The sequence below is a fragment of the Sorangium sp. So ce448 genome, assembly GCF_051520915.1.
Taxonomy (GTDB): Bacteria; Myxococcota_A; Polyangia; order Polyangiales; family Polyangiaceae; genus Sorangium; species Sorangium cellulosum_B.
The window spans coordinates 12,921,633-13,036,319 of record NZ_CP150343.1; the positions used below are offsets into that span (position 1 = coordinate 12,921,633).

90 protein-coding genes and 1 pseudogene (2 of these 91 running past the window's edge) are annotated in these 114,687 nt (G+C 72.9%); 46 read left to right on the forward strand and 45 right to left on the reverse strand.

The genetic code is table 11. The features are described 5' to 3' along the window. The 3 genes from WMF45_RS48555 to WMF45_RS48565 form a co-directional block, all read left to right on the forward strand. On the forward strand, positions 1–651 hold the end of the coding sequence (locus tag WMF45_RS48555; RefSeq protein WP_437713931.1) for a glutamine--tRNA ligase/YqeY domain fusion protein. It extends 1,710 nt beyond the left edge of the window; the window shows 651 of its 2,361 coding nt (coding positions 1,711–2,361); its start codon lies off the left edge, out of view; the stop codon is at positions 649–651. 227 nt (positions 652–878) lie between these two features. Next, positions 879–1,679 (forward strand): hypothetical protein, encoded by an 801-nt coding sequence (locus tag WMF45_RS48560; RefSeq protein WP_437713933.1) that lies wholly within the window; start codon positions 879–881, stop codon positions 1,677–1,679. A gap of 11 nt (positions 1,680–1,690) precedes the next feature. Then, positions 1,691–5,638, forward strand: coding sequence for a serine/threonine-protein kinase (locus WMF45_RS48565; RefSeq protein ID WP_437713935.1), 3,948 nt, complete (start codon positions 1,691–1,693; stop codon positions 5,636–5,638). Positions 5,639–5,672: 34 nt separating this feature from the next. On the opposite strand, the gene WMF45_RS48570 is transcribed toward WMF45_RS48565, so the two are convergent. Together WMF45_RS48570 and WMF45_RS48575 are read right to left on the reverse strand one after the other, a co-directional pair. Beyond that, positions 5,673–9,944, reverse strand: coding sequence for a serine/threonine-protein kinase (locus WMF45_RS48570; protein ID WP_437713937.1), 4,272 nt, complete (start codon positions 9,942–9,944; stop codon positions 5,673–5,675). A 7-nt stretch (positions 9,945–9,951) separates the two neighbouring features. Next, on the reverse strand, positions 9,952–10,695 hold the full coding sequence (locus WMF45_RS48575) for a hypothetical protein (RefSeq protein WP_437713939.1): 744 nt from the start codon (positions 10,693–10,695) through the stop codon (positions 9,952–9,954). A 293-nt stretch (positions 10,696–10,988) separates the two neighbouring features. Between WMF45_RS48575 and WMF45_RS48580 the strand changes: the two genes are divergently transcribed. Continuing rightward, positions 10,989–12,473: a serine/threonine-protein kinase gene (locus tag WMF45_RS48580; RefSeq protein ID WP_437713941.1), complete on the forward strand. Its 1,485-nt coding sequence runs from the start codon at positions 10,989–10,991 to the stop codon at positions 12,471–12,473. 347 nt (positions 12,474–12,820) lie between these two features. Beyond that, positions 12,821–13,888 carry a ferritin-like domain-containing protein gene (locus tag WMF45_RS48585; protein WP_437713943.1) on the forward strand — a complete coding sequence of 356 codons (1,068 nt, stop codon included), beginning with the start codon at positions 12,821–12,823 and terminating at the stop codon, positions 13,886–13,888. Between the two features lie 66 nt (positions 13,889–13,954). Here WMF45_RS48585 and WMF45_RS48590 read toward each other — a convergent pair whose 3' ends face one another. Together WMF45_RS48590 and WMF45_RS48595 are read right to left on the reverse strand one after the other, a co-directional pair. Then, positions 13,955–15,052, reverse strand: a complete 1,098-nt coding sequence (locus tag WMF45_RS48590) for a hypothetical protein (protein WP_437713945.1) — start codon at positions 15,050–15,052, stop codon at positions 13,955–13,957. Between the two features lie 295 nt (positions 15,053–15,347). After that, on the reverse strand, positions 15,348–15,560 hold the full coding sequence (locus WMF45_RS48595; RefSeq protein ID WP_437713947.1) for a hypothetical protein: 213 nt from the start codon (positions 15,558–15,560) through the stop codon (positions 15,348–15,350). Positions 15,561–15,890: 330 nt separating this feature from the next. Here WMF45_RS48595 and WMF45_RS48600 point away from each other — a divergent pair, with 330 nt between their 5' ends. From WMF45_RS48600 to WMF45_RS48610, 3 genes are all read left to right on the forward strand, one after another. After that, on the forward strand, positions 15,891–16,631 hold the full coding sequence (locus WMF45_RS48600; protein ID WP_437713949.1) for an RNA polymerase sigma factor: 741 nt from the start codon (positions 15,891–15,893) through the stop codon (positions 16,629–16,631). After that, positions 16,628–17,938 (forward strand): FecR domain-containing protein, encoded by a 1,311-nt coding sequence (locus WMF45_RS48605; RefSeq protein ID WP_437713951.1) that lies wholly within the window; start codon positions 16,628–16,630, stop codon positions 17,936–17,938. Before WMF45_RS48600 ends, WMF45_RS48605 begins: the two co-directional genes overlap by 4 nt. 114 nt (positions 17,939–18,052) lie before the next feature. Beyond that, positions 18,053–20,281 (forward strand): biotin carboxylase N-terminal domain-containing protein, encoded by a 2,229-nt coding sequence (locus WMF45_RS48610; protein ID WP_437713953.1) that lies wholly within the window; start codon positions 18,053–18,055, stop codon positions 20,279–20,281. Between the two features lie 73 nt (positions 20,282–20,354). Here WMF45_RS48610 and WMF45_RS48615 read toward each other — a convergent pair whose 3' ends face one another. The 3 genes from WMF45_RS48615 to WMF45_RS48625 all read right to left on the reverse strand — a co-directional run bounded on the left by WMF45_RS48615 (position 20,355) and on the right by WMF45_RS48625 (position 27,750). Then, on the reverse strand, positions 20,355–21,578 hold the full coding sequence (locus WMF45_RS48615) for an ADYC domain-containing protein (protein WP_437713955.1): 1,224 nt from the start codon (positions 21,576–21,578) through the stop codon (positions 20,355–20,357). Positions 21,579–21,781: 203 nt separating this feature from the next. Further along, positions 21,782–25,870, reverse strand: coding sequence for an nSTAND1 domain-containing NTPase (locus WMF45_RS48620; protein WP_437713957.1), 4,089 nt, complete (start codon positions 25,868–25,870; stop codon positions 21,782–21,784). 71 nt (positions 25,871–25,941) lie between these two features. Further along, positions 25,942–27,750, reverse strand: a complete 1,809-nt coding sequence (locus tag WMF45_RS48625; RefSeq protein ID WP_437713959.1) for a sigma 54-interacting transcriptional regulator — start codon at positions 27,748–27,750, stop codon at positions 25,942–25,944. A gap of 306 nt (positions 27,751–28,056) precedes the next feature. Between WMF45_RS48625 and WMF45_RS48630 the strand changes: the two genes are divergently transcribed. The 3 genes from WMF45_RS48630 (at position 28,057) to WMF45_RS48640 (ending at position 31,456) form a co-directional block, all read left to right on the forward strand. Then, positions 28,057–29,196, forward strand: coding sequence for a hypothetical protein (locus tag WMF45_RS48630; RefSeq protein WP_437713961.1), 1,140 nt, complete (start codon positions 28,057–28,059; stop codon positions 29,194–29,196). Between the two features lie 84 nt (positions 29,197–29,280). Beyond that, positions 29,281–30,705 (forward strand): SIR2 family protein, encoded by a 1,425-nt coding sequence (locus WMF45_RS48635; protein ID WP_437713963.1) that lies wholly within the window; start codon positions 29,281–29,283, stop codon positions 30,703–30,705. A gap of 319 nt (positions 30,706–31,024) precedes the next feature. Beyond that, positions 31,025–31,456: a hypothetical protein gene (locus WMF45_RS48640; RefSeq protein WP_437713965.1), complete on the forward strand. Its 432-nt coding sequence runs from the start codon at positions 31,025–31,027 to the stop codon at positions 31,454–31,456. A gap of 3 nt (positions 31,457–31,459) precedes the next feature. Here the strand turns inward: WMF45_RS48640 and WMF45_RS48645 are convergent, their stop codons facing one another. From WMF45_RS48645 to WMF45_RS48660, 4 genes are read right to left on the reverse strand one after another with little or no spacing between them, the layout of a single operon-like run. After that, positions 31,460–32,965: a complex I subunit 4 family protein gene (locus WMF45_RS48645; protein WP_437713967.1), complete on the reverse strand. Its 1,506-nt coding sequence runs from the start codon at positions 32,963–32,965 to the stop codon at positions 31,460–31,462. Beyond that, on the reverse strand, positions 32,962–34,404 hold the full coding sequence (locus tag WMF45_RS48650; protein WP_437713969.1) for a proton-conducting transporter transmembrane domain-containing protein: 1,443 nt from the start codon (positions 34,402–34,404) through the stop codon (positions 32,962–32,964). The genes WMF45_RS48645 and WMF45_RS48650 overlap by 4 nt, the downstream gene beginning before the upstream one ends. Then, complete coding sequence (locus tag WMF45_RS48655; RefSeq protein ID WP_437713971.1) at positions 34,394–37,450, reverse strand: YbcC family protein; 3,057 nt, start codon at positions 37,448–37,450, stop codon at positions 34,394–34,396. The genes WMF45_RS48650 and WMF45_RS48655 overlap by 11 nt, the downstream gene beginning before the upstream one ends. 55 nt (positions 37,451–37,505) lie before the next feature. Continuing rightward, positions 37,506–39,149, reverse strand: a complete 1,644-nt coding sequence (locus WMF45_RS48660; protein WP_437713973.1) for a SulP family inorganic anion transporter — start codon at positions 39,147–39,149, stop codon at positions 37,506–37,508. A gap of 710 nt (positions 39,150–39,859) precedes the next feature. Here WMF45_RS48660 and WMF45_RS48665 point away from each other — a divergent pair. From WMF45_RS48665 to WMF45_RS48675, 3 genes and pseudogenes are all read left to right on the forward strand, one after another. Beyond that, positions 39,860–42,862: a hypothetical protein gene (locus WMF45_RS48665; RefSeq protein ID WP_437713975.1), complete on the forward strand. Its 3,003-nt coding sequence runs from the start codon at positions 39,860–39,862 to the stop codon at positions 42,860–42,862. Further along, positions 42,859–44,439: a hypothetical protein gene (locus WMF45_RS48670; RefSeq protein WP_437713977.1), complete on the forward strand. Its 1,581-nt coding sequence runs from the start codon at positions 42,859–42,861 to the stop codon at positions 44,437–44,439. The genes WMF45_RS48665 and WMF45_RS48670 overlap by 4 nt, the downstream gene beginning before the upstream one ends. A gap of 523 nt (positions 44,440–44,962) precedes the next feature. Further along, positions 44,963–45,217, forward strand: a pseudogene (locus tag WMF45_RS48675) (IS66 family insertion sequence element accessory protein TnpA); the annotation flags it as partial. A gap of 367 nt (positions 45,218–45,584) precedes the next feature. On the opposite strand, the gene WMF45_RS48680 reads toward WMF45_RS48675, so the two are convergent. Continuing rightward, positions 45,585–46,973 (reverse strand): IS1380 family transposase, encoded by a 1,389-nt coding sequence (locus WMF45_RS48680; protein WP_437711387.1) that lies wholly within the window; start codon positions 46,971–46,973, stop codon positions 45,585–45,587. Between the two features lie 1,096 nt (positions 46,974–48,069). Further along, positions 48,070–49,095 (reverse strand): hypothetical protein, encoded by a 1,026-nt coding sequence (locus WMF45_RS48685; RefSeq protein ID WP_437713979.1) that lies wholly within the window; start codon positions 49,093–49,095, stop codon positions 48,070–48,072. A gap of 988 nt (positions 49,096–50,083) precedes the next feature. Here WMF45_RS48685 and WMF45_RS48690 point away from each other — a divergent pair. Further along, complete coding sequence (locus WMF45_RS48690; RefSeq protein ID WP_437713981.1) at positions 50,084–50,407, forward strand: four helix bundle protein; 324 nt, start codon at positions 50,084–50,086, stop codon at positions 50,405–50,407. Positions 50,408–50,821: 414 nt separating this feature from the next. Here WMF45_RS48690 and WMF45_RS48695 read toward each other — a convergent pair whose 3' ends face one another. Genes WMF45_RS48695 through WMF45_RS48705 form a run of 3 tightly spaced genes read right to left on the reverse strand, consistent with a single transcriptional unit; the run spans position 50,822 to position 53,393 of the window. Then, positions 50,822–52,159: an SLC13 family permease gene (locus WMF45_RS48695; protein ID WP_437713982.1), complete on the reverse strand. Its 1,338-nt coding sequence runs from the start codon at positions 52,157–52,159 to the stop codon at positions 50,822–50,824. Continuing rightward, on the reverse strand, positions 52,156–52,878 hold the full coding sequence (locus WMF45_RS48700; RefSeq protein ID WP_437713984.1) for a hypothetical protein: 723 nt from the start codon (positions 52,876–52,878) through the stop codon (positions 52,156–52,158). Before WMF45_RS48700 ends, WMF45_RS48695 begins: the two co-directional genes overlap by 4 nt. Further along, complete coding sequence (locus tag WMF45_RS48705; protein ID WP_437713986.1) at positions 52,878–53,393, reverse strand: hypothetical protein; 516 nt, start codon at positions 53,391–53,393, stop codon at positions 52,878–52,880. The genes WMF45_RS48700 and WMF45_RS48705 overlap by 1 nt, the downstream gene beginning before the upstream one ends. A 459-nt stretch (positions 53,394–53,852) precedes the next feature. Between WMF45_RS48705 and WMF45_RS48710 the strand changes: the two genes are divergently transcribed. Then, positions 53,853–54,941, forward strand: a complete 1,089-nt coding sequence (locus WMF45_RS48710) for a formylglycine-generating enzyme family protein (protein ID WP_437713988.1) — start codon at positions 53,853–53,855, stop codon at positions 54,939–54,941. Positions 54,942–55,048: 107 nt separating this feature from the next. Here WMF45_RS48710 and WMF45_RS48715 read toward each other — a convergent pair whose 3' ends face one another. Next, positions 55,049–55,921 (reverse strand): NAD(P)-dependent oxidoreductase, encoded by an 873-nt coding sequence (locus WMF45_RS48715; protein WP_437713990.1) that lies wholly within the window; start codon positions 55,919–55,921, stop codon positions 55,049–55,051. A 180-nt stretch (positions 55,922–56,101) separates the two neighbouring features. Between WMF45_RS48715 and WMF45_RS48720 the strand changes: the two genes are divergently transcribed. The 3 genes from WMF45_RS48720 (at position 56,102) to WMF45_RS48730 (ending at position 60,996) form a co-directional block, all read left to right on the forward strand. Then, positions 56,102–56,947, forward strand: a complete 846-nt coding sequence (locus WMF45_RS48720) for a helix-turn-helix domain-containing protein (RefSeq protein ID WP_437713992.1) — start codon at positions 56,102–56,104, stop codon at positions 56,945–56,947. A gap of 297 nt (positions 56,948–57,244) precedes the next feature. Further along, positions 57,245–59,104 carry a hypothetical protein gene (locus WMF45_RS48725; protein ID WP_437713994.1) on the forward strand — a complete coding sequence of 620 codons (1,860 nt, stop codon included), beginning with the start codon at positions 57,245–57,247 and terminating at the stop codon, positions 59,102–59,104. Positions 59,105–59,265: 161 nt separating this feature from the next. Next, entirely contained in the window at positions 59,266–60,996 is a 1,731-nt protein-coding gene (locus WMF45_RS48730) for a helix-hairpin-helix domain-containing protein (protein ID WP_437713996.1), read from the forward strand. 180 nt (positions 60,997–61,176) lie between these two features. Here the strand turns inward: WMF45_RS48730 and WMF45_RS48735 are convergent, their stop codons facing one another. Together WMF45_RS48735 and WMF45_RS48740 are read right to left on the reverse strand one after the other, a co-directional pair. After that, entirely contained in the window at positions 61,177–61,299 is a 123-nt protein-coding gene (locus tag WMF45_RS48735; protein ID WP_437713998.1) for a hypothetical protein, read from the reverse strand. Beyond that, positions 61,299–61,787, reverse strand: coding sequence for an SDR family NAD(P)-dependent oxidoreductase (locus WMF45_RS48740; RefSeq protein WP_437714000.1), 489 nt, complete (start codon positions 61,785–61,787; stop codon positions 61,299–61,301). The genes WMF45_RS48735 and WMF45_RS48740 overlap by 1 nt, the downstream gene beginning before the upstream one ends. 170 nt (positions 61,788–61,957) lie before the next feature. Here WMF45_RS48740 and WMF45_RS48745 point away from each other — a divergent pair, with 170 nt between their 5' ends. From WMF45_RS48745 to WMF45_RS48765, 5 genes are all read left to right on the forward strand, one after another. Further along, entirely contained in the window at positions 61,958–63,352 is a 1,395-nt protein-coding gene (locus WMF45_RS48745) for a pyridoxal-phosphate dependent enzyme (RefSeq protein ID WP_437719662.1), read from the forward strand. Positions 63,353–63,478: 126 nt separating this feature from the next. Beyond that, the gene (locus tag WMF45_RS48750) at positions 63,479–64,225 is read left to right on the forward strand and encodes a cyclase family protein (protein WP_437714002.1); all 747 of its coding nucleotides are present in this window, start codon (positions 63,479–63,481) and stop codon (positions 64,223–64,225) included. Positions 64,226–64,471: 246 nt separating this feature from the next. After that, entirely contained in the window at positions 64,472–66,025 is a 1,554-nt protein-coding gene (locus tag WMF45_RS48755) for a serine/threonine-protein kinase (protein WP_437714004.1), read from the forward strand. Positions 66,026–66,056: 31 nt separating this feature from the next. Then, on the forward strand, positions 66,057–67,190 hold the full coding sequence (locus WMF45_RS48760; protein ID WP_437714006.1) for a tetratricopeptide repeat protein: 1,134 nt from the start codon (positions 66,057–66,059) through the stop codon (positions 67,188–67,190). Positions 67,191–67,216: 26 nt separating this feature from the next. Beyond that, a complete protein-coding gene (locus tag WMF45_RS48765) occupies positions 67,217–68,221 on the forward strand; it encodes a hypothetical protein (protein ID WP_437714008.1) in 1,005 nt (334 codons plus the stop codon). Between the two features lies 1 nt (position 68,222). Here the strand turns inward: WMF45_RS48765 and WMF45_RS48770 are convergent, their stop codons facing one another. From WMF45_RS48770 to WMF45_RS48805, 8 genes are all read right to left on the reverse strand, one after another. Continuing rightward, positions 68,223–69,566 carry a PAS domain-containing protein gene (locus WMF45_RS48770; RefSeq protein WP_437714009.1) on the reverse strand — a complete coding sequence of 448 codons (1,344 nt, stop codon included), beginning with the start codon at positions 69,564–69,566 and terminating at the stop codon, positions 68,223–68,225. Between the two features lie 446 nt (positions 69,567–70,012). Then, positions 70,013–70,864: a hypothetical protein gene (locus tag WMF45_RS48775; protein ID WP_437714011.1), complete on the reverse strand. Its 852-nt coding sequence runs from the start codon at positions 70,862–70,864 to the stop codon at positions 70,013–70,015. A 450-nt stretch (positions 70,865–71,314) separates the two neighbouring features. Further along, positions 71,315–72,343 (reverse strand): DUF4349 domain-containing protein, encoded by a 1,029-nt coding sequence (locus WMF45_RS48780; RefSeq protein WP_437714013.1) that lies wholly within the window; start codon positions 72,341–72,343, stop codon positions 71,315–71,317. A 183-nt stretch (positions 72,344–72,526) separates the two neighbouring features. Next, positions 72,527–72,988, reverse strand: coding sequence for a hypothetical protein (locus WMF45_RS48785; protein WP_437714015.1), 462 nt, complete (start codon positions 72,986–72,988; stop codon positions 72,527–72,529). Next, positions 72,985–73,380, reverse strand: a complete 396-nt coding sequence (locus WMF45_RS48790) for a hypothetical protein (protein ID WP_437714017.1) — start codon at positions 73,378–73,380, stop codon at positions 72,985–72,987. Before WMF45_RS48790 ends, WMF45_RS48785 begins: the two co-directional genes overlap by 4 nt. Further along, on the reverse strand, positions 73,373–73,939 hold the full coding sequence (locus WMF45_RS48795) for an RNA polymerase sigma factor (RefSeq protein ID WP_437714019.1): 567 nt from the start codon (positions 73,937–73,939) through the stop codon (positions 73,373–73,375). The genes WMF45_RS48790 and WMF45_RS48795 overlap by 8 nt, the downstream gene beginning before the upstream one ends. Before the next feature lie 29 nt (positions 73,940–73,968). Further along, on the reverse strand, positions 73,969–75,081 hold the full coding sequence (locus tag WMF45_RS48800) for a Spy/CpxP family protein refolding chaperone (protein WP_437714021.1): 1,113 nt from the start codon (positions 75,079–75,081) through the stop codon (positions 73,969–73,971). A 170-nt stretch (positions 75,082–75,251) separates the two neighbouring features. Next, positions 75,252–75,743, reverse strand: coding sequence for a GreA/GreB family elongation factor (locus WMF45_RS48805; RefSeq protein WP_437714022.1), 492 nt, complete (start codon positions 75,741–75,743; stop codon positions 75,252–75,254). Between the two features lie 726 nt (positions 75,744–76,469). Here WMF45_RS48805 and WMF45_RS48810 point away from each other — a divergent pair. From WMF45_RS48810 to WMF45_RS48830, 5 genes are all read left to right on the forward strand, one after another. After that, on the forward strand, positions 76,470–77,069 hold the full coding sequence (locus WMF45_RS48810) for a response regulator transcription factor (RefSeq protein ID WP_437714024.1): 600 nt from the start codon (positions 76,470–76,472) through the stop codon (positions 77,067–77,069). Positions 77,070–77,115: 46 nt separating this feature from the next. Next, a complete protein-coding gene (locus WMF45_RS48815; RefSeq protein WP_437714026.1) occupies positions 77,116–77,856 on the forward strand; it encodes a sensor histidine kinase in 741 nt (246 codons plus the stop codon). Between the two features lie 25 nt (positions 77,857–77,881). Further along, the gene (locus WMF45_RS48820) at positions 77,882–79,459 is read left to right on the forward strand and encodes a sensor histidine kinase (RefSeq protein WP_437714028.1); all 1,578 of its coding nucleotides are present in this window, start codon (positions 77,882–77,884) and stop codon (positions 79,457–79,459) included. Positions 79,460–79,481: 22 nt separating this feature from the next. Next, positions 79,482–80,216 (forward strand): response regulator, encoded by a 735-nt coding sequence (locus WMF45_RS48825; RefSeq protein ID WP_437714029.1) that lies wholly within the window; start codon positions 79,482–79,484, stop codon positions 80,214–80,216. Positions 80,217–80,304: 88 nt separating this feature from the next. Further along, a complete protein-coding gene (locus WMF45_RS48830; RefSeq protein ID WP_437714031.1) occupies positions 80,305–80,661 on the forward strand; it encodes a response regulator in 357 nt (118 codons plus the stop codon). A gap of 37 nt (positions 80,662–80,698) precedes the next feature. Here WMF45_RS48830 and WMF45_RS48835 read toward each other — a convergent pair whose 3' ends face one another. Further along, entirely contained in the window at positions 80,699–81,850 is a 1,152-nt protein-coding gene (locus WMF45_RS48835) for a methionine aminotransferase (RefSeq protein ID WP_437714033.1), read from the reverse strand. 230 nt (positions 81,851–82,080) lie between these two features. Here WMF45_RS48835 and WMF45_RS48840 point away from each other — a divergent pair, with 230 nt between their 5' ends. Beyond that, a complete protein-coding gene (locus tag WMF45_RS48840; RefSeq protein WP_437714035.1) occupies positions 82,081–82,806 on the forward strand; it encodes an SDR family oxidoreductase in 726 nt (241 codons plus the stop codon). Between the two features lie 34 nt (positions 82,807–82,840). Here the strand turns inward: WMF45_RS48840 and WMF45_RS48845 are convergent, their stop codons facing one another. Then, positions 82,841–83,458, reverse strand: a complete 618-nt coding sequence (locus WMF45_RS48845; RefSeq protein WP_437714037.1) for a TetR/AcrR family transcriptional regulator — start codon at positions 83,456–83,458, stop codon at positions 82,841–82,843. Between the two features lie 109 nt (positions 83,459–83,567). Here WMF45_RS48845 and WMF45_RS48850 point away from each other — a divergent pair, with 109 nt between their 5' ends. Then, entirely contained in the window at positions 83,568–84,308 is a 741-nt protein-coding gene (locus WMF45_RS48850; RefSeq protein WP_437719663.1) for an SDR family NAD(P)-dependent oxidoreductase, read from the forward strand. Positions 84,309–84,473: 165 nt separating this feature from the next. Next, complete coding sequence (locus WMF45_RS48855) at positions 84,474–85,436, forward strand: hypothetical protein (protein WP_437714039.1); 963 nt, start codon at positions 84,474–84,476, stop codon at positions 85,434–85,436. Positions 85,437–85,524: 88 nt separating this feature from the next. Here WMF45_RS48855 and WMF45_RS48860 read toward each other — a convergent pair whose 3' ends face one another. Next, positions 85,525–87,669 (reverse strand): cytochrome C peroxidase, encoded by a 2,145-nt coding sequence (locus tag WMF45_RS48860; RefSeq protein WP_437714041.1) that lies wholly within the window; start codon positions 87,667–87,669, stop codon positions 85,525–85,527. 138 nt (positions 87,670–87,807) lie between these two features. Between WMF45_RS48860 and WMF45_RS48865 the strand changes: the two genes are divergently transcribed. From WMF45_RS48865 to WMF45_RS48880, 4 genes are all read left to right on the forward strand, one after another. Beyond that, on the forward strand, positions 87,808–88,251 hold the full coding sequence (locus tag WMF45_RS48865) for a hypothetical protein (RefSeq protein ID WP_437714043.1): 444 nt from the start codon (positions 87,808–87,810) through the stop codon (positions 88,249–88,251). 402 nt (positions 88,252–88,653) lie between these two features. Further along, positions 88,654–89,259: a DUF1826 domain-containing protein gene (locus tag WMF45_RS48870; RefSeq protein ID WP_437714044.1), complete on the forward strand. Its 606-nt coding sequence runs from the start codon at positions 88,654–88,656 to the stop codon at positions 89,257–89,259. Between the two features lie 281 nt (positions 89,260–89,540). Further along, entirely contained in the window at positions 89,541–90,185 is a 645-nt protein-coding gene (locus WMF45_RS48875) for a glutathione S-transferase N-terminal domain-containing protein (RefSeq protein ID WP_437714046.1), read from the forward strand. A gap of 32 nt (positions 90,186–90,217) precedes the next feature. Next, complete coding sequence (locus WMF45_RS48880) at positions 90,218–90,820, forward strand: hypothetical protein (protein ID WP_437714048.1); 603 nt, start codon at positions 90,218–90,220, stop codon at positions 90,818–90,820. 150 nt (positions 90,821–90,970) lie between these two features. On the opposite strand, the gene WMF45_RS48885 is transcribed toward WMF45_RS48880, so the two are convergent. Next, entirely contained in the window at positions 90,971–91,777 is an 807-nt protein-coding gene (locus tag WMF45_RS48885) for a hypothetical protein (RefSeq protein ID WP_437714050.1), read from the reverse strand. Beyond that, complete coding sequence (locus tag WMF45_RS48890) at positions 91,764–92,552, reverse strand: hypothetical protein (protein ID WP_437714051.1); 789 nt, start codon at positions 92,550–92,552, stop codon at positions 91,764–91,766. Before WMF45_RS48890 ends, WMF45_RS48885 begins: the two co-directional genes overlap by 14 nt. 83 nt (positions 92,553–92,635) lie before the next feature. Here WMF45_RS48890 and WMF45_RS48895 point away from each other — a divergent pair, with 83 nt between their 5' ends. Continuing rightward, entirely contained in the window at positions 92,636–93,499 is an 864-nt protein-coding gene (locus WMF45_RS48895) for a LysR family transcriptional regulator (protein ID WP_437714053.1), read from the forward strand. Positions 93,500–93,526: 27 nt separating this feature from the next. Here the strand turns inward: WMF45_RS48895 and WMF45_RS48900 are convergent, their stop codons facing one another. Beyond that, positions 93,527–94,471 carry an MBL fold metallo-hydrolase gene (locus WMF45_RS48900; protein WP_437714055.1) on the reverse strand — a complete coding sequence of 315 codons (945 nt, stop codon included), beginning with the start codon at positions 94,469–94,471 and terminating at the stop codon, positions 93,527–93,529. Between the two features lie 65 nt (positions 94,472–94,536). Between WMF45_RS48900 and WMF45_RS48905 the strand changes: the two genes are divergently transcribed. Together WMF45_RS48905 and WMF45_RS48910 are read left to right on the forward strand one after the other, a co-directional pair. Further along, a complete protein-coding gene (locus WMF45_RS48905; RefSeq protein ID WP_437714056.1) occupies positions 94,537–95,430 on the forward strand; it encodes a LysR family transcriptional regulator in 894 nt (297 codons plus the stop codon). A 40-nt stretch (positions 95,431–95,470) separates the two neighbouring features. Beyond that, on the forward strand, positions 95,471–97,114 hold the full coding sequence (locus WMF45_RS48910) for a 5'-nucleotidase C-terminal domain-containing protein (protein ID WP_437714057.1): 1,644 nt from the start codon (positions 95,471–95,473) through the stop codon (positions 97,112–97,114). A gap of 27 nt (positions 97,115–97,141) precedes the next feature. On the opposite strand, the gene WMF45_RS48915 is transcribed toward WMF45_RS48910, so the two are convergent. Both WMF45_RS48915 and WMF45_RS48920 read right to left on the reverse strand, forming a co-directional pair. Beyond that, positions 97,142–97,636 carry a hypothetical protein gene (locus WMF45_RS48915; RefSeq protein ID WP_437714059.1) on the reverse strand — a complete coding sequence of 165 codons (495 nt, stop codon included), beginning with the start codon at positions 97,634–97,636 and terminating at the stop codon, positions 97,142–97,144. A 91-nt stretch (positions 97,637–97,727) separates the two neighbouring features. Beyond that, positions 97,728–98,387 carry a siderophore-interacting protein gene (locus WMF45_RS48920; RefSeq protein WP_437714061.1) on the reverse strand — a complete coding sequence of 220 codons (660 nt, stop codon included), beginning with the start codon at positions 98,385–98,387 and terminating at the stop codon, positions 97,728–97,730. Positions 98,388–98,606: 219 nt separating this feature from the next. Here WMF45_RS48920 and WMF45_RS48925 point away from each other — a divergent pair, with 219 nt between their 5' ends. Next, on the forward strand, positions 98,607–99,170 hold the full coding sequence (locus WMF45_RS48925) for a hypothetical protein (protein WP_437714062.1): 564 nt from the start codon (positions 98,607–98,609) through the stop codon (positions 99,168–99,170). A gap of 61 nt (positions 99,171–99,231) precedes the next feature. Here WMF45_RS48925 and WMF45_RS48930 read toward each other — a convergent pair whose 3' ends face one another. Together WMF45_RS48930 and WMF45_RS48935 are read right to left on the reverse strand one after the other, a co-directional pair. Then, positions 99,232–99,855, reverse strand: a complete 624-nt coding sequence (locus tag WMF45_RS48930; RefSeq protein WP_437714064.1) for a DUF4389 domain-containing protein — start codon at positions 99,853–99,855, stop codon at positions 99,232–99,234. Between the two features lie 27 nt (positions 99,856–99,882). After that, positions 99,883–100,344, reverse strand: a complete 462-nt coding sequence (locus WMF45_RS48935) for a CoA-binding protein (protein ID WP_437714066.1) — start codon at positions 100,342–100,344, stop codon at positions 99,883–99,885. Positions 100,345–100,607: 263 nt separating this feature from the next. Here WMF45_RS48935 and WMF45_RS48940 point away from each other — a divergent pair, with 263 nt between their 5' ends. Further along, on the forward strand, positions 100,608–101,510 hold the full coding sequence (locus tag WMF45_RS48940) for a PfkB family carbohydrate kinase (RefSeq protein WP_437714067.1): 903 nt from the start codon (positions 100,608–100,610) through the stop codon (positions 101,508–101,510). Between the two features lie 28 nt (positions 101,511–101,538). On the opposite strand, the gene WMF45_RS48945 is transcribed toward WMF45_RS48940, so the two are convergent. Next, on the reverse strand, positions 101,539–102,849 hold the full coding sequence (locus tag WMF45_RS48945) for a hypothetical protein (protein WP_437714069.1): 1,311 nt from the start codon (positions 102,847–102,849) through the stop codon (positions 101,539–101,541). Between the two features lie 10 nt (positions 102,850–102,859). Then, positions 102,860–104,236, reverse strand: coding sequence for a hypothetical protein (locus WMF45_RS48950; protein ID WP_437714070.1), 1,377 nt, complete (start codon positions 104,234–104,236; stop codon positions 102,860–102,862). Positions 104,237–104,486: 250 nt separating this feature from the next. Here WMF45_RS48950 and WMF45_RS48955 point away from each other — a divergent pair, with 250 nt between their 5' ends. Then, complete coding sequence (locus WMF45_RS48955) at positions 104,487–105,200, forward strand: glutathione S-transferase family protein (protein WP_437714072.1); 714 nt, start codon at positions 104,487–104,489, stop codon at positions 105,198–105,200. A gap of 135 nt (positions 105,201–105,335) precedes the next feature. Here WMF45_RS48955 and WMF45_RS48960 read toward each other — a convergent pair whose 3' ends face one another. Together WMF45_RS48960 and WMF45_RS48965 are read right to left on the reverse strand one after the other, a co-directional pair. Continuing rightward, entirely contained in the window at positions 105,336–107,249 is a 1,914-nt protein-coding gene (locus WMF45_RS48960) for a hybrid sensor histidine kinase/response regulator (RefSeq protein ID WP_437714074.1), read from the reverse strand. A 193-nt stretch (positions 107,250–107,442) separates the two neighbouring features. Further along, a complete protein-coding gene (locus WMF45_RS48965; protein ID WP_437714076.1) occupies positions 107,443–108,255 on the reverse strand; it encodes a glycerophosphodiester phosphodiesterase family protein in 813 nt (270 codons plus the stop codon). Between the two features lie 100 nt (positions 108,256–108,355). Here WMF45_RS48965 and WMF45_RS48970 point away from each other — a divergent pair, with 100 nt between their 5' ends. Next, positions 108,356–108,952 carry a Crp/Fnr family transcriptional regulator gene (locus tag WMF45_RS48970; protein ID WP_437714078.1) on the forward strand — a complete coding sequence of 199 codons (597 nt, stop codon included), beginning with the start codon at positions 108,356–108,358 and terminating at the stop codon, positions 108,950–108,952. 24 nt (positions 108,953–108,976) lie between these two features. Here WMF45_RS48970 and WMF45_RS48975 read toward each other — a convergent pair whose 3' ends face one another. From WMF45_RS48975 to WMF45_RS48990, 4 genes are all read right to left on the reverse strand, one after another. Next, entirely contained in the window at positions 108,977–109,291 is a 315-nt protein-coding gene (locus WMF45_RS48975) for a DUF3817 domain-containing protein (protein WP_437714080.1), read from the reverse strand. Further along, positions 109,288–109,467 carry a hypothetical protein gene (locus WMF45_RS48980; RefSeq protein ID WP_437714082.1) on the reverse strand — a complete coding sequence of 60 codons (180 nt, stop codon included), beginning with the start codon at positions 109,465–109,467 and terminating at the stop codon, positions 109,288–109,290. The genes WMF45_RS48975 and WMF45_RS48980 overlap by 4 nt, the downstream gene beginning before the upstream one ends. Before the next feature lie 143 nt (positions 109,468–109,610). Further along, positions 109,611–110,327, reverse strand: a complete 717-nt coding sequence (locus WMF45_RS48985; protein WP_437714083.1) for a DJ-1/PfpI family protein — start codon at positions 110,325–110,327, stop codon at positions 109,611–109,613. A 274-nt stretch (positions 110,328–110,601) separates the two neighbouring features. After that, positions 110,602–111,561 carry a GlxA family transcriptional regulator gene (locus WMF45_RS48990; protein WP_437714085.1) on the reverse strand — a complete coding sequence of 320 codons (960 nt, stop codon included), beginning with the start codon at positions 111,559–111,561 and terminating at the stop codon, positions 110,602–110,604. A gap of 149 nt (positions 111,562–111,710) precedes the next feature. Between WMF45_RS48990 and WMF45_RS48995 the strand changes: the two genes are divergently transcribed. The 3 genes in view from WMF45_RS48995 to WMF45_RS49005 are tightly spaced (each overlapping or abutting the next) and all read left to right on the forward strand, a layout consistent with a single transcriptional unit that may run on beyond the window. Then, on the forward strand, positions 111,711–112,430 hold the full coding sequence (locus tag WMF45_RS48995) for an ABC transporter ATP-binding protein (RefSeq protein WP_437714087.1): 720 nt from the start codon (positions 111,711–111,713) through the stop codon (positions 112,428–112,430). Then, positions 112,427–113,686: an ABC transporter permease gene (locus WMF45_RS49000; RefSeq protein WP_437714089.1), complete on the forward strand. Its 1,260-nt coding sequence runs from the start codon at positions 112,427–112,429 to the stop codon at positions 113,684–113,686. The genes WMF45_RS48995 and WMF45_RS49000 overlap by 4 nt, the downstream gene beginning before the upstream one ends. Continuing rightward, positions 113,680–114,687 carry the 5' portion of an FtsX-like permease family protein gene (locus WMF45_RS49005; RefSeq protein ID WP_437714090.1) on the forward strand. The gene runs 192 nt beyond the window's last position, so 1,008 of the gene's 1,200 nt are visible here — the first part of the coding sequence; it begins with the start codon at positions 113,680–113,682; its stop codon lies off the right edge, out of view. Before WMF45_RS49000 ends, WMF45_RS49005 begins: the two co-directional genes overlap by 7 nt.

The window sequence follows — 114,687 nt, forward strand, 5'->3', positions numbered from 1 at the left end:
GAGAAGCCCGCCCGGGCCCCTGGGCCCGCGCCCGAGGGCCCGGCCGCGAAGGCGCCGCCGCCGGAGCCCCGGCGCGAGCGCGCGCCCTTCGAGGAGCGCCTCGCGCGGCTCGACCCGGCGCGGGCCGAGAGGGCCAGACACCTCATCGATACACGTGGGATACCGGGCGATGACGCGGTGGTCCTGGCCGACGACGACGGCCTCCTCCGGCTCTTCGAGGAGACGGTCGCCGTGCACGACAACCCCCGGGGCGCCGCCAACTGGGTCATCCACTCGGTCGCCCGGGAGCTGAAGGACAGGAAGACAGGCGACCTCCCCGTCTCGGGTGCGCAGCTCGGCGAGCTCCTGGCGCTGATCGATGACGGGACGATTTCCGGAAAGATCGCGAAAGATGTCCTCGCTGAGATAATGCAGCAGGGCGGTAGTCCGAAGGCGATCGTCGCGCAGAGAGGGCTCCGGCAGGTCGCCGACGAGGGCGCCCTGGAGCGCATCGTCGACCAGATCATCGCCGGCCATCCAGGCGAGGTTTCCCGCTTCCGCGCGGGGAATTCGAAGCTGATCGGGTTCTTCGTCGGCCAGGTCATGAAGGCCTCCGGCGGCAAGGCGAACCCCGACCTGGTCAATACGCTGCTGGCCAGGAAGCTGGCGTAAATCTCCCACCCACGCGCTGTTTCGCTTCCCCCCCGACGCGGGGTGCGCCCGAGTGCTGCGCTCTGCGTTATCCCACTCCCGGCACCTGACTAGGTGTTGCGTGTCGTGGAGGTGTGCAGAAACATGTCCAGCAAAATCTCCATAAATCAATTGAACTTGATAGCTGGAGTGGTGTAAATCTGATTGGTACTATGGAATCTGCACGCCAGTTCGCTCTCCTCGCTTGCGTGGCGGTGTCGTTCTCGCAGGCTGCTTGCGTCGCGTCTGCCGAGCTCGAAGGGGACGATGAGGCGGTGGAGGAGGTCCAGCAGGCGGCCATAACGGTCAACGCGCTGACCGTCAACGCGCTGACCGTCAATGCGCTGACCGTCAACGCGCTGACCGTCAATGCGCTCACCGTCAACGCGCTGACCGTCAATTCGTTGATGGGTAATTCGCTGATGAGAGACGCGCTCCGTACTCCCGAGTCGAGGGAGCTCCTCAGCTTCATCGTGGGCTGCGCGCTCCCCGAGGACGCCCGCCTCGACGTCAAGGTCGATGGGGTGCCCTACAGCTTCGCGGGGGATCTCGGCCTCGCGCCCGAGTGGGGCACGAAGCGCGGCTCGTGTGATGAAGACTGCCAGGAGTGGGTCTCCGCGTGCCTGCTCGCGCGCGTGAACTACCGGGGCGAACACGTCATGATCTCGCTCCGCGGACAGCACGAAGCGCTCTCGTCCACGAAGCGGGAGCGGTCGAGGTACGACGCGGCGGAGGCGACCTACTTCGGCAACGTCTTCCAGAAGCCGCAGCGCCTCTTCGCCTGCCTCGCGCCGGGCAAGAGGCAGATCCCGCGCGTCTGCGGGCCCTCGATTGCCAGTTGCCCGATCGACGTCGTGGGCGAATGTGAGGACGTGTGCGATGGGCCGAGGTCGGACGGCAGCTTCTTGAACTGCCGCGATAGTGAGCCGCTCGACCTTCCGTGCGGTCCCCGCGTCTTTCCGCGCGGCACCGACCGCTACAAGGCTTCGGTGTCCGTCTTCCTCGAGTAGCATCGGGCGGCGTGGATTCAGGCGCCGTCCTCGCGAACCGCTTCGTCGTCGGGCAGCAGGTTGCGGCCGGGGGGATGGGGACGGTCTATCGCGCGCACGACCGCCTCGACGACCGCCCGGTCGCCCTCAAGGTCCTGCACAGCCGCGAGGCCTTCGACGTCGAGCGGTTCGAGCGCGAGTCGCAGATCCTCGCCGAGCTGAGCCACCCGGGGATCGTGCGGTACGTGGCGCACGGGGGGACCGGCGCCGGGGACCACTACCTCGCGATGGAGTGGCTGGAGGGCGAGGACCTGGCGGCGTGCCTCGCGCGCCGGCAGCTCGCGCTCGCCGAGAGCCTGGCGGTGCTGCGCAGGACCGCGGACGCGCTCGCCTTCGCGCACTCGCGCGGGATCATCCACCGCGACGTCAAGCCGAGCAACATCTTCCTCGTCGCCGGCGACGTCGGCCAGCTCAGGCTCGTCGACTTCGGGATCGCGCGCCCGGACGGGGAGTCGCGGCGGCTCACCTACACGGGCGGGATCCTCGGGACCCCGGGGTACATCGCGCCCGAGCAGATCGAGGGCGGGGGCGCCCTCGACGCGCGGGCGGACGTGTTCTCGCTCGCGTGCGTCTTTTACGAGTGCATCGCCGGCCGCCCGGCCTTCGAGGGGGCGCACGTCATGGCGGCGCTCGCCAAGCTCCTGTTCCAGACGACGCCCCGGCTGCGCGAGGTCCGCGCGGACGTCCCGGAGCCGCTGGAGCAGCTCATGGACCGGATGATGGCGAAGAACCCCGAGGACCGGCCGCGCGACTGCGGCGACGTCGGGGTCGAGCTCGCGCAGATCGCGGAGGTGCTCGACACCTGGGCGACGCCGCGGCCCGCCACGCTGGCCTCCCCGAAAGACGCGACCATGCGCTCGGCGCGGCCCGATGGCTTCCTCACGCGCAGCGAGCAGCGGCTCGTGTCCCTCGTGCTCGCCGGTGAGCCGGACGACGTGCAGATGAGCGTCGCGGCGGCCGGCGGCGTGCCGAGCGCCTCGGACGTCTCGAGCGTGCTGCAGGAGCTCTCGAGCGAGGGCCCGGGCTCCGCGGTGCCGCGCTCGGAGGTGCGGGCCGCGGTGGAGCCCTACGGCGCCCACATCACGGAGATCTCGCGCGGCTCGCTCATCGCGATCCTCGCCGGCGCCGGGAGCGCGGTGGACCGGGCCGAGCGGGCGGCGCGGTGCGCGCTCGCGCTGCGCGCGCGGTTCCCCGGCATCCCGCTCGCCGTCGCCACGGGGCGCGGGGTGTCGTCGGCGAAGCTCATCGAGGGCGACGTCATCGACCGGGGGGTGCGCGCGCTGCGGGCCGCGCACGCGGGGGCGGTCCGGCTCGACGACGTGACGGCCAGCGTTGTCGGCGGCCGGCTCAAGGTGGAGACCGACGAGAACGGGCCGTTCCTCGCGACCGAGACGGCGGCCGACGAGAGCGTCCCCGTGCTCCTCGGCAAGCCGAGCGTCTGGGTCGGCCGCATCCGCGAGCTGTCCATGCTGGAGGGCGTGTTCTCCGGGTGCGTGAGCGAGTCGCTGGCGAGCGCGGTGCTCATGATCGGCGCGGCGGGGTCCGGGAAGTCGCGGCTCCGCCTGGAGTTCCTGACCCGGGTGCGGCGCCAGTTCGGGTCGGTGGAGATCCTCTCCGGGCGGGCCGAGTCGATGGCCGCGGGGTCCCCGTTCGGCCTCATCGCCGACGCGATCCACAAGGCGGCGGGGATGCGCGAGGGCGAGCCGGTGGAGGCCCGGCGGCGCAAGCTGACGCGCCGGCTCGGGCGCCACCTGAGCGGCGAGGCGCTGAGCCGGATCGCGGCCTTCCTGGGCGAGCTCTCGCGGACGCCGTTCCCCGACGGCGAGACGAGCGGGCTGCGCGCGGCGCGCGACAACGCGATGCTCATGGCCGACGCGACGCGCGCGGCGTGGGAGGACTGGCTCGCCGCCGAGTGCGCGGCGCAGCCGGTGCTGCTCGTGCTCGAGGACCTGCACTTCGGCGATCCGGCGACCGTGCGCCTCATCGATCAGACGCTCCGGAACCTCCGGGACCTGCCCCTCATGCTGCTCGCGCTGGCCCGGCCCGAGGTGAGCAAGCAGTTCCCCGGGCTGTGGACCGACCGGGAGGTGCAGACGATCAAGCTCGGGCCGCTGCCCGCCAAGGCGAGCGAGCGCATGGTGCGGAGCGCGCTCGGCGAGGACACGCCCGCGGAGACGGTGGCCCGGGTCGTGGACCGGGCCGACGGCAACCCGTTCTACCTGGAGGAGCTCATCCGCGCGGTCGCGACGGGCAAGGGGGACGTGCTGCCCGACTCGGTGCTCGGCACGGTCGAGGCGCGGCTCGACGCCGAGGGGCACGAGGCGAAGCGCGTGCTGCGGGCCGCGAGCATCTTCGGCGACCGCTTCTCGAAGCTCGCGGTGGCGGCGCTGCTCGGCGGCGCGACGCGCGTGAAGGAGACCGAGACGTGGCTCGACGCGCTCGCGGCGCGGGAGCTCATCGCGCCGGTCTCGACGCCGGGGTGGCTCATCCCGACGGACTACGTGTTCCGCCACGCGATCGTGCGCGAGGCCGCGTACGCGATGCTGACGGAGCCGGACCGCGCCCTCGGCCACAAGCTGGCCGGCGAGTGGCTCGAGCGCAGCGGGCACACCGACGCGATGGCGCTCGCGGAGCACTTCCGCCGCGGCGGCGAGCCGGGGCGCGCGGTGCGGTGGTACCGGAGGGCCGCGGAGCAGGCGCTCGAGGCGAACGATCTGGCGAGCGCGCTCGCGCGCGCCGAGATGGGCGTCCAGTGCGGGGCGGCCGACGAGGAGCTCGGGCGGCTGCGGCTCGTGGAGGCGGAGATCGCCCTGTGGCAGCAGGAGACGGCGCTCGCCGTGCAGCGCGGCACCGAGGCGGCGGGCCTCGTGCGGACCGGGAGCTCGCCGTGGTTCCGCGCCATCGGGCAGGTGATCATCGCGGAGGGGAAGCTCGGCCACTTCGACCGCGTCGAGGCCTGGGCGACGCGGGCGGCCGAGGCGGCCGGCGCGATCAGCGCGCGGATCATGTGCCTGTGCGAGGCCGCGATGTACCTGATCTTCGGCGGTCGCTACACGGCGGCCGACGCGCTGATCCGGATGCTCGAGGCGGCCGCGAGCGAGCCCGCCGGGCTGGAGCCGCAGGCGGCGGGGCAATACCAGCAGGCGCGCGCGGTCCGGGCGCACACGAGGGGCGACATCGGGGCCGCGCTGAGCGGGTTCACGGCGGCGAGCGCGGCGTTCGAGCAGGCCGGCGACCGCCGGAACGCCTGCGCGGCGCGCTCGAACCTGGGCTTCTTGTACGGCGAGCTCGGCGACTTCGAGGGGGCCGAGTCGGAGCTCCGGACGGCGCTGGCCGGGGCGCAGCGCATGGGCCTCGACGACCTGGAGACGGCCGCGCTCCAGAACCTCGGCTACGTCATCGCCCACCTGGGGCAGCTCGAGGAGGCGAAGAGCCTCGAGCTGCGCGCCGCCGCGGCGTTCCAGCAGCAGGGCGACCGGCGCATGGAGGGCGTGACGCTGACGTACATGGCGAAGATCATGCTCCTGTCGGGCGATCCCGTGGCCGCCGAGCGCGAGGCGCGCGCCGCGGTCGAGGCGCTGGTCGTGGCGCCTCCGCTGCGCGCCGCCGCCGTGGCCGTGCTCTCGCGCGCGCTGCTCGCGCAGGGCCGCCCGGAGGAGGCGCTGCCGGCCGCGCGCGAGGCGTTCGTGCAGCTCGAGGAGGCGGGCTCGCTCGAGGAGGGCGAGGCGCTCGTGCGGCTCGCCTACGCCGAGGCGCTCGCGGCGGCGGGCGCCGCGCGCGAGGCGGCGGAGGCGCTCGCCGTCGCGCGCCAGCACCTGCTCGACCGCGCGGCGAAGATCAGCGACGCGTCCTTTCGCGAGCGGTTCTTGACGTGTGTGCCCGACAACGCGAGGACCCTCGCGCTCGCCGCCGCCGGGTGACACGCCGCGGGGCGGCGGCGCCCCGGCGGCCTGCCTACGCCGGCTGCGTCGGCTGATCCAGGGCGGCCTCCGCCGCCTCGCGCTCGGCGATGGCGGCGGCGTGGCGGCGCAGCCGGTCGCCCATCACGTTCGGGATGCGCGCTGAGGCCTCGAGCGCGGCCGAGAGCGCGCCGCGCGCGGCGGCGAGCCGGCCGCGGCGCAGCGCGGTCACCGCGCGGATCTCGAGGACCTCGATGTGCTCCTGGCCCACGGAGCTCTGGGCCGAGCGGTCCACGAGCGCGTCCCACGCCGCGTCGTCCGCGGCGCCCCTGTCCTGCGTGGCCAGATCGATCATGGCGCAGAGCACCTCCTCCGAGGGGACCATCAGCGCGTCGGCCTGGCCCTCGTCGCGGGCGCGCTCCTGCATCTCGCGCATCTGCTCGAACCGCGCCCGCGCCTCGGCCTGCTCGCCGCAAAAGAAGAGGAACCGGGTCTTGAGGAGCAAGGCGACAGGCCGGCACGCCCCGCAGAGCCGGTGCCGCTCGATCTCGAGCGCGCGATCGATGTGCGGCCTCGCCGCCGCGAGGTCGTCCATGAGGTAGAGGTACTCGCCGAGGTTGTACTCGCCGACCCGCTCCAGCCCGCTCTGGCCGAGGTCGCGCGCGAGCGCGAGCACCCGCTCGAGGTCGGCGATCATCCGGGCCTTGTCGCCGCGGCACGCCCAGAGGAGCGCGCGGTTGTTCGTCACGGAGCCGAGGTGGAGCGTGTCGTGGTGCGCCTCGCAGAGCGCGATCGCCCGGCCGAGCGCGTCCTCGGCGTCGTCGAGCCGGCCGAGCCCCTGGAGGACGAAGCCGAGCATGAGCAGCGAGATGACGAGCGTCTCGTACCCCTCGTCGCCGAGCGAGGCGGCCGACGCCGCGGCGCGCTCGAGCGCGGCGGCCGCCTCTTCCTCCCGGCTGAAGCGGTGGAGCGTGCGCCCGGCGCCGAGCGCGAGGCGCGCGGTGAGCGCCGGCGACAGCGTGATCTCCTCGGCGAGCACGCCCGCCTCCTCGACGCGCTCCTCGGAGCTCTTGAACTCGTCCATCCAGTCGAGCGCCGTGGCCTCGTCGAGCAGGATGTCGATCTGCGCCCGGATGTCGTCGCGCGCCCGCGCGATGGCCCGCGCGCTCGCGAAATCGGCGAGGGCGTCGTGGTAGCGGCCCAGGCGGTAGCGCATGAGGCCGCGGCCCCGGTGCGCGGCCGCGCGGTCGGGGCGCACCCCGCCCGGCGCGCGGCGGCTGGGCGGGCCTCCGCCCGGGGCCGTCGGCTCGATCGGCTGCTCCAGGGCGCGGCTGTAGAGCGTCTCCGCGTCGAGGTAGGCGTGCCGGGCGCGCGCGCGCTCCGCCAGGGTGAGGTAGGCGATCTCCGCGATCTCGCCGAGGCCCGCCTGGGCGGCGTGGTACGCGAACGGGATGAGGCGATCGTTCTTGAGGTGCGGCGCGTCGCGCTCGCCGGCCTCGTCGCTCGCGGCGTCGCGGTGCAGCTTGAAGGCCGCGAGGTGGACGCGCCGGCGGAGCGGCTCGGGCGCGCCGCGGGCCACCGCCTCGCGGACCAGCGCGTGGCGGAAGCCGATGCGGCCCCGCCGGTCCTGGACGAGGAGGCCCGCGGCGATCAGGCGCTTCACGGCGACCGCGGCGTCGAGCGGGAGGTCGTCGGCCTCGCCGTGCTCGTCGAGCCGGTGGAGCACGCCGGCCACCTCGGCGACCGCGACGTCGGGGCCGAGCAGCGCGATGAGCCGCGCGTGCGCCTGCAGCGCGGGCGGGAGCGCGTCGATCTCGCCGAGCGCGAGCCAGTCGAGGAGCGGCATGTCGGGGAGACGATCGAGCTCGTCGGTGGCGAGATACCACGCGTCGCCCCGCGGGTGCCGGCGCACGACGCCCCCCCGCTTGAGGCCGCGCACGAGCTCGATGAGCAGGAGCGGGACGCCCTGCGCGCGCTCGACGAGGTGCGCGACCGCGGGCTCGGGCACGTCCTCCGCGGGCAGGAGCAGCCGCCGGCAGAGGGCGATCGCGCTCTCGCGATCGAGCGCCTCGAGGCGGTAGGTCTCGCGGCGCGCGGCGCGCTCGCCGAAGGAGGGGCGCGCGCTCTCGAAGCTCGGCCGCCCGAACGCGCAGATGAAGAGCGGCGCCTGCGCCTCGGCGAGCGCCGCGTACTCGAGCGCGGCGAGCGCCGCGTCGTCGGCCACGTGCGCGTCGTCGAGCACCACGAAGAGCGGCGTCCGGCGCGATCGCCGGCGGAGGGCCTCGCCGGCGGCCACGGAGAGCGCGGCGCGGAGCGCGCCGGGCGCCGCGGAGAGCGCGCGGAGCTCCGGGTAACGCTCCTCGGCGAGTGGGTCGTCGCTGATCCAGCCGAGCGCGAGCGCCACGGCGGCCCCGAGCCGCGCCTGCTGCGCGCCCGCGAGGCGGCGCCGGAGGAGCGCGCTGCCGCCGTCCGCCGGAGGGGACGACGGCAGCGCGAGCGCCCGCTGCAGGATCTCCCGGACGACGCGATCGGCCCCGCCCGCGACCGGCTCGCCGGTCCGGAGCTCGATCACCTCGGCGCGCCCCTCGATCGCGCGCAGCCGCTGCGCGAGCGCGCCGGCGAGGCGGCTCTTGCCGTGGCCGGCCACGCCGATGACGCTGGCGATGGTGGGCGTCGCGGTCGCCACGGCGTCGCGCGCGCCCGCGACCAGCGCGTCGAGCACGTCGCTCCGGCCGAACAGCGGCTGGGAGCTCGAGTCGAACGCGGTGTCGGCGTCGGGCAGGGCGGCGGCCAGCCCGGGCTGGCCGGAGGCCGGCCCTGGCGGGGGGAGGCCGTCGCCCGGGGCCTGGGAGGCGTCGTCGCCGAGCGCCGCCGCGGCCGCCGGCGACAGGGTGAGGCCCGGAGGGCCGCCCGCCGCGAGCCGATCCTCGCGGTGGAAGAGCGGGCTCAGGAACCGCCGCGTGCCGTCGGGCCGCGGCTGGACGGACACGGTCGCGAGGTCGAGCAGCCCGCGGGAGAGGACGCGCTGCTGCTCGAGCTCGCGGCCGGCGTGCGCCGCGCGGCGCAGCGGGCTCGCGCCGTCCGCGTGATCGAAGACGGCGACGAAGCGGCCGCCCGCGGCGTGGGCGAGCTCGCCGCCCAGGGCGCTGAGCCTCCGCTGGAGGGCCACGACGTCGAGCTCGGCCTCGAAGAAGAGGAGCGCGACGGCGCGCCGCTCGACGCTGCGGGCGCTCGGCGGCGGCGGATCGGTGGTGGGGCCCCTGACGCGCGAGGGGCGGCGCTCCTGGCCGCGCTCGAAGCTCTCCAGGGCGGCGCCGAGCGCCGCGGCGCTCGCGAAGCGCTGGCCCCTGTCCTTCGCGAGGCACCGGAGCACCACCTCCTCGAGCGAGCGCGAGATCGGCGCGATCAGGGAGGGCCGCGGGGGGCGGCGGCCGAGGTGGTCCTGCCGCACGAGGGCGGGAGGTCCCCAGAAGGGCGGCTTGCCGGTGAGCAGCTCGAACAGCACGGCGCCGAGGGCGTACACGTCCGCGCGCGCGTCGACGTCGCCGCGGCCGTCGCACTGCTCGGGGGCCATGTACTCGGCGGTGCCGGGCGCGTCGCTCTCGGCGGTGATGCGGGGCGACGGCTCGCGGTGCCCCGCGGCGAGGCCGAGATCGATGATGGTGGCGCGGTGCCCGCCGTCTCCGGCGCGCGCGGCGAGCGGCGCGCCGGCGACGAAGATGTTCTCCGGCTTGACGTCGCGGTGCACGTAGCCGCGCGCGTGGATCGCCTCGAGGGCCCGGAGCGCGGCGCGCGCGAGGGCGCACGCCTCGCGCGCCGGCATCGGCACGGCGACCCCGCGCGCCACGAGGCGGTCGGCGAGCGTGGGGCCGTCGAGGTACTCCATGACGAAGTACGGCGTGCCCGAGGCGAGCTGGCCGCACCCGTAGACGGCGGGCACGTGGGGCGGCCCGACGTCGTAGAGGGCCCGCATCTCCTTGACGAGGCGCGCGCTCGCGTCCGGCTGGTCGGCGCGCGCGACCTTGATCGCCACGGTCGGGCCGCCCTCCTCGGGCTCGGCCGCGAACACGGCCCCGAACCCGCCTGCGCCGGCGAGCCGGACGCCTCGGTAGCCTTCGATGCTGGGCAGCGCGGTCGCGCTCAGCCAGCTGCCGCTGGGCTCGTCCGCGCCGGGCTCGGGGCTCGCCTGCCGCACCACGGGGCCGTGCTCCGGACACCCCGGATCCGCGTGCGCGACGCGCCTGCCACACTCCTTGCACCGCGCGGTGGGCGCGGTGGGCGCCCCGGAGCGAGCCGCGCTTCCGCCTCGACGAGCATCGGGCAACATGGGGGCCTCATGGCAGGAACGTCGTAATCACCGCGGGCCACGACTCGCCTCGATCGTCGGTGCAGCTCGGGCGATGGCCGCCGGCCGCGCTGAGCGCGTCACACGCGAGATCGCATGAGCCCACGATGTGAATGTTCGGGCATTCTCGGACGCCCCCTCCGGGCTCCGCGAGCCCCGCGGCGCAGTCCCTGCTGAGGGCCCGAGAGCTCTCCACGTTGGATTCTTTGTAGCAGGCATAGAGGCGGGGCGGGGTCGCGAACAGATCGCCCCAGAAGGCGCCTTCCTCCACCGGATACGACTCGACCTCGCTCGCGTCCGGGTGCCTGAGGGCGAGGTGCGCCGCGCGCGACGAGATCATCACGGAGATGCCGGCCCGGTTGGCGCGCGACGCCACGCAGGCCGAGACCCACTGCTCCCGGGACTCGCTCAGCGGCGCGATGGCCCAGCTCGCCGCGAGCCCGAGGTAACCCGGGTAGACCTCCTCGCGCAGCTCGCCGCGCTCGTCCCGCCACGAGAACCTGAACGATTGCGACGGGGTCAGCGCGCAGCCGACGATGTATTGAAGGAGCTGCCTGGACATCGCGCCGAGCTCCCCTGGGCGGGTGATGGCGGCGCGGACCGCCGCCGAGATGGCGTTCGAGGCGAGTCTGTTCGGGGCGAGCGCAACCGGGTTGAGGGCGTTCGGGTTGAGGGCGTTCGGGTTGAGGGCGTTCGGGTTGAGGGCGTTCGGGTTCAGCGCGTTGTGATTCACGAGCGCACTTGAGACCTCGTCGACCGACCCCCACTCCGCGGGAAATCCGTCGCTGCCACCGCAGCACGGCACTGAAGCCAACAGAAATGTGTGTGCGCACAGCGCTCGGATTCGCCTCTTCATCTGTCCCCCTCCGCGCCCGTTCTGCTAGCAGATGGAATAGGCTACCGTAAGGATAACGATGGATTTACTGTACCACTTGGCGAAGCGACGTGTAGCGCCAACCCGGCCGTCTGGCGCGGAGAAAATCCTCGCTCGGGTGAGTCCTTAGTCGCATCGGGGGGGTTATGACGATGGATGCTTTGGCGACACGAGATAACGAGACACGGGCATTTTCACTGGAGGAGAGGTCCTTTTCCCGAGGTGAGCTGCCGTGCGGCACGCGGGCGGGTGCGTACGGCATTGTGTCGCCCATCGCCCGGGGCGGATGTGGCGCCGTGTACGAGGCAATTCACCTCCAGACCGGCGCGCGTGTGGCGATGAAGGTGCTCCACGGGACGCTCGCCGCGTCGCCGAAGATGGTGAAGCGCTTCCTGCGCGAGATCGAGGTGGTGCGGCTGCTCAATCACCCCGGGATCGTCGAGATTCATGACGCCGGCGAGCTCGCGGACGGCCGGCCGTTTTATGTGATGGAGCACCTCGACGGGGTGACGCTCGACGTGCTCCTCCGGCAGGAGGGGCGGCTCTCGCCGGAGCAGGCGCTCGAGCTTCTCGAGCCGGTCTGCTCGGCGCTCGACGCGGCGCACGCGGCCGGGATCATCCACCGCGACGTGAAGGGCAGCAACATCTTCGTCTCGCGGGGCGCCCCGCGGGCGGTCAAGCTCCTCGATTTCGGGATCGCCAAGCTGATGGAGCCGGACGAGGGGGCGAGCGGCTTCACCACGGCGGGGAGGGCGCCTGGCACCCTCACGATCATGGCGCCCGAGCAGATCCTCGGCGGCGTCCTCGACGCGCGCGTGGACGTGTATGCGCTCGGCGTCCTCTTGCACAGGCTCCTCACGGGCAAGCTCCCGTTCTACTCGCCGGACGCGACCGAGCTGCTCCGGCAGCACCTGGAGGAGCCCGCGCCGCGCCCGAGCCGGCGGACCCCGCTGCCGCCCGCGCTCGACGCGGTGGTGCTGCGCTGCATGGAGAAGCAGCCGGAGCACCGCTATCCTTCGGTGAAGAGCTTCCTCTACACGCTGCGCGAGGCGGTCGGCGAGCCGACGTCGGGGCGGAGCAGCATGCCGGAGCTCCAGACCGACGCGATCGCGATCTACCTCGATCTCCGGGTGCGCACCGACGCCGACGATCTCGACGACGCGCTCGCCGAGGAGCTCGGCCTCGTGCTCGACCTCGCGGAGGAGCGCCTCCGGGACGCCGGGCTCACGCTCGTCTCCGTGACCGGCAGCGAGATCCTCGCCGTGCGCCTCCTCTCCAGCGAGCTGCGCGAGTCGCTGCTGGAGCGCGCGGCGGTGATCGAGATCGCCGCCTCGCTCCACGAGGAGATCGCCCTGAGGAGCGGCCCGGACACGCGCGTGCACACGAACCTGTGCCTGCACGCCGGGCAGGTCGTTGTGCGCTCGGCGAACCACCCGGAGATCATCGGCGGCGACCTGGCCCGGGTCGGGGCGTGGGCGCCCGTCGACGCGGTGCACGCGCTCTGCGCGACGGAGGCGGCGGTCCGCGGGATCGGCGGACTCGAGCTCTCCGCGGGGCCGCCCGGGCTCCTGCTGATCGGCGAGCTCTCCGGGCACTGCTCCTCGCCGGCGCCGACGCTGCGGTGCCGCGCGCTCTGACGCAGAGGACGCGGAGGGCGCGCGGCCAGCGCGCGCCCCGCAGCGCCGCGCGCGCCGCGCCCCCGCGACGCGCGATGTCAGGCCGGCGACGGGCGCGCGCTCGGCGTGGACCCCCTGGCGGACTCGGGAGCTCCCGGAGTCGATATGACGACGCAAAAACGAGCGAGGGGCGATTGCCGCTCCACGATAGGTGCCATTATAAGGGCCGCCCGCGGGTCGCTCGACCTCTCGCCCGCGCCCCGCCGCTCCGGAAAGCTCTCATGTCCATACGCCTCCAGCAAGCACTCCAGACCCTCCTTCATTCCGCCCCTCTCCTTCGCGACGCATCGAGCAGCGGTAACGTCCGTGTGCTCGCCTCGCTCCTCGGGCCCGCCTTCCGCGGCTTCGTCCAGCGGCGGGGCAAGGGCGTGGTCTCGACCGATATCTCGGTTGGATACGAGGCCAGCTTTAACTGGAGTTACGGGCGGGACGACCCCGACATGGGGAGGCTCTACCACCTCGCCAAGACGTCCCAGTGGAACGCTGCGACAGACCTCGACTGGTCGCGGAGCGTCGACTGGCTCGACCCGGCAATGCCGCTCTTGCCCGACAGCTGGATGCCGCCGTCCAAGCTGCCCGCCTGGGGCAGGCTCTCCGAGCGGGAGCGCGCGACGCAGCGCCACGGGCTGCTCTCCTGGATGCTGAGCCAGTTCCTGCACGGCGAGCAGGGCGCCTTGTTCGCGGCGTCGCAGATCACGGAGTGCGTGCCGTCGCTCGACGCGAAGCTCTACGGGAGCACGCAGGTCGCCGACGAGGGGCGCCACGTCGAGGTGTTCCACGCCTACCTGACGCAGAAGCTGGAGAAGCTCTACGAGATCAACGACAACCTCTATGTCGTCATCGACGCGATCATGAGCGACAGCCGGTGGGACATGAAGTTCCTCGGCATGCAGATCATGATCGAGGGCCTGGCGCTCGGCGCGTTCGGCTCGATTCGACAGGTGACGGGCGAGCCGCTCCTCAAGGACGTCCTCCGGTCGGTGATCACCGACGAGGCGCGCCACGTCCACTACGGGGTGCTCGCGCTGAGCAGGTTCTACCGGGAGGGCATCGACGAGCGGGCGCGGAGGGAGCGTGAGGACTGGGCGTTCGACCTGTCGGTGCTCCTGCGCAACCGCTTCCTGGCGCACGAGTTCTATGACGAGTTCTACGCTCACCGCATGACGCGCTGCGCGTGGGACGAGCTCATGCTCAAGAGCGACCTGATGGGGTTCTTCCGCCGGACGATGTTCCGGCGGATCGTGCCGAACCTGAAGCGGATCGGCCTTCTGTCCGCGCGGATGCGGCCGCGCTACGCCTCGCTCGGCCTGCTCGAGTACGAGCACGGGCGGGCGGCGAGCGAGCTGACGGCCAAGGAGCTGCTCGACGACGCGTGAGGCGAGGGCGGCCGAGGGCGGCCGAGGGCGAACGACGCGGACGCCCGCGCCGGCCCCGGGGCGAGATCAGCAGGTGGACCGGGCGCAGGTCGAGAGCTCGACGCCGCACCGCTTCTGGATGCAGGCGAAGTCGCCGTTGCAGGCGGCGAGCGACCTGAAGGCGCACGAGAGGACCTGATCGGCGAAAAACTGGGCGTTGGGGCAGCCCCGCGACATGCAGCTGGAGACGCACGCGACGCTGAATTCCGGCGGCGTCCGGTCCCTGTCGATGCACCGGGCGGCGCAGGTGACCACCTCCTGGCAGTCCACGGGGTCGCACGCGCCGCAGTCCTGGGGACAGAGGCCGCAGGTCTCGAAGCTCTCGCAGACGCCGTTCGAGCACACCGAGCACACGCCGCAGTCGCGCCGGCAGGACGCGCACGTCTCCGTCCCCGAGCAGATGCCGTCGCCGCACGTGGCGCAGGCGCCGCAGTCGTCCGGGCAAGAGAAGCAGCTCTCGATCCCGCCGTTGCACACGCCGTTGCCGCAGGCCTCGCAGACGCCGCAGTCGGGGGCGCACGAGCGGCAGTCCTCCCGCGGCGAGCAGACGCCGTCGCCGCAGCCCTGGCAGACGCCGCAGTCGCCCGCGCACGTCGCGCACGTCTCGGCGCCGCTGCACACGCCGTCGCCGCAGTTCGGGCACACGCCGCAGTCGCCCGGGCACGTCGAGCACGACTCGCTCGCCCGATCGCAGGCGGCGTCGCCGCAGCGCGGACAGAGGCCGCAGTCCTCGGCGCAGCTGCCGCAGTCCTCCGCGCCGTTGCAGGCGCCGTCGCCGCACGCCGGGCCCTGGCACGGGCCGCAGTCGCTCGCGCAGCTCGAGCACGTCTCTGTCCCCGAGCAGGCGCCGTCGCCGCACCCCTGGCCCTGGCACGGGCCGCAGTCGGGGGCGCAGGAGCGGCAGTCCTCCGCGCCGTTGCAGGCGCCGTCGCCGCACGCCGGGGCCGGGGGCTCGGCGCCGGACGAGCTGTCGTACTCCCACGTCTCGGTGCGGCCGCAGCCCGCCCCGAGCGAGGCCCCCGCGAGGGCGAGGAGCGCGGACCAGGCGAAGGCGCGCGAGGAGAGGAAGCCAGGGCGATGCCGCCCGGACCGCAGCAGGAAGCTCAGCCGGCTTGTGGTACCCATACGATCAGCCCCGGGGACACGAGAGGTCGGGTTGTCAGAAGGAGCGGGACCGGCTCGCGGGCTGCAGCGGCGCCGCGATGAGCCGTCCACGGGAACGCGCGCGGACGGAACATACATGGAGACGGCCCGCGGATGGCGCCAAAGCACAGGCGCGCCGGCGCTGGAGCCGCGGGGCGGGGGCGCATGCGCGACCGAGCGGCACAAAATAAAAGAGGGCGGCGCCTCCGGAGAGGCGTCGCCCAAAGCGCTCCGCAGTGCGCGCTTCACCCAGGAAGCGACGCGCCGCGCAGAGAGCTCACTTGGGGGCGTCGGCCGCGGGGGCCGCCGCCGGGTCGGCCGCGGGGGCCGCCGCCGGGTCGGCCGCGGGGGCCGCCGCCGGGTCAGCCGCCGGCGCCGCCGCCGGGTCAGCCGCCGGAGCCGCGCCCGGGTCGGTCGGGGCCGGGGCGCTGCCGCCGCAGGCGACGACGAGGGACGACACGGCGACGAGCGCAAGAACGAGCTTCTTCATGGAATCCTCCGAAAATGGGGCGGGTAGACCACCCTCAATCAACAGGCGTGTGAACCGCACGCAAATCCGGCGGCCACCACCCAGACGCCGCGGGGGGCCAGAACGGCTCACAGTTTTTTCGATGAGCCGCCCGGGCCCGACCAGGCGTCTAGAAAAGTGTGGGAACCTCGGGGCGCTCCTGATGCCGCTCTGGACAGGAGCTCAGGGCCCGGCGCTCCGCCCGGGCCGCTGCTCCGCCTCCCGCGAGGGCACCGCGATCACCGTTTGCTGTACATTTCCAGTCATGTCCCCTGGTACGAACGCATGGCTCTGAGACCTCAGCGAGGGCGCTTGCGCCTTGTCGAACCGGCCACCCCGGCTGCCCCGGCCGCGGAGGCCCAGGAGGACATGGGCGACGCCGGGCCCGCGTTCACTCCGGAGGAGCGCGGCCGCGGCGATGGCCGGCGCGCCCAGGACCGGCGGTCGTCCGCCGCGACCGGGCCGGCCGAGCGCGGGACGGGCCTCGCGGAGCTGCCGGACGCGCAGCTCGTGGTGCTCGGCGCCCGCCGGGACACGGGCGCGCTCGAGCAGCTCTACCGGCGGCACGTCGCCTTCGCCATCCACCTCGCGACGCGCATCGAGGGCTCTGCGCGCGACGTGGAGGACATCGTCCACGACGCGTTCCTCCGCGCCTTCGAGCGCCTCGACGATCTCGTGGATCCCGCCGCGTTCCGCGCGTGGCTCGGGTCGATCATCGTCCACAAGGTCCGCTCGCGGATGCGGCGCGCGCGGCTGCTCGGCGTGCTCGGGATGGGCAAGTCGAGCGAGCCGGTCGATCTCGACGCCCTGGCGAGCCCGGCCGCGTCGCCCCACGCGCGGGCGCAGATCGCGCAGATCTACGCCCTGCTCCAGACGTTGCCGGCCGACGACCGGATCGCGTGGATCCTCCGCTCGGTGGAGGGGCACGATCTCGAGACGGTCGCGCAGATGACGGACTGCTCGCTCGCGACCGTCAAGCGGCGGATTTCGCGGGCGCAACACTTCCTCGACGGTCATTTTGTAGATTCAACCAGCAGCGAGGTCTCATCATGAGCCGGCGAGGGCTACCCCGGATCGCCCCGGCAGATCTGCGCGACCACGCGACCGAGGAGCGGATCGCGCGCGTCTGGGACCGCATCGAGCACGACCTCGGGGCGCGCGAGCGCTCGTCGCCGCGGCGCGCGGGCATGGCCGCGATGCTCGCGGCGGCGACGTTCGCGGCGTTCGGCGGCGGCCTGTGGCTCGGGAAGTCGATCTGGAGCGACGAGCGCGCGGCGCCCGCGCCCACCGCCGTGGCGCCGGCCGACGACGCGCCGTCGCTCGTCGACGTGTTCGCCGCGGGCTCGCAGGGGCGCACCTTCCAGCTGCCGGGCGGCGGGAGGATCTCGCTGACGGCGGGCACGACCGTCGAGGTCGAGCAGGCGGACGGCGGCGCGCTGACGCTGCGGCTCGTGCAGGGCGAGGCGTGGCTCGACACCGTGAGCGGGACGCGCACGGCGGCGCTCGCGATCGTCGCCGGCGAGGCCCGCCTCGCGGCGGCGGCGGGCAGCGTGCTGCGCGTGAAGCACAACGTGGACGCGATCGACGTCAACGTCGCGGATGGCTCGGTCAAGCTCACGTCGCCGGCCGGCTCGCGGGAGCTCGGGCGCGGCGACGCCGAGGAGGGCGTGCCGATCCGGCAGCGGATCGCGGTCGTGGCGCCGCCGGAGCCCCGGCGCGCCCGCGCCTCGTCGCTCCCGCGCTCGAGCGCGGAGGTGGCGCCGGTCGAGCCGCCGCTGGCCGCCGCGCCGGCCGCCTCCGCCGCGCCGGACTGGCGCGCGCGGTACAACGCGGGCAACGTCGCCGAGGCGCTGCAGAGCCTGCAGCAGCAGGGCGGCGGCATCGACGGCGCCATCGCCTCCGCGAAGACGGCGAGGGAGCTGATGGACCTCAGCGACCTCCTGCGCGGGAAGGGCGGCGATCGCGCCGCGGCGATGCGCGCGTTCGCGCGCGTGGTCGAGGGCTTCCCGAGCGACGCGAACGCGCCGATCGCGGCCTACAAGCTCGGCGACATGCACGCGAGCATGGGCGAGCAGGCGCTGGCGGCGAAGTACTACGAGCAGGCGCGCTCGCTGTCGCCCGAGGGCAACCTCGCGGAGGACTCGTTCTGCAAGCGCATCCGCGCGGAGGTGGTCGCCGGCCACAAGGAAGAGGCCTCTCAGATGGCCAAGGAGTATGTGGCCAAGTACCCGGACGGCCGGTGCGAGGACGTCCAGCGGATCGTCTCCGGCGAGTCCGGTGAGGAGGCGGCCGAGCAAGAGGAGCACGCGGCCCCGCCGCCCCAGCCTCCGCCGGCCCCGGACGCGAGCCCGACGCCGTAGAGCGGGGGCGCCCGTCCACGTCGATCGCGCTCGGCCGAGCGCGGCGGACATGCTTGACACCCCTGGCGGTTCTGCGCTTGCTTGGTCGCTCGCCGCGCCGGAGAACCGCTCAGGATGACCACCGCCGTCCGCACCAGCTCTCTACCCGCCCGCAACGACGTTCAATCGCTCCCGTCGTGGAAGCTGGTGTTGCCCCGAGGCGGCTATGTGTCCTCGATGGAGGCGTTCACCACGGCGATGGGCGTCCCTGGCTTCGTGCTGCTCGATCTGGGCACGCTGGCCGGCGGCCAGGACGCGCACCGCCTCCTCGGGCTGCGGTACCTCATCGCGAACGGCGAGGTGTGGAGGACGCACTTCGGCTGGCAGCGCCCCCTGGAAGCGGCGCTGCGCAGGGCGCTGCTCGACGAGGAGCGGGTGCAGGAACTCCTCGCGGCGGCGGAGGGCCTGCTCGCGCGGATCCGGGACACGCGCGCGGCGATCACGGCCGCGGACCGCGACGGGTTCGCTCGCTACCTGGAGGGCGGGCTGCTCCGGGCGCTGAAGCGGCGTGAATTCGACGACGAGCGGCTCCTCAAGTTCCTGATCCTGGAGCAGGACGAGCCCTCGCTCCGCGACCAGGCGGCGGAGCTCCTGCGCTCCCGGGCCGGCGACCTCCTGCGGGAGGACGCGCAGGTGCTGGATCTCCTGTACGCCGCCGTGCATCGCCTGGACAGCTACCCCGCCACGACGGTGAGCGCGGGCCAGCTCAAGTACATCCTCGTCGCGGACAAGGGCGAGATGGGCGTGCGGGCGACGCGGGAGGCGATCGCGCTCGGCAAGATCCCCGTTGTCCTCTACAGCCTGCAGGACGACGCGAACGCGCTGCAGCTGCGGATCGCGCGGGAGGGCGGCGGGTTCGGGGTGGGGCTCGAGGGGAGCTTCCGCGAGAGCTACGCGAACTTCACCCAGATCGCGGACAAGGTGAGGGCCGAGTTCGAGCGGCGCTTCGGCGACGGCTGGCAGGACGAGCTGTCGCGCGCGGGGCTCTACCCCGGGTACGGCCCGCTGGCGGAGAACGCCGCGGCCATCCGGCACTTCCGCCAGAAGAACATCGTCTTCGTCGGCCCGATGCAGGACGTGGTGGAGAGCGCCGGCGACAAGCGCAAATTCCGCCTGATGGCCCAGGATTTCGACCCGACCGCGGTGACGCCGGGCATCGTCATCGACAGCGACGATCCGGGTGAGATCCAGCGGATCGTCCTCGAGGCCCACGCGGCTGGGCGCTTCACGTTCCCGGGGCGGCTGAAGGCCGCCAACGGCGGCGGCGGCCGCGGGCAGGCCGTCATCCCGACCGTGGAGCAGGTGCCTCAGGCCATCCAGAAGGTCCTCGGCGAGATCAAGGCGTACAACTGGCAGCCGGGCGTGATGTTCGAGCAGAACATCCCGGAGACGATCCACCTGGAGGTGCAGGTGCTGCGGGATCGCTACGGCAACGCGCGGCACTTCGGCATGCGCGACTGCAGCGAGCAGCGCGCGAGCCAGAAGATCCAGGAAGAGGCGCCGCCGGCCCTGCTCCGGCGGTACCCGGGCCTGGAAGAGCGCATCTGCGGGCTCGCCGTGCAGATCGCGGACCGCGTGGGCTACGTGGGCGCGGGCACCGTCGAGCTGATGTTCAAGGAAGGGAAGTTCTACTTCCTCGAGATGAACACGCGGATCCAGGTGGAGCACCCCGTCAGCGAGGAGACGTACGCCATCAAGCGGAAGCGCAGCCGCGTCCCCGTGAACCTCGTCGCGTGGCAGATGCGCATCGCGGACGGGCAACCCATCGATTTCGAGCAGGACCACGTGGTGCAGACCCACTGTAGCCGCGAGTTCCGCATCAACGCGGAGAGCTGGAATCCCGATCTCAGGGACTCGCGGGACGGCGGCAAAGGGCTGTTCCTGCCCAACGCGGGTATCTTCGATCGCATCGCGCTCCCCGACACCGACCCGATCCGCGAGGCGCTCGAGGAGAAGGGCCTCACCGACCTGAAGGTCCGCTTCGACTGCGGCTTCGAGGCGGGGGACGTCCTCGTGAACAAGGACCCGACGTTCGGCAAGCTCATCGTCTCCGTGAGCTGCAAGGACCCGGACAGGGCCTATGAGCTCCTGCGGCTCGCGTCCCTCGAGGTGCTGAAGAAGATGAAGATCGAGGGGCGGCAGGTGCGGCCCGACGGGACGCCCATCCAGGGCTCGCCCTTCAAGACGAACCTCCAGGATCACGTGCGCATCCTGCGGATGCCGCTGTTCAAGCGCCATTCGAGCGACGACGACACCGGACGTCACGTCAACTGGCTCGTGGCCGCGTTCCGCCAGGAGGCGTGAGCCGGGGAGACCGCCGCGGTCCGGTGAGAGGAGGCGCGGTCGGGGGCGGCCGCCCGGGCGGCGAGCGCGCTGTCTACCGGACGACGGGCACGGGGAGGGGCAAGCCGATCGAGGGCTCCGCGGCTTCGGAGACGTTGAACAGCAGGGCAGCGTGGCCGACCTGGGCGATGGCCTGCTCCGCCGAGTCGCAGAAAGGGAGCGCCTTTTGACACGTCGGCTCCCTCCAGCGTGGGTGATGCATGCACAGCGCCCCTGCCGAGGACCATGCCGCTTCGAACGAGAAGCCAGGAGCCTCCGGCAGATCCATGTTGGAGGTCGAGCGCGTCACGTTTTCCCAGAACCCGACGGTCATGCCATCTTGCGTCCACGAGACCCCGGTGCCGCAGTAATCGGCGCGCGCCATCCGGGTGCACGCCTCGTAGAGCTTCATCCCACCGAGGCCCGCTCGCGCGTAGCCCCAGTCGTAGCACTTGGCCACGGTGGACGTCACGCAGGCGAACGTGAATGCGTCGCTGTCTTCCGCGAGGTTTCCGCGCTCGTTCCAGACGCCAGGGAGCGGGATCGCCAGATGGCCATGGGTCCGGTCCGCCGGGTTGCGACACGCTGGAAACCGGGCGCCGCTCTGCGGATCTTCGAGCATCACGCGGTAATAATGAGGCCGATTGGCGTCCCTGCTGTCGTCCGCGTCCGGGATCACCTCCTCCTCGATGACGGCGGCCACGCGGAGAGTCCCCCCGCGGGCGCAGCGGAGGCTCGCCTGGAAGGTGGCTTCGGTCCACGCCACATCGAGGTCGCTGCTGACGAGTTTGCCCTCACGGACCTTGACGTCGGGGATGTGCGCTCCGTCGGCGTCGGCCGCGCTGCTCAGGGAAAAGCTCCTGGGCACCTCCACCGCCTCGCAATCGCGGCCGCCGGGGATGCCATCGCCGCAGTCCATGATGCCGTGGAGCGTCCTCCCCTGCTGTCCCCAGCGCTGCCCGAGCACGTTGGGGTCGATAATCTCGTCGAACTCCGTAGCCCCCACGCACTCTTTCAACGGCAGCAGCGCGCTCGTCTCGTCCAGCTCCACGTCGATCTCGACGACCTGCGCCTCGCCCGCCAGCGGTCCGGCCTCCTCGACGAGGGGGAGCGCATCGGCCGGCTCCTCGCCAACGCACGCAGCGCCGAGCAGGATGGCCGCGGCCCGAAGCGCGACGACCGCGGCGCGCTCCGCCCGCCGAAGGCTCGACGCGCCGCCCGCTGCGCCGCACACGCCGGCCCGCCGCGTCTCCACCCTGGATCCCGTGAAAAGCGCCATCTTGAAGCCTGCCTCTCGTCTCGTCTGCTCATGCGGCGCTCGCGCCTCGCCCCACGCGCGGGCCCGCGCCGCACACCGTATCTGGCAATCGGCGTGCCGCCCCAGCCGCCTGGTCGGCGGCGCCGCTCGCGGCAGGTCGAGCAAAGCTTGCTCTCCGGGCACACGCTCCAGCACGCAAGAACTGCCGAGCAAGCAAGGGTGGCTCAGCGCCCGGGACCGGAGTCCGCCGGAGCCCGAGGCGTCGCGCAGAGCCGCAGGCCGATGAGCGGGTTGCGGAGCGTCGGCTCGGCCACCTCGCGGTTGCTGCTCGCGCTCGACGCCGCGTCCTGATACCAGCTGCCGCCGCGGAGCACAGGCGCGCCGTCGCGCCCGGCCGATACCGTCCACTCCCACACGTTGCCCGCGAGATCCTGGACGCCAAAGGGGCTGTCGGAGGCCGGGTGCGCGCCTACCTCGTCGGGCCCGAAGCCGAGCGGCTCGCGGCCGTAGGTCACGTCGTGGTTGGCGTCGTCGGGCTCCAGCAGGTCTCCGCCGGGATAGACCCGGTCGTCGGCGCCGCGGGCGGCGCGCTCCCATTCGAGCTCCGTGCACAGCCGCGCGCCGGGCACGCGGCCGGTGCCGGCCAGCCAGGCCACATAGGCCAGCGCGTCCTCGAACGAGACCGCGGCGACGGGGAAGAGGCGCCAGTCCTGGACGGCGTGCCGCGCTCGCCCGGGGTAGCGGAGCAGCTCGCCCTCCCGCGCGCGGTACTCCTGCGCCGTGGGCCGCATCGAGAGCTCGAAGCCGCCGCCCTCCGCCTGGCGCAGCTCCAGCGCGTGCCAGTCCTTCTGCGCCGCGGGCGTGCGCCGCGCGCGCTCCTCCGGCGGCAGCGCGCGCAGGTACGCCATCCAGTCGGCCAGCGTGACCTCGCGCCGCGCGATGAGGTAGGCGCCCGTCTCGGCCGCGTGGAGCGGCTGGCAGTTGAGCATGCGCCGAAGCTCTCCCTCCTCCATCCCGAAGAGGAAGCGCCCGGGAGGCACGTAGACGAATCCCTCGGGGACGGCGCCCTCGTCCGGAAGCGCGGCGTCGATGCGCTCGACCTGGGCCCGCTCGAGCACGAGGGGCAGCGTGACCGGCGCGCGCCCCTGCGCCGTGAAGGAGAGCACGAACGATCCGCGCTCGATCTCGAGATCCTCGACGGGCGTCGTGCCGAGCGCGCGCGGCTCCGACAGGACGCGGCGGCCGCCCGCCACCTCGAACCGCCGGAGCGTCACCTCGGCGCCGGCCGGCGCGGTGACCACGGCGAGCCGCGCCGGCGCGCCCCAGCGGCGCCGGCGCTCGCCCCCGTCGTCGTAGGCGGCGAGCCGGCTGATGAGCTCGTCGCGCTGCTCGAAGCGCCGCTCGCGCTCCGAGAGCGCGGCGCGCTCGTACAGGGCGTCGCCGAGGAGCGCGCGCGCGTCGGCCCGGTCCGCGTCGCCGAGGCGGAGCGCGACCTCGAGCTCCTGCGACGCGCGCGCGTAGGCGCGATCGGCCTCCGCGGCGGCGGCGCGCGCGTCCTGCCATGCCGACTCGCCCCCGGCGGTGTCCTCTCCGGCGAACCGGGCGAGCGCGTCCTGTCCGAGGGCGCTCGATCGCTCCGACCCGGCCCGCGCCTCGGCCAGCGCGCGCGACGCCTGGCCCACGTGCGCGTCGACCCGCCGGTCGAGCGCCCGCGCGGCGCTCAGGCGCGCGGTGATCACGGCGGCGCCGACGAGCAGAGGAACGCCGAGCGCCGCGGCCCAGCGCGCCGCCGTGCGCCGGCGCGCAGCGCGGCGAGAGGCCGACAGGAAGGCCCGCTCCCGCGGCGCGAGCGCCTCGTCCGCGACGCCGCGCAGCTCGCGGAGCTGCCGGTCTACCCAGAGCGCGTCGGCGGGGCGGCCGAGCCGCTCCCACTCGGCGGCCGCGCGCTCGATCCGGTGGACCACGGCGCGGCGCTCGGCATCGCCGCTGAGCCAGCCGTGCAGGGTGTCCCAGCCCCGGATCAGCGCCTCGTGCGCGATCTCGTAGGCGCTCTGCGCCCCCGCCTCCGCCTCGCGGGCGACGAGCAGCCGCCCTCGCACGAGCGCGTCGAGCGCCGCCCGCGCGGCCGTCCTCGATCCGGGCCCGCGCGCCGCCGTGGCGAGCTCGGGCCCGAGCAATTCGGCGTCGGTCCGGTGCGCGCGCGTGCCCTCCGGGCTCACGAGCGCGAGCAGGATCCTCCGCGCGGCCGTGCGCTGCTCGGGGGAGAGCCCGCGGAGGACGCCGTCGGCGTGGCGCGCGAGCGCGCCCGCGACGCCGCCGAGCGCCGCGAGCGCCGCCGCGGGGATCTCGCGGCGCGCCTCGTCGCGGGCGTCCCAGAGCTCGGCGAGGGTGAACTGGAGGAGCGCGAGGCCGCCGTCCGCGCGCGCGGCCTCTGCGACCAGCGCCTCCACCGCGCCTGCGGCGAAGCGGAACCCCTTCGCCGCAGCAGGGCCGACGATCGCGTCCCGCAGCCGCTCGGGGGAGAGCGGGCGCAGGAGGTAGAGCGCCGGCGACAGCTCGTCGCCGAGGCCCGGCAGCGCGCCGAGGCGACCGAGGAAATCGCTGCGCGCCGTCGCGAGCACGCGCACGCCGCCGCCCCAGCGGAGCAGCCCGGCGAGGATCTCGGCCGCGAGGGCCGCCTCGGCGGCGCTCGCGAGCGTGCAGAGCTCCTCGAGCTGGTCGAGGAAGAGCAGCACCGGGGTCCCGCGCCGGCGGAGCTCCCGGCCCAGGGCCGCCGGCTCCGCGCGGAGCCGCTCGGTGAGCTCGCGCTCGCCTTCGCCCGCGAGCGGGCCGAGCGCCGACGCGAGCGCCTCGACAGGGCGCGGGCCGAGCCGCGCCGAGGCGATCGCCCACGCGCCGCCCTCGCCGAGCGCGCCCTCCGCGACGGCGGGGAGCACGCCGGCGCGGCAGAGCGATGACTTGCCCGCGCCGGAGTCGCCCGTGACCAGGACGAACGGCTGCGCCCGCAGCCGGTCGACGATCGACCGGACCTCCGCGTCGCGGCCGAAGAAGAGCCCGCGGTGCTCCGCCTCGAAGGCGAGCAGCCCGCGGTAGGGGTTGCCCTCCGGCGCGGCTGCCTCGGCGCGGCGGGCGACGAGCTGCTCGAGCGCCTCCCGGAGATCGTCGCCGGCGCCGAAGCGCCGCGCGGGATCGCGCTCGAGGCAGCGATCGATGACGGCGGCGAAGCGCGGATCGAGATCCGGCGCGAGCTCCGCGATCGGCCGCGGCGCGACCTCCTGCACCCGGCGAGGCAGGTCGGCCAGCGCGGCGCCGTGGTGGGGCGCCCTGCCGGCGCAGAGCTCGTAGAGCAGCACGCCGAGGGCGTAGACGTCCGCGCGCGGGCTCGGGGGCTCGTCGCGCCACACCTCGGGCGCCATGTACAGCGGCGTGCCGACGACATCCTCGCCGTCGCAGCGAGCGACCCCGGCGCGCGCCCCGCCCGGCCCGTCGCTGCGCGGGGGCGTCGTGATCGGCGCCGGCCCGCCGCCCGGCGCGCTGGGGACCGCCGCCTCCGCATCCCGAGAGCGCGCTGTCTCGGGCACATCGGTCCTGGTCGCGTCGCCGTCGTCCACGCGGGGGGCGTCGCCCGGCACGGACACGGTGGCGTCCGCTGTGTCCGCGTGCGCGCGTCCCGCCTCGTGCGACCTCGTCGTACCGAAGAGATCGCTGGGCGCCGGGCGCGTCTCCCCGCCGCGCTTCGCGCTGGCGCCGTCCGCGAGCCCGCCGTTGCAGCCTGCGGCGCGCGCCTCGAGCAGCGCCGCCGCTCCGCTCGCCTCGGGCAGGAGCTTCGCGAGGCCGAAATCGAGCAGCTTCACCTCGCCGTCGTCGGAGATGATCGCGTTCGCCGGCTTGATGTCGCGGTGGAGCACCCCGCTCCGGTGCGCGGCCGCGAGGCCCCGCGAGAGCGCGACGCCGATGGCGAGCGCCTCCTGCCAGCGGACGGGCTTGTCGAGCCGGTCGAGGCTCTGGCCGCGCACGTACTCGGAGACGAGGAACGGCCGTCGCATCACCTCGCCCACGCGGTGCACAGCCACGACGTTCGGGTGCGAGAGCCGGGCGATCGCCCGCGCCTCGGCGAAGAAGCGCTCCCGGGCCGCCTCCGAGGGGGACTCGGCCGCGATGAACTTGATGGCGACGCGCCGCGCCAGCAGCCGGTCCTCGGCGAGGTAGACCCGCCCCATCGCGCCACGCCCGAGGGGGCGCACGATCCGGTACTCCTCGAACTCCTCGGGGGGATCCCACGCTTCGCGCTCGGCTGGCCCTCTCGCGCTCACGGCTGCGCCGTCGCGCCGCGAGGCGGGGGGACTCCGGACCTGAGCACCGCCGCGACGCTGGGGCGGTGTGCTCACGATCTCGGCTTCGCCCCTCGCTGAGAGAGGCCGTATTGCTTCACCTTGAACACGAAGGTGCGGACCGGCATGCCGATGAGCTCCGCCGCGCGGGTCTGCACGCCCCCCGTGGCCTCGAGCGCCTCCTCCATGCGCCGGCGCTCGAGCTGCCGCAGCTCCTCGGCGATGGGCGCGAAGCGCCGGAGCTCGGCCGCAGGCGGCGGCGCGCTGCCCGGCGGCGCCGTCGCCGTCCCGGGCGAGGGCTGCTCCTCGGCGGCCCGCCCGGCTGTGCGCGAGGGGAGATCCCAGACCTCGACCCGGTCGCCCTGCATCGTCGCGGCCGCGAACTCCATGGCGTTCTTCAGCTCCCGGACGTTGCCCGGCCACGCGTGGGCGGCGAGCAGGCGGAGCACCGCGTCGGAGAGCTCGGCCGGCGGCGCGCCGAGCCGCTCGCGCGCCTCCGCCAGGAACGCGCGCGCAAGGATGGGGATCTCGCGGGGCCGCTGCCGGAGCGGCGGCAGGTCGACCGTGGCGGCGCCGAGGCGGAAGAGCAGGTCCTGCCGGAAGCGCCCCGCCTTGCACTCGGCCTCGAGATCGCGGTTGGTCGCGGCGACGACGCGGATGTCGACCTCGCGCTCGCGCACGTCGCCGAGGCGCGTGATGCGCTTCGCCTCGAGCGCCCGCAGGAGCTTCGCCTGGGCGCCGAGGGGCAGCTCGCCGACCTCGTCGAGGAAGACGGTGCCGCCGCTGGCGCGCTCGAGGAGCCCCGGCTTCGCGGCGGCCGCGCCGGAGAAGGCCCCCTTCTCGTGGCCGAACAGCTCGCTCTCGACGAGGGCCTCGGGCAAGGTGGCGCAGTTGAGCGGGACGAACGGCCCGCTGCTCCGCCGCGACCAGTGGTGGACGGCGGCGGCGGCGTTCTCCTTGCCGGCCCCCGTCTCGCCGAGCACGAGGACAGGCAGGTCGCTCTGGGCGAGCCGCCGGATGAGATCGTAGAGCCGGATTATCGCGGGATCCGCGAGGAGCAGCGCCTGCTCCCCGAGCCGGTGCCGCACCGTGGCAGCCGCCGCGGAGGCGAGGCCGCCCGGGGTCGCGGCCTCGGCGGCCGCACGGGCGACGGAGAGCAGCGTGTCGGCGTCGCAGCCGTCCGCAGGGAGGCAGGCGACGCCCGCGCGCAGCGCCGGCGCGACCGGGGCGAGCGCCGCCACGAGGTCGGTCGCGGCGGCGAGCGCGGCGTCGCCGGTGAGCTCCGGGACGACCGCGGCGAGCTGCGCGGCCCCGCCCAGGCCGACGGTGTCCATGAGGCGCACGGCGGAGATGGCCCGCTGGCCCGCCTCGGGCCGCGCGCCATCGCCGAGCAGGACGGCGATCACGGCGAGCGGAGAGCCGTAATCGGCGGCGCGCTCGATCTCCTCCTCGAGCCGCTGGCGCAGCTGCGCGGCGTCCGCCACCCGCCGGCTCACCCGCGCCTCGCAGCGCAGGATCAGCGCGATCTCGCCGAGCGTGATCACGTCCCCGGAGCGGAGCGCCCGCGCCCCCTCGATCCGCTCGCCGTTCACGCGCACGCCGTTGTGGCTCTCGAGATCGGAGATCCGCACCTCGCCGTCGGCCACCATCAGCCGCGCGTGCCGCCGGGAGATCGCGCTGCTCTCGATGCGGAGATCGGCCTCTGCGGCGCGCCCGACGAGCACGGCGCCGCTCGCCGGTAGGAAGAAGCGCGACGACGATCCGCCCTGGATCACGAGCAGGTGCGGGCGCGCTCCGGCGGGCGTCGCGGACGCGGCCGCGAAGGATTTCGTCTCCTCGGTCGGGTCGGGGGGCGGACGCATCGACGCGTCAGTATTGTTCGAGGCGGCACGCCGCACAACGCGCGCGCGCGGCGCGCTTCTATCTCGCGAGCGGCGTGTGGATCGCGATGTGGAAGCACGCTGGCGGGGGTGGGAGTCCCGGAGGCTCGGCGCGGGACACGGCGTGACGAGAGCGCCAGCAACGAAATATTACGAGCGCGCGGCCGCTCTCGCTCGACGGGCGTGTCGCGGTGGAATCGCTCGGCCGGCGCAGCCTCGGCGACGTGGTCGCGGACCACAAGAAAGAGGCAATTCAGATGACAACAGGGTATGTGGCCAGGAACCCCGATGGCCCGTGCGAGGATGCCCAGCGGATCATCTCCGGCGCGGAAGCCGCCGCAGAGGACGGGCCTCCGCCGCCTGCGCTCGGGGCGCGCCCCACGCCGGGAGCCGCCCGCGCTCGCCCTCGCCGCGTTCGTCCTCCTGCTGGGCTCTGCCCTCCCCGCCGCGGCGGCCGAGCCGCGCGCCGTCGTGGCGATCACGGGCCGCGCATCCGCGCCGGCCGCGCCGCGGCTGCCCGACGCGGCGGCGCCCATCGAGGTGCGCGTCGCCCTGTCGCGCGGCGCGGCGGAGGAGGTCTCCAGCGTCCGCGTGCGGCGCCTGCTCGAGATCGAGCTCCCGGACGGCGCGGCGCTGGCCGCCGAGCCCGTCGGCCCGCTCGGCGACCGCGTCGCGACCGTGTGGGTCGATCGGCCCACCGCGGCGCGCCTCGAGATCCAGGTGCGCCTCGACGGCCGCGCGGTCGTGCGGCGGCAGATCGCCGTCTCCGGCCTCACCTCGGACGTGGCGGCGCGGCTCGTGGCGATCGCCGCCTCCGAGATGATCCTCGCCGAGATGCGCCGCGCGCGCGCCCCGCGGCGGCCGCCGTCGCCGCGGCGCCCCACGCAGGACGAAGTCGAGCTCGCCTCGCGCGATCTCGACACCCTGTCCGTCTCGGCCGGTCCCTACGCGGCGGTCGTCTCGGGCGGGCCGCGGGTGCTCGGCGGGGCCGGCCTCGCGCTCGGCCTGCGGCGCCTGCGGCTCACGGAGTCGCTGTTCGCCCGCCTGCTGGCCGAGCCGTCCGGCGGCGAGCCGCTGCGCTGGATCGAGGCGGGCTTCTCGGGCGACTACCGCTTCTGGCTGGCCGCCTCGTGGCGCCTCTCGATAGGCGCCACCGCCTCCGTCGCATCGCTCAGGCTGCCCGCCGCCGTCTCCGTCGATGGCATCGCGGGCGAGCGCGATACGTGGTCCGCCCGCGCTGGCCTCGGGCTCGGCGTGGAGACGCGGCTGGGCGGCCCGGTGTGGCTCGGCCTCACGCTGGACCCGGGGATCGTGCTCCGGCCGGCGCGCTACGAGGGCGCCCGTGGCGAGGCGGGCGCCGTCGAGGGGGCCTGGCTGGGGATCGGCCTCTCGCTCGCCACGGAGCGGCGCTCCGCGCCGCTGCGGTGAGGGTGAGGCGCGGTGAGGGTGCGGCGCGGTGAGGATGCGGCGGGCGCCGCCCGCTGGCGCAGATCCGCGGTATCGTGATCGCTGATGGATGAAGAGATCCTCGAGCAGCTGCGTGAGCGCTACACGTCAGGGAACCTGATCGTCTTCGCAGGCGCCGGCGTCTCGGCGGCCGCGGGCATGCCCACCTGGAAGCAGCTCGCCGAGAAGCTGCGCGACCGGGCGCGGCGGCGGAGCGCGGATCCGGCGGTCATCGACGAGATCCAGCAGTACATCTCCTCGAACCAGCTCATCAACGCGCTCTCCGCCGCGAGGCTCGCGCTCGGGCCGCAGGACTTCAACTGGACGGTCGACAAGGAGCTCGACGACACCGGCCGCGACGTGCCGGAGCTGGCGCGGGCGATCGCCGCGCTCAAGCCGAAGCTCAAGGCCGTGCTCACCACGAACATCGATCGCTTCCTGGAGCGCGCGTTCCAGGGCGAGTGGCGCATGGTCGATCGGCCGGCGGGCGACATCGCCATGGACAGGTGCTTCATCCTGAAGCTGCACGGCACGCTGCGGGCGTGGGACACCTGGGTGTTCTCGCGCGACCAGTACGACCGGGCGATCTTCGGGTCGCCCCTGCTCCAGGACGCGTTCGGCGCCCTCTACCGCACGCACTCCATCCTGTTCGTGGGCTTCGGACTCGCCGACGACAACATCGACCAGACGCTCGCCCGGGTGCGCGCGCTCTCCGGCGGGCAGCCGCCGATGCACTTCGCGCTGCTCCCGAAGGGGGTGCCGCCGTTCCGCCGCCGGCTGCTCGAGGAGTCGGGCGTCCGGCTCATCGTCTACGAGAACCAGGCGGGCGATCACGCGGAGGTCGCCCAGGTCCTCCTCGGCCTGGAGCCGGGCGCGGCGCCTCCGCCGCCGCCGCAGGCCGCTGCGCCGCCGCACGCGGCCGCGCCGCCGCGCGCCGGTGCGCGGGCCCAGCAGCAGTCGTCGCCCACGTTGCCGTCGTCGCTCGTGAAGGCGATCGCCGCGTCGCAGACGTCGGCCCCGAGCGCAGCGGCGGCGCCGCGGCCGGTGCGCGTCTTCTTCTCCTACGCCTCGCGCGACGCGGAGCTCCTCGCGCGCCTCGAGGCGCACATGACCCCGCTCAGGCGGGAGGGGCTGATCGCGCCGTGGCACAGCGGGAAGATCGACCCGGGCGAGGACACCGAGCGCGCGATCGGCGAGCAGCTCGAGGCGGCCGACCTCGTCCTCCTCCTTGTGAGCGCGAGCTACCTCGCGTCCGAGCAGGGCGACGCGCAGGTGACGCGCGCGATGGAGCGGCGCGCCGCGGGGCAGGCCGTCGTCGTGCCGATCCTGCTCCGCCCCTGCGACTGGGAGACGACGCGCTTCGCCGAGCTCCAGGCGGTGCCGCGGGACAAGAAGCCCGTGACCAAGTGGCCCGACGAGGACGAGGCGCTCCTCCAGGTGGTGCGGGAGATCCGCGCGGTCGTGACGAAGCTGCGCCCGTCGCTGAGGTGAATCTGCGCGCCCTCGCCCGGGCGGCGACCCTGCCGCGCTCGGGCGGCGGCTCCGGGATGCGCGAGCGGCGGCTCGGCCGGCGCCGGGCGTATTCCGTACTCTTCCGCCTCATCGGCTCGTGAAGGATCGCCGCTCCGCGTGATCGGCGCCGAGCAGCCCGGCGTGCCCGGAGGGCTCTCTGGATTTTCTCGGGCTCTTCCGGCCCTCTGGCCTTGTCGCGCTGCGCGCGCCGCAGCGGGCGCGGATGCACATCGGGACGCGCATGCGGCTTGCTATGCCCGCTGGGCGCACAGCGCGAACGAGCGGAGAGGTGGCCATCGTGAGCCCATTGCACAGAGAACGGATGGTGACGGCGCGCGAGAGCAGCCAGCCCGAGGCGCGGTTCGCCGACGAAGAGATCCCACCCGAGTCGGGCCGCCAGCCGGCCGTCTACACGGCGCGCGGCGGGCCCACCGGAGAGCCCTGGCCGGAGCGCGCGCCCGTGCTCACGCCGGAGGAGGCGCGCGAGCTGTCCGAGCGCTGGAGCGCGATCCAGGCGGGCTTCATCGAAGCGCCGCGCCTCTCGGTCGAGCAGGCCGACGCGCTCGTGAACGAGGTGATCCAGCGGGTCACGCAGAGCTTCCGGGAGGAGCGCGCCACGCTGCAGCGCCTCATCGACGGCGAGCCCGGGCGAGCGGAGGCGTCGACGGAGGAGCTCCGGCTCGCCCTGCGCAGGTACAGATCGCTGCTGGGGCGCCTGCTAGCGCTTTAGCGCTCACTCCGCCCGCGCGTGAGGCGACATTTTCGCCGGGCTGCCGTCGCCGACCGACGCGAGGACGCGCTCCACCACCGGCGCGTGTTGCGCGAGCAGCCGGGACGGCGCGACGCCCAGGGTCACGATGAGCGCCAGGATCGACAGCAGGACGGCCCGCTCGCGGAACAGGAGCGGCGTGATCGCGGCGGCGCTCGCCCGGCCGCGCGGGATCGGGCCCAGGAAGGTGCGCTGGAACGCGCGGAACATCGTGATCCCGTTGAGCGCCGTCGCGCCCAGCATCATCACCGCGGGCACGGCGTGCACGTGCAGGATCCCGTGCAGCAGCAGATCCTCGCCGATGAACGTCAGCGCCCCTGGGAAGCCGATCGCCGCGAACGCGAGCAGAAAGAAGAAGGCGGCCATGCGCGGCGTCCTCGCCACGAGGCCGCCGAGCTCCCTCATGTCCGCCGTGCCCGTCCGCGCCTCGATCGCCCAGACGACCATCGCCACCCCGGTGACCGCGATCGAGAGGCCGAAGCTCTGGATCAGCGCGCCGCTCACGCTCTGCGGGTTCATCGACGCGATCCCGAGGAGCACGAGCCCCTTCTGGCTCGCCACGAGGTACCCGATCATCCGACGGAGATCCGTCTGCGTGAGCGCGAGGATCGCGCCGTGCACGGCGCTGATGAGCCCCAGCACGGCGAGGAACGGCATGTGCTCGGCGCAGGCATCGGGCAGGAGCGGCACCGCCACGCGGACCAGCACGCAGACGCCGACCTGCATCTCGGCGAGCAGGACGGTCACGCCGATCGGCCCTCGCTCGAGCAGCACCGGCAGCCAGCCGTGGAACGGCACGGCGGCCATGCGCATCAGCACGGAGATGCCGATGAGCGCGAGCAGCGGCGACTGCCACGCCTCCGGGATGCCGGCGCGGGCGACCTCCTGGATGTCGAACGGCAGCGCCGCGCCGCGGCGCGCCGCGAGCGCGGCCATGATGCCGATCCCTAGGACGAGCGGCGCCGCGCCGCCGATCAAGAAGATGCGGTAGGTCCGCCGGAGGAGCTGATCGGACGCGCCCCTCCCGGAGGTGAGGCGCGCGCCCGGCAGGAGCGCGGCGACCCACGCCACGGCGAGCACCGCGAGGTCGGTCGCGCAGTAGACGCCGAGGATGGCGCTGCCCGTGGCGAGCAGCGCCGCGAGGTTCGGCCGGTCGAGCGCGGCGCGCGGGCCCGAGGCGATCAGGGCGAGCAGCATGAAGCCGAGCAGCGGCAGCAGCGAGGCGCTGAAGCCGTCGAGGCCGAGCCGGAGGCGCACGCCGAGCAGCGGCATCGCCGGGCCCATCGCGTCGAGGGCGACGCCGCCGCCTGCGTGGAACACCGCGAGCGCCGCGAGCGCGAGCAGCAGGGTGAGCGCCGCGCCGGCGAGGGCCACGCGGCGGGCGGCATCGTCGCCGCGCGCGCGGGAGGCGGCCAGCGCGGCGAGCGCAGGCGCGAGGACGAGCGCCGAGAGGAGCAGGAACATCGTCATGATCGCGCCTCCTTCGCGCCGGCCGCGGCGGCCGCGGCGACCGCGGGAGCCGCCGCCCCCGCGCGCTCGCCGCGCGCGCTCCCGGCGACCGCGCCGCCGGGCTCACGCTCGGCGACGCCGCTCAGCGCGGCGACCCAGCGGCGCTCGAGCCGGTCGAACGCCTGCCCGAGGCGCATGCACGGCGCCGCGATGAACCGCTGCTGCAGCGCCTCCACGTGGAAGCGCTCGAGGGCGAGCCAGTACACGCGCCGCACGAGCGGCGCCGGCAGCAGGCGGGAGGCGATCCCGAGGTGCGGCAGCGGGTCGCCGGCGTGCGCGGCCCGGATCTCCTGCGCGTCGCGGAGCGCCGAGGGCGCGCGCAGCATCTGCAGGCACCGCAGGCACGCGTGCGCGAACGGGTGCACGAGCGCGAGCCTGTAATAGCCGAGCCCGATCTCCACGAAGATGATCCCGACCTGGGACATCGTCGCGTACGCGAGCGCGCTCTTCACGTCCGCCTGCACGCGACCCACCAGCGTCCCGTGGACGGCCGTGAGCGCGCCGACGACGGCCACCGCCGCGCTCGCCGCGGGCGAGCGCTCGAGCACGGGCGCCGCGCGCAGCATCAGGTACACGCCCGCGTGGATCGAGATCGCGCCGTAGAAGAGCGCGCTCGAGGGCGTCGGGCCCTCCATCGCCCTCGGCAGCCAGCTGCCGAGGGGGAACTGCGCGCTCTTGCCCATCGCGGCGAGGAAGAGGCACAGCGCGAGCGCCGTCGCCCCGGAGGCGCTGATCGCGGCGGCGGGCCCGGGCCAGGCGGCCCCGCCGAACACCTCGCCGAAGCGGGAGGAGCCCGCGATCTCGTGCATCAGCACCACGCCCACGAGCAGCCCCACGTCGCAGAGCCGGTAGGTGATGTAGACCCTGAGCGCCGCCCGCGCCGGCGCCGCGCGCTCGTGGAAGAAGGCCACGAGGAGCACGCTCGTCACGCCCACGAGCTCCCAGCCGATGAAGAGCAGGTCGAGGCTCCCCGCGGACACGAGCGCGAGCATGCCCACCGAGAACAGGGCGAGGAGCAGGAAGAACCGCGCGAACCCCGCCTCGCGGTGCAGGTACGCGACCGAGAACCTGCCGGCGACGAGCGCGATCAGCGAGACGAGCACCATCATCGTCGCCGACAGCCGGTCGACGAGCAGGACGACGTCGAACGCGTAGCCCGACGCCTCGAACCAGTGCCCGAGCTCCACCGGGAGGAAGGCGTGGGGCGAGAGGACGGACGAGCCCCAGACGACGAGCGAGGCGGCGAGCGAGATCGAGAGCGAGGACAGGACGACGCCCGACACGACCCGCTCGCTCGGCGTGCGCAGGAGGAGCAGGAAGGCGCCGAGCGCGGCGAAGGCCGCCGCCGGAGAGAGCACAGCGAGCGCGGTGAGCTTGCCGAGGACGAGGTCAGGCAGCATGGTCGGCGATCTCCAGGGAGGGCCGCGAGGGCGTGGCGCGGATGATGGCGGGCGGGACGAAGCCGCTCTTGCCCGCGTACCAGTCGAGCGACCGCGCCACCTCGGGCAGCGGGCGCTCCGGGGGCGTGAACGGCGCGAAGGCGCCGCGGGTGAAGCGCGCGATCTGGCCCGTCGCCGGATCGAGGCAGGCGAGCTGGATCCAGCCGTTGTGGATGAGCTCGCGGAGCGCCGGCTGCCGCGCGCAGATCGCCGCGGCCGTCTCCGTGCTCGTCTCCACGACGGTGAGCATGCGCACCGGCTCGTGGATCTCGATCATCTGCTTCGGCAGGCCGGTGCGCAGATCGCTCAGCGCGCCGTCCATGACCCCGAGCAGCGAGGCGAGGTTGTGCGGGAGCTTGGTGCCGGCGCCGTAGCGGAGGTTGTCGACGCGGGAGAAGTAGTACTCCAGGTTGATCCCGGCCCCGACCGGCCCGGCCGAGAGCAGGACGCGCTCGAGGATCGCGCCGGAGGGGTCCTGCGTCGGGTCGTACGAGACGAGGAACACCCGGCGGTCGAGGAACAACCCGCGGGTGAGCTCGCGGCGGCCGATCACGCAGACGGCGTTGGTGGCGTGGCCGAGCTCGGGCCGCGCCTCGCTGAGGTCCACGGCGCGCGCCTCGACGTGCGCGAGCGCCTGCTCGGGGCTCAGGCGCGCCGGGGCCGACGCGAAGCGACGGCAGCGCTCGTGCGCGTGCCGCTTGCGCGCCTCGCCGAGGGCGTCCTTGAGCGCGGCGATCTCGCCGCGGTGCGACGCCGGCGCGAGGTGATCGTCGTAGAGGACGATCTCCTCCGTCGTCGTGTTGTTCATCCCGCCGAGGAAGAAGGTCCCGTCCGGGATGTCGATGCCGCGCTCGCGGAGCTGGGCGCGCACCTCCCGGTCGTTGGCCATGGCGGCGAACAGCCGCGCGTTCGGGCCGCCGTGGCGGCCGCCGCACGCGCCGCAGTCGTACGCGGATTGGTGCGGGTTGTTCACGCTGATCGAGCCGTGGCCGAGCATCACCACGAGCGGCGCGAAGCGCCGGGTGAGCCCCATGATCTCGAGCGTCGCCGCCACCCGCGCGGCCTTCTCGGAGGCCGTGAAGGCCCCGCCTCCGCGGCCCTGCGCCGTCCCCTCCTCGTGCGGGCTGTGGAGCTGGGTCGGCACCGCCGGAAGGAGGCGGCGCTCGAACGCGCGGCGCAGCCGCGCGTACGCCCGCGGGAAGAGGGTGCGGCCGACGAGCGGGATCGTGGAGAACAGCCCGAGGGTCGGCGTGAGCAAGACGCCGCGCGAGAGGGTCCGGGTCCCGTGCCCGAGCGCATGGACGAAGCGCGCCCAGCGCCTGCGCCGCGCCTTCCGGACGAGCGCGGCGCCCTCCTCGCGGGGTCGCTCGACGATCTCGTGCGCCGGCGCGACGTTGACAGGGCAGAGGCTCGCGTGGCCTGCGTCGTCGAGCCCGCGGTAGCGGATGGGCACGCCGAAGAACCCGGCGATGCCGAGGGTCTCGTGCCGCGGGGAGAGCTCCTCGAAGTGCCGCCGGAGCCCCTCGCAGCGGTCGTCGATGCAGAGCGCGACCTGGAACCGGGGCGAGCGGACCGCGCGCTCTTCCTCCGGACGGCGCAGGTTCGCCGCGATGCCGTGCAGCACCTCGACCCGGTGGTGGTGCTCGTAGGCCTCGTGCAGGAGGCGCCGCCGCGCCGTCTCGTCGAGGCCCTCGAGCACCTCGAGCGCCCAGACGCGATCCGCCGCCGAGAGCGGCTGGATCTGGGCGACCGACAGCCCAGCGAGCTGGGCGAGCTGGAACAGGCGGAAGGGCCTGTCGCCGTCGGGCGAGCGCGGCGGCGGCTCGACGGGTCTCGCGGCGCGCCGGGCGTGCTCGACGAGCCCCGCGAGGGGCCCCCGGTACCCGAGCCTCCGGCGCGCCACGTCGCGCAGCGCGTACCGGGCGAGCGTCAGGCGCACGGCGAGGTACTCGAGCAGCGACGCCGGCGGCGCGCCCGCGGGCCGGTCGCTCGGCGTGTGCTCGAAGCGGTGGACCATGCCCGCCCAGCCCGGCAGCTCGAGCAGCACGCGCGTCACGTAGCCCTCCCAGCGCTGCTCTGCGACGCCGAGGTCGCGCAGGGCGGCGACGGCCACGGCGGCTGGCGGCATGTTCGCCCCGATCGCGCGGAGCTCCGCGTCGAGCCCGGCGAAGTGCGCGCCGGCCGGCCTCGACCCCTCCAGCACGAGGCCGCGGAACGCGCGGAAGAGCCCCTGCGCGCGGTCCGGCATCGCCCAGTGCGCGACGCCCTCGTCGAGGTAGGCGCCGAGGAGCCGGATGAAGGGCGGATCGATGAGCTCGGCCGGATCCTCCCCCGTGATCGCGAGCAGGAGATCGCGGTGCGATCGATCGACGCCCACGCGATCGACGAGCGGCGGCTCGGCGGGCTCCGTCGGCGGCAGCGGCACGCCGCGGCAGGCGTCCCAGAGGGCGAGCGCGGCGCGGGACTCCGGGTCACGGCCGCCCTGGTCCAGGAGGCGCGCGGCGGCGTGGGGACGCTCGGCGAGCCAGCGCTCCGTATAGACGAGGAGGCGGTGGTACGGCCCGGACGGCAGATCGGGCCGGAGCTCGCGCGTCGCTCCCGTCTCGGCGATGCGCCACCCCAGCCCCGCCTGGGTAGCGGTCTCGATGGGGAAGCGCAGCGCGAGGCGCTCGATCTCGATGCGTGACAGCGGGCCTCGGCGCTCGTCAGGCCTCTCGGCGAAGCGCTCGGCGAGCGCCGCCTCGATGTCCTGGTCGTCGATGCGGCCCGACGCGATGTGCGCGCGGAACTCCGCCTCGGAGAGGTACGGCTCTGCCTCGAACAGCGCGCTCGCCGCGGCGAGCGCGTCGTGGAACGGCAGGTGTTGAAACGCGTGCAGCGTGTTGTGGTGGACGAACACGCCGATCGGCCCCTGTGCTGGCAGGAAATGACCGACGTGCTGGAGGAGGGCGCGCAGTCGCTCTTCTGGAGCTTCGCCTGCGCCGAACGTCGAACCTGGTTCGTTCATGTCAATCGTGGAGTGGTATTGTCGTTCAAAGTTGCCTCATGCCCGCCGCGCAAGCTCAGCGGCTCATCGCGGGTGCGAGCACGACCTTCTTCCGCGCGGAGAGCGGGTGCGACGACATCGGACCATGGTCGCCGAGGCCCGAGAGCGTCAGCCTCCGTCCCTCGCGCTCGAGGGTGGCCTTGAGATCGTGCAGGTTGGCCATGACCGTGTGATCGACCAGGCGGGTGTCGGCGAAGTCGATCTCGACGGCCGTGGCGTCGGGGTGCCGCGCGAGCCTCCGCTTGATCGAGAGGTAGTTGCTGAAGACGGCGGCCTGCTTGACGCGCAGCAAAAGCCGCTCGCCGTCGACGCGCTCCTCGATGTCGGGCCGAAAGAGGCTCCGGATCGGCGCGCCGTTGAGCACGTGGATGAACATCTCCACGGCGATGCCGGCCGCGACGCCCACGAGCAGATCGGTCGCGATGGTGATCACGGCGGTGGCGACGAAGACCACGAGTTGCTCCTTGCCGATGCGGAGCGTGTGCACGAACTCCCTGGGAGACGCGAGGCGGACGCCCGTGAAGGTGAGCATCGCGGCCAGCGCGGCGAGCGGGATCCTGTGGATGAGACCCGGCGCGAAGGCGACGAAGACCAGGAGGAACGCGCCATGAAAGAAGTTCGAGAGCCGGCTCCTCGCTCCGTAGCCGATGTTGGCGGAGCTGCGGACGATTTCCGAGATCATCGGCAGCCCTCCCAGCATGCCCGCGACGAGGTTGCCGACGCCGGTGGCGAGCAGGTCCTTGTCGAGATCAGCGCTGCGCCGCTCGGGATCGAGGGAGCTGACCGCCTTCGCGGACAGCAGCGACTCGATGCTTCCCACCAGGGCGAACATGAGGACATACTTGAGGGACGCGGACGAGGCGACCTGGCTGAAGTCCGGGAAGGCGATCGCCTGCACCAGGCTCCCCGGCAGGTTGACGAGGAACTTTGGCCCGATCGTGTAGATCGAGTCCGTCACCGAGAAGGTGTACGTGTGCCTGTGCTCGAGGTCGAAGACCAGCGCGAGCGGCATCGAGGCCGCGAGCACCAGGAGCGGCGCGGGGATCTTCTGCATCCATGGTGTTCTCCTGGCCAGCGCCGGATAACCGAACAGGAGGACGAGCGACAGGACGCCTATCAGGGCGATCGCGGGGTTCAGCCGGACGACGCTCGCCGGGATCTCCAGCAGCAGGGGGAGCGGCTCCTTGGCCGTCGGGGTGACGCCGAGGAGCGTGTGGATCTGCTTCGAGCAGATGATGATCCCGATGGCCGCGAGCATGCCGTGCACCACCGAGGTGGGGAAGAAGTCGCCGAGGGTGCCGGCGCGCGCGAGCGCGAAGGCGATCTGCACCACCGCGGCGACGACGATGCACGCGAGCGCGCGGCGGTAGCCCGTCGCGTTGTCCCCGCCGCCGAGCTCCTGGACCGCGCCGAGCGCGATGACGATGAGCCCCGCTGCCGGGCCTTTGATGGTGAGTTGCGCGCTGCCGAGCCAGGTGGCGATCACGCCGCCGACGACGGCGGTGAGCACGCCTGCGATGGGGGGGAACCCGCTCGCCATGGCGATGCCGAGGGAGAGCGGGAGCGCTATCAAGAAGACGAGGAACCCCGAGACGAGATCGCTCTTCCACGTGGATAGCGAAGGTTCTGGTGGTGGGTCCGGGATCTTGGGCACGGGCATGGTGGTTTTCGACCTTCGGATGCGCGGGCAGGACGAAAGTCCTGCAGTCGTCGTTCCGACCGCTGGTGGGTTGTCGCCCAGGTTCGTTCCAGGCTCGTCGCACACGTGGCCAGCGCGCCGGCGAGCCGCTGTTGCGGCTCGTCTCCACGCCGGTCCTTCGCGGCGGACCTCGGACGATCTCGGGCGACGCGTTCCTAGGAAACGGTGCGGCTCGTGTCCAGCACCGGATCAAACGAAATTCGGGGGTGCCGCCCTGACGCACCCGCGCCAGATCATTTCACCACAAACGAATCGGCGCGCCGCGCCTGGGCGCGAATGCCTGACCCCTACCCAGATACCCAGATCGCCGGTACACCGAGTCCGCTCTGGCCCGGGCACCAACGGCACTCCGGCGCTTCGCATGGGGCGCAAATACTCCCTGATACCGGCCAAGGACGGCGCCGGTGTCGTGCTCCCCCTTCTGGTCGTGCTCCCCCTTCTGAACGAGCCGCACGACCCGCCCTCCACGCTGCGCTGCCTCGGCACGAGCATCGAGCGCGCTCAGCTCTCCTACCGAGGGTTGCCGCTCCTCGAAGGGACGCTCCTTGAGTCTACCGCCCGGGCCCGTCGGTCCGCGGATCGGCCCGTTCGACCAGCGCAGCCGAGCCTCGGAGTGGCCTGCGCGCGGCGCCCTGTAGCGGGGGCTCTTCGCTTCTGGCATGGTCGCCGCCATGCTCGTCCGCAGCGCTCTCCCCTGGGTTCCACGCGGTCCTCGGCGCGACGCACGCCGCCTGACCGGCCCCGCGCTCGGGCGCCGCGCGCCGGCGCTGCTCGGCGCCGCGCTCGCCCTCTCCCTCGGGTGCTCCGGCGCAGCGCCGGCCCCCGTCGCGCGCCAGGCGCCGGTCGTGAAGACGCCGCCCGCGCAGCCGAAGGCGCCGGAAGGGCCGCCGCTCCTGCCGGCCCGCGTGATCGCGGAGCTCGACGACGAGGACGCGACGCCCTACTTCGCCCGGCGCGGCGACGAGGCGCTGCTGCTCCACGCCGCGGGAGGGCGCTGGAGGACACGCCTCCTCGGCGCGGACGGCGCGCCGCGGGGGGACACCGTGGACGCGGGGCCGGTCGCCGCCGACGTGCCGGTCGCCGCGCTGCGGGCCACGCCGCAGGGCTACATCGCCGCCTGGATCGAGCAGATCGAGGGGAGCCGCGCGGTGCGCGTGCTCGCGCTCGACCCCGCCGGCAAGCCGAGCGCCCCGGCGAGCCTCGTCGCGCAGACGGCCGAGGAGATCTCGTGGCTCGACGTGCTCCCGAACGCGCAGGGCGCGCTCGTGCTGTGGGAGATGCCGCGCGAGGCCCAGGGCGACGCGGGCCGCGCCGGTGTCGACCGCGTCGACGTGGTCATGACGGTCGTGGCGCAGGGCAAGGGCGCCGCGATCAAGCCGACGGCGCCCGCGTCGGTCGCGCGCGAGGTGCTCGGGTGGCAAGCGGTCGCCACCGAGCGGGGCGCGGCGGTCGCCCTCGTGCTCCCGCCGGCCGCGCCGCGCGGCCGAGGCGAGGGCAAGCCCGCGCGCAAGGCGGAGGACGCCGCAGAGGACGGGAAGCTCGGAACCGTCGCGCTGCTGGAGATCGACGCGGCCGGGAAGGTGTCGGCGCCGGTGGTCGTCAGCCCCGAGCCGACGGCGCAGATCGATCTCGAGATCGCCTCCCTCGGTGGGCGTTACCTGCTCACCTGGACCGACGAGCGGGACATCGACGGCGCCGTCTACCTCGCGGCGGTCGAGCCGGGCGGCAAGGTGGTGGTGGCGCCGCGGCAGGCGACGCCGCCGTCCGGCGAGCAGGCGCTCGTGTCGCTCGTCGCGCCCTCCCAGGGCGGAGGCGGACGGGCGCTGCTCGCGTGGGAGGACCTGCTGCGCGCCCGCGGCGGCGAGGTCGGCGGCGTGGGGGCGCGCGGGCCGGGGCGCCTCATCCACCTCGCGTCGGTCGGCCCGGACGGGACGCTCGGCGTGGAGCGGGCGGGGCTCGTCTTCAGCGCGAGCGGGCCGCCCGACATCGCGGCCGACGGCGACGGCTTCGCCGCGGTGACGCTCGCGCCCGCCACGCTCAAGATGGCGCGCGACGGGGCGGCGGCGCCGCCGGTCTGGCCGACGTTCGTGCGGTTCGGCCCGGATCTCTCGGTTCGGGCGGCAGAGCCGGTGCGCGCCGCGCCGTTCGCGGCGACGGACGGCGTGCCGTACCTCGTGCGCGGGCTGACGTGCCACGCGGGCGCGTGCGCGACGCTGGCGAGCGCCGCGCCCGGCCCGCAGCCTGGCGGCGCTGGCGGCGCGGCGGGCGCGCGGGCGCCGCTCGCGCTGGTGTCGCTCCCGGTGCGCGAGAGCGCGTGGCGCGCGCCCGCGTTCCGGGAGGACAAGGACCCGCCGCCGCGCGCGACCGCGGTGCGCGCGCTCGCCGAGGGCGACCCCATCGCCAGGGTCGCGGCGGTCGAGCTCGACGGCGGCGCGGCGCTCTCGGCGTGGGTCACGTACTTCGTCGAGGGCGCGTCGGACGCCGCGCCCCGCGGGCAGGAGGTCTCCGCGACGCTCGCGGTGCGCGCCGTGTCCCCGGGCGGCCTCGGCAAGCTGAGCGTCCTCTCGCAGAAGGCGACGTCGCTCGGCGGCGTCGCGATCGCGGCGGCGCCGCCGCTCCCGGCTGACGCGAAGGGGAAGGGCGCGGCGCAGGGCGAGAGCGTGATCGCGTGGGTCGCGCGCGAGCGCGGCGAGACGCAGGTCTACCTGACCAAGGTCGACGCGACGGGCGCGAAGGTCGCGCAGAAGAAGCTCACCACCGCGCCGCGCAAGAAGCAGGGCGGCGCCGCGAGCGAGGCGTCCGACGTGGCGATCGCCTACGACGGCGCGGGGGGCTTCATCGTCGCGTGGATCGACACGCGCGACGGCAATGCCGAGGTGTACGCGGCGCGGGTGGACCGCGCGCTGAACCGGACGGCGCCGGACCGGCGCATCACGAACGCGCCGCTCGACGCGGCCGAGGTGCAGATCGCGGTGCGCGGCCAGGAGGTGTGGCTCGTGTGGTCCGACGCGCGCACGGCCGGCGGCGCGGCCGCTGGCGGCGGCGTGGCCGCGGGAGGCGGCGCGGTCGCGGGAGGCGGAGCGGCCGCGGGAGGCGGCGCGGCTGCGGGAGGCGGCGCGGCTGGCCAGGGCGACGAGCCCGGCGGCGACATCTTCCTCGCGCGGCTCGACGCGAAGACGCTGCAGCGGATCGGCGACGAATCGCGCCTCCATGCATCCTCGGAGCACTCGCGCAGCCCGGTGCTCGCGCCGCTCGAAGGCGGGCTCTTCGTCGGCTGGATCGACGAGCCGGCCGGCGAGGCCGGCGGGAGCGCGGGGGCCGGCGGGCGCGCGCGGCTGGTGCGGGTCGACGGCAACGGAGCGGTGCAGGGCCCGCCCGTCGTGGTGAGCGGCCCGGACGGCGCGGCTGTGTCGTCGTTTGCGCTCGCATGCGACAAAATTTGCCGCGGCGTGCTCGCGTCGGCCCCGGGGGACTCGGTGGAGCTGAGCGCCTTCACGCTGGCGCCCGGCGACGTGTCGGCGCCCTCCCTGAAGCCGCTGGCGTGGCTGACCGGCGGCGCGTCGCAGGACGTGTCGCCGGCGTTCGCGGGGCGGTCCGGCGCCTCGCTGTTCTTTGCGGACGACGCGGTGAGCGGCTCGGGGCGCGTCCGGTGGATGACGATCGCATGGCCGTGAGCGGCGCAGATCGCGCTCGTCGGCGGCGCGCCGCGCCGCTGCGCGCGGGCGGGCTCCTCCTCGGGGCGCTGGCCTCCGCGCTCGGCTGCCCCGGGCCGCCGGAGGTGCCGGTCCCGCCGCCGCGCAAGCCGGCCGGCGCGGCGGCGCTGCCGGCGTGCAAGGACAGCGGCTGCTCGCAGGCCGGCGCACTGCTCGCCGCCGCGCGGGCGTTCAGCGACGTGCGGCACGACTACCTCCTCGACACGTCGAGCGCGATGGTGCCGGGCCGCGGGCTGTCGAGGAGCGCGGCGGGCGCGTTCTCGCCGGTCGGCCTTGCTTGCGCCCGTCCGAAGACGGAGCCGGCAGCGCCCGCGGCGACGGCAGCGCCCGCGGCGACGGCAGCGCCCGCGGCGACGGCAGCGCCCGCGGCGACGTCAGTGCCGGGTGCACCCGCGCCGGCGCCTGGCGAGCGGGCGATCGACTTCCGCTACGTGGGCATCGCCGTCGACTCGGTCCTCGTCGGCGCCGACGTCGATCTGCCGGCGTACTTCAGCGCCGGAGGGACGCTCGACCGGCGACGGCTGCGGCTGGTCGCGATGGCGCTGGTCGCGGACGAGGATCCGCAGTTCTTCGAGCCGACCGAGAGCGTGGTGCCGGCGGCGACCGGCGGCTGCGCCTGCGGTCGCGCGACGCATTTCATCGGGGCCGTGAAGCGCGGCGCGATGGTCGCCTACGAGACGGACGTGACGGCCGGCGAGGCGCACGGCACGGCGCTCGGCCTGTTCAAGGCCCGGCTCGAGGCGGGGGACCGCCGGGTGACGATGACCTCGGTCGGGGAGCTGGCCATCGAGGGTGTCGAGGGCGCGCCGGTCGCGGGCGCGAAGGGAGGCGAGCAGGCGTTCGGCGCGCTGCGGATGGAGGTCAAGAAGGCGGTGCCGCTGGCGTACGCGATCTACCCGGTGGCGGACGTGTGCCGCTTCTCGCTCGCCGAGCCGGAGATCGCGCCGCTGCCCGTCGACCTCGGCGTGGTGCCGTACGGCGCCACGGGGACGGCGCAGGCGCTCATCACGAACCGGGCGCAGGTCGACGTCCGGGTGACCCACGGCGAGCGCACCGTCGAGGTGCCCGCGCACGGGAGCGCGGAGCTCGCGTTCTCGTGGACGCCGGAGGGCGCGACGGCCGGGTGCGAGCGGCAGACGCGCCGGGACACGTTCGTCGTGCAGCCGAAGGACGCGTCCGCCCCGGTGGTGCCGCGCGAGCGGGCCGTCGTGGTGCCGCTCCAGGTCACGACGGGGATGCCGACCTTCTCGAAGCACGAGCCGATCGCGACCGAGACGGGCCGGTCGCCGGACTACGGCCGGGCGAGCGCGGACTGGACGTGCCCGGCCGGCTACGTGGTCGAGCAGTGCGAGCCGCAGCTGGCGAGCTGCCTGTCATCGACGGGGAGCTGCAACGCCGAGGGATACCGGCTGACGGCCGAGGCGACCGCCGACGGGCGGGGGTGCGCGTTCCGGTGCACGGGGCCGAGCTCCACGATATGGGGCGACCACGGGTGCTCCTACACGGCGGCCATGGTGTGCCGGCTGGGGTGCAACTAGCTGGTTCCGCGTCGGCCAAGGCCCTCTCTACGTTGCGCGTAAGGTCGTGCCGAACTGCACGGCCCGCGGGGAGGGAGCGACCCGTGTTTTGTTGGAGGAACGAATTTGCGGTGCCGAACCGTCGCGATCCGTCACTTCGCCCGGGATTTGGGGGGCATCAGACCACCGAACGCACCCATTCGGAAGGCATCGACCCAACGCAGGCCCAACCCACGACGTTTGAGCCTGGCGAACTCGCGCCAGCCGACCCGTCGCCTCGGGCGGCCGTGATCGCCTCACTCGCCGGCACCTTGAGCCGGGCCGTCGCCCTCCGGGATGCGGAGGCGGCCCGGGTCGTTCACGAGGCGATCGGCCGGCTGCTCGTAAGCACCCGCCCAAGGGCATCGTGACCAACCGTGCGACGCCGGCTACCTGTGTCGCCATCGCGACGAAGGAGGAAGCGATGACGACGAGGGCGGAGTGGGCCGAGCGGGTGGAGCGATGGGAGCGGAGCGGGCTGAGTGCCGACTAGTTCGCGCGACGCGAGGGGTACAAGCCGAAGCAGCTGTACTGGTGGCGCTGGAAGCTGCGGGCTGACGGGCCCTCGCAGTCGACGTCGTCGTCGATCGGGGCGCCGCGGTTTCTGCCGGTGCACGTGGTGGCCGACGTGTCGCCGGCCGCGGCCGAGCCGATCGAGGTCGCGCTGCCCAACGGGTGGGTGGTTCGGGTTCGGCCGGGCTTCGACCCGGCCACGCTCGAGCGCGTGCTGGCGCTCGCTGCCGAGGAAACGCCGTGCTGACGCTGCCGCCGTCGGTGCGTGGTCCCGCGCGCAGCAGCCCCAGCAGTACGCCGCCGGACGGGGGGCAGCTGCTATACATATCGAGAGCAGTGTACACATCCAGCACGGCATCTCGCAGCTCGCCATCTATCAACCGCTGCAAACCGCGTTCAAACACGAGCGCGTATGCTGGCTCGGTGACAACGACGCCAAAGCGGTGACCATTCAGCGTGGATTTCGCGCCCACGGGGCACCAGTGGTGCCGACGGCGACGCGCGAGCGGCGTTCCGCCGACGAATGCGACGCCAATTACAACTGCGCGTTCCCAACGCGTCGCGAAGGCACACGCCCCCCTTACCCCCCGCAATGACTTTGGCTGGTTCCAAGCTCAATTGAGCTGGCGAGCGAGCTGCGAGCGCTCTGGCACGTGCAGGGTCGTGCCCCGACCCGACCGGGCCAACCTTCCCGGGACGAGGATCAGCGCGCGGCGCAGCCACGGCGTTCGCCAGCTCGCGAGGTGCGGAACATGGTCGAGCACATACCGGCGCATCAGGTTGGCGGTCAGGAGCTTCAGCAGCAGCGCGGCATGATTGGCGTTGAAGCTGTGGCTCGGCACGCGGCCGCAGCCCCACCCATGCTTGAGATCGCCGATGAGCGGCTCGATGCCCGCGCGCAGGTCATACCGCGCCGCGACGTCTTCCGGCGCTTCGACCGGCTCGTTGGTCAGGAAGACCTGCACCGTGTAGTCGAGGTCCTCCCAGAGGTAGATCTGCTTGCCATTGTACCGATCGCGTGTTCGTACGGCGATCACGCGGACGCCATCCGGCCAACCGCTGCGCCGGAAGGGGACCTCGGCGACCTGTCGTCGAGGACGACCATCGGCATCCCAGTCGATGGTACGCCATCCGGTGGCGTAGGCGACCATGCCCACCAGATCGGGGCTCATCCGCGCCTTGGTCAGGAAAAAGCATCCCTTCGCGGCGACGGCGTGCATCAAGGCGCTGCAATCCCCCGCTCCGTCGATCCGCACGTAGATGGCCGCGCTCGGCGCTGCGGCGCGCGCCCGGTCGATGCACTGCTCGACGAAAGGCACATCGGCTTCGCCGAAGCTCGTGTCACCCGGTCGCAGCTTGGCTCCGACGACGGCGTCGGCCTCGGCGATGCGCGCCAGGATCGGATGATAGCTCGGCCGGCCGTGGTATCGCGGGTTCGGGCCTGGAAGCGCCCCCTCCTGCATCCCGAAGAGCGGCTCCACGGTCGTGTCGACGTCGAGGTGCACGAATCGGTGCTTTCGCCGCGCAATGAGGGCGAGCCCGTGGTCGACGACCATGCCGTGCAGCGCTTCAACCGCCTCCTCATCGAAGCGGCACAGGTCCCGGTAGACGGTGTCGATGCTCGGGACGACCCCGCCGGCGAGGCGTACGAAGAGCGGATCGACGGCGAGCGCCTCGATGCCGAAGACGCGCTCCTCGCCGGCGAGCGCGCTGTCCATGAGCAGGCGCATCTGCGCGGCCATCGGGTAGATCACCGAGCGGCCCGTCTTCAGCCGGGAGAACCTGCGCCTCAAGGCCGCGTCGACGCCGAGCTGCCGGATGAAAGCGCCGAACGGGGCAAGCCCTGCGACGCCGGTCAGGTTCTTCTCCGTCGGTTCGACGTGGATTCTGCATGGGTCTGGCCGCCGGATTCGCTCCTGGTGCCGCCCGTCGCCTTTCCTCTTGAACCCGAGTTCGCGCCGGCGCACCTTGCAGGTGCTCGGCGTGTGCCTTCGTTTGGTCATAGCAACCCGGACGGGTCGCCACGCCGAGCCTTTCTTTCAAGGCGTTCCGTTTACGGCGTCGAATTTCTCACGCCTCGGACCGGCATCGTAGGCGCGAAATCCACGTTCAGGCAGGTGACGGCGGCAGATCGCTCGTGCGTAATGAAGCCTTCCACCCGCTCCTGGGAGAGACGTTGGAGCTCGGCAGGAGGTGCGTTGCGCGTCAGCGCCGCGCCCAGGCATAGAGGGCATTCAGCAGAAACTCGCATGCAAAGCATCTACCACGGCGATCTGCCTGCTACAACGACGGTCCGTGTGCGCGCTCCGAGCGCGCCGCGTCGGCCAGCGGTAACCACTCAGATATCCCCATGGGCGCGACCCCTTGCGGCTCTCGCCGGGGTCGAGATGCTGGGCGCGGGCCGGCGTTGGCCCAAGGTCCGGGCGGACACCGGCGGACACGCGAGGGTCGGCGAGGAGGTCTCGCCCGGGACGTGGCTCGGGAGCGACGTCGATTCGGACACGTCGGCGTCGCGAGCAGTCGGAGCCGCAAGAGACGCTCACTCCCACGCGTCGGGCAGCAGCTCGTCCGGTCGTTCGCGTGACACCGCGGCGCACCCGTCGATGGCGACGGTGACGGCTGCGATGCCCGTCAGCCCGCAGCTTCCAGCGCCACCAGTACAGCGTCGGGGGGCCGCGCCACGCCTAGCCGACGTCGAGATCCCCGGGCACGAACTCGGAGGGCCGCGGTCGTCCACTTGGGCACGCTCAGGGCCGTCGCAGATGTCGAGGTGAACGTCGGCCAGCTCGGTGCAGCGGCTCTCCACCTGGCCGAGTGCAGGAGCGACGCTGGCAAAGGGCGAGCGTGGCGACGTGGTCCATCTGGCCGAGTACAGGAGAGGCGCCAGCGACGAGGCGCGCGGGCGCGAGCTCGGCTCCTCTCCGCCGCTGCGGTCGTAGAGGTCGGAGCGCATGCCGGGCACCACGGTGCGGCCGCCATGGTCAAGCGGCATAGTCGCGGCGCTGCGAATCTATGGCGAGGGCCGTTCGCCAACCAGTTGATTGACGAACACTCAACCCGAGGGGCGTTCCGTTGTCAGTGGACGGTGCAGACCGGCCATCACAACCGAGCTAGCCGTCCATCATCGAGCACCACCCATGGAGATGACGTCGAATACGCCTCGGTCCCGGCAATCGGCAGGCTTGGTGCATCTGCGAGCCGATCGAGTCCTTCTCGGAGCTTCATGCCACGATCGGTGAGCCGATAGACCAGCGATAACATCGGGTAGCCATCAGCCGGCTTCGGTCCCGTCGCCCGCTCCACAACCGCACTCGAATCGTGATCTGCCCATTGCCCCAGTCGGCGTGGTAGGAACAGGTCGCCCGTGCAGTCGAGGAACTCCCATAACTCGGTGCCCAGTTGCGACTTGTGGCCGCACACGGTCAACGGAGTCTGCCACTCCGTCGACAGAAGAGCCAAGATGAGCTCGTCGAATCGACTGAGGCGTATGGCTCCTCTCGTGCTCCTTCTTGGAAAGAAGGAGGAGAGAAGCGCCCACAAGGGAGCGAGCTCTGGAAACCCTTTGACGCCACGTATGCACCTCTCGACGAAGGGCAATGGATTCGTATCGACGTAACTCTCCCAGAGGCGGATGGCGCGATCGTAGCGTTCCCGTGGCCAGGGGCGCGCCTCGTCGAGGCGCTCCAGAAGAACCTCGTCAGGATGATCAGACACCGATGCGGAGCAGTCGAACGGAGGCAGCGGTTCCTCGGGGATCCCTGAGCGGTGTACTGGATCAAAATCGACGATAAAGACATTGTGACGCGCGATCCCTAGGTGACGCAACCAGCTACAGGCCCTCCAGAGGTTGACTCGCTCGTGGAGACTCGATGACACCCACAGGACAACGGGCAGATGCCAGCGGATATCCGATGAATAGAGCCGGTCCCGCTCTTCGGCCGAAGACCACCATGCCTCACGCGCCCGAGTATGCTCCATGGCATCCATTCGACTCGGTCCGATAATGAGGCAGTCGGACGCACGCACCGTATTGCCCGCGCCGAGCCGTGCCAGGCGCTCTGTCGTCGGTGTATCGAAGGCGACATGCGTCGCGTCCCGAATGGACTTCTGGATCGGCGTGTTCATTCAAACCCACATCGATAACACTCGTCGTGCGTGTATCGCTTTTTGAGCTGGCAGTCGCGCCGACAGATGGCGCAAAGAGATTTGCCGTCATCGATGATGCGGTTACATGGATAGCCTTTGTCCTGGCAGTCGACGTACATGTCTGTGCATGACCTGTCTGGAGTGCAACCAGCCATCTCTTCAGTGGCGCCGCTCCCCACGTCGTCACTGTTCCCGAACCGGTCCCCCGTAGCTGCTGACCCCGGTGGGTATGGTTCTCCGGCCCCTGTGCCTTCCGTCCCCCTGAGATAGCACTCGCCCACGTCGTAGTTGCACGCCCACACCGTGAGACCGAGAGGAATAAGAACAGGGATCGCCTTCAATTTCAGCCTGTGGCGCATGCTCATCCTCCAGGTTTTTCCAGATGCGTGTGCGGAGGGGCGGCGTCAACTGTGATTCAGGGCATGGATTGCGTCCCTGCGGCTACGGATTGTCAATCTCGCCCCGGTCCGAAGCCGAGCTCGAGCTTGAGCGCAGCGGGTTGCACATCGTCGCGGCCGAGCTGGGCGCGGACCATCGGAGGTCGAGGCGCACGTCGGCGCGGCCTTGAGCCTTGAGCCTGCTCGGCGCGTTGTGACGCCTGGGGCGGAAGGTCTTGAGCGTGAGCGCGGCGCAGCCCCCACGGCGGCGTCGCGCAGCCCCCACGGCGGGGTGCGGAGGTCGAGGTGGACCGATATCGGCGCGCGCGGCGCGACCTCCGTCCCATCTGGTGTATCCGTACTGTAGACCCCATCCTCGCGAGGTCCGCGCCGCCGCCGTAGATTCGCGATGCGATGCGAGACCAAGAGAATAGACGCTCTTCCCGCAAAAAGAATGAGCGAAAGCAGGCTCAGGATCGACGCTGCATAAACGATCTGGGGTGTAAGCCGCACAGACTCCCAGTCCCGCATGGTCGTGGTCGTGCGCGAAGGCGCGCAACTCGCGAGACCTTCCCATCGATGTAACGGGCATGTCCAGCACCGACCGTCCACTCTTGGACCACGAAAACCTTGACGCCTACCGCGTTACCATCGAATTCCTTGCGTTCTCCGTGCAGCTGCTTGAGGAGATCCCGAAGGAACGGCGCGAGCTCCGGCTCCAGCTCGAGCGCGCCGCGATGTCGATCCTGCTCAACATCACCGGAGGGTGCCGGCAAGCCGAGCCCTGCCGACAGGGCGCGTTACCACGGGATCGCCAGGGGCTCGGCGATGGAGTGCGCGGCCCTGCTCGACGTCAGCCGCATCATGGCGTCGTCCAGAGCAAGGACGTCGAGCAAGGCAAGCGCCTTCTGTGACGCCTCGCCGCCATGCTGACAAGGATGTGCCGATAGCCACGTGTCTCGCGCACGTGCACGCGCACGACCACGACCACGCGTTCGTGCCGTGGGAGTGGCTGCCCCTTTCCCTTGTGGGAAGGTGTATTTATGCAACGCTGGGGTTTTGTTGGAGGCACGTCCACCAGGAGACGGGTGCGACCCGTGTTTTGTTGGAGGCACGTCCTTGGAGGCACGTCCACCGGGAGACGGCCGCGACCCGTGTTTTGTTGGAGGCATGTCCAGCGGGAGACGGGGGCGACGCGTCTTCATGCTGGAGGGGGACCAGCGGGAGACGGGTGCGACCCGTCTTCATGCTCGAGGCGCATTCACCCGGACGCGGGTGCCACCCATCTCCCGCATGGGCGAGCCAGCTCCTGCCCCCGGCGGGCGCCCTCATCGCGCCGCCCAGATGGCGAGGAGCGCGTACGCGATCGCCACGGCCTGGATGATCGCGAAGCTCAGGAGCCCGGTCGGCAGGAAATCGAAGAAGCCGAACCGGATGGGCCTGCCGTCGACGTCCCGCAGGTCGGCCCGCTCGGTGAGCGCCTGCGCGAGCGGGCCCGACGTCGCCGCGGTCAGGAAGAGCGAGCTGCCCGCGCAGACGGACAGGGCGAGGCCGACATACACGGCGGGCGCGGGCAGCCGCTCGGCGAGCGACTCGGCCACGTCGAGCAGCGCCGCCATGCTGGGGCCCGCCGAGAACAGCCCGGTGAGCACGCCGGCGAGGACGAGGAACGCGACGAGCTGCAGCGACGGGGCGACCGGGAGTTGCGCCAGCGAGCGCGAGACCTCCTCGAACAGGCCGGTGCGCCGCACCGCCGCGACCATCACGAAGAGCGAGAGCAGGAAGAGCACCGCCTCGATGTCGAGCCCCGTCCGCGCGAGCCGCTCGCCGAGCCTGCGCGACATGAGCAGCGCCGCGCCGGCGCCGAGCCAGCACACGAGCTCGGGGCCGACGCCGAGCTCCGCGGGCAGGAACAGCCACGCGACCACCATCGCGCCGAGCGACGCCGCCGCCGGCACGAGGAGGCGCCGGTCGGTCCGCACCCGCCGGTGCAGCGCCTCCATGGCCGCGCGCGTGAGCCGCGCCGAGACCGGATCGCGCGGCACACCCGCGGCCGGGCGCACCACGGCGCGCACGACGAGGAGCAGCGCGGCGAGCGCGCAGAGCGTCGCCGGGGCGGCGCGCGAGAGGTAGCCCCCGAACGTCATGCTGCCCCGGCCGAGCAGCAGGATGGCCGGGAAATCGCCGATCGGCGTGGCGGCCCCGCCGAGGTTGCACGCGACGAGCAGCAGGCCGAGCAGCCAGGAGACGTACCGCTGGCGCGTGCCCATCAGCTTGAGCAGCACGTGCAGCACCGGCAGGACGAGCACGAGCGCCGTGAGGTTGTTGACGACGCCGCTCACGACGTACATCGCGATCGAGAACACCACGAGGACACGGAAGGGCTCGGCGCCGCTCAGCCGCGTCGCCGCGACGGCGAGGCGGTCGAAGAGCCGCGAGGCGGCGAAGAGCTGGGACAGGAGCCCCAGCGTCACGAGGATGACGAGCACGTCCCACGGCACATCGGCGAGCAGGCGCGGCGTGGTCGCGACCCCGAGCAGCGTCGACACGAGGCAGGCGAGGCCCGCGCCGCCCGTCACGATGAGCACGCGGCGCGACGGCAGGAGCGCCTGGAGCAGCAGCGTGCCGAGCAGGACGGCGAAGAGCGCGGCCTGGGGGGCCGTCACGTCGCCTCGATCGCCGGCGCGAGCGCGCGCGGATCGTCCGCGCCGGCGGCGGCGACCTCGGGCGCGGGGCCGCGCGGGGCCGGCCCGACGAGGCACGAGAAATCGGCCGAGCTCGTCTCGACCATCCAGCGCGGGTACACCGTCATGGGCCGGCCGAGGATGTCCCAGCCGATCAGCGAGCGGAACTGGGTCCGCACGTCGGGGCCCGAGACGCGCAGCCACGAGGGGCTCACGTGCGCCGCGTGCCCGTCGGTGCCGTAGACGAACGTGAGCAGCGCGCTCCTCCGCCCGGCCCAGCGGTGGAGCTCGGACAGACCCACCGGCTCGATGAGCCCGTCGTAGTTCGCGAGCACACGGCCGAAGTCCGTGTCGAGCCCGCCCGCGTCGGTGACGAGGCCCGCCTCGACGCCGGAGAGCCGCGGCACGAGCGCGTCGAGGCAGTCGGCCTCCAGCCCCACGACGAGCAGCCGGGTCACGCCGCGGAGCGCGTCGAGGACGCCCGCGGGGTCGAGCGGCGCCTCGGCGCCGCCGGAGAGCCACTGCTCGGCGACGAAGTCGAGGACGGGGAACTCGCGCCCGAGCTGGTCGCGGGCCTCGCGCGCGAGCGGGGCGCCGCCTTCGCCCATCAGCTCGCGCAGGAACAGCCGCGCCGCCGAGCGCATGCCCAGCTCGCCGGCCACCATCCGGAACGCCTGTCCGAGCGCCGGCGGCAGCGCCATCAGGCCGGCTCCGTCCCGGCGCGGGCGCGCTCGGCACGCGCGAAGAGGGCGTCGAGCAGGCAGACCATCGCGGCGTTGGCGAGCGCGTGGTGCGGCGGGCCGTCGGTGAGGCAGTCGACGAGCGCCGCGAGCTCCGGCGAGCCCTTCGGGGCGAGGCGCGTCAGCGGCGCGAGCGGGATGGCCAGCGGGTAGTCGTGCTCGCTGTCGCGCGCGAGGTGCGGCGGCAGGCGGATCGGGACGGGCAGCGACTCGCCGCTCGGCGCGCCGCCCTCCGGCGGGCCGAGCTCCTCGAGCAGCAGACCGAGCAGGCAGACCAGCGTGTAGCTCGCGCCGCGGTGATGGACCGGGCCCTCCCCGACGATGCACCGGACGACGAAGGCGCGCTCCTCCGCGTCGGGCATCCAGGGGGCGAGCAGCGCGTCGAGCCTCGCGGGGCGGATGAACGCGGACACCACGGACGAGGGCAATGAAGGGTAGCGATGGCCGGGGTCGCGAGGCGGTCGGGGCGGAGGCATGAGGGCACTTCAGCGTAGCTGCCCGGAAGGGCCTGGATCCAGGCCTGATCTCGCGCCAGCGCCCCTGCGGACGCGCGAGGTGTTCCTGTTCCGCAGCCCGTGCGAGCTCGAATCCCACCACCGCACGAGGGGCCTGCGGTCACCTGAGGTGAGCGCGGCGATTCACCCCTTGATATCCTCGCGTCGTCTGGTTGTTCCGCTCCGCCGAGCGGAGATCGTGGCTGGGTTCCTGATATGCGGAGATGGCCATGGGCCAGCGGATCCAGCCGCTTCGAGGGCGCCTGCCTCGCGCTCCGACGATATCGCAGGAAGCCAGGAAAGTGAGGAGGAGGCATACGCTGTTTCCTGTGCCCCGGGGCGCTCGAGCCGCCTCGTGCTGGCCTGGCTCCGGCGCTCGCCCCCGCGTCGCGACGCGATGTCGCACAACCAGAGCGGCGGCGCTCGCACCTAAGCGCTCAAATGGCCACGCGAACGCCTCGACAGCCGCTTGCGGCCCTCCTCGCCCTCTACACCCTCGCGACCATCGTGGGATCCAGCCACGCGTACAGCGGCGGCGCAGCGGAGCCGGACGTGGAGGCTTCCGTTCACGCCGGGGCCGGGCGCGACCGCGCGCACGCGCCTCCGCCTAGCTGCGCCGGCGTCACGCCCGGCGCCGACGACCGTTGCGGGCTCGGCCATGACGACGACTGCTGCGCCAGCCTGCTCGTGCCCGGCGGGACGTTCAACCGGCTCAACGATCCGCGGTATCCGGCGAGCGTGAGCAGCTTCCACCTCGACAAGTACATGGTCACGGTCGGGCGGTTTCGCCGCTACCTGGAAGAGACAGGCGGCCCGACGCAGCTGAGCCCGCCGCCGGCCGGCGCGGGGGCGCACCCGAAGATCCCGGACAGCGGGTGGGACCCGGCCTGGAACACCATGCTCCCGGCGACCACGGCCGCGATGAAGCAAGCGCTCGTCTGCGATCCTTACGGCTGGCCGACGTGGACCGACGCTCCGGCCGCGAACGAGGACAAACCCATCGTGTGCGCGACATGGCTCGAGCTGTTCGCGTTCTGCGCGTGGGACGGCGGGCGCCTGCCGACCCAGGCCGAGATGAACTACGCCGCTGCCGGCGGCGACGAGCAACGGCTGTATCCGTGGGGCTCTTCCCCCATCACCTCCGAGGACGCGGCCTTCTGTTGCCAGGGGGAAGGCTCGACGTCGCTGCCCTGCGAGGACGCGTTTCCCCCGTGGAGCCTCATCCACTGCACGACGGACGATCTCGCGCCCGTCGGCTCCTTTCCCAGGGGAGCGGGGCGCTGGGGCCAGCTCGATCTCGCCGGCGAGGCCTACAAGGTCACGCGCGACGCCGCCGACGACGACCGCCCGCTCGTGCCGTGCGCCGATTGCTCCCGCCTGGACAACCACGCTGCCCTGCGCGTCACGCACGGCGGGAGCTTCGTCGCCGCCGGATACCGGCAGACGACGACCTACCGCGCGCCCTACGAGACCGATGGCCGCCACTACTATGTATCGGCGATGTGCGCGCGCGACCTGCCAGGGCCGTGAGCCCTCCGCGCGGCCCTCGCCGGCAGCTTCGCGGAGGGCTCACGTTCGTATTCCTGAAGAGGCGCGCCTCGGGGCTCCTCTGCCCGCATGCGCGCGGATCGCCAGCATCAAGCGCTCTCGCGAAGCACCTTGATGAGCGCGGCGGGCGACTCCGCCCCGAAGCCCGCGGCGACTCCCTTCCTGAAGAGCGCCGCGGCGAACGCCGGGAGCTCGGCGTTGATCCTCGCTTCCCGCGCCTGCCGCTGGATGAGCTCGACGGCCTGCGCGCAGATCTCCAGCGTGGCCTCCGAGGCCTCGTACGCTCCGGACTGGATGGAGTCCGCGTCGTGCTTGACCATCCCACCGATGGCCGGAGCGACGACGGCGGCCATGGCCCCGAAGTCGGCCACGCGGATCCCTTCGGCCTCGCAGATGCGGGCGCCGTGGTAGAAGCCGAGGAGCCCCGCGAACAGGTGCGACAGGAACGCCAGGTCCATGGCCGCCGCCCAGCCGACCTTCTCCCCGAGGTAGCTCACGGTCCCGGCCATGCTCTCGAGCAGCGGCTTGCTCTTCTCGTAGGCAGAGCCCGAGCCCGAGACGAGGATGCTGCTCTCCGGCTTCCCCATCTGGCTCGGGGTGGCCAGGATGGCGCCGTCGAGGTAGTCGATGCCGCGCTGCTTCGCCCACGCTTCGAGGGTACGCGCGTCCTCGGGGCTGCCCGTGCTGAGCTGGACGAGCACCTTGCCGGCGAGGGAGGAGACAACGTCGCGCCCCTCCAGCACGCCGTACGTCGCGCGGTAGTCGGTGATGCAGGTGATCACGATCCCGCTCGCCTGCGCCGCTGCGGCCGCGCTCGGGGCCAGCACCGCTCCCTCCGCGACGAGCGGCGCGGCCTTCGCGATGGAGCGGTTCCAGACGGTGACGCGAGCGCCGCCGCGGAGCAATCCCCGAGCGAGCGCGGTGCCCATGAGACCCAGACCGATGACCGTGACTTCAAGCATGTGAGCTCCTTCGTTTGCGGCCCGTCTGCCGGTGACGGGCGCGCCTTCGTGCCGGCCAAGGTAGGGGCCTGCGCCCCGGGCCGTCGCGCACGATCGGACGCCCGGAGAGCACATTCCGACGGCGGCGAGCGCGGAGCCGCCCCGTGGCGCGCCGCGCGGCGGCGGTGGATACTAACGGGGATGCAGGTCATCGGACACACCCGAGCTCCCCTCCGACTGGAGCCGCCCGCGGGCGCGCCGCGCCCGTACGTCGGGGTACATGTCGGCGTTCACTCGACCCAGCCCGGCGTGATCGCGCTCGAGGCCTCTCAGGATCATCGGGTGAAGATCCATGCGGGCGCGCCGGTACGCGGGGCCTGCCGCGCCGATCGGTTCGTCTACACGCGCGGCGACGTGGACCTGATCCCCGCCGGCGCCTCGGACGTCTGGCAGGAGGACGACGCGGGCACCTCGCTCATCCTGTCGCTGTCCCCTTCGCTGCTGCGCCGGGTCGCGGCGGACATGGGGCTCGACCCCGACAAAGCCGGCCTGGAGCCACGCCACCAGATCAGAGACCCGCAGATCGAGCACATCGCCTGGGCGCTCGACGCCGAGCGCAGGGCCGGCGATCCGACAGGGCTTCTCTACAGGGAGAGCCTTGGCGTCGCGCTCGCCGCGCACCTGCTCGGCCGTTACAAGGCGCCGGGCCGCCTGCGGCGAGGGCTGTCTGCGCCGCAGCTGCGGCGCGTGACGGAGTACATCGAGGAGCACCTCGATCACGACCTGTCGCTCGATCGGCTGGCCGGCGTCGCCGGGGTCAGCGCGTCCCACCTCAAGACGCTGTTCAAGCGGTCGACCGGCGTGCCGGTGCACGAGTACGTGATCCAGCGCCGGGTGGAGCGCGCGAAGGCGCTGCTCCTGCGCGGCGACCTGCCCGCCAGCCAGGTGGCGATCGAGGCCGGGTTCGCGCACCAGAGCCACATGGCGAGGTGCATGCGCCGCGTCCTCGGCGTGACGCCGGCAAAGGTGGCAGCCAGCGCGCGCTGACGCGCGGATGCAGCGGTACCAGCACGGCCCCCGCCCGGAGTCTCTCGGCGCCACCCGCGGCCCGGCGCTGGTCGAGGAGACGGCGCGGAGGAGGGGCGCGGCGACCACTGGTCAGCGCGCCCCCACCCATTTCCCCCCGCGAATCGGTGATTGGCCCGCGATTCAGCGCGCGATTCAGCGCCTGATTCGCGCGGGAGGGCCCTGGCATGCGCGGTGCTCTCCCGTCCGGCCGACAGGCGGGCAGGAAACGGCACTCCGCGTGGGAGCCGTCGTCCTCCGCGAAACCAGGAGACTTCCATGCGTGCCATTCCTTCTCATCTGTTCGGCTTGCTTTCGCGCTCTCTCCTCACCGGCTCGATCGCGACCTTCGCCGCGACGGTCGCGCTCTCCGCCTGCTCCGCCGGGGCCGAGGAAGCCGAGGAAAACGACGAACCCGTCACCGCGGCCGCGTCCGCGCTCGATGCGTCGCGCTGCGCCTGCTTCACGAACACCACCAACGCGTGCAACTACACCTCGGCCGACCGCGTCGCCTGCGGGCTCCCGAGCGGCGGCTGCGCCACCATCGACGACTGGAACAACGGCTGGTACGCGTACAACAGCGCTTGCGAGGTGCCGCGCTCGTGCCCTTGCCTCCCCACCACGGAGAACGCCTGCAACTATGCGAGCGCGATCGATCGCGGCGCCTGCGGCGTCCCGAGCGGCGGCTGCGCCACCATCGACGACTGGAACAACGGCTGGTACGCGCACGACAGGGCCTGCTCCGCGCCGACCTTCGACGCGCTCGATTACATGCGCAACACCCATGGAGGCACGCTGCTCGGCGACGACGGCAGCATCGTCTCCTTCGTGGAGCAGCCGGGCGGCCATTTCTATTACGTGAAAGGCGCCAATTCGCCCTCCAACGACGGGAGCAAGTTCGAGCGCTTCGGGTTCGACGGAAATACCGTCTGGCTCGAGCGGGACACGACCTGGCCCGCCAGCGATCGGGGGCCCTTCGACTCGTATGACGCGGTCAGCCCCACGACGCACCGGTACGGGGTGCACACGCGGGCCAGGCGCAGCATGCGCGACGGCGAATCGTGGTCCACCAGCGTGCAGATCATCGGGTTCCAGACGGGGAGCGATCCGCAGCGGTGCCACTGGTCGAACCGGGCGAGCGACGACAGGAACAACACCACCGGGTTCGATTACACCGTCAAGCTCGTGAAGAACAAATCCTGGGGCGGGGACGTCGGGACGGTCGACTCCATCGGCGTCAAGACCGGCGACGAGGTCCACTGGTACGCCAAGGGCTGGGGCTGGGTGAGCTTCGAGTGGAACGGTTCGCCCACCGAGGGGCTGAAGACGGTGGTCTGGAATCGCTGGATCGGCTCCCAGAAGCAGCCCCGCGAGCTCTGCCCGAGCGGGCCGCTCCCCTTCGAGCAGCGGTCTCTGTCGACACGCATCGGGCTGTTTCACGAGGGTCAGTGGGTGCTCGACACCGGCGCGGTGGGATACCAATCCACCGATCGGAGCGCCTGGTGGGGAGCGGCGGGCGACATCCCGGTCGCGGGGAGGTGGGACGGCAGCGGCACCGCGTACCTCGGCGTCGCGCGCGTCCTCCCGGAGGGCGGAATGTCGTGGTACCTGGACTACAACGGCAGTGGCGCCATCGACGGCGGTGACCGCGTGTACCAGTTCGGGCAGCGCGGCGACACGCCGGTCGTGGGCGACTGGACCGGCACCGGCCAGGCGCGCATTGGCATCTTCCGCGATGGCATGTGGGTGCTCGACATCAACGGCAACGGGCTCCACGACGGCGGTGATCGGGTGACGTGGTGGGGCGCGCCCGGGGACATCCCCGTCGTGGGGAGCTGGGATGGAAGCGGCGTGGCGCGGCTCGGCGTCGCGCGCGTCCTCTCGAACGGCATGATGTGGTGGTACCTGGATTACAACGGCAATGGCACCGTCGACAGCGCCGACCGCACGCTCCAGCTCGGGCTGCGCGGCGACATCCCGGTCGTGGGCGACTGGACCGGCACCCGGCAATCGCGCATCGGCGTGTTCCGCGATGGGCAATGGTACATGGACGTCAACGCCAACGGGTGGGACACCCAGGACGCGACGCCCATGTACTACGGCTCCTCCTACTGGCGGCCCGTCACCGGCGCGTGGTGACCTTCGCGGCGGAGGTCGAGCCGCTGCGTCATCGCCGAGGTTCGGCGCCAGCCAGCGCTCGACCTCCGCCACGCTCAGGACGCTGTGGCAAACTGCCCCGCTGCACGGGTTCCTGCGGCATGAACTCCGGCGGCCCGCGAGTGCTAGAGTTGCCGTCATCCATGCTCGACAAGCTCGACATCGCCCGCGCCCTCCGCGAGACGGGCACGCTCCTCCAGATCAAGGGGGAGAACCCGTTCAGAGCGCGCGCTTACGAGACCGGGGCCGAGGCGCTGGAGCAGCTCACGGACGACCTCGGCGCGCTCGTCAGGAGCAAGAAGCTCACCGGCATCAAGGGCATCGGCCCGGCGCTCGCCGCCCAGATCGCCGAGCTCTACCAGACGGGGCGCTCCGGGCAGCTCGAGGAGCTCCGCGCCGAGCTGCCCAGCGGCGTGCTGGAGCTCGCCCAGGTGCCGGGCATGAGCCTCAAGCGGATGAAGGCGCTCCACGAGGCGCTCGGCATCGGCAGCGTGGAAGAGCTGAAGAGGGCCTGTCTCGCCGGGAAGGTCCGGGCGGTGAAGGGCTTCGGGGCGAAGACCGAGGCGAGCCTGATCGAGGGGATAGCCCTCCACGAGGCGCGCGACGAGCGCGTCCTGCTCGTCGACGCGCTCGAGGCGGCCGAGCCGCTCCTCGCCCACGTGCGCGGCTGCGAGGCGACCGAGCAGGCCGATCTCGCGGGCTCGATCCGGCGCTGGGAAGAGACGGTGACGGGCATCGACCTCGTGGCCGCGGCGGACGACGCCGCGCAGGTGATCGACTGCTTCGTCCGGTCCCCGCGGGTCGCCGAGGTCGAGGAGCGCGGCGACGCGCGTTGCACGGTGAGGCTCTCGGGCGGCCTGCGCGGCGAGCTCCTCTGCGTGCCGCCCCGGGACTACGCGGCAGCGCTTCACCACCGGACGGGGGCGCCCGAGTACCTCTCGGCGCTCGGCGCGCTCGCGCGCGAGCTGGGGCTCACGCTCGACGAGAGAGGGCTCCGGCGGGGCAAGAAGCGCCTCTCCGTGAAGACGGAAGAGGACCTCTACGAGCACCTCGGCGTCCCGTACATCGCGCCCGAGCTCCGCGAGAGCGCGGAGGACATCGTCGCTGCCATCGAGCGCGCGGCGCGGGCGGACCGCGAGGGCGAGCTCGTCGAGGAGGGCGATATCCAGGGGATGGTGCACTGCCACACGGTGTACTCGGACGGCAAGAACACGATCGAGGAGATGGCCCTCGAGGCCGAGGCGATGGGGATGAAATACCTCACCATCACCGATCACTCGCCCGCCGCCCATTACGCGAACGGCGTCGGCCTCGACAGGCTGAAGCATCAGTGGGACGAGATCGCCCGCGTCCAGGAGCGCGTGAGCGTGAAGCTCCTCCGGGGCACCGAGTCGGATATCCTCGAGTCGGGGAAGCTCGATTATCCGGACGCGATCCTGGAGCAGCTCGACGTGGTCATCGCGAGCATCCACTCGCGCATGAAGATGGACGCGGACCAGATGACGCGCAGGCTCGTCAGCGCCATGCGGCTGCCTGTCTTCAAGATCTGGGGGCACGCGCTCGGCCGGCTCATCCAGCGGCGCGAGCCGTTCGCGTGCCGCGTCGAGGAGGTGCTCGACGCCGTGGCCGAGTCGAGGGCCGCCGTCGAGGTGAACGGCGACCCGTACCGCCTCGACATGGAGCCCCGGTGGATCAAGGAGGCGCGCAAGCGCGGTATCCGCTTCGTCATCTCGACGGACGCACACTCGACGAGCGCGCTCCACAACCTGCGGTTCGGCGTGGGCACCGCGCGGCGAGGCGGCCTCCGCCGGGGCGAGGTGCTGAACGCGCGCGGCCTGGCGGCGTTCCAGAAGGCCGTCCGGCCCGCCGCCTAGTTCCTCCAGCCAGTGGTTCGCCGGGGATCTTGAGAGAGATTTCAACGCAAAGCCGCAAAGGCGCAAAGCCGCAAAAAGAACAATTTCTGTGCATTTTTGCGCCCTTGCGGCTTTGCGCCTTTGCGTTGAAATCTCTCTTCGCTCGAGGAAGACCCCTGGCAGGCTTTCTGATCCGCGGTACTACGGCGCGGAGCCGCCGGCGTCGGCCTCCCGGATCGACCTCGGCTGGGCGCCGTCCACGTCGGTGAAGCCGTATTCCCTCGCCAGCTCGGCCGCGATCAGGACCGCTCCGCTCTTCTGCATCACGCCCGGATCGGCGGCCGGCCCCGCGCGATCATGAGCGGAGCCGAGAGGGCGCTCGCGACGTAGTGGGCCCGCACGCCCGCGGAGAACATCTTGTCCCACCGGGAGAACGGCGCAGCCCAGAACCCGGCTTCCGTCCAGAACTCGGTGCCATCGTGGAAGTGCTCGTATCCACCCCAGACGTTGTTGACGAGCACGTCGAGCCGCCCGTGCTGCTCGGCGCGGATCCGCTCGATGACGGCCCGGGTCTGATCGTCGTCCCGGTGGTCGCAGCGGACGGCGATCCCGCGCCCGCCGAGCCGCGTCACCTCGTCGGCCGTGCCATCGATGGTGCCGGGCAGCGGGATGGCCGCTTCGCCCTCCGCGGCCGTCCGCCCGGTCACGTACACCGTGGCCCCTGCCTCGCCGAGCCCGAGCGCGACTCCCTTGCCGACGCCGCGGCTGGCGCCCGTGACGAGCGCCACGGCCCCTGTGAGCGGTCGAGACATGAGAAACCCTCTTTACTTTATCCGGCGCGCCCCCCCGCGCTCCGCAAGGAGCAGGCCATCCTAGCGGACGTTGTTCCGTTTTCCAAGGCTGCCCTTGTCGACGCGCGTCATCCGCTGTCGAACACCTCGACAGACGGTGCGCGTCGTGTGACCGTTGAGCTGTCATGCCAATGCCCCTGCCGCCCCCTGCGCCCGCGGAGAACATCGTCGCTCTCATCGGGCACACCCCGATGATCCAGGTGACTCAGCTCGACGCCGGCCCGTGCGAGCTCTTCCTCAAGATGGAGAGCCAGAACCCGGGCGGCAGCATCAAGGATCGCATCGGCCTGTCGATGATCGAGGCGGCCGAGCGCGCCGGCCAGCTCGGGGGCGAGCGGCGCCATGTGGTCGAGGCGACGGCGGGCAACACCGGGCTCGGCCTGGCGCTCGTCGCGGCGCAGAAGGGCTACCGGCTCACGCTCGTGATCCCGGACAAGATGAGCCAGGAGAAGGTGTTTCACCTGAAGGCGCTCGGCGCGCAGGTGGTGATGACGCGCTCCGACGTCGAGAAGGGCCACCCGAGCTATTACCAGGACCTCGCGGCCCGCATCGCGCGCGAGGAGGGCGCGTTCTACGTGAACCAGTTCGAGAACCCGGCGAACGCGCTCGCCCACGAGACCGGGACGGGCCCCGAGATCGACGCGCAGCTCGATCGAAGGATCGACGCGATGGTGTGCGGCGTCGGCTCCGGCGGCACCATGACAGGGCTCTCGCGCTACTTCGCCAGGGCGCAGCCGCGCTGCGAGATGGTGCTCGCCGATCCGGAGGGCTCGGTGCTGGCGGGCTACGTCAAGACCGGCAACCTCGGCAAGGCGGGCTCGTGGCTCGTGGAGGGCATCGGGGAGGACTTCCTCCCTCCCATCCTCGACCTCTCCCATGTCAAGCGCGCTTACACGATCTCCGACAGGGAGAGCCTGGAGACGGCGCGGCTGCTGCTCTCCAGGACGGGCATCCTCGCCGGCTCGTCGTCCGGGACGCTGCTCGCGGCGGCCCTGCGTTATTGCCGCGAGCAGTCGTCGCCTAAGCGCGTCTGCACCCTCGTCTGCGACAGCGGCAACAAGTACCTGTCGAAGATGTACAACGATTTCTGGATGGCCGATCAGGGCTTCACCGACCGCGCGCCGACAGGGGATCTGCGCGACGTGATCACGCGCCGTCACGCCGACAGGGCGGTGGTCACGGTGCAGCGGTCGGACGCGCTCCTCGTGGCCTATGCGAGGATGAAGCTCTACGACGTGTCGCAGCTGCCCGTCCTGGAGGACGGCAAGATCATCGGCATCCTGGACGAGTCCGACCTCCTTCTCGCGGCCGTCGACGACGTGACGCGTTTCCGCCAGTCGGTCGAGGCCGCGATGACGACGCGGCTCCGGACGGTCGACGTGCGGACGCCGATCCGGGAGCTCCTTCCGATGTTCGACGCGGGGCTCGTGCCGATCGTGACCGATGGTGACGAGTTCGTCGGGCTGGTCACCCGCATCGACCTGATCAACTACCTGCGACGCCGGGTGAAGCTGCACGAGGTCTGAGCCGCGCGCGCGGGCAGGCGATCCCCGCTCGGCCGTCGCGTCGGGCGGGCCCGCCGCTCGCGGCGCGGCGCGAGCGCCCGTCGGCGTGCCTTGTGCGGGCAGCGGGCTCGTGGTGAGCTGTGCGCCATGCAGGAGGCGCGCGGAGCTCTCGTGATCGACCTCGCCACGGCGCGGGTGATCGATCTGACGCACCCGATCACTCCGGAGATGCCGCTGTTCCCCGGCGACGAGCCCTATGCGTCGGAGGCGCTCGGCACCCTCGAGAAGGACGCGTATTGCTCCAATCGGTTCTCGATGGACGAGCACGCGGGCACCCACGTGGACGCGCCGGCGCACTTCACGGCCGGGGCGGCGACCGTCGAGCAGATCGCGCCGGAGCAGCTCGTCGGGGCGGCGGCGGTCGTGGACGTGACGGCGGCCGTGGCGGCCAGCCCGGACCACCGGGTCACCGTCGATGATCTCCGGGGATGGGAGGCGCGGCACGGAGCGCTCGGCGCGAGGCATATCGTGCTGATCCGGACGGGCTGGGGGGCTCGCTGGTCCGATCCGGCGAGGTACCTGAACCAGGACCCCCAGGGCGTCATGCACTTTCCCGGGGTGTCCGTGGAGGCGAGCCGCTACCTGCGCGAGCGCGGCGTGCGCTGCATCGGTATCGATACGCTGTCGACCGACCCGGGGCAGAGCGAGACATTCGAGCAGCACAGGGTCTTCCTTGGCGCCGGCGGCTACCACATCGAGAACCTCGCCAACCTGGAGCAGCTGCCCGAGGCCGGGGCGGTCGTGGTGGTCGCGCCGCTCCCGCTCGCGCGCGGCAGCGGCGCGCCGGCCCGGGTGCTGGCGCTGGTGCCGGCCTCCGGCGGCCCGGCGAGCTAACGCGGCGCGCATCCCCCGGGCAGGATCGGGCGGCGGCCGTGGCGTTGCGCATCGCAGCGCGGGGCGCAGCGCGCGCCGTCCTGGCCCCGTCGCCCTGCTCCGGCGCCGTGTCGCCTGTTTGCATACCGCCTCCCGCGACGGTCGTACGAGGTGCTGCCCCCCGCGCCGGAACGACCACACGGAGCTTCGCGTCCTGCCCGGGATTCGGTATCCTCTCGACTCCCCCCTCGGGAGGTGACCGGGCGTATGAAGTTCGAGAAAGACGTCCTTCTGGCCGGCAAGTTCCGCCTGGAGCGAGAGCTATCGCACGGCGGGATGGGCTCGATCTGGGTGGCGCAGCACGTACAGCTCGGCACGCTGGTCGCGATCAAGTTCATGCGCGACTCGTTTTCGCGGCTGCCGGTGCTCCGGGCGCGCTTCGAGCGGGAGGCGCGCGCCGCCGCGCAGCTCAAGAGCCCTCATATCGTGCAGGTCCACGATTTCGGCTTCGAGGAGGACGACGAGGTGCCCTACCTCGTCATGGAGCTCCTGCAAGGCGAGGATCTCAGCAAGCGCCTCCAGCGGTGCGGCCGCCTCTCGCTCCCGGAGACGCTGCACATCATCGTCCAGGCCGGGAAGGCGCTCCGCAGCGTGCATGAAGCGGGGTTCGTGCACCGCGACCTCAAGCCCGCCAACTTCTTCCTGGCGCGCATCGACGGCGAGGACGGCGAGATCGTGAAGCTGCTCGACTTCGGGATCGCGAAGGACGTCTCGGCGGTGCTCGCGGCCGATATCTCGGCCACGGGCGAGGTGATGGGCTCGCCCAACTACATGAGCCCGGAGCAGTTCTATGGCGAGCGGGACGTCGACGCGCGCAGCGATCTCTGGTCGCTCGGGGTCATCCTGTTCAAGATGCTCACGGGGCAGCTGCCGTTCCCGGGCGACGCGATCGGGCGCGTGGTCACGAAGGTGCTCCTCGGCACGGTGCCGTCGGCGCGCGCGCTCGCCCCCGATCTGCCGAGCGGCATCGACGCGTTCTTCGAGCGGGCGCTGGCGCGCGATCGGGACAAGCGGTTCCAGAACGTGCGCGACATGGTGAACGAGCTCGCGCGCGTCGCGGGCGCGCCGCCGTTCTTCTCGCTCGTGGGGGACACCTCGCTGGGCGCCGGGTGGTCGTCGCTGGTCTCCGGCGGCGTGTCCGGGCTCGCCGACCCCGGCACGCCGCCGGTGGCGCAGCTGACGACGATGCCCCTCCAGCGGCGCTCGGACCCGAACGATGTCCGCGCCTCGACGCCGAACCCGCACTCGCTGCCGGGCACCTTGACCGGCGCGATCAACCTGTCGGCGCCGCACGCGGCGCGCGGCGCCATCGCGCGGGTCGCGGGGCGCGTCGCCATCGGGGCGACGATCGTCGCCGTGGGGGGCGGCCTGTTCATCGCCACGCTCAAGGGTGCATCGACCGGCGGCGACACGACCGCGATCCAGGCGTCGGCGGCCGCCGTGGCGCCCGCGCTCGGCGCGCCGTCGAGCGGCGCGCCGGCCGGGCCCGCCGCGGTCCCCGCCATCGCGAGCGCTCCCGAGGCGCGCGCCGCGGCGACCCCCGCGGTGGTGCCGGCCCCGCTGCCGCTCGACCCGGGCGCGGCCTCCCAGGCGCCGGCACAGGCATCCGCCGTCCCCTCGGCGGCGGCGGCGCGAAGCGCCGCGCCCGCGCGCCCCGCGTCTCCGGCCACCGCCCGGACCACGTCGACCGCGGCGCCGCGCAAGGCGGCGCCGGCTCCTCGCAAGAAGTCCGGCGGGAGCAGGCCGGACTGGGGGCTCTAGCCGGGTGGCTCCGCGTCCCCAGAGAGCAAGAATGCGCTTCCGAGCGGCGGTGATGGGTACGTTCCTCCTTGTCACGCTCGCCGGCGCGGAGGCGTCCGCGCAGGCGCCGCCCCCGTCGGCGAAGGCGCGACAGGCGGCCGTCACGTACGCCAACCAGGGGTGGACGGCCTACCGAGCACGCCGGTACCGGGACGCGCTCCAGGCCTTCCGCCGAGCGGAGGCCACGGTGCATGCGCCGACCTTCCTGATCATGGTCGCGCGCTCCTGCCACAAGCTCGGCCGCCTGACCGAGGCGCGCTCGGTCTACCAGGTCATCGTCGACGAACAGCTCCCGGCCGACGCCTCGGAGGCGTTCCGGCAGGCGCAGGCCGAGGCGAGGACGGAGCTCGAGGCCGTCTCGTCGCGCATCCCGACCGTGGAGATCATCGTGACGGGCGCGGGCTCGGGGGGCGCGCAGGTGGCGCTCGGCGGGCTGGACGTGCCGACGTCGACGCCCGTCGCGCGCGATCCGGGCAGCCACACGCTCGCCGTGGGGGCGCCTGGACGACGCGGGCTGACGAAGGAGATCGTCCTCAAGGAGGGGATGAGGGCCAGGGTCGAGGTCGATCTCGCGGCCGGTAAGGTGCGGATCGAGAGCGACAGGGCCGGGCGCGGCGCGGGCGGCGAGCCGCTGCCGCTGGGCCCCGGGCAGGGTGCGGCGGACGGCGGCGCTCAGGAGGGCGGCGGGCCGCTCAGCCCTGGGCAGGTGGCGGCCGACGGCAGCGCCCAGGAGGGCGGTGACGGGGCGGATGGACGCCCGGGCCCGCGCAGCACAGCGGTCGTGTTCACGGGGCTCGCCGCGACCGCCGCGGGGACGGGGCTCGGCGTCGCGTTCGTGCTCCTCTCGAACGGGAAGGCGAGCGCGCAGCAGCGCCTCCTGGAGCCGGCCTGCACCGACCCTGCGCGCTGCCCCGGGCTCGACCTGGGCGAGTACAACGACCTGGGGCACGCCAAGGCAGACCTCGCGAACGCGGCGGTCTGGAGCTTCGTGGCCGCCGGCGCGGCGGGGCTCGGCACGGCGGCGTACGTCCTCCTGACAGGACAGCCCGACGCGCGGGACGCGACGGCGACCGGCCTGTCGGTGATCCCCATGCCGGGCGGGCTCGGGCTCAGCAAGCGCTGGTGAGGTTTCCGAAGAGAGGGATCTTCCCGATGGTGCGCATCGTATCTTGGACGTGGATGGGCCGGGCGCTCTCGACGATCGTCCCGCTGGTCGCGCTCACCGGGGGTAGCTGCGTCTTTTACAGCTACGAGGATGTCGTGCCCGGCACGGGCGGCGCAGGCGGAACGAGCGGAACGAGCGGCAGCGCCGGCACCGTGGAGCCTTGTGAAGGAGGTGGCGGCTGCGGCGGGGCGCCCCCGGAGGGCTGCGATGGGCCGGGGAGCCATATCTCGACTTGCCTCATCGATGATGGCTTGCTCGCGCGGTACTTCCTCGACGCGTACGGCACGGATGGCAAGCTCGTCGACTCGGGACCAGCGCCGGGGCTCTCGCTCGACGTGGTGTCGGACGGAGAGAGGCTCAACCTGGAAGGCGAGGCGGGGCGCAGGGGCATCCGCTGGAACAACCTCGGCGGCAACGCGCGCGTGGAGGCCGTGTTTTCTTCGACCGCCACGCCCCCGAGCAAGCTCCTCGTCTCGAAGGCGGCGCTCACGCTCGAGACCGTTGTGAGCGTGACGGACGCGGCGGTCGAGGGCGTGCCGGCTCGCATCCTGTACCTCGGGACCGATACCGGAGAGTTCGGGAAGTACTCGCTGAGCGCCGGCGACCCCGACGGGATGGGCAACCGAGAGCTGCTGTTCCACATCTACGCCGGCTCCCAGACGCTGTTCGTGGGGCAGTGGTTCATTCCCCTCGAGGAGCTGGAGCGGCCGTGCGTCCTGCACCTCGTGCTGAACGCCGCCGAGGGCGTCGTCGATCTCTACGTGAACGGCGGCGCGCGAACGAACGCGATCCCGGATCGGCCGCCCGCCGACTTCGTCTTCACGTGGGCGGAGCCGACCTGGTATCTCGTGCTCGGAAACTCGCGGAAGGCCGGGCGCTCTCTTCGCGGCTCGATCCAGTATGCCGCGCTGTACGGCAAGCCGCTCACCCGCGAGCAGGTGGAGGCCAACGCCGCGACGCTGGCGAAGAGCGACGATGGCCCCGGGATGTGAGCTACTGCGCGCCGCGCCCGCTCCGGGGTCGCGCCGGCGCCCGCGCGCCCTCGCGGCCGGAGAGCGCATAGGTCACCCCGCGCTCCAGCGTCCCCCGCGTCACGATCCCCCCCAGATCGGCCCCCAGCTGCACGAGCGCCTGCGCCACGCTCGGCCGGATCCCGGTGAGCACCACCTCGGCCCCGAGCATCCGCGCGCTCCGCGCCGCCCGGATCAGCGCGTCCGCCACCTCCGGCCCCGCCTGCGGAACCCCTGTCACGTCGAGGAGGGTGATCCGGGCGCGCTGGCGGGAGATCCCGTCCAGCAGCGTCTCGGTGAACTGCGCGCCCCGCTCGCGGGTCAGCTCGCCGACCAAGGGCGCCACCAGCACCCCGTCCGCGATGGGCAACAGCGGCGTTGATATCGCCCGTATCGTCTCCTGCTGCACGAGCAGCATCTTCTCCTGCAGCTGCCGGGTCCTCGCCTCGGCCCGCACCCGCTCGGTGATGTCCACCGCGATCGCCCCGCATCCGGCGACCCTGCCCTCCTCGTCGCGGAGCGCGAACCTTGTGCTCATGTACACGTGCGTCCCGTCGGCCAGCTCCATCTCGTCCTCGGAGGTGATGGGCTCGGACGACGCCATCGCCGCCCGGTCCTGCGTCGCGAACCGGTCGGCGATCTCCGCGGGGAACAGGTCGTGCTGGGTCTTCCCCATCAGCTCCTCGCGGGGCTTTCCGAGGAGCGCCTCGACCGGCGGGTTCAGCAGCGTGTGGCGGCCCTCGCTGTCCCGCGCGAACATGAGCATCGGCGCGTTCTGGATGAAGGCCTCCAGCAGCGCGGCGCCCCGGCGCCTCTGCGCCTCGGACTCCACGCGCGCGGTGACGTCGATGCTCACCACCGCCACGAAGCGGTTCCCGCTCGCGTCCTCGAACGCAACGTAGCTCGGCTCGGTCCAGAGCCGGCGCCGATCCTTGTAAAGCTCGCCCGGCTCGGTGTCGTAGGGGACCGGGGGCAGCGTGACCACCTCCCCGGCGAGCGCCCGGCGGAAGGCCTCGGCGTGGCCCGTCTTCACCGCCTGCGGATCCTCCAGCGCGTTGTACTTGCCGATGATCTGCTCGGGCCTGATGCGCCATCGCGCGCAGTCGGCCCGGTTGATCGCGACGAGGAGCCCGTCGGCGCGGTGGACCACCAGCGGTACGGTCACCGCATCGAAGAGCGCGCGATAAGGCACGCTGTCCGCGAGCTCGCGCTGCGCGTCGCGCGGCGCCGCGCCCGAGCCGAGCCTTCGCTCCAGCTCCTCCACGCGAGCCCGGAGCCGCGCGTTCTCTGCCTTGATTCGCTCGTCGCTCTGCCGATCGATCTCCATCGTTCCCCCTGAGCCCTGCCTGATCTGCGACCTCACGCGCGGCCGCTCGCCGCCGAGGAGAGCGCGTTCAGCCCCCTGAGCCCTGCGCGCCGCTCTCCGCCCGCGGCCGTCCCGGAGTTCTTCTGCGCGGAAATGGTGCACCATCAGGCCGGCCCCGTGAAGTACCGAATCGGCCGGGGCTGGCTCGTTCTCTCGGGCTTTCGCGTCGACAGCGGTACTCCCAGGCACGACCGACTCGCCCTCATCGCAGCCCCGCGCACCAAAGGCCGGGACCTGCCCTTCGTGCTCGCCGCCTCGTACATGGGAGCATCTCGGAGGCGCTATCGACGCGGTGAAAGACACGTTCGATCCGGACGGACGCCGCTTCGTGTTTGCGTGGCTCCTGTTTCCTGAGAATGTCCTGTCGACCAGGGGCAGGTTCCGCGGCTCGGGCTCGCCGCCGGTGGCTAGGGAAGAAAGACGGTGATCACCCGGGTGGTCGACTCCGGGATGCCGGTGAGGTTGTTGACGCAGCTCGGGTAGTACATGCCGTTCGTGTTGAGCTGCTGGCAGTAGGCGGCGCACGACCCGCGGATGCTGAGCATCCCGCACTGCTGGACGGCCCCGCCGCTGGTGAGGTGACCGGCGGCGCAGTCCCGCAAGAGCGACCGTGAATGGCTGCGATTGGCCTCGTCGTAGCACGCGTTCAGGTAAGGAGAGGGGGCAAACAGATTGCCCCAGAAGGCGCCTTCCAGATGCGGGTAGGTCGTGAGCTCGAGGGTACCGGTCTTGTCGATAGCGGAGGGGGTGCCCCGCGAGGAGATCGTCACGGAGACGCCGTACCAGTTCGTCCGTGACGCGAGGCACGCCGAGATCCACTGCTGATCGTTGTGGCCGAGCGGCTTGGTGCTCCAGTCCGGTACGAGGCCGATGATCCCCCAGTACTGCTCGTTGTGCACCGTGCCCGAGCCGTCGGTCCACGAGAAGCTGAACGACTGCGAGGGGAGGAACGCACAGCCGACCACATAGCTGAGGAGCTGGCGCGAGAGATCGCCGGCCGCGCCCGGATCCTGGATCGCGCTCAGGGCCGCCGGGCTCAATGCGTTGGGGTTGAGGGCGTTGGGGTTGAGGGCGTTGGGGTTGAGGGCGTTGGGGTTGAGGGCATTGGGGTTGAGGGCGTTGGGGTTGAGGGCGTTGACGAACTCGAGCGCGCTAAGGGCAACTCCTAAGGAGTCCTCCTCTTCTTCCTGAACTGCGACGCAGCCGACCAAAGACGCGAGCAAAATCGCCATGAAACCAGCGATGCTGATCCGGTACATCGTCGTTCCCCCCCCCGGGTTCGTCCCTTCGTGCCCTCGTCGAAGGTCACATGGGGTGTACCGATGACTAGCCATCATGTCCAGTACTCAACTGGCGATTTGTGTAGAAATCTGAAGTCGTTGGAGTCAGGGGTGCTCTGTCCACGGCGTGCCGGGTGAGCGCGAGTTCGCGTGTCGCGATCGTCTCGCGCCGTCTGAGACCCAGTAGTAAGGAGCGGTGGATGATCGAAATCTCACATTGCATGAAGGCGCGACAGAAGGGCAGCGAGCGGCCTGTGTGTCGTTGCGATGTGCGGTGTGGCGACAGGAGCGTGCGCGGGGCCGGGCGCGATGGCGCGAGGCACGCCGCTGACGAGCGCGCCGCCGAGCGCCCCGGCAGGCGCAGTCAGGGGGTCTCGTGCGCGGGGGCCGAGCGGGCGGTGGTCGAGCTGCTCGGGTCTGCGAACCGGCTTACCCGGGGTCGATCTCGCCGTCGCCGCGCGGGCCCTGCGCCGGAAGCGGCGAGGTCGGTTCCGGGGAAGGCTGCGCGCCCTGCGCCGGCTGCGCGGCGATCGGGTAAGGCTGCGCACCCTGCACCGGCGCCGCGCCGCTCGGATAAGCGTGCATCGGGCCCGCCTGGAAGGGTGGACGGAAGCTGGCTGTCGTGCGCCGCTGCCGCCGGAGGATCGCGCGAAGGGCGTAGTAGAGCGCCGCGAAGAACGCCGCCAGGAGCAGCAACGTGGGGCCGATCGAGGCGGCGAGGACCGCGGTTTTCACGGCGACGACCCCCGCGTTCTCGATTCCCTCGCTGGCCGCGCGGGCGATCTTGCCGCCGGCGCCCAAGGTCTGCTCCTCGCCGCGCGCCGTGATCGACATCTTCACGGTCGCATAGGCGATCTGCCCCTCCAGCAACCGCTCCTGGGCCTCGATCTGCTCGATCGTCTCACGCACGCTCCCGAGCTGCTTCTCGACGGCGACGACGTCCGCGAGGCTCCCCGTCCTGTCGGAGAGCAGGTCGAGCAGCCGCTTCTCCTGGGCGCGGGCGTTCCGCAGCCGCGCGCCGATGTCCGCGCGCTGCTCGGTCACGTCCTCGGCCTTCTCCGCGTCGTCGACCACCTCGCCGACCGACGCCACCGCGGCGCGGAACGCGCCGACCTTCGCCGAGGGGACCCGCGCCTCGAGCGACGCGCTCCGGTGCGGGCCGCCGTGCACCCGGGCCTCGCTCACGTAGCCGCCGTGCTCCTCGACCGCGGTCCGCAGCCGCTGCATCGCCGGATCGAAGGCGTCGACGAGGATCGCGGTCTCGACGGTGATCCGCATCGCCCGCCCGGCGAGCGGCGCCGCGGGGGATGGTCCCTGCGCTCGCTGCCCTTGCTCTCGCTGATCCAGCGCCGCGATCTGCGCCGGCGGGGCCGATCCGGAATGGTCCCCTCTGGCGCAGGCGCTCGTCAGCGTCACCGCCAGGAGCAGCACGGCAGGCAGCCTCATGCAGGAGCGCATGCGGTGACCATAGCGGTTCGAGCGAACGCCCGCGACCGGCGCCCGCCTCGAAGGAGGTGCTGCTCGCCATCGTGGCCGCCGCGGAGGGAGCCGCCGCGGCGTTCGGGATCAACTGCGCGCTGCAAGAAGAGGAGCTCGTGTAGCGGGGCCGCGCGCCCTCGCCTGCGCTGACCGGACAGGCGCTCAGTCGCCCCGACCGCCCGGCCCGCGCCCGCGGCCAGGCCCCGGCCCGAACGGCGGCGGGCCCGGGCGCCGCCGCCGCTCGGCCTCGAGCTCCTCGTAGCGGGTGAGCTGCTCGGGCGTGAGCACGCCCTTCACGCGCGCGTCGGTGCGATCGCGGAGGGCGTCGAGCGCGGGGCGGCACTCGGAGAGGAGCCTGTCCCGCTCGGCCTCGGCCTCGGCGAGCGTCGCCTTGAGCTCGCGCACCTGGCGGTCGGTGAGGTCGAGGTGGCGGCGCATCGCCTTGAGTCGGAACTGGGCGCGCGCCTCGGTCGGAGGGCCCCGGAAGGTGGCCTCGAGGTCGCGCAGCGCGGTGACGCGGCCGATGGCCGCGCCGGCGACGCCGCCGAAGAGGAAGACAGCGGCGAGCACGGCCAGCGGCTTCCAGCGGGCGAGGGCGGGCGGGGACGCGGGGCGCTCTGTCATTCGGTCGCCTCGAGGGCCTCCACGGAGGCCATGATCGCGCTGTCGACGTCGCGCTGCGTCTGCAGGAAGAAGAGGATGCTCGCGGCCGCCGTGAGGGCGGTCACGACGAGGGCAGGGCGACCCGAGCGGACGATGCCGTCGGCGATCGCGGGCCGCGCGGGCAGGGGCAGGCGAGGAGCGGCCGTCGCGGCGCGGACCATGGCCTCGGTGAAGCCGGCGTCCGGCTCGAGGCCGTCGGTCGCGGCCGCGAGGCGCGCGAGCGGATCGCTGGCCGCTGCGGCGCGCAGCACGGCCGCCGTGAAGCGGTCGTCGGCGTCGATGCGAGCGGTCGCGGCCGCGAGGCGCGCGAGGTCCCGATCGGGTCCGGTCCGGTCGTCGTCTCGGTCAGACATGCGGCGCCTCCTCCTCGATCTGCCGGGCGCGGAGCGCGGCGCGGGCGCGCACCAGGCGTTGCTCGACGGCGCCCTCGGAGCAGCCGAGCGCCGCCGCGGCCTCCTTCGCGGGCAGGCCCTCGACGGCGACGAGGACGAGCGCGGCGCGATCCTGGGGCGGGAGCGCGGCGAGCAGCGCGTCGAGCTCGCGCAGCGCGACGCGCGCCTCGGCGGAGACGAGGCCGTCGAAGCGCGGCTCGGTCGACGCCTCGCGCGGGGTGTCGCGGCGGCGCCGGAGGGCGTCGAGGCAGGCGTTCGTCACGATGCGGTACAGCCAGGTCTCCACCTTCGATCTCCCGTCGTAGCGCCCCTCGCGCAGGGCGCGGTAGGCGTCGACGAACGCCTCCTGCAGGGCGTCCTCGGCCTCGGCGAGGTCGCCGACCAGGCGCGCGGCCAGGCGGTACATCGGCGCGCGCGTGTGCTCGACGATCTGCCGGAAGGCCGCATCATCGCCCCTGGCGACGCGCGCTGCGACGAGCCTGAGGTCGACGATCACGTTCCCCCGCGATTCTGCGCCCATGGCACCGCGCGCGCTACAGGGACGGGCGCTCAGCGGCGCCCGGGGCCACGCATGCCGGGCCCGGGGCCGTGCTCACCGCCGGGCCCGCCGGGCCCGGGGCCGCGCATGCCGGGCCCGGGGCCGTGCTCGCCGCCGTGCCTGCCAGGGCCGGGGCCGCGCTCGCCGCGCTCGGGCCTGCCCGCGGCCGGCCCCTTCTCGATGCGCTCGGCGAGCGCATTGCGCTGCGCCTCGTCGAGGATCGGGACGATCGCGGCCAGCGCGCCGAGCATCCGGTCCATGTGCGCCCGCGGGCCCATCTTCTCGCCCGCCGGCGGCTGCGGCAGGAACGCGTTCGCGTCGAAGCGATCCGCGGCGAACGTCTCGAGCCGCGCGCGCATCTCGGCGCGCCTCGCCGCGTGATCTTCCTTCCGCCCGACCCGGTCGGCGTCGCCCGGGCGCGCGGCCTCGAGGGCCTTGTCGATCTGCGCGCGCTGCTCGTCGCGCAGGTCGAGGCCGGCGAGGAGGTGGCCCAGCGGACCGCCGCGCATGCCGGGGCCGCCCATGCCGCCGCGCTCGCCGCGCGGTCCGCGGTGGTGCTCGCCGCCGTGCTCGCCGCCGCGCGGGCCGCGCTCTCCTCGCTCGTCCATCTTCGCGGCGATCACGTCGACGAGCTGCCGGCGCTGCTCCTTCGTGAGCGTGGCGTGCAGGGTGCTCAGCGCCCCGGCGACGCGGGCGCGGCGCTCCTCGGCCGCGCGGCCGGCGTCGGGGAGCTTCGCCTCGATCGCCGCCCGATCGATCTTGCCGGCGCGCACGCCCTCGGCGAGCGCCGCGAAGGCGGCCCCGTCCTTCGGGCGCTCCTTCGCGCCGTCGCGCAGCCCCTCGAGGGCGCCCTCGATCGTCGCTTCCTGCGCGTCGGAGAGGTCGAGCTCGTGGAGCGCCGCGCGCAGGAGGTGCTCGGGGCCGCGCGGGCCGCCGCGATGGCCACCGAAGCCCTCCCGGGGACCGCCCGCCCCGGGCGGGCCCTTGGCGAGCGCCGCCTCGGCGGCCTCGTCGCTCGGGGACGTGTTGCCCTGCCCCGTCTCCGCCGTGCAACCGGCCGCGCCGACGAGCGCGCCGACGAGCGGCAATATCCCACCAAGCCTCCACCAACGAGACTGCGTCATGGACTCTTCTCCTGCGTCGCCCGCGTCGTGCCGAGCGGGTCGTTCATCCCTGTGACGCGGGCGGGGAGGGGGGCCCTACGAGGGCGAGCTACTTTTTCTGGAGGCCTGGTCGTCCGGCAAGCTCCCCAGGCAGCCGGGAGAGGCCAACCCGGGCTGGATCGGGCCCGGTGTTACCGCACGCTGGCGATCAGGTGGGTGCGCATCCCCTGTGGTGTGGCGACCTCGGCCTCGTCGCCCTCCGACAGGCCCAGCAGGGACGCGCCGAGGGGGCTCGTCGTGGCGAGGGTCTGCAGCTCGACCCCCTGGAACTGGATGCGCTCGCCGCCGGCGGCCGGCAGGAGGAAGTAGAGCGCGCGCCGCTTCCCGCTCTCCAGCTCCACGAGCGCCGAGCTCTCGATGCCCGCGCCAGGGCCGAAGTCGCGCACCGTGACGGCGCCCAGCCTGGCGAGCGCCTGCTCGATCTGGAGGACGCGCTCGCTGTGACCTCGCGCCACGTAGGACGCCTCGGTGGCGCGCATGTCCTTGTCGCCCTCGGCGCGGTTCTCCTCGTGGGTCACGGCGCTCGCGGCGTCGCGCGCCCGCTCGGTGGAGCGCTCGAGCTCACGGGCGAGCTGGTCCTTCAGGGCGGCGAGCAACGTGCGCTTGTCGATGGCCGGTGGCATGGACACGCACATCTTACCAGACGGGATCGCGGCGGTCACTCCACGGTCGTCAGGCGCCGCGCGGCGCTGAGGACAGCCGAGGGGCCGGCCGTCCTCGGCGCCGCCCGGCGCGCGTCCGTCTCCGCCGGTGCAGATGCAGATGACGAGGAGACGGGAGGCGGCCCGGCTCCTCCGGAAAGGCCGCGCGCCGCGCGCCCGCCCGCCGGTGAGCGGCGCCGAGCGCACACCTGCGCTGATTGCAACTCTGTAATGGATGCCCCTCGCACGGAGTCGCAGATCATGCCGCCTTTTCGCGTCGAGATCTCCCCGCTCCTTGCAGATGTGCAATCCATGCGGTCTCGCGCGGCGGACTGCCGACGCGCTTATCCTTCGTGTGAATCGAATGTTTCAAGACGGTGACTTGGAAGCAAGAAGACGCGAAGACGCGCGAAGAGGCGCGAACACCCGCGATGAAGCGCGATGACGCCCTGCGACGGCGAGCAGGAGAACCGCTCAGGAATCGTTCAGGAATCTCTTTGCCGGGGTAGGGTGAGTGGTGTAGATTCCTAATCTGCTGCGCCGCTGCTCCAGGCTGGAACGTATCGACACGAGAGCACGGGTGTCGTGCGGCGCCACCGCACAGCCTGGAGCGCGCCGGCCGAGCGCGCGCGACATGACGCGAGGCGTCCTGCCGCCGCTCGCCCGGGCTGCGTCCAGATCACTGCACGAGCACACAAGAGGAGAATCGTGAGCCTGTATGCCCAGGAGCGGCTGCGCGTGCTCGTCGTCGACGACGAGCGGAGGATGCTGGACAGCATCGCGGCCATCCTCGACGACGACGTCGATGTCGAGACCTGCACGTCCGCCCACCGGGCGCTCGAGCTGCTGCAGACAGGCCAGTTCCACGTGGTCTGCTCGGATTACAAGATGCCCGGGATGAACGGAGACGAGCTCCTCAAGCGGGTCGCCGGCCTGCCGTTCTACACGAGCTGCCTGCTGATCACCGGCGACGAGGAGTACATCCGCTCCGGCGAGGCGGGCCGCCACTACGTCATCCTCAAGCCGTTCGAGCCCGCCCGGGTCACCCGGATCGTCCTGGAGCTCGCGCGCCTCGCCCACGCGCGGCGGTCCGCGGACGCCTCCTCGGCGCGCGAGGCCGCCGCGCCCGCCTCGAAGACGAGGAGGGCCGCGCCGTCGCTCAGGCCGCGGGAGGCCCAGGACGCGCCGGCGTCCTCGCAGCGCGAGCGGGTGAGCTCGTACCCGCCCCCGTCCTCCCGCGCGGCGTCGAGCTACCTGGACACGGTGCGGGTCGGAGACGCCGGGCTCCCGGCCCGGACCCTCAAGTGATCACCCGCCGCGGTGAACGCGGCACCCGAGGAGGCCATCCCCCACGATGACGAGCCGAGATCCGCTCGGCGCGGTGGAGCAGACCGCGACGGCCGAGGAGATCGTGGCCACGCTGCGCCACGACCTGCGCAATTGCTTCGGGACGATCCGCAATGCGGCGTTCTTCATCCGGCGCAAGGTCGGCCGGGAGCAGGCCTTTCGGGACGATCCGCGCGTGGAGCAGTTCCTCGACGTCATCGACGAGGAGGCGATCGCGGCGAGCGCGCTGGTCGACGGCGCCGTCGACGCGAACCCGAGCCTCAGGCGGCGGCCGGTGAGCGCGAGCGCCCGAGAGTGCGTCCTCACGGCGGCGGCCTGCGCGCGCATCGCCGGGCCGGGGATCCGCGTCGACGTCGACGCGGCGGAGGGCGTCGTCGAGCTCGATCCGGCCGAGCTCGCCCTGGCGGTCCGGTGCCTCGTCGAGAACGCGGCGGAGTCGATGCCCGGGGGCGGGGTGGTCACGCTGCGCGGGAGCGTGGCGGGCGCGCGCTACCGCATCGAGGTCGGCGACACGGGGACGGGCGTGCCCGAGGAGGAGCGGGAGGCGATCACGCGCCCGTTCTACACAACCAAGCCGGGCCGCCTCGGCCTCGGGCTCAACATCGCCGGGCGCGTGGCGCGCCGCTATTTCGGGGCGCTCACCCTCGGCCGCGGCGCGCCCTCGGGCACGCTGGCCTGCATCGAGCTGCCCCTCGCTCTGGCGCCCGAGCCGCCCGGCGCGGGCGCGCTCGTCGAAGGGCGGCCGTGACGGCGCGCGCGGCCGAGGCGCCGCGATGAGCATCCGGGCCCTCCTCTCGCTGATCTTCGCTGTCGCCGCGGCCGTCGTGCTGCTCGCGACCGGCGCGCTCTATGTCACGTCCGCCAGCATGACGCGGCTCCAGCGGCGCGCCGAGCTGTCGTACGAGGATCTCACCCGCCACGTCACGCTCGCCAACCACGCCGGCCGCTACATGCGGGAAGCCGCGGAGATCTCGCTCGGCGGCGGCGACACCGAGGAGCTCCACCACCTGGCCGGGCTCGTCGCGCGGGACCTGTCCGCGGCGGAGGCGATCGAGCGGGCGCGGGAGCCGATCGAGCGGGCGCGGGCGCCGCTCGAGCGGGCGTGGGCGCCGCTCGAGCGGGCGCTGATCGAGGGCGAGCGCGCCTCCGAGGCGCTGCGCGAGGCGCAGGAGGGCGACGAGCGCCTGCGCCGGATGCGCGCGAGCTTCGCGGCGATCGCCGGGGGCGTCGACCACGTGTACCGCATGGCGAGCGCCGGGGATCTGGCGGCCTACCGGAGGTTCGTGGAGCGCCCCGAGGCCGAGTACGAGGAGGGGTTCGTGCCCCAGATCGACGCGGCCATCGCCGACGCGCGGCGCGACGTCGCGCGGAACGCGGAGGAGGCGGGCCGCGCGGGCGCCAGGATCAGGATCGCGAGCATCGCCCTGATGACGGCGGCGCTCGTGCTCCTCGTCGTCCTCCTCGGCGGGCTCCTGCGCTCGATGGCGCGCGGGTTCGGCGCGCTCGCGGAGTGCTCGCGGCGCATCGCCGGAGGCGACCTCGAGTACCCGCTGCCCGACCTGGGGAAGCACGAGTTCGGGCGCATGGGCGCGGCGCTCCGCCACATGGCCGAGAGCCTGCGCGAGGCCCAGGCGTCGAGCGTGCGCGTCGAGCGGCTCGCGGCGATAGGGCAGCTCGCGGCGAGCGTCGGGCACGAGCTCCGCAACCCGCTCGGCGCCATCCGGAACGCGACGCACTACCTCAAGAAGCGCCTCGCCGGGACCGAGGTCGGCGCGGAGCCGCGCGTCGCCCAGGTCCTCGGCCTGATGGAGAAGGAGCTGCTCTCGTGCAACCGGATCATCGGCGATCTCCTGGACTTCGCGCGTGAGCGCAGGCTCCGCCGCACCGCCTGCCCGCTCGCGCCCCTGGTGGACGACGCCATGTCGGTCGTCACGCCGCCCGCGCACGTGCGCCTGGAGAACCTCGTGCCGGCGGCGCTGCCGGTGCCGAGCCTCGACAAGGACCAGTTCCGGCAGGTGCTCGTGAACCTGATCCAGAACGCGGCCGAGGCGATCCCGGCCGAACGCGAGGGGTGGGTGCGCGTGGTTGGACGTGTGTGTGACCAGGCCGTGAGCCTCGTTGTGGCCGACAACGGGGAGGGGATCGAGGAGGAGCACCTCGCGAAGATCTTCGAGCCGCTCTTCAGCACGAAGCTGAAGGGGACGGGCCTCGGGCTGGCCATCACGGCCGGTATCGTCCGTCTGCACGGCGGCACGATCGCGGTGGAGAGCGCGCCCGGCGCGGGGACGACGTTCACCATCCGGTTACCGCGCGCCGCGGCGCCGGAGGTACACTCCGTTCAACTCGCGTGACAGCGGAGGGAGACGTCCTTCGATGCAAGGGACCGGACCGGTGCTCGTGGTGGACGACGAGGAGGGGATGCGCGCCACGCTCGCCGCGAACCTCGAGCTCGAGGGGTACGAGGTCGTCGAGGCGCGGGACGGGGCGCACGCGCTCGAGCTCGTGAGGCGACGGCGCTTCGCGCTCGTGCTGAGCGACGTGAGGATGCCCGGCCTCGACGGCGTCGCGACGTTCCGGGAGATCAAGCGGCTCCAGCCGGAGCTCACGGTGGTGCTGATGACGGGCTTCGCGCGCGAGCAGCTCATCGAGCAGGGCATCGGGGAGGGCGTCTACGCGGTCATCTACAAGCCCTTCTCGATGGAGCACCTCATGCGGATCATCGCGCGGGCCCTCTCGTCGCGCGGGGTGCTCGTGGTGGACGATCTCCCCGCGGTCGCGGAGTCGATCGTGGCGGGGCTCAAGGCGGCCGGGCTGCGCGCGGAGGCCGCGTACGACGGGCACACGGCCATCCAGCGCGCGCGGGACGCGGCGGTCGACGTCTGCGTGCTCGACCTCCGGATGCCCTCCCTGGACGGCGTGAGGACCCACGAGCAGATCCGGCGGCTGAGCCGCGGGATCACGGTGATCGCGATGACCGGCCACGCGACGCCGGAGATGATCCATGCGTTCACGAGCCAGGGCGGGTACGCCTGCCTCCACAAACCGTTCGAGGTGCGCGAGCTGATGCACACGATCGCGCGCGCCCGGAGCGATCCGGGGACGTGCTGAGGGCCGCGGGACATGGCGCCGGGCAGCGGCGTGCGCTGCGCCCTGCCTGGCCGCGACCGCGCCGGTCGCGCGGGCGGAGGAGGGCGGCGTGAGCGTGACCGTGCTCCTCGTCGACGACGACGCGTCGTCCCGGTTCGTGCTCGCGACGCTCCTGGAGGACGAGGGCTTCCAGGTGGAGGAGGCCGGCTCGTTCGCCGAGGCCGGGCGGAAGATCGCGGCGGAGGGCGCGCGGTACGACCTCGCGCTGCTCGATCAGAACCTCGGCGATGGCCACGGCACCGATCTCGTGGCGGTGCTGCGGGCGCGCCTGCCGCGCGCGAAGGCGGTGCTGATCAGCGGCAGCGGCGACGACGCCCTCGGCGACGGGCCCCCGCCGGACGCGGTGCTCTCGAAGGGGATCGGCTTTCCGGATCTGCTCGATCGGATCCGGCAGCTGCTCGGCTGACGCGCGTAGGCGCCGCGCGGGCCCGCCGCGGCGGCCCTCAGACCCGGCGCAGCCGCTCCGCCGCGCGCTCGAGCGTCTCGTCCCGCTTGGCGAAGCAGAACCGCAGGACGGGCCCGGGCTCCACGCCGGACAGGAACGGGGAGATCGGGATCGCGGCGACGCTGTGCTCGCGTATCAGGCGCAGCGCGAAATCGGCGTCTCGCTCCGTCGTGATCTCGGAATAGTCAACGAGCTGGAAATACGTGCCCTCGCACGGCAGGGGGCGCAGCCGCGAGCCCTCGATGAGCTTCAGGAACCGGTCGCGCTTGGCCTGGTAGAAGGGGGCGAGATCGGCGGCGAGCGGATCGCGCGCCACGACCTCGGCATACGCGTGCTGGATGGCGCCGTTCACCGCGAACGTCACGAACTGGTGCACCCGCTGGATCTCGGCCGAGAGCGCCTGCGGCGCCGCGCAATAGCCCACCTTCCAGCCGGTCGTGTGGTACGTCTTGCCGAAGGAGCTGATGACGACGGAGCGATCCGAGAGCTCCGGATACCGCGCGAGGCTCTCGTGCCGGCGGCCGTCGAAGAGGATGTGCTCATACACCTCGTCGCCGACGACGAGGGCGTCGGTCCCTTCCAGCACCCGCGCGAGCTCGCGCATGTCGTTGGCCGAAAGCACCGTTCCGGTCGGGTTGTGCGGCGAGTTGATGAGCAGGAGCCGCGTGCGCGGGGTGATCGCGCGCCGCACCTCGTCCCAGTCGACGCGGTAGTCCGGAAAGCGGAGCGTGACGAACACGGGCGTTCCGCCGTTCAGCAGCACGGCCGGCGCGTACGAGTCATAGCAGGGCTGGAACAGGATGACCTCGTCCCCGGGGCGGACGAAGGCCGTGATCGTGCTGAAGATGCCCTCGGTGGCGCCCGAGGTGATCGTGATCTCGGTCGCCGGATCGTGGCGGCGGCCATAGAGCCGCTCGATCTTCATCGCGAGCGCCTCGCGCAGGGCCAGCGCGCCAGGCATGGGGGCATACTGGTTGTGGCCGGCGCGCATGTGGCGGGCGACGGCCTCCACCAGCTCCGGCGCGCAGTCGAAATCCGGGAAGCCCTGCGACAGGTTGATGGCGCCGTGCTCGTTCGCGAGCCGCGTCATCACCGTGAAGATGCTGACCCCGGTCGACGGCAGCTTCGATGGGATCGCGGGCGTGGTCATGGCAGGTCCTATATCACCCCTTCAGCCCGGCCGTGCTTCCCGGCGGCGCGCCGCGGAGCGCGAGGGCCGTGACCGCCGCCACTGAAACCAGCCTGGCTCGAGGCCGGCGCTCCGCCTGAGGCCGGGCACCGGCTTCGCGCCGGCGAGCCGCGCCCGTGATAGCGTGCCTCCGCCGGCGCGGGGGGCGGCGCTCCGTTCCTCTGCGCGCGGCGGAGAGAGAGGGGGACACCGTGCGTCTGAAGGACAAGATCGCGCTCATCACCGGGGCGAGCAGGGGAATCGGGAGGGCCAGCGCGCTCGCGCTGAGCCGGGAGGGGGCCGTCGTGGTCGGCGTGGCGCGCAACGCGGCCGATCTGGCGGCGCTCGAGCGGGAGATCCGCGAGGCGGGCGGCCGCGGGCTGATGATCGAGGCCGACGTCACCCGCGCCGCGTCCGTCGCCGCGTGCGTGGAGCGGGCGGTCCGCGAGCTCGGGCGGGTCGACATCCTCGTCAACAACGCGGGCATCGGCGGATACCGGCCCTTCCTCGAGTGGTCGGAGGACGACTACGACCGCATCATGGCGACGAACGTGAAGGGGACATGGCTGTTCTGCCGCGAGGTGATCCCCCACATGCGCCGCCAGGGCGGCGGCCACATCATCAACGTCGCCAGCGTCGCCGGCCTGCAGGGCTATCCGAGCGAGGCCATCTACTGCGCCTCAAAGTTCGCGCAGATGGGCCTGACGCAGGCGCTCGATCGCGAGTTCTGGCAGGAAAACATCAAGGTGAGCGCCGTCTGTCCGGGCGGCGTCGAGACGCACTTCGCCCTCGGCGACGGGCGCACCGCCGGCTCGGACCGCATGCAGGGCTTCTCCACGCCGGAGGACGTGGCCGAGGCCGTCGTGCTCGCCGCGCTGCCGCGGGACCGTTCGCGCATCGTGCAGATCGTCATGCGGCCGATGAACGAAGCCACGTAGAGCGCGGGCTCGCCTCGCGCGCCGCGGCGCGCGCTCAGACCGCGGCGCGCGGCCTCGCCAGCGTCTCCCATGCGGCCATCGCGCAATCGACGATCGCCCGGAGCGCCTCGCGCGAGGCGCCGTCGCGGGCCTGGAGGGAGAGGCCCTGGAGCACGGTGGTGTAGAAGGCGGCGAGCGCCGCCGTGTCAGTGCCCGTCGGCAGGTCGCCCTCGGCGACGCCGCGATCCAGCCGGCGCCGGAGCGCGTCGAGCGCCGCCCGCCGGCACCCGGCGAGGTAGGCGCGCACGCGCTCGTTCTCCGGCGTGCCGAGCGTCGCGGCGAGCACGATCATGCAGCCGCTCGGCTTGCCCGGCGTCACGTACCCCTCCACGTTGCCGCGCAGCATCGCCTCGACCGCCCCGCGCGCCGTCGGCTCGTCGCTCATGGCCCGGTTCGTCGCCGCGCCCTCGACCTCGCTGTAGAGCGCCACGGCCTCGCGAAACAGCGCCTCCTTGCAGCCGAACGCGGCGTAGAGGCTCGGCGAGTTGATGCCCATCGCGGCCGTGAGATCGCTGAGCGAGGTGCCCTCGTAGCCCCGCTCCCAGAACACCTCCATCGCCCGCCGCAAGGCGGCGCCCCGATCGAAGCTGCGAGGGCGACCTCGTCCGACCATCAGCGAGACCTTTCTGTGTTTCTGTGACGATCGATAAAAAAACCGATTGACCACCGGTCACGGGACAACGTATATATTCTGTGTCGATCTGTACAGAAAAGAGGACCACATGGCGGAGTTTGCAGGCAAGGTGGCGCTGGTGACCGGGGGCAGCCGTGGTATTGGCGCGGCGATCGTCAAGCGGCTGGCGCGGGGCGGGGCGGATGTGGCGCTGACGTACGTGAGCGCGGCGGACAAGGGGCGCTCGGTGATCGCCGACGTCGAGGCGGCGGGTCGGCGGGGGATGGCGATCGCGGCGGACACAGCGGATCCGGTTGCGATCGTGGCCGCGGTCGAGCGGACGGTGGCCGAGTTCGGCAGGCTGGACATCCTCGTCAACAACGCCGGTGTCGCCATCATGGCGCCGCTCGAGGCCGTGACGCTCGCGGACCTGGACAAGACGCTGGGGATCCATGTGCGGGGCGTCTTCCTCGCCTCGCAGGCCGCGGCGCGGCACATGGGCGCTGGCGGGCGCATCGTCAGCATCGGCAGCTGCCTCGCCGACCGGGTGCCGGGGCCGGGAATCACGCTGTACTCCATGAGCAAGACCGCGCTGGTCGGCCTCACGAAGGGCCTCGCCCGCGATCTCGGGCCGCGCGGCATCACCGCCAACCTCATCCAGCCTGGCCCGATCGACACGGACATGAACCCGGCCAACGGCGCCGGAGCGGATGGGCAGCGGAGCATGCTCGCGCTCGGTCACTACGGCAACACCGACGACATCGCCGCCACGGTCGCTCATCTAGCCGGCGAAGGCGGGCGCTTCATCACCGGAGCGACGATCACCATCGACGGCGGGTTCTCGGCCTGAGGGGGGCCGCGCGGCCCGCGCTGGGCGCCGGCCGCGCGGCCATCTTCGACTCCCGAGCGTAGCCCGCCATGGCGCCGCCACCCCCCCGATGTGAATGACTCACGCGGGTATCCCGTAATCTCGGTCTTCTCTTCGCTGGCACGCGATCTGCCGTGGGTGCCATGCATGGGAGACGCGGACATCACCTTGCGCCACCTCGCCCGCAGGCGCCCCGGGGACCTGGCGCGCGCCTTCGTCCCGGAGGGCCATCGCACCGAGGTCGTCGGCTGGGTGGACAGCCAGGTCACGAACATCGAGCGCCGCCTCGACAAGGCGCTGCGCCTGCAGGTCGACGGCGAACCGCGGGTGCTGCACGTCGAGTTCTGCTTCGCGCTCCGTGACGACATACCGGATCGCGTCCTCGAATACCTCGGCTTCCTCTTCGCCGCCCTCCGCCTCGAAGCCCCCGGTGAGCCTGTGCCGCCGATCGAGAGCGTCGTTGTTGTCCTCTCGGGCAGAAAGCGACGCTTACGTGCAACGGGCCGGCGCTGCACGGCGTGGCCGGGGCGGCCGTTCAGCGGGACGCACTTCAGGATCGATGCCGTCTACCAGCGCACGGTCGCGGAGCTCCGGGCGCGCGGCAGCGTGCTCTGGCTGGTGTTCGCCCCGCTGGCGCGGGACGCGACCGCGGCGGCGCTGCGGGAGGTCGTCGCGGAGATCCACGCGGGGGCTAAGGCCGCGGCGGAGCGGGCCGAGCTGTACACGGCGCTCCTGGTGATGGCCGCCATCGATCCCTGGGGGCATAATCTGCGGAAGGAGCTCATCGATATGGTGGAGGACAAGGAAGAGGGGCTGCTCCGGCGCACGCCGATCATCGGAGAGATGATCATCGAGGCCGAGCGACGAGGCGAGCTGCGGGGCGAGCTGCGAGGCGAGCTTCGTGGCGAAGAACGAGCACAGGAGGCGATCGCAGAGCTGCTGGGCCGCCTCTTCGCGCGGCGGATCGGGCGACGGCCGACGGCTGACGAAGCGCGTTCGATCCTCGAGCGAGCCCGCGCGAACGGCCCGGGGGAGGTCACGGATGCCTTGCTCGATCTCGAAGGCGAGGCGCTGGTTCGCTGGCTCGCGGAGCCGATTCGCCACTCGTGAGCTCCCGCGAGAGGCGTGGAGATCGGGCGCGTGGCCGTCGAACGTCGCCCCGCTCTGGACGACGCGTATCAGGCCGGCCGCGCCGCCCTCAGAGCGACTCCAGGTAAGCGACCAAGGCGCGCCTATCCCCGGCCGACAGGTGGGCCGTGTGGCCCATGGAGCCGTCCACCCCCTCGACCAGCGCGAGCAGCGTCGGGTAGCGGCCGTCGTGGTAGTACGGCGCGGACCGGCCGACGAAGCGCAGCGAGGGCGTCTCGAAGGAACGCTCCGTCTCGAAGCGCGTAGCGCTCCGCACGTCGTGCCGCGCGCCGTCGGTGGTCAGCTCGTCGCCGACATGGCAGCTCGAGCAGCCCGCCTCGCGGGCGTGGAAGACCTCGTCGCCGCGCGCGGCGAGCGCCTCACGGGCGCCGGCCGCCGCGGCTGCCGTCTCTGCGGCTGCCGCTTCTGCGGCGCCGGCCGGCGCCGCCACGAGCGCGGCGCGCTCCTCGGCCGTGAGGACCGCCGCCTCGGCCGGCGGCTCCATGCCGCGGAGGTACGCGAAGATGGCGTCGCGCTCCTTCGCGCTCAGGCCGGTGCCCGCGAGCCGGGACATGGTGCGGGCGAAGTGGCTCTCCAGGTCCTTCTTGCCGCCCTCCCAGCCGTACGGCGCGGTGCCGTCGAGCCGCCCCATGAGCATCGGCGTCTGGCGCGGGCCCTCCGGCGTCGACCAGGTGAGCGCGTCGTCCCGGCCGTCGGGGTGGCAGCTGGCGCAGGCGCGGCCGTCGAACGCGACGCGACGGCCGCCGGCCGCGTGGAAGAGCCGCTGGCCCTCCGCGCGCTGCTCGTCGAGGCGCGACGCGCGGGGCAGGGCGATGACCGGCAGCTCGCCCGCGAGCTCCTTGCCGTTGGCGCCGATCGCGGTCGGCCCCGGGTCGCGCGCGGCGGGAAGGATCGTCAGCGCGCCGTCGAACCGGGAGAAGACCACGGCGCGCCGGCGCGCGCCGTCGACCGCGATGGCGGTGGGCCCGGCGCCCACGCGGGCGCGGAAGAGCTCGCGATCCCGCGCCGATCCGGTCCGCGGCAGCTTGCCGGGGATCTGGGCGCGGGCGTCGTAGGCGATCACCTCGTCGCGGCCGAGGCACGCGACGAGCAGGACCTCGTCCCCGGGCTCGATCGCTGCAGCGCGCGGTAGCCGGCAGCCGCGGAGCCCGAGGTGGGTCGAGACCGGCGGGACGTCCGCGCGTTCGCCCATCGCGTCGACGACCGCGATGTGCTCGATCACGGTGTGGACGAGCGCGCTGCCATAACCGCCGCCACCCGTCGCGGGCCCCGGATCGACGAGCGCGACGGGCGCGAAGACCGCGCCGCTCGCCGCGCGCGCCAGCGCGAAGCCCTGGGAGCCGCGGCGATCCACGCTCACCGTCGGGCGGCGCATCTGGAACGGCGTCCCGTCTTCCAGATCGAAGGACACTTTCCGCGATGGCCCGCTCGAGCTGCGGGGGAAAGGCTTGGCGAGCTTCGACGTCGATCTCGGGGCGCGCCGCTCCACCCCGTCGGTCGACAGCTCCCGCGCGCCGGTCGGCGCGCCGCCTTCGCCGAGCGTCACGACGCTGATCCGGCCGCCGACCGCGTGGGAGACGAACGCGCGCCGGCCGTCGTTCGACGCGACGACCGCGCTGGGATCGCGGGCGAGCGGGAGCTCGCCGGTGCGCCGGAGGTCGGTGGTCGCGAGGCTGGTGAGCGCGTGGCCCCAGCGGCTCGCGACGAGCAGCGTGGCGCGGTCCGGCGTCATCGCGAGGCCCACCGGCTCGCTCGCCACGGGCACCAGACACCTTCGCTCGAGCGGGGCGGCAGGGCCCACCGGCTCCAGCACCTCGAGCAGGGCGCGGTCGCGCAGCGAGGCCACGACGCGGCCGTCGCCCAGCACGATCACCTGGGCGGGCCGGCCCGCGAGCGGCGTGCGCGCGAGCGCGGCGCGGGCGTCGACGTCGACGGTGTGGAGGGCGGCGTCGTCCTCGTCGGCGACGAAGGCGAGGGTGCGCCCGCCGAGCTCCGCGAGGGCGACGCCGGAGCCGGCGTGGGTCGCGTCGAGGGGCGCCGGCGCGGGGCCCGCCGCACGCCGGGCGCAGAGGGGCGGCGGCGGCGCCTCCGCCGCGGCAGGTGGGCTGGGCGGCGGCGCCGGGGCCGGGTCGCGCGGGGAGGGGGTGCAGGCGAGGGCGAGGAGGGCGAGGGCGGTCGGAGCGGCGGCTCTCATGCGTGGACCATCGGCCCAGCGGGCGAGAGTGTGACAGGGGCGTCGCCGCGGGGTCGTCGCTCGCATGGCCTGGCCTGGCCGGGCTGGCGTGCCGGAGGATGAGCCTGCCTGCTCTCGCGAAGGGTCTACACTGGATTCATGCCCCTCAGCGACGACATCCCCGAGTGGAAGGCGCTGCGAGACACCTTGAGCGATCTGGTTGCCCGCGCCGGCGCCGCCGCAGCGGCCGTGATCGATGAATCGAACAACATCTGGTGTGCCTGGCCGGTCGCGCCCACGGTGCTCCCGCTCGCCGCGCGCTTTGCCGAGCGGGAGATGGCCGGTCGGTCGGGTCCACCCTTGCGGCGGGGCGGCCGGCTCCGCGTGGCTCGCCCCGCCGCTCCCCCCGAGGACTCGTACCTCGCCGAGTCGTTCGGAGGGATTTACGTGCTGGTGCTGTGGTTCGAGGGGCCGTTCGACGCTGATTTCCAGCGCGCGCGTTTGCGGCGCGAGCTCCCCCGGATCGAGGCGCTGACGGTCGCGCTGCCGCCTCCGGATGGGCCGGAGGCCGGCGAGGGCGCTGCGAGGATGCGCGTTCGATAGAGCGGGTAGCTGCCACCTGGAGGCCTGCCGCCTGAATGGCTCCCTCGGACCCCGGCTCAATCCGCGTGATAGATGACGGGTTCCCAGTCAGGAGGCGAGTCGTTCAGGTCGTTGTCTCCGCAGCGGTAGCCCACGTCGAGCGATCCATCCACCCTATGCCAGCACATCCGCTGGACCTGCTGGCAGCGACATCACTAGATCGAGCTGCCCGTTGATGCAACTTGGTTGCATCAGCGCCGTGCCCCATGGCATCATGGTTCGCGAGGCTTCGTCGCGGCATGGTGGCTCATGTCGCGGCGCCTACCACGGGAGGCCAGACAAGACGTGATGACGACAACGACCGCTGAGGAACACGAGGATTTCGCATCGCCGCGCGCGGCGCCAGCCAGCTCGACGCGCGTCGTGACGGAGCTCGTCGACATGGCCGAGCTCGCGGCGCCCGAGGTGAGCGTCTGCGTGCTGCGGCGGGGCGTCGACCCCGACGTGGACGGCTTCGTGCGCGAATGGCTGCTGCCTCGGTCGCTCGCCGAGACGCTGAGCGTCGATCCGGTCGCGCCCGACCTCGCGGCGCTGGCTGCTGGAGCACCCCCCTCGCCCGGTCGTGAAGCCTTCCTCGAGGACGTGCGCGGGCTGATATCGCTCTTCGCGGATCTCACGGGCTGCCCGCGGGTCGGCCTCCGGCTCGCGCGGCTCGCGAAGCCCATGTGCCCTCGTCTGCACGCGGACATGGTGACCGTCCGCCTGGTGACCACCTACGTCGGGCCTGGGACGGAGTGGGCAGAGCACGCGGCCATCCGGCGCGACCGGCTCGGACACCGCGCCAACGGTGTCCCCGACGAGGTCTCGGGGGTGCTGCGCGCCGGCGCGCGCCTCCGCCGGATGGAGCCGTTCGACGTCGGGCTGCTCAAGGGAGAGGCGTGGCCGGGCAACCAGGACCGCGGCGCGGTGCACCGGTCGCCGCCCGGAACGTCGCCGCGTGTCGTCGTGACGCTCGACGCCCTGGCCTGACTCTGCGGCGCTACGCCGTCAGCTGTACGTCGCCGTGATGGTCGCAGTGCCCGCCGTGCGGGTGGTAGTCGACGTGGTCACCGTGACGTATCGCCTGGTGTCCGCACGCCTGGCCGTGATCGTGCGCATGCTGGGATGCTTGACGGCGCGGGTCGGACGCCAGCTATGCTACCGCTCCACGATGCGTGGGAGCCGCACGACGGGGCCGGCTCGGGGCTCGAGGCGATCCACGCGTCGGACCCGCGTCGACGCTGAATGGTTCCCGGATCGGAGGAGCAAGCATGTCAGATGCTCTAGGAGAGCTCGTCAAGCCCGTCATCGTCGGCCGTTCCAGCTCGCACTTCACGCGTGTCACGCGGATCTTCGCCGTGGAGATGGGGGTCGACCATTCGCTCGAGGTCGTGCGGGACCTCATGTCGTCCAACCCGGCGGACTACGGGGGCAACCCCGCGCTCAAGATGCCGGCTCTCCGGACATCCCGCGGCGTGTGGTTCGGCGCGCTCAACATCTGCCGCGAGCTGTCGCGGCAGTCGAAGCGCGCGGTGCGCACGGTATGGCCGGAGGACCTCGACCAACCCCTCCTCGCGAACGCCCAGGAGCTCGTCGTTCATGCGATGGCGACGGAGGTCGCGCTGATCATGGCCGGCGCAGCCGGGGCCGGCGACGGCAGCGCGCACGAGGCCAAGCAGCGAAAGAGCCTCATGAACACCATGTCATGGCTGGAGGACAACGCGGGTCACGCGCTCGCCGCGCTCCCGTCGGACCGGGATCTGAGCTATCTCGAGGTCGCGCTGTTCTGCCTCGTCACCCATCTGGAGTTCCGGCGCGTCCTGCCGACCGAGCCCTATCCGGCGCTGAACGGCTTCTGTCGAGAGTTCGCGGCGCGGGCATCCGCCATCGAGACCACCTACCGGTTCGACCCCTGAGCGCAGCCCGCCTGCGGCAGACCGCAACGACGTTGGGCAGCTGGCGACCTGCGCTGATCCATCTCGCACCCTCCCGGATCGATGCCGTCTACCAGCACACGATCGGCGAGCTCCGGGCGCGCGGCAGCGTGCTCTGGCTGGTGTTCACCCCCCTCGCACGGAACGCGACCGCGGCGGCGCTGCAGGACGTCGTCGCGGAGATCCACGCCGGGGCGGCGACGGCTGCGGAGCGGGCCGAGCTGTACACGGCGCTGCTGGTGATGGCGGCCATCGATCCCTGGGGGCATAATCTGATGAAGGAGCTCGTCGACATGGTGGAGGACAAGGAAGAGGGGCTGCTCCGGCGCACACCGATCATCGGGGAGCTGATCATCGAGGCCGAGCGACGAGGGGAGGAACGAGGCGAGCAACGAGGCGAGCAACGAGGCGAGCAGCGCGGGGAGGAGAAGGCGATCTCGGAGCTGCTCGGTCGCCTCTTCGCGCGGCGGATCGGCCGACGGCCGACGGCGGAAGAAGAGCGCTCGATCCTCGAGCGAGCCCGCGCGAGCGGTCCGGGCGAGGTCGAGGATGCGTTGCTCGATCTCGAGAGCGAGGCGCTGGTGCGCTGGCTCGCGGAGCCGGTGCGGAGCTTCTGAGCTCCCGAAGGAGCCTGGCGAGCCGGCCTGTCGCACAGAAAATGGGCGTCGGGTCGGGTTCCAACGGAATACCCGAGAAGCGCGTCCATCGAGCGCGCTCGCGCATCGGGGCCGCGTAGATCAGCAGAAGATACCGGCGAAGGCGCCCGCTCAGATGCCGTGGCCGATCTCCACGCCGAGGACTCCGCTGAACCCGAGGTAATCGTCTCGCACCACCGTGTCGAAGCCGGGGACCGCCGTGAAGCTCGCGCCCACGTAGGGCCTGAACCACGGCGCGTCGTCCGGCTGGTACCCGAGGCGCAGCCCCGTATCGACGACCAGGCCGAGGGAGGAGTCCTTGCCCGCGAAGAGCTCGTCCTCCCACGCGCTCACGCGGCGTCCGTCGGGCGTCTTGCGATCGTTCCCCTGCAAGTAGAAGCCGAACCCGCCGTAGCCGACCGTGATCGGGATCTGGACCGCCAGCGCTTCCGCGAAGGGCAGCCGGAACGAGAGCCCGACGTGCGCGCCCAGCATGGATCCGTCGGACTTGAGCTCGAGCGTGCGTTGCCCCTTGTAGGTCTGCCCTCCGGGCAGCGTGACGTCGAAGGTGGCCGGATTCATGGGCCCTGGCCGCCCGAGCCCACCCAGACCGAGGCGCACCAGGCCGTTGGCGAAGGTCACGCCGGCGGCGAACGCCGGCCCGTGCGACACGTGTCCTCCCAGGCCCATCACGCGCCACTCGAGGTCGACGAAGCCGCCTACCGGGACGTCCGGCGCGGGCCGGCGCGCGCCCCGCGCGTCCGCGGCCCCGGGCGGCCCGGCATCGAAGGCGCCCACGCCGGCGCGCTCGACGGCCCCGGACCCGGCGTCCGGGGCCTGCGCGTCGGCCCGCGCGGCCCCGAGCAGGAGCGCGAGGCACGCGCTCGACGCGAGCGTCATGAGGTGAAGGCCGCGGCCGCGGCGGTCAGTGAGCGACACGGGAGCCTCCTTGTCCGAAAGCGAAGCGCGCTCCGAAGGAGCCCTCGAGCAGGAACTTGCCGTTGTCGCCGTTGAATCCAAAGCTGCCTCCCGCGCCGGCGTCGAGGGTGAGGAGAACGTGCTCGGACACGGCGTAGCCGGCGCCCGCCGTCAGGACCTGCGCCAGGTCGGCCAGCTCCGTGGTCGGATCGAGCTCCAGCTCGAAGCCGACGGTGGCCCCGGCGCGGAGCAGCCACGCCTCGCCGAGCGCGACGTGCGCGACCATCGATAACTCGTCGACGTGTCGGAGCGCCGACGCGGGCGCGTCGCCTCCTTCCCCGTCGCCTCCTCCGACATCCCGGAGCGCCAGGAACCCCGTCTTGAGGCGCAGATCGAGCTCGAGCGGGCCGTGCGTCACGAGCGGCATCAGCAAGACCGCAGCGCCCGAGGCGCCGCTCGCGCCTGTCACCGTTTGCCCTCCCATGTACGCTCGCTCGAGGGCCCAGAAGGAGGCAGCGGCTCCGAGCTGCGCCCCGCCCGCGAGGCGCACGCGGCCGTCGAGCTCCAGGCCGCCGCCCGTGTCCCTGCCCACGAGGCGTGATCCAAGGATGAGGCGAGCCTCTGCGGGCCCCTGGCCCGCTGAATCGGCGCCGCGGGGCGCGACCTCCGGCGGAGGGGATGCCCCCGTGGCCTCGGCTGCGCGGGCGCCCAGAGGCGGCAGCAGCGCGCTCAAGAACGCGAGGAGGCGGAGCAGACGGCCCCGCCTCGGCCCATCGAACGTGTGGCGTACGAGCATGCACGCAGGATGGCCAGCGCCCGCTCATGCCGGTAGCGATAGAATACGGCTTACAGTTAGTTCAATTCAGAATAAATTGAGCCATGGATCGGTTCCTCGCGCTGCGCGTGTTCTGCAAGGTGGCGGACAGCGGCAGCTTCTCGCGGGCGGCGCGCGAGCTCTCCATGACGCAATCGGCCGCGAGCCGCGGGATCGCCGATCTGGAGTCGCGCCTCGGTCTCCGGCTGTTCGAGCGCACCACCCGGCGCGTCGCGCTCACCCTGGAGGGGCGCGCGTACTACGAGCAGATCGAGGAGCACGTGCGCGCGCTCGAGGACGCCGAGCTCCGCGCCGCCTCCGGCTTCGGAGACCTCGCGGGCCGCGTGAAGCTCTCGGCGCCCGGGGCGCTCGGCCGCCGCCTCCTCTTGCCCGAGCTCGTGCGGATCATGCATGAATCGCCGGGGCTCGTCGTGGACGCCGCGCTCACCGATCAGCGGGTCGACCTCGTGGCAGGCGCGTTCGATTTCGCGCTCCGCGTCGGCGTCCGCAGCGAGCCGTCGTTCATCGAGCGCACGCTGGGGACCTCGCCCCAGTGGCTCGTCGGCAGCGCCGGCCTGTTCGCGGGCAAGCCGGCGCCGACATCCATGTCGGAGCTCGCCGCGGTGCGGGTCGTGGCGAGCGGCGGGGTGCGCGATCTCGAGAAGATGGGGCTCACCGTCAGGCTCACGACCGACGACATCGAGACGAACCTCAGGGCCGTGGAGGCAGGGCTCGGCGTGAGCGTGCTCCCGCGCTGGCTTGTCGCGCGCCGGGTCCAGGAGGGGCGCCTGATCCGGCTCCTGCCAAGGCTCCCGCTGCCGAGCCCTCCCCTCGTCGTCGTCTACCCCCGGCGGCTCCGGCGCGTGGCGCGCCAGGTGCTGGAGCGGCTGGAGCGCCACCTCCAGAAGGAGCTCACCTCCGACGGATGAGCGCCCGCCCGGAAGGGTCGTCGGCGCTCACAGCGACTGGTGCCCGAGGCGCACCTGCATCGACGGGTGACGGGCGGCGAGGGCGCGGAGGAAGGCGAGGCTCTCGGCGCTCCCGGCGGGGTCGGACGAGAAATTCCCGGGCTCGACGTCGTTCCGCCAGCCCCAGGCCGTGTGGCACACATCGCCGGTGAAGAGCACCGGGCCCTCGGGCGTCCGCGCGACGTAGGCGACCGAGCCCGGCGTGTGCCCCGGCGCCGAGAGCGCGAAGAGCGAGGCGTCGCCGAGCACGTCGATCACGCCCTCGCCGCCGAAGGCCCACTCCTCGAGGGGCGCGCGGCCCTCGAGGAGCTGGTCCACGGTGGACTGGGTGAGCGCATGGAACGGGCTTTCGAACGTGGACTCGCCGGGGCCGACGAAGATCGGGACGTCGCGCGCGACGTCGGGCAGGCCGAGCACGTGGTCGATGTGCAGGTGCGTGAGGAGCACGCCGGCCAGCGCCCGCTCGCCGCGAAAGGCGCCGAGGCTGGCCTCCACCCGCAAGGCGCCGAAGTCGAGCGCCTGTCCGACAGGGCCGGTGCGGAGGGGATGGTCGCTCGCCGCGAGCGCCTGCGACGCGCCCGTGTCGATGAGGTACAGGCCCCGCGCCGGGTGCGCGAGCGCGTGAAAGGTGATGTCGACCGGCTCGAGGCCGTCGGTCAGGCCGGCGGCGCGCTCGTGGGCCAGGTTGATGAGCCCGGCGCGGCTGGTCTCCCACCGCGCGCTGACGACGGTCTCGACGGTGATGGGGCCCGCCTCGTCGAGGAGCGCCTCCATCACCTGCAGCCGGATCGGCGTGCCGAGCGTGGCCCTCGCCGCGCCGTGCGTCGACGCGGGCGGGTCCTTCGGCGGCGGGAGCGGCTCGGCGCACGCGCCGAGCAGGAGCGCGGAGGCGAGGAGAGCGCGGGATACGAAGCGGAAGGTGTGTCTTGACATGCCGCCAGTGTGCTCTCCGAAAAATGAATGGGTAACTGGCGGAAGTCGCATGTACTCATACGAAAATGGATATCTCGTGGGACGATGCGCGGCTGTTCCTCGCGGTGGCGGAGGCAGGCAGCCTGAGCGCCGCCGCGCGCAAGCTGCAGATGACCCAGCCCACGGTGAGCCGGCGGCTGGCGGAGCTGGAGGCGCTCCTCGGCGAGCCGCTCTTCGACCGCGGCGTGGCCGGCACGGCGCTGACGGCGTACGGGGCCGGCCTTGTCGAGCCCGCGCAGCGGATGGCCGACTGGGCCGCCGAGCTGACCCGCGCGGCGGAGCGGCGGCACGCGCCCACGGGCGTGGTCCGGGTCACGGCGCCCCCCGGCATCGCGCACGGCTTCCTCGTCCCCTTCGCGGCGGCCTTCTCGCGGCGCGCGCCGGCGATCGAGCTGCACGTCGTGTCCACGGTGCGCCCGCTCGACCTGACGAGGCGGGAGGCGGATCTGGCGCTGCGGCTGGGCGTCCCTGCCGGCGAGGAGAGCGTCGCCTCGGTCGACATCGAGCTGCGCGCCTTCGCGTCGGAGCAGTACGCGGCGCGGGCGGCGGGCAAGGCCGATCCCGCGGAGCTCGCGTGGATCGGCTGGGCGCCGCCGCTCGACGACCTCTCCCCGAACAGCGCGCTCGGCCGCCTGATCCCGGGGTGGCGCCCGTCGTTCGCGTCCGACGACTACCTCGTTCAGATCCGCGCGTGCGAGCTGGGGCTCGGCGCGATGATGCTCGCGCGCGAGCACCCGCACTTCCGCAGGCACCCGCCGCTCGTCGAGCTGAAGGTGGACCTGCCGCCCGCGCGACGCTCGCTCGTCCTGCTCTGCCCGCGCAGCGCCCGCGCCATTCCGCGCGTGCGCGCGGTGCTCGAGCCGCTCGCGGAGAGCCTGCGCGCGTGGCGCCCGCCCAAGGCGAGGGGCGCTCGGCGCTGACGGCGTCGCGCGCCCGCGGGCTGGGCTATCCTGGATGGCGATGACCGCCGCCGCACACGCCCTGCCCAGAGGCCCCTCTCTGCGGATCGTCTGCGTGAACGACGTGTACTTGCTCGACAACCTCCCGCGCCTCGTGACCCTCGTGCGGCGCCACGCCGCCGCGCCCGCCGATCGCTTCCTTGTGGTGATGGCCGGCGACTTCCTCGCGCCGAGCCTGCTGTCGAGCCTCGATCACGGCAGGGGCATGGTCGACTGCATGAACGCGCTGCCGGTCACCCACACCATCTTCGGCAACCACGAGGCCGACGTCGAGCTGCCGGAGCTCAGGGCGCGGGTGCAGGAGTTCCGGGGCACGTGGCTCAACACCAACATGCCCTCGTTCGCCCCGGCGCTGCCGACGCACGAGATCCTCGACGTCTCGACCCCCGGCGGGCGCGCTGTCCGGATCGGCCTCCTCGGCCTGCTCGTGCACGTGAAGGGCCTGTACCGGCGGGATGCGTTCGGGGGGATCGACATCGAGCCGGCGAACGAGGCGGCCCTCCGCTGGACCCGCCGGCTCCTCCGCGACGAGGGGTGCGCGTGCGTGATCCCGATCACGCACCAGAGCCGCGACCAGGACCTCGAGCTCGCGCGGGCGCAGCGCGATCCGCGCTTTCCCGTGATCCTCGGCGGCCACGAGCACGAGGTGATCCTCGACGACGTGGACGGCTGCTGGGTCGTGAAGGCCGGCACGGACGCGGAGAGCGCCGCCATCATCGACCTCGTGTGGCCGGCCATGGCGCCGCCCGCCGGGGCGCCCGACCTGCCCGCTGTCACCGTCCGGATCGAGGAGGCCGGCGCCTATCCCGAGGATCCGGCGATGCGCGCGCGCGTCGACCGCCACATGCAGATCGTGCGGGACCTCGACGCGGCGACCCTCCTCCGGCTCCCGCCGGGGTACGAGCTCTCGTCCGTCGGGACGCGGGTCCAGCAGACGTCGCTCGGCGCGCTGCTCTGCTCGCGGATCCGCGACGCCTTCGGGGCGGAGGGGTGCCTCTTCAACGGCGGCGGCATCCGCGGCGGCCGCGCGTACCGGGAGCGCCTCACCTACGGGGATCTCAAGGCCGAGGTGCCCTTCAGCAACGAGGTGGTCGTGACCCTCCTGCCTGGCCGCGTCGTCCGCGAGGCCGTCGCCGCGTCGCGGTCGCGCGCCCCCGCCCAGCACGGCGGTTACCTCCAGATCGACGATCGGATGGCGACGGACGCGCGAGGCGTCCTGAGCGCGATCGACGGCCTCCCGCTTGTCGACGAGCGCGAGTACCGGATCGCCCTCCCGCGCGGGCTCCTCGGCGGCATGGATGACATCGCGCCGCTTGTCCGCTTCGCCCAGGAGCACCCGGAGAAGGTGCCGCCGGCGGACAGCGGGCGCGATCCGAAGCTCGTCCTCGTCGAGTCGTTCGCCGCGGATCTCGTCCGCCAGCTCGGGGCCTTCGAGGCGATCGACGCCGACGGGGACGGCCGCGTCTCGACCGAGGAGCTGAGGGCCGCCGTCTCGAGGGCGACCTCCGAGACGCCGTCCGAGGTGGTCGTCGGCGAGATGATGAAGGCGCTCGACCGCGACGGCGACAAGCGCGTGACGCGCGGCGAGGTCGACGCGCTGTCCTCGTCGCCGCCCGCGGGGGAGCGCGGTCGATCCGACCCCTGAGGGGTCTCCTTTTCTACGCGGATCAGCTCACCGCGAGCGGCGCAGGCCGTCCGGCACCGCGCGCACGGCGCTCTGGATGGCGGCCCGGAGGGCGTCGCGCTGGGCGCGCTCGCCGGCCGCCGCGCTGTCCTCGACCCGCGCGCGGCCCTCGACCACGAAGAGGATGTTGCCCGTGTCGAGCTCGCGCACCGCCGCCGACACCACGCAGGCCGCCGTCAGGGTTCGCTCCCCGGTGCGCTTCGTGTCCAGGCGCACCACGGTGGCGGCGACCCCGTAGCGGCGGGTGAGCCGGAGCGGGCTCCAGTCGATCGCCGAGATCTCGGCGGACGCGTCCTGCCGCAGGAGAGGGACCACGTCACCGAGCCGCGTGGCGGCGGGATGCACGCGGCTCCGCGCCTCGGCGAGCGTGACGCCGGCGCGGGCGCGCGGCGCCTCGGCGACGCCGCTCCGCGGGTCCGGACGCGCGTCAGCAGAGAGCGTGAGTAGCGCGACGGCGAGCGCCCAGCGTCCGATCTGCATCATCGATCCCGACCACCTCGAGCGGAGGGGCTATCAGGACGCGCGAGGAGGGCCAACAAACCACCCTTCCAGCGCTCGCCGGTGTGCAGCGAGGTCAGTCGATCCCGGTCTTCCCCGCGATCCAGTAGGCCTTGGCGCGGACCTCCCGCACCCCGGCCGCCCGGAGCACCTCCCGGGCCCGCTGGACCCACGCGCCGCCGCCGCAGGCCACCGCCGCGGCGACGCCCGCCGCGCGCTCGCGGAGCAAGGCGGCGGCCTCCTCGTCGGACCCCGCGAGGTCCACCGAGACGTCGAGCGATCGCGCCGCCGCCTCCGCCGCGGGGACGTTCGTCACCCGGAGGACGGCGTGGGCGCCGAGGCGGCGCGCCGAGGCCGCCACGCCGAGCGAGGTCTCGTCGCCGGTCAGGAGGCCCACGCCTCCCAGACGGAGGGAGCGTTGCGGGCCGACGAACCGCACGACGTCGCCCGGGCGGACGGCCTCCGTCCACCGCGCGCCCGGCGCGCTCCCGTGCGCGTGGAGGAGCAGCGTGGTCCGACCCCCCGCCCAGTCGATCGGGGTGTACGTCCGCACGTCGTTCGAGGGGAGGAGCACCTGGATCTTGTCGCCGGGCTGCCAGCTGCTCGTGCGCAGCCCCTCGCCCTCGAGCACCACGTGCCGGTAGAGCGGGTGGGGCGTGTCCACGGCCCGCACCTTCGCCTCGGTCAGCACCAGCCCGCCGAGGAGCCCGAGCAAGCGACCTTTTCCGGATGCCATGCGGGTCAGCGTAGTCAGGGCGACTGTGCCGGTGCATGAAGAAGCGCAAAGGCCGGAGGACCGGAGGGCGAAAGCCCTGCACAGTCCTCTGGGCCCGCGCGCTCCAGCGCGGTCACGCAGCGGCGGGCGCGTCGTGACGCGCGGTGAGGTCGACGCGGAGCCCCCTGTCAGATCGGACAGCGCTGGGCGAGCGCTGGCGTCTCCACTAACCTCTGTCCGATGACCTCATCCTCCCGTGGCATGAACCCCGCTCGACGACGCTCTTACCTGGCTTTCGTTCCCGTGCTCACCCTCGGCCTGGTGGTGGCCTGCGGAGGCGACGACGACGGGTCGGGCGACTCGAGCTCGGGTCCGGGCGGCTCGGGCCCGAGCCTCTCGGCGCTCGAAGAGCGCCTCGCCGCCTGTCCCGACATCTCCCTGACGAGCGATCCCAGCGCGAGCGCCTGCCTGGTCGGAACCTACGAGGGGACCACACCTTCGGGCGAGGCCTGCAGCCTCGAGCTCGGCGAGGTTGGCGCCTACGAGTTCACGAGCCCCTCCCTCACCGTCTCGCACACCGCTCCCGACAAGACGATCTTCGTCTTCGATCACACGTCGATCAGCGGCTTCGAGCAACTCGCGTGGAAGGTGTCCGATCCGATCACGCTCGAGACCTGGTACGAGCTGGACTTCACGGCTCGCTTCGGCGCCGGAGTGGACGAGGCAACCTCGAAGATCCAGATCGAGGTCACGGAGCACGGCGCGGACACGACCACGAGCGTCGCCTGCGTCGTCGACCTGTGACGGCTCCCTCCGGCGGCGAGGACCAGCGAACGGGCTCCTTCCTCGGCGCCGAGAGGACGCTTCAGGCGAACGTGCCCGCGTGATCGCGCGGGGTGCCGTCCACGGGACCCGGATCGAACGCGAACGGCGGGTACTGGTCGACCAGCGACGCATGATAGGCGAGGAGCCGCGCCTGCCACCGGAGCACGCCGCACTGGAAATCGTAGATGGCCGTCGGGACGCGCTCGGTGAAGAGGACCGCGACCGCCGAGACGAGCCACGCCAGATAGGCGACGCAGAAGAGCAGCGCGAGGACGATGGCCGAGGGGAGGCTCGTCAAGAGCCGCAGGAGCGCGTCCTTCGCTGTCGGCGCGCCGGTCGGATCGACGTCGAGGCGCGCGGTCTCGGCGGGGCGATCGAGCGGGAGCCTGTCGGTGAGCAGGAAGAGATAAGCGAACGCGGCCTGTAGCCACACGAGCGCGCGCGTCAGCCTCGGGCCGTCCTCGGCCAGGAACCGGGCCGAGCCCTTCTGGGCCACAAGCGCGGCCGCCACGGCGGGCAGGGCCAGATAGACAAGCATCATGACGAACCCCACCGTGACGCCGGCAATCGAGAGCGCCGCGAGCAGGAGGACACGCGCGAGGAGCTGGACGCGATCGAGCTTCCAGGGGCGCGTGACGGTGAAGGTGACAGGATACGAGGTCATCTCGAGATCTCCCAGGTTCATGGCGCTTCACGCGCGCGCCGGGTAACTCCCCGCGATCTTGTTGGTGAACCGGTGGAGCCGGTGGACGAAGCCCGCGTTCGGGAGGAACATCAGCGGGCACTCGCCCGCGACCACGCGGATCCCGAGCTCTTGACAGGCCTGCACGGCAGGCGCGCTCACTGCACCCTGACCGACCCCCCGGTGCAGCCACACGCGCTGGATGCCGGCAGCGGCGCACGCCCGCACGATCTGCTCGGTGACCTGGGGCGGGGTCATCACGATCGCCCCCTCGACCGGGGGATCGATCTCGCCGACCTCGGCGTACGCGACGCGGCCTTCGATCACGCCGCCCCCCGGGTTCACCGGAACGACGTCGTAACCCCGATCGATGAGCTCCCGCATCACCATCCGGCTGAAGTCCTTGTCGTCATGCGATGCGCCCACCAGGGCCACCCGCCGGTGGGAGAGGAATTCATTGACGTCTTCCATCCTGTTCCGCATTGGGGCCTCCCGCGCTCCGCTCGTGCGCTCGTCACGATCGACGATGCTCGACGATTGCATGGCTCGTGCCGGCCGGCGCAGGCGCGGCGCAGGCCGGAACGCCTGTCCTCTGCGGCGCAACACGTGCGCCTGCGGTGCAGGTCGTGCTGGGCCGAAGGTCCACGAGTGCAGCAGGAACAGCTCGACGTCTGTGGGGACGATCAAGTTACGGCGCGCTGCTGCGATCCCCGTGGTGTAAGATGGGGATCCCCATGGCATCGATGTTTGCGAGCGCTGGGCGGGTTACGGCGGCGCGGGTCGCGCCGTCGCGGGGATCGACCCTGGACGTCATCTGCGCCGGCGAGGCCCTCTGGGATCTCGCGCCTCCGGGCGGTGCCTCGCTGCGGTTCCGTCCTGGCGGCGGGGCGGTGAACGCCGCTGTCGCGCTCGCGCGGAGCGGGCTGCGCGTCGGGCTCGCGGCCGCGCTCGGCGACGACGCCCCGGGTCGGGCGCTCCTGGCGAGGGTCGCGGCGGCCGGCGTCGACGTCGCGGGTGTGGCGCTGATCCCGACCCGCCAGGGGCTCATCCTGCTGGAGGACACCGGCGGGGCGCGGCACATGGTCGCCCACCGCGCAGAGGACGATCTGCCCCTCTCGGTGCCCGAGGGGTGGGCGGCGCCGGTGCTGCTGCTCTCGGGGATCTCTCCGGCGCTCGCGCCGATCGCCGCGCTCTGCCGGGCCGCGCGGGCCGCGCGCCGCACGGGCACCGTCGTCGTCGTCGACCTCAACGCGCGGTGGCGCCTCTGGGCCGGGCGCGATCCGCGCGTGCTCCACGCCCTGCTCCGCGAGGCCGACGTGGTGCGGTGCAGCGCGGCGGACCTCGCCGGGCTCGGGCTCGACGACGCCCAGGTGCGCGCCGCCATGCGGCCGAGCGCGACCCTGGTCCTCACCCAGGGCGCCGGCGCAGCCCGCGCCGCCGGCCCCTTCGGCGAGATCGCGCTCGCCCCGCCCGTCGTGGCCGAGACCCGCGCGGCCGGCGCGGGCGACGCGTTCACCGCCGCGATCTGCGCCGAGATCGCCCGCGCCGGCGACCACGGCCCGGAGCGCCCCGACCTCTGGGCCCGCGCGATCCAGCGCGGTCACGCCGCGGCGAGCGCGAGGGTCGGCCGGCGCTGAGGCCGGGCTCCCCCGGCGGAGAGCGCGGTCACGGGCCCTTCGGCCCGCGCACGAGCGCCCCCGTCGCGGGCCCGCCGTTCCACGCGAGGCTGAAGTAGACGTTGGTCCCGTCCACGGCGATGCCCCACGGGTAGCTCAGGTTGCGCGCGTGCGTCGCGAGATCGCTCCCGTCGAGCCGCGCGCTCTGCACCTGGCCGTCGGCCTCCCGCGCTGTCGTCCAGAAGACGCGCGCGTCGTCGAACGCGAGCTGCGCGGGGATCTGCGGCAGATCCGGGACGACCCTGCGGAGCGGGCCCCCGGGCGAGAACGTGGCGATCCCGCGCCCCTCGATGAGCCACAGCGCGCCGCCGCGCGCCTGGAGCGCGCGGGGGGCGACCAGCGCCTCGTGCAGCCTCTCCGGCGCGCTCGGCGGCGCCGCGTCGCGCGCCACCCGGTAGATCGCGCCGTCGGCCGCGCCGGTGCCCCGCGCGGTCACGTAGACGTGGCCGGCGTCGAGCGCCACCCCGCTGGCGGCGCCCGGGATGGCCGCGAGCATCACCTTCGCCGCGCCGGGCTCCGCGCCGAGCGGCAGCGTGAACAGCCCGCCGTCCTCGAACGCCGGCGGCGTCCCCGCCTCGACCCAGTAGAGCGCGCCCTTGTCGACTGCGAGCGCCGTGACGCCGCGGGTGTCGGGCGCGAGCTCGGTCACCTCGCCGCCGGCCTTCGGGACGGCCGCGAGGCCGCGGGCGTGCGCGAAGTACACAGCGGCCTCGTCGAGCGCGAGCGGGCCCGGGAGCTCCTGCTCCGGCGCGAGCGCCACCGGCGTCCCGCCGCCTGGATCGAGCCGCATGACGCTCCCGTCCGGCGCGTCGCCCGAGCCCTGGTTCGTCCAGTAGAGCCCGGTCGCGTCCATCCTGAGGAACGTGGGCAGCCGGAGCTCGCCTGCGAGCACGGCGGCGTCGCAGGTGCCGTTCCAGCAAGCGTCGGCGCAGGTCACGCCGCAGGCGCCGCAATGGCGCGGGTCCTCCGCGACGAGGGCCTCGCAGCCGTTGCGGCCGTCGCCGTCGCAGTCGGCCCGCCCGGCGTCGCACGCGAGGGTGCAGGCGCCCGCCGCGCAGAGCGCGGTCGCGCCGTCGCCGCCCGCGCAGCGCGCGTCGCACGCGCCGCAGCTCTCGACGCTCGTCAGCAGGGCGGCCTCGCAGCCGTTGTCGCTGTCGCCGTCGCAATCGGCGAAGCCTTCCGGGCAGAGGTCCTCGCGCGGCGTCGTGGGCCCGGGCGGCGCGGCGCTCGGCGGTGAAGAGCAGGCGGCGAGCAGGAGCGCGCCGAGACCGAACAGTGCAGGACAGGGGTTCGAAGGCATCGGCGTCTCCTCAAAGGTTCGGGTGGACGACAGGCAGGAACGCCACGCACATCTCGTCGAGCGTCGTCTCGCCGAGGGCGATGTCCTGCGGCGCGGGCAGGCGCTCCTCGATGAGCTGCGCCGCGAGCGCCGGGTTCTCCGTTGTGTTGTCGTACGTGCAGCGCAGCTCGATCGTGTCGCCCGACCGCAGCGTTGGCAGCTCGTCGATCGGCGCGTCGTAGCTGTAGAGCCGCTGCCAGTTGTAGTCCCACGCCGGCGTCTGGACGAGGCACTGGCGGTCGGCCTCGTCGTCCCGTGGATCGGCGCGGATCTGGTCGACCTTGAGGTCGACGCCGGCCCGGTGCATGTGGACGCCGGCGCCGTAGATCGAGATCTCGGGGATCGGGAAGTCGATGACGTACCGCATCCGCTCCACGTGCCCCCGGGCGCCGGCCGGGATCCGGAACTCGACGCTCCCGCGGTCGCCCGGCCCGGGCAAAAGCCCGTTGCCGTCCCGGAACGGCGCCTCGGCGTTGCCGAGCGCGAGGTTCGAGAGCGCGCGGCTCGGCTTCTCGTCCGCGAGGCGGAGCGCGACCCGGGTCGCGTCGGGCGAGGGCGCCTCGCCGGGCTTCGGGTGGTAGTGGACCTGCATCACGAGCAGCGCGTTCGCTGGCACCGAGATGCCGATGTCCGGCGGCAGCTCGAACGCCTGCGTGCCGGGCGCCCAGGCGCCGAGCAGCGCCGTCTCGGAGAGGCGCGCGTCGCCGAAGCACTCGTAGCTGCCGCTCTCGCCGCCGAGCGCCTCGCTCTCGCGGTTCGCGTCGATGAAGAGCAGCGCGTGGTGCACGACGGCGCGGTTGCCCGGCAGCACGTCGTAGCCCTGGACCCACGCCTGCTCCGTGAGCCCCGGATCGAGGACGAAGCAGCGGAAGCTGTCGGAGCCCTCCGCCGCGGCGAAGGGGGCCCTTGGCGAGAGCTCGAGGTCCGTGCGCGACAGGCCTGCCGCGACGGGCGTATAGGGGGCCGGGGCGTCCGCGGGATCGCCCTTGGGCGCGCCGGCGTCGCTCCAGGCGCGGAGCAGGGCGATCTCGTCGAGGGAGAGGTGCAGGTCCCCCCGGAACGGGCGAGGGGGCGCGCACTCGTCGGTCGGCAGGGCGCCCCACGGCGGCATCCGCCGCGCCTCGGTCTCGTCGGCGATGACCGGCGCGAGCGCCTTCGCGTTCTCGTACGAGGCCAGGCTCACCGGCGCGGTGCCGCCCTGCGCGTGGCAGCCGAGGCAGCTCTTCTGGAGCAGCGGCTCGATGTCCCTGTGGAATGTCGGTGTGCTCGCGCCCGGCGCCGCCTCGGGGGAACAGCCGAGGAGGAGCGCCGTGGCGGAGGGCAAAACGAAGTGGATGAGAAGACGCATGCGGAGCGCCCAAGCAGCGAGCGTGCCCGAAAGGATTGGCCGCAATCGGCGGGCGGCGCGCGAGGGCGCGTGTCCGCGTCCGGACAGGTGTCCGCCGCGGAGGCGGACAGGTGTCGTGCGGCCGCGGTCCGGCGCCGGTTTCTTGCGGGGGACGAGCGAGGGATTCCGTCCCTTATCCGTCCACGTGGACGCCGCGCCGCTCCTCGTGGAGATGAGATGACGTGCTGGAACTTCAACGAGGAGCGCCGAGATGATCACCCTCTATCAGGCCCCCGCCGCGTGGGGCGTCCCGAACATCAGCCCCTTCTGCCTCAAGCTCGAGACCTGGCTGCGCATGGCCGGCCTCCCCTATGAGGTGCGCTCCGCCGACCCGCTCCGCGCGCCAAAGGGCAAGGTCCCCTATGCCGACATCGACGGCTGTACCGTGGGCGACTCGCAGCTCATCATCGAGCAGCTGGAGCGCGCCCACGGCGACAAGCTCGACGCCAACCTCACCGCGGAGGCGCGCGCTCGAGGCCATGTGATCCGGCGCATGCTCGAAGAGGCGTTCTACTGGATGGTGGTGTTCGTCCGCTGGAGCGAGCCCGAGGGGTGGGCCGCCTACCGCCCCATCTTCCTTCCGCTCATGCCGCCCGTCGTCGGCGGCGTGATCGTCGAGCTCCTGCGCAAAAGGATGACCGGCATGCTCCGCGCGCAGGGCACGGGGCGCCACAGCCGCGAGGAGATCTATGCCCAGGGCAAGGCCGACCTCGACGCCATCGCCACCCTGCTCGGCGACCAGCCCTTCATGCTCGGGACCGAGCCGAGCTCGGTGGACGCGACCGTGTACGCCCTCCTCGCCAGCGTGCTCCGCTTCCCCGTCGATTCCCCGCTGAAGCGTCACGCCGAGGCCCAGCCCAACCTGGTTGCCTACTGTGAGCGCATGCGGCAGCGCTACTATGCCGACTGGACCCCTCCCGCCTGACCTCCGAGGAACCCGCTCATTTGCAGCCCTTTTTCAGCGGACAATTCACAGGGAGACGGGGAGGGAAATCTTCAAAATACTCCCCGTCTCCCCGCCTCCCTGTGAAATTCTCCCCGCTTCGACGACTGGTGCGTATCAGGCGCCTTTGCGCGCGAGCCGATACACCGCCGCCACGAGCTCGCCCGGCTGGACCGGCTTGGCGAGGTGGAGCTGGAACCCGGCGTCCCGGGCCTGAACGATGTCCTCGCGCCGGGCGAAGGCGGTGAGCGCCAGCGCCGGCACGGCGCCACCGAGGTCCGGAGCGCGGGATCGGAGCTCGCGAAGGAGGGCGTAGCCGTCCTGCTGCGGCATGGCGATGTCGCTGACGAGCACGTCGGGCCGAGCGCGGCTCATCATCTCCAGCGCGGCCGAGGCCGAGCCGGTCTCGTCCGCCTGGGCGCCCGCCTCGCGCAGCACCATGGTGACGAGCTCCCGGGCGTCCGGCTCGTCGTCGACGACGAGCACGCGCAGCCCGTCGAGCCGGGGGATCGTCCCGGCCGAGGGGTGCTCGATCTCGGATGAGACCTCGGAGCCCTCGCTCTGCGCCACGGCCACGGCCCGCACCGGCAAGCGCACGCTGAAGGACGCCCCTTTCCCCTCGCCGTCGCTCCGCGCGTGGATGGTGCCGCCATGGATCTCGACGAGGTATTTGACGATCGCCAGCCCGAGACCGAGTCCGCCGTGCTGCCGTGTGGTGGCCGCCTCCGCCTGGCGGAACCGCTCGAACACGTGCGGGAGAAAGGCGGCCGAAATGCCTTTCCCGGTATCCGTCACCGTCACCTCGACGCCGCCCGGGCAGAGCGATGTCTGGAGTCCGACCTGCCCGCCGCCCGGCGTGAACTTCACCGCGTTGACCAGCAGATTCGTGACCACCTGCTGGAAGCGATCGGGATCGCAGACGATGTCCCCGACACCGGGATCGAGCCTGACTTCCAGGCCGATGGCCTTCGCGTCAGCGGCCGGCCGGATGGCGTCGACCGCGGTGCGGACGAGCTCGTTCACGCTCGCGTTCCTGGGGTAGAGGCGGATCTTCCCGGTCACGATGCGCGAGCTCTCGAGGATCTCCTCGATGAGCCTGGCCTGCGCCTCGGCGTTGCGTTCGATGACCGCCATCGCCTTGGGCGCGAGCTCGGGCCGCGAGCGCTGCATGCGCGCCCACCCGAGGATCGCGGTCAGGGGCGTGCGGAGCTCGTGCGAGACGATCGCGAGGAACTCGTCCTTCAGCCGGCTGGTCTCCTCGGCCTGCGCCAGGACCTCGGCCCGCTGCTGCTCGAGGCGCTTCTGATCGTCGACGTCGGTGCAGGTGCCGAACCAGCGGAGGATGCGCCCTGCGTCGTCGCGCATCGGCAGCGCGCGGCCCAGGAACCAGCGGTATGCGCCGTCGGCGCGCCGGAAGCGGTACTCGATCTCGTAGTCTTCCCCCGTCTCGACGGAGCGAACCCACCGCTCCCAGGCGCGTTGCTGATCGTCGGGGTGCAGCTGGTCGTTCCAGCCGGCGCCGCGCGTGGCGTCGGGCGTCTCGCCTGTATAGTCGTACCAGCGGCGGTTGTAGAAATCGTGATACCCGTCGGGCCGCGCCGACCAGACGAGCTGCGGCATCATGTCGAGGATGCGGCGAAGGCTGCGCTCGACCTCCGGGATGTCGTGGGTCTCCGAGATCAGCGCTGGAGCGGCCGGCACCGGAGCGGCGCGCTCCTCGACGAACAGGATCCCGACGAACGCCACGGCGCCTGAAGCATCGCGGATCGGGAAATAGTGCCCGGTGAACGGCGCGCCGCGGATCGAGCCGAGCGGCACGGCGCGCGAGACGCCGTCGAGCGCCGCGCGAAGCGCCGAGGCGTGCCCGCCCCGCAGCGCGGACGCGATCTCGCTGCGCTCGTCGGCGCGGGGGCCGAACCGCGCTCGGTACGCCGGGTTCTCGTGGATCGCGACACCAGCCGGGCTCAGCACGAGGACGGGGAGCCCTCCGACGAAGTCGACGAGCCACAGCTGCTCTTGCTGCTGCTTCATCCGCGACGACACCCTATAGCGCACCGGCGCGATCGGCGCTGTCGGCGCGTCGCGCCCTCGAGGCGGACGAGCGGCTGCGAGAGCAGGCGAGCGTGCCGGAGCGACTCGAATGCAACCGCCTCGCAAATTCAGCAAGTCCTGGCCAGTCCAGACTCACGCGGTCGCTTGAGAGCCTCGACACGGCACGTCGCGCTCAGCGCGGGCGATCCGCGAGAGCGGCGCGCGCCGCGACGAACGCGGCGGGGCGCGGCGTGAAGACGCCGTCCACCCCGAGGTCGCGCAGGCGCGCCAGGTCCTCCACGCGCTCCACGACCCAGACCCACACCCGTTCTCCGCGCGCGTGCGCCTGCCGCAGCCCACGCCGACTCAGCACCTGCAGAGCGCCGTGGCGCTCCGGGATCATCAAGACGCCGCCGGTGCGCGGCGCGAGCGCGTCGAGCCGCGCGCGCTCCAGGAGGACGCGCAGCAGCACCTCGCGCGACGTGCCGGCGAACAGCCAGCCTGGCCGCGCGCTCCGGATCGCGCCCACCACGCGCGGCGCCTCGCTCGCGATCACCACGCGTGACGCCGCGTCATGGCGCGCGACCAGCGCCGCCACGTCCGCCGCGATCTGCGGGTGCGTCGCGTGGACGTCGAGCACGAACGGGTGCCGCGGGAAGCTGGCGAGCGCGTCGTCGACGGTGGGGATGCGCACGCCGCGCCCGCGCTGCGGGTGCCGCCCGCCCGCCTCGAACGCGAAGCCCGCGTCGAGCCGGGCGAGCTCCGGATACGGCATCTCGGCGACGCGCCCGCGCGCGCCCGTCGTGCGCCAGGTGTCCTCGTCGTGGTGCGCGACGAGCACGCCGTCGGCCGTCCGCTGAACGTCGAGCTCGATCACGACGTCGCTCGCGAGCGACGCGGCGTGCTGGAACGCCTCGAGGGTGTTCTCGGGCTGCTCGGCGGCGCCGCCGCGGTACGCGATGATCCTGAATCCCTCCGAGAGCAGCGGGTGGCGGCGGCTCGACATGCGCGCACCGTAATGCCCGCCGCCCGCGGCGCGCATTCACTTCGGATAAGATCGCCCCGATGCTTGTCGGGCTGGCCTCGCGCTGATACGTCCGTCGCCCGTGGAGGGCTCCTTCGCAGCGGTCCGCGAGCTCCTGGCCGGCTACGCGCGCGTCCCCGAGGAGGAGATCCGCTATTTTCTGGGCCTGACGCGGCGCGTGCGCCTCGATCGCGGCGAGCTCATGACCCGCGCCGGGGAGCGCCCGCGCGACTTCGGCCTGGTGCTGAGCGGCCTGGTTCGAAAGTTCTACGTCACCCCGCGGGGACGCGACGTGACGCGCGGCTTCGCCATGGAGGGCGAGCTCGTTGGCGCGTATGCCGCCTTGCTCGGCAAGTGCGCGTCGCAGCTCAGCGTGCAGGCGCTCGAGGGCTCGAGCGTGCTCGTCGTCGAATTCGAGGCCTTCGAGCGCCTCTACGACCGGCACCCGAGCTGGAACACGCTGGGGCGGCGCGTCGCCGAGGCCCTCTTCGTCGAGCGCGAGCAGCGCGCCGCGGAGCTGCTCACGCTCAGCGCCGAGCAGCGCTACGAGACGCTGCTGGCGCGCAGTCCCGCGCTCGCCGAGCGCGTCCCGCAGTACCAGATCGCGTCGTACCTGGGCATCACGCCCGTGTCCCTGAGCCGCATCCGCGCGCGGCGCGCGCAGCGCCGGCGCGCGTGACGACGTGGACGCGGCGCGCCGGCGTCAGCCATCGCCGGCGGCCTGCGTGTCGCCCTCGATCTCGCGCTTCAGGGCGCGATCCAGCACGAACGTCCCGAAGGGGACGAGCGACGCGACGAGCGCCGCGAGGGAGCGGCGATGCGGCCAGTCGCGCTCGCTGGCCACGCGGATCAGCGCGCCGACGAACAGGAGGAAGAGGAGCCCGTGGGCGCTGCCGACGATCCGCACGGCGATCGGCAGCTCAAAGAAGTACTTGAGCGGCATCGCGACGCCGAGGAGGACCAGGAAGGACAGCCCTTCCAGGAAGCCGACGAGGCGCAGGGCGCGGAGCGCGCTCATCGTTCGACACCGGACCAGGTGGGGCGAAAGACCATCATCAGCAGCACCACGAAGGGAAGGGTAAAGGTCATTACGAACGCGCCCCGTGGACGAGGGGCGAGCCGCGAAACCAGCGGCGGGGTGATCGCCGCGGCGATCCAGAGCTCCGTCATGGGGAGTTGCAGCAGCGCGGTCAAGAGGTATCCCGCGATCCACGTGACGACCAGCCCCGGGGAGGCCGCGGCGTGGACGGCGCGCTCCCGATCGACGAGGGATGCGGCGACAGATGCTGGCATGATGCTGCGGCTGTTGGCGTCCGCGCGTCCGCGCGTCCGGCGCTTCAGCTCGCTCTGCTGCTCCTCTCGGCGGCGATCTTCCGCATCTGCTGATCGTACGGATCGAGGACGCTCACTAGGCGCTGCGTCAGCTCGGGGCCCGCAGCTTCGGGCGTCCCGGCGTTGAAGGGCGGGGCGGGGTCGTATTCCAGCATGAGCTGCGTCAGCTTCGCGGCGTCGTCTCCGCGCAGCAGCGCCAGCAGCGTCAGCCCGAAATCGATGCCTGCGGTCACCCCGCCGCCCGAGATCCGGTTGCGATCGACCACGACGCGCGCCCGGACACACTCCACGCCGAACGCCTCCAGGATGTGGCGCGTGGACCAGTGTGTCGTGGCCTTGTATCCTTGTAGCAAACCCGCCGCCGCCAGGATGAGCGACCCCGTGCACACGGACGTCACGTACCTGGAGCGGGCGCCCCGATCCCTCAGGAAGCGAAGGACCTCCTGATCCACCATGGCGTCGGGGGTGCCCATACCGCCCGGCACGAACAGGATGTCCAGGTCGTCCGGACAGTCGCTGAAGGTCGCCGTCGGCTGGATAGGAACCCCCGAGTCAGACATGACCAGGTCGCGCGTCTTCCAGAGCAGATAGGTCGTCGCGTGAGCGGTCAGCACGCTTTGAGGGCCGATCAGATCCAGCGCCGTGAGGCCCGGGTAGAGCACCATGCCGACCTGGAGCGGCGGCTGAGGATCTGGCAGCTTGATGTCATAGGCGTCGGTCATCGTTCGTCCCTGAACCCTTTCGTCTCTTCATTCTCGGATGATTGCCCTGATGGCGGAGCTTCGTCTCGACGCCGCCCCGCGCCTGGCGCTCACGAGCGCGGCTGAACGCGCTTCGTTGACCCGACTGTGAGCCACGCCGGCGGGGGCCGAAAGGACATCGTCCCCTGCTTTCAGGACACGCGGGCGCAAGGCACCCGCGCACCCCGTCGCGTGCAGCCGTGCGCGAAGGATCCGGCGAGCGTCGACAGCGCTCGGCCGGGCGCCCGGCGTCCGCTCACGCTCGACCGAAGCGCCTCCGGTAGTCCTCCGGCGTGACCTGCAGGGTGCGCTGGAACGCGCGCCGCATCCGCTCGTCCGTGCCGAAGCCGCAGTCGCGCGCCAGCTGCTTCATCGAGGCTCGGCCCCCCTCGAGGCAGGAGCGCGCCTGCTCCAGGCGGGCCGCCTCGACGAATTTCGCGGGGGTCATCCGCATGGCCCGGGTGAACGTCCGCGCGAAGTTGCGCGGGCTCATCCCGGCCCTGTTCGCCAGCGCCTCGACGCGCAGGTCGGCGTCGAGGTGCCGGAGCACCCAGTCGATCACGCCCTGCAGCGGGCCCGTGGCGACCGTCTGCGCGAGGAGCGGGCGGCTGAACTGGGACTGTCCACCGGGGCGCTTGAGGAACACAACGAGCCCCCGCGCCACCTGGAGCGCCATGTCGTATCCGAGATCCTCCTCCACCATCGAGAGCGCGAGGTCGATGCCCGCTGTCATGCCCGCCGACGTGTAGATCTTCCCGGAGCGCACGAAGATGGCGTCGGGGTCGACCTCGACGCCGGGAAACTCGCGCGCGAGCGCTGCCGCGGAATGCCAGTGGGTGGCGGCGCGGCGCCCCGCGAGCAGCCCCGCGGCGGCGAGGAGGAAGGCGCCCGTGCAGACGGCGCCCATGCGCCGCACCTCGGGCGTCGCCGCGCGGAGCCAGGCGAGCAGCCGGGTATCCCGCGTCGCTTCACGGGTCTCGCCCCCGGCGACAAGCACCGTATCGATGCCGGGCGCCAGATCCGCGAGCGCCTTGTGCGCGACGATCTGCACCCCCGACAGCGTCCGGATCACGCCGCCGTTCACGGCGGCGATCTCGACGGCATAGGCGGGGGGAGCGCCGGGCACCTTCGCTCTCGCGATGTCCGAGGCCAGGGCGAATACGTCGGTGGGTCCCACCACGTCGATGGCGCTCGCGCCGTCGTAGGCCACGGCCACGACCCTGCGCGTCGGTCCATGGCGATGCGCGCGCGGCGCGGCAGAGGGAGCGGATTTCGATGCAGGGGGCCGCCTCACGCGACGACGGTAGCTGTCGGGCCGGTGGCCTTGAAGATAAAGTACCTGCATTTCCTGCCAAAGCGACCGACATGATACGGATGACGAACGTCGCCAAGGTCTACCGGCGCGGCCTGTTCGAGACCCACGCGCTCGCCGGGTTCACGCTGCACGTCGCGCGCGGCGAGTTCCTCGCCGTGATGGGCCCCTCCGGCTCCGGAAAGACGACGTTCCTCAACGTCGCAGGGCTCCTCGATCCCTTCGACGGGGGCGAGTACCTGCTCGACGGCGAGCCGATGCAGGGGCTCTCCGATGCCCGCGCGAGCGCGGTCAGGAACCGGAAGATCGGCTTCGTGTTCCAGAGCTTCCAGCTCATCGCCGACCTCGACGTGCTCGACAACGTGGACGTGCCGCTGCGGGTCCGGGGCCTGGGCGCGCGTGTGCGGCGCGAGCGTGCCTTGCGCGCGCTCGAGGACGTCGGCCTGAGCGCGCGGCTCCACCACCGGCCCAGCGAGCTCTCGGGCGGCCAGCAGCAGCGCGTCGCGATCGCGCGCGCGCTGGTCGGCGAGCCCTCGCTGCTCCTGGCCGACGAGCCCACCGGCAACCTCGACTCCCGCTCTGCGCGGCAGATCCTCGATCTGCTCGAGCGCATCCACGCCGGCGGCACGACGATCGTCATGACAACGCACGACCCCGAGCTCGCGGCGCGGGCGCGCCGCAAGGTGCACGTGCTCGATGGCAAGCTCATCGATCCGTGGGCCCCCGCGCCGCCGGCGCAGCCTCCGGAAGCTCCGCCGGAGGGCCTCCCGTGACGGCTGGCGACGCGCTCCGGATGGCCCTCAGGAGCCTCGGCCGGCAGCCCGGGCACACCGCCATCATGCTGCTGGCGTTCACGCTCGGCCTCGCCGCATGGACCGCCGCGCGCGCTGTCCTCCACGCGCGCGCGTCCGATCCGTTCGCGTCGGCGCGCGGGCTCTACTTCGTCTCCCTCCCGCGGGAGGGCGGCGCCGTCACCGATCCAAGGGCGATCGATCCCCCGAGCTACCGCGATCGCGTCCTCCTCGAGAGCCCCCACCCTTCGCGCGCGTCGGATCTCTTCGCCGCCGTGGCCGCCGGGAGCCCGGACGACGGCCCGCTCGCCCCTGTCCAGGTGATCTTTTGCACCGGCGATCTCTTCGGGATGATCGGCGCAACGGTCCGGAGCGGCGCGATCTGGCCGGCGGCGGGGGGCGCCGGCCAGGAGCGCCCCGTCGTGCTCTCCGACGTGGCGGAGCGCGCGCTGTTCTCCGGAGCGAGCGGGATCGGGCGCACGCTGCGGCTCTTCGGCGAGCCGTTCCGGGTGGTCGGCGTCGTCGCGCTCCCGGCCGCCCCGCGCACGCGCGCCCCGCGCACGGCCGTTGTCTTCGCGCCGAGCGCCGCCGGCCTCGCGCTCGGCGTCCGGCCGGCGCTGGTCCGTGAGGTCGAGGACCCGGGCGGCAGCTTCGACGCGCTCGCCGCCACCGACAACGGCTGGCTGGATCTCGTTGTCGAGCTGCGCGACGAGCCCAGCCGGGCCGCGTTCCAGGCGGAGCTCGACGCCTACGCCCGCGGCGAGCGCGCGCGCGGCCGGCGCGTCCTCGGGGCCGAGCTCGTGCCGCGCGAGCGCCTGCACGCGCTCCGCGCGGACGACCCCGGCACGACCCTGTTCGTCCTGCTCGCCGATGTCCTCCTCGGCGCCTGCACGCTCAGCGTCGCGCGGCTGCTCGAGGGGAAGCTCCGGGCGAAGCGCGCCGAGATCGCCGTCTACCGCGCGTTCGGCGCGAGCGCCCGCGGCGTCTTCCTCGGGCTCCTGACCGAGGTGGCGCTCGTGGCCGCGGGCGCCGCCGCGCTCGCCGTCGGCGTCGCCGCGGCGGCGCTCGAGATCGTCAACCGCGTCATCCACCTCCGGCCGGTCGACTACCACCTCGAGGCGCGCTCCGCCGGCGCGGCGCTCGTGGCCGCGATGGCCGCCGGCCTCCTCGCCGGCGCGTACCCGGCCCTGCGCGCGGCGAGGATCCCTCCGGCCGAAGGGCTCCGGCGATCGTGCTAGGCCCCCTCGTCAGGGCGCTCTCTCGCCGGAAGACGCCCGCGCTCCTGATGGTGCTCGAGACCGCCTTCGGCTTCGCCGTGGCCGTGCACGCCTCGGGGCTCGCCGTCCACTATGCCCGCGGCGCCTCCGCGCCGCGCGGCATCGAGACGCGGTCGCTGCTGCTCGCCGCGACCGAGCGCGACGGCCCGAGCTTCGCGTCCCTCGACGAGCGCGCGGCCGCGGTCCGCCGCGACGCCGCGGCCCTCGCGCGCGTCGCCGGCGTCCTCGCCGCCGCCGAGGCGGCCGCGGCCCCGTTCAACCTCACGCACCGGGAGGTCGTCGAGACGACCCTCCCGGGCGGCCCGCGCGCGGTCGCCTGGATGCTCGACGACCGCGGCGGCGTCGCCGAGGTCCTCGGCCTCGCTCCCCTCGCGGGGCGCCTGCTCGCCGCGGCGGACGCCGCGGGCGCGGAGGCGACGCCCGCCGTCGTCACACAGGCGCTCGCGGCGCGCCTCTTCCCGGACGGCCGCGCGGTCGGGCAGATCGTGCGCCGGAGCGCCCGGCAGAGGCCTCTCGTCGTCGTCGGCGTCGTCCCGTCGTTCCGCGTCTCCATGGGCCGCGATCCCGACGACGCCCAGCGCGCCCTCTTCGCGGCCGAGGGGCCCGCCCTCGGCCGCTCGCTGACGTACCTCGTCCGTGTCGGTCCGGGCGCTGACGACCGCGCCGGCGCGCGGGTGCGCGAGGCGCTCGAGCGCGCCGATCCGCGCCGCGCCGTGCTCGTGCGCCGGCTCGACGAGGGCGTCGACCTCGACGCCGGCACGAGCCGCGGCGCGGGCGGCCTGGCCCTCGCGCTCCTCGGGGCGATCTTCGTCGTCGTGTTCCTCGGGCGCATCGGGATGGCCTCGCTGCTCGTGGCCGAGCGCCGCCAGGCCCTCGGCATCCGCCGCGCCCTGGGCGCGACCCGCGCCGACGTCGCGCGCCTCGTGCTCGCGGAGAACGCGCTGCTCACGACGGCCGGCCTC

Bases quoted from the DNA above. Each gene is read 5' to 3' on its own strand.
- WMF45_RS48955 (WP_437714072.1), top strand. From the start codon at position 104,487: ATGATCACCCTCTATCAGGCCCCCGCCGCGTGGGGCGTCCCGAACATC.
- WMF45_RS48630 (WP_437713961.1), top strand. From the start codon at position 28,057: ATGGCCCGTGCGAGGATGCCCAGCGGATCATCTCCGGCGCGGAAGCCG.
- WMF45_RS48740 (WP_437714000.1), bottom strand. From the start codon at position 61,787: ATGTCTCGACCGCTCACAGGGGCCGTGGCGCTCGTCACGGGCGCCAGC.
- WMF45_RS48960 (WP_437714074.1), bottom strand. From the start codon at position 107,249: ATGAAGCAGCAGCAAGAGCAGCTGTGGCTCGTCGACTTCGTCGGAGGG.
- WMF45_RS48935 (WP_437714066.1), bottom strand. From the start codon at position 100,344: ATGGAAGACGTCAATGAATTCCTCTCCCACCGGCGGGTGGCCCTGGTG.
- WMF45_RS48635 (WP_437713963.1), top strand. From the start codon at position 29,281: ATGGATGAAGAGATCCTCGAGCAGCTGCGTGAGCGCTACACGTCAGGG.
- WMF45_RS48605 (WP_437713951.1), top strand. From the start codon at position 16,628: ATGAGCCGGCGAGGGCTACCCCGGATCGCCCCGGCAGATCTGCGCGAC.
- WMF45_RS48570 (WP_437713937.1), bottom strand. From the start codon at position 9,944: ATGTTGCCCGATGCTCGTCGAGGCGGAAGCGCGGCTCGCTCCGGGGCG.
- WMF45_RS48855 (WP_437714039.1), top strand. From the start codon at position 84,474: ATGGGAGACGCGGACATCACCTTGCGCCACCTCGCCCGCAGGCGCCCC.
- WMF45_RS48815 (WP_437714026.1), top strand. From the start codon at position 77,116: ATGACGAGCCGAGATCCGCTCGGCGCGGTGGAGCAGACCGCGACGGCC.
- WMF45_RS48730 (WP_437713996.1), top strand. From the start codon at position 59,266: ATGCTCGACAAGCTCGACATCGCCCGCGCCCTCCGCGAGACGGGCACG.
- WMF45_RS48780 (WP_437714013.1), bottom strand. From the start codon at position 72,343: ATGCGCTCCTGCATGAGGCTGCCTGCCGTGCTGCTCCTGGCGGTGACG.
- WMF45_RS48790 (WP_437714017.1), bottom strand. From the start codon at position 73,380: ATGTCTGACCGAGACGACGACCGGACCGGACCCGATCGGGACCTCGCG.
- WMF45_RS48985 (WP_437714083.1), bottom strand. From the start codon at position 110,327: ATGACCGACGCCTATGACATCAAGCTGCCAGATCCTCAGCCGCCGCTC.
- WMF45_RS48580 (WP_437713941.1), top strand. From the start codon at position 10,989: ATGGATGCTTTGGCGACACGAGATAACGAGACACGGGCATTTTCACTG.
- WMF45_RS48720 (WP_437713992.1), top strand. From the start codon at position 56,102: ATGCAGGTCATCGGACACACCCGAGCTCCCCTCCGACTGGAGCCGCCC.
- WMF45_RS48725 (WP_437713994.1), top strand. From the start codon at position 57,245: ATGCGTGCCATTCCTTCTCATCTGTTCGGCTTGCTTTCGCGCTCTCTC.
- WMF45_RS48735 (WP_437713998.1), bottom strand. From the start codon at position 61,299: ATGCAGAAGAGCGGAGCGGTCCTGATCGCGGCCGAGCTGGCGAGGGAA.
- WMF45_RS48800 (WP_437714021.1), bottom strand. From the start codon at position 75,081: ATGACGCAGTCTCGTTGGTGGAGGCTTGGTGGGATATTGCCGCTCGTC.
- WMF45_RS48615 (WP_437713955.1), bottom strand. From the start codon at position 21,578: ATGGCGCTTTTCACGGGATCCAGGGTGGAGACGCGGCGGGCCGGCGTG.
- WMF45_RS48795 (WP_437714019.1), bottom strand. From the start codon at position 73,939: ATGGGCGCAGAATCGCGGGGGAACGTGATCGTCGACCTCAGGCTCGTC.
- WMF45_RS48685 (WP_437713979.1), bottom strand. From the start codon at position 49,095: ATGAACACGCCGATCCAGAAGTCCATTCGGGACGCGACGCATGTCGCC.
- WMF45_RS48710 (WP_437713988.1), top strand. From the start codon at position 53,853: ATGGCCACGCGAACGCCTCGACAGCCGCTTGCGGCCCTCCTCGCCCTC.
- WMF45_RS48915 (WP_437714059.1), bottom strand. From the start codon at position 97,636: ATGATGCAGATCGGACGCTGGGCGCTCGCCGTCGCGCTACTCACGCTC.
- WMF45_RS48950 (WP_437714070.1), bottom strand. From the start codon at position 104,236: ATGCGTCTTCTCATCCACTTCGTTTTGCCCTCCGCCACGGCGCTCCTC.
- WMF45_RS48760 (WP_437714006.1), top strand. From the start codon at position 66,057: ATGCGCTTCCGAGCGGCGGTGATGGGTACGTTCCTCCTTGTCACGCTC.
- WMF45_RS48900 (WP_437714055.1), bottom strand. From the start codon at position 94,471: ATGTCAAGACACACCTTCCGCTTCGTATCCCGCGCTCTCCTCGCCTCC.
- WMF45_RS48905 (WP_437714056.1), top strand. From the start codon at position 94,537: ATGGATATCTCGTGGGACGATGCGCGGCTGTTCCTCGCGGTGGCGGAG.
- WMF45_RS48835 (WP_437714033.1), bottom strand. From the start codon at position 81,850: ATGACCACGCCCGCGATCCCATCGAAGCTGCCGTCGACCGGGGTCAGC.
- WMF45_RS48910 (WP_437714057.1), top strand. From the start codon at position 95,471: ATGACCGCCGCCGCACACGCCCTGCCCAGAGGCCCCTCTCTGCGGATC.
- WMF45_RS48700 (WP_437713984.1), bottom strand. From the start codon at position 52,878: ATGGCGCTGCCGCCGGCGCTCGGACAGGCGTTCCGGATGGTGGCCGGC.
- WMF45_RS48690 (WP_437713981.1), top strand. From the start codon at position 50,084: ATGTCCAGCACCGACCGTCCACTCTTGGACCACGAAAACCTTGACGCC.
- WMF45_RS48890 (WP_437714051.1), bottom strand. From the start codon at position 92,552: ATGCTCGTACGCCACACGTTCGATGGGCCGAGGCGGGGCCGTCTGCTC.
- WMF45_RS48715 (WP_437713990.1), bottom strand. From the start codon at position 55,921: ATGCTTGAAGTCACGGTCATCGGTCTGGGTCTCATGGGCACCGCGCTC.
- WMF45_RS48965 (WP_437714076.1), bottom strand. From the start codon at position 108,255: ATGTCGAGCCGCCGCCACCCGCTGCTCTCGGAGGGATTCAGGATCATC.
- WMF45_RS48895 (WP_437714053.1), top strand. From the start codon at position 92,636: ATGGATCGGTTCCTCGCGCTGCGCGTGTTCTGCAAGGTGGCGGACAGC.
- WMF45_RS48680 (WP_437711387.1), bottom strand. From the start codon at position 46,973: ATGACCAAACGAAGGCACACGCCGAGCACCTGCAAGGTGCGCCGGCGC.
- WMF45_RS48850 (WP_437719663.1), top strand. From the start codon at position 83,568: ATGGCGGAGTTTGCAGGCAAGGTGGCGCTGGTGACCGGGGGCAGCCGT.
- WMF45_RS48645 (WP_437713967.1), bottom strand. From the start codon at position 32,965: ATGACGATGTTCCTGCTCCTCTCGGCGCTCGTCCTCGCGCCTGCGCTC.
- WMF45_RS48610 (WP_437713953.1), top strand. From the start codon at position 18,053: ATGACCACCGCCGTCCGCACCAGCTCTCTACCCGCCCGCAACGACGTT.
- WMF45_RS48705 (WP_437713986.1), bottom strand. From the start codon at position 53,393: ATGCCTCCGCCCCGACCGCCTCGCGACCCCGGCCATCGCTACCCTTCA.
- WMF45_RS48945 (WP_437714069.1), bottom strand. From the start codon at position 102,849: ATGCCTTCGAACCCCTGTCCTGCACTGTTCGGTCTCGGCGCGCTCCTG.
- WMF45_RS48755 (WP_437714004.1), top strand. From the start codon at position 64,472: ATGAAGTTCGAGAAAGACGTCCTTCTGGCCGGCAAGTTCCGCCTGGAG.
- WMF45_RS48655 (WP_437713971.1), bottom strand. From the start codon at position 37,450: ATGAACGAACCAGGTTCGACGTTCGGCGCAGGCGAAGCTCCAGAAGAG.
- WMF45_RS48650 (WP_437713969.1), bottom strand. From the start codon at position 34,404: ATGCTGCCTGACCTCGTCCTCGGCAAGCTCACCGCGCTCGCTGTGCTC.
- WMF45_RS48750 (WP_437714002.1), top strand. From the start codon at position 63,479: ATGCAGGAGGCGCGCGGAGCTCTCGTGATCGACCTCGCCACGGCGCGG.
- WMF45_RS48920 (WP_437714061.1), bottom strand. From the start codon at position 98,387: ATGGCATCCGGAAAAGGTCGCTTGCTCGGGCTCCTCGGCGGGCTGGTG.
- WMF45_RS48875 (WP_437714046.1), top strand. From the start codon at position 89,541: ATGTCAGATGCTCTAGGAGAGCTCGTCAAGCCCGTCATCGTCGGCCGT.
- WMF45_RS48775 (WP_437714011.1), bottom strand. From the start codon at position 70,864: ATGTACCGGATCAGCATCGCTGGTTTCATGGCGATTTTGCTCGCGTCT.
- WMF45_RS48595 (WP_437713947.1), bottom strand. From the start codon at position 15,560: ATGAAGAAGCTCGTTCTTGCGCTCGTCGCCGTGTCGTCCCTCGTCGTC.
- WMF45_RS48590 (WP_437713945.1), bottom strand. From the start codon at position 15,052: ATGGGTACCACAAGCCGGCTGAGCTTCCTGCTGCGGTCCGGGCGGCAT.
- WMF45_RS48860 (WP_437714041.1), bottom strand. From the start codon at position 87,669: ATGAGAGCCGCCGCTCCGACCGCCCTCGCCCTCCTCGCCCTCGCCTGC.
- WMF45_RS48665 (WP_437713975.1), top strand. From the start codon at position 39,860: ATGCTCGTCCGCAGCGCTCTCCCCTGGGTTCCACGCGGTCCTCGGCGC.
- WMF45_RS48995 (WP_437714087.1), top strand. From the start codon at position 111,711: ATGATACGGATGACGAACGTCGCCAAGGTCTACCGGCGCGGCCTGTTC.
- WMF45_RS48820 (WP_437714028.1), top strand. From the start codon at position 77,882: ATGAGCATCCGGGCCCTCCTCTCGCTGATCTTCGCTGTCGCCGCGGCC.
- WMF45_RS48765 (WP_437714008.1), top strand. From the start codon at position 67,217: ATGGTGCGCATCGTATCTTGGACGTGGATGGGCCGGGCGCTCTCGACG.
- WMF45_RS48770 (WP_437714009.1), bottom strand. From the start codon at position 69,566: ATGGAGATCGATCGGCAGAGCGACGAGCGAATCAAGGCAGAGAACGCG.
- WMF45_RS48625 (WP_437713959.1), bottom strand. From the start codon at position 27,750: ATGCGTCCGCCCCCCGACCCGACCGAGGAGACGAAATCCTTCGCGGCC.
- WMF45_RS48845 (WP_437714037.1), bottom strand. From the start codon at position 83,458: ATGGTCGGACGAGGTCGCCCTCGCAGCTTCGATCGGGGCGCCGCCTTG.
- WMF45_RS48805 (WP_437714022.1), bottom strand. From the start codon at position 75,743: ATGCCACCGGCCATCGACAAGCGCACGTTGCTCGCCGCCCTGAAGGAC.
- WMF45_RS48930 (WP_437714064.1), bottom strand. From the start codon at position 99,855: ATGACCTCGTATCCTGTCACCTTCACCGTCACGCGCCCCTGGAAGCTC.
- WMF45_RS48785 (WP_437714015.1), bottom strand. From the start codon at position 72,988: ATGACAGAGCGCCCCGCGTCCCCGCCCGCCCTCGCCCGCTGGAAGCCG.
- WMF45_RS48865 (WP_437714043.1), top strand. From the start codon at position 87,808: ATGCCCCTCAGCGACGACATCCCCGAGTGGAAGGCGCTGCGAGACACC.
- WMF45_RS48940 (WP_437714067.1), top strand. From the start codon at position 100,608: ATGGCATCGATGTTTGCGAGCGCTGGGCGGGTTACGGCGGCGCGGGTC.
- WMF45_RS48745 (WP_437719662.1), top strand. From the start codon at position 61,958: ATGCCCCTGCCGCCCCCTGCGCCCGCGGAGAACATCGTCGCTCTCATC.
- WMF45_RS48975 (WP_437714080.1), bottom strand. From the start codon at position 109,291: ATGAGCGCGCTCCGCGCCCTGCGCCTCGTCGGCTTCCTGGAAGGGCTG.
- WMF45_RS48660 (WP_437713973.1), bottom strand. From the start codon at position 39,149: ATGCCCGTGCCCAAGATCCCGGACCCACCACCAGAACCTTCGCTATCC.
- WMF45_RS48825 (WP_437714029.1), top strand. From the start codon at position 79,482: ATGCAAGGGACCGGACCGGTGCTCGTGGTGGACGACGAGGAGGGGATG.
- WMF45_RS48925 (WP_437714062.1), top strand. From the start codon at position 98,607: ATGACCTCATCCTCCCGTGGCATGAACCCCGCTCGACGACGCTCTTAC.